Source organism: Bifidobacterium mizhiense (assembly GCF_020884755.1).
GTDB lineage: Bacteria > Actinomycetota > Actinomycetes > Actinomycetales > Bifidobacteriaceae > Bombiscardovia > Bombiscardovia mizhiensis.
This window is the reverse complement of the sequence record NZ_BPWE01000003.1, coordinates 230,686-338,648: the sequence shown is the minus strand read 5'-3', so window position 1 is coordinate 338,648 and position 107,963 is coordinate 230,686. Positions and strand designations below refer to the sequence as shown.

The window sequence follows — 107,963 nt, the reverse complement described above, 5'->3', positions numbered from 1 at the left end:
GGACCAGGCCAGCACCGCGGGCGGGCAGGCCATCCAGAACCTGGTCATCACCGGCAGCCTGATCACCATCATCCCCCTGGTCATCGCCTTCCTCCTCCTGCAGAAATACTGGCAATCCGGCCTCGCCGCAGGAGCCGTCAAAGAATAAAAAGAAACTAAAACCGTGCTACAGGCCTTGAGCCGTAGGACAGCGAAAAGATATCAGTAGTCATGTGTTGTTGCCAAGGACAACAGAAAAGGAGATAGGGACAATGAGGTTCGAAAAGATGACGAAGGTCATAGCCCTGACAGGTGCTGTAGCCATGGCGTTTGGACTCGCCGGCTGCGGTGGATCCGGCAGCGGTTCCTCTGCGTCGGGCAAGGGCGGGAAGACCGAAATCTTGGTCTGGTCCTGGGATTCGACCCTTCCTCGAACAGTCAAGGGATTCGAAGCCAAGAACCCCGACATCAAGGTGAAGGTCACCAATGTCGGCACCAACAAAAAAGAGTACACGGCCTTGAACAACGCTCTGTCCGCCAACAAGGGCGCCCCTGACCTTGCACAGATCGAGTATTATGCTCTGCCCGAGTATGCCACTCAGGACAAGCTGCAGAATCTGTCTGACATGGGCGCCTCCGGTTACAAGAGCTTCTATACGCCGGGCACATGGAATTCAGTGAATCTGAATGGAGGCGTTTACGCGCTGCCTATGGATTCCGGCCCCATGGCCCTGTTCTACAACAAGGAAGTGTTCGACAAGGCCGGAGTGACTGAAGTCCCCACGACCTGGGATGAGTATTACGAGGCGGCCAAGAAGATCAAGGCTGTCGGTTCCTACATCACTTCGGACTCAGGCGATGCAGGGTTCTTCGATTCCATGACCTGGCAGGCCGGCGCCAAGCCCTTTGCCACCAGCAAGGACGGCAAGACCGTCACTATCAATCTGACCGGTGACTCCAAGGTCAAGAAGTGGGACGACTACTGGCAGAAGATGATCAATGAGGACTTGATCAACACGAAGATTCCCGGTTGGTCGGATGATTGGAACAAGGGCCTCAACGACGGATCAATCGCCTCTTTGCTCACCGGCGCTTGGATGCCCTACAACCTGCTGTCCGGTGCTCCTGATGCCTCCGGCAAGTGGCGTGTGGCGCAGATGCCTACCTGGGAAAAGGGCGGAAAAGAGAATTCCGAGAACGGCGGGTCTTCCCTGGCTATGATCAAGACCAAGGACGATTCCAAGAGCAAGGCCGCATACAAGTTCTTGGAGTACGCTTGCCACAACGCAGAGGGCATCAAGACCCGTGTTGATGGTGGCGCCTTCCCGGCTGACAACAACACGCTGAAGTCCAACGAGTTCCTTTCGATGACCAGCTTGAAGGATGCCGACGGCAAGGACAACGCCTACTTCGGCGGCCAGAAATTCAACGAGGTCCTGTCGCAGGCCGCCAAGAACGTTCTGCCTGGCTACGAGTTCCTGCCCTTTGAGGTCTACGCACGTGGAATCTACGGTGACAAGATGACCGCTTTCACCTCCAAGTCGGCCACATTGGATCAGGGGATCGCTGCTTGGCAGAAGGATCTGCAGAATTATGCCAAGCAGCAGGGCTACACGGTGAAGGAATAAGGGTAACTCTCATCGAGTCAGCGCTGTAGAGCAGGTTCCTTAATAAGGTATACCGGCCAGAGGGGTCCCGGGGTATTTCCTTGGTCTTTCCCTGGCCGGTTTTTTATGCACATCGTGGTGCTCTCCCTGCGGTCTTCTACAAGACGTAAAGCGGGTAAGACTTTTTAAGAATGATCAATACCAGAATGTTCCACATTAGCAGTGGTCATCTGTTCGATTGTTGTCGTGCAACGAAGAGGCAACGTCGGCAATTCCTTGTCTTCAATGTCTGAAGAAGGATAAGAGGCATACTTATGAAATTCATGCGAACTATGGCGGTTATCATAGCGGCAGCGGCAACTTCGACGGCTATAGGCGGTCTCATGCCTGCCTATGCTGAGCCTTCCGCCCCAACAACAGCGACGGTGCGTCCTAACCCGTGGTATGCCAATGGTCCCTTCCAAGGTTGGGGCACTTCATTGGCCTGGTTTGCCAATGCCACAGGCCAATACGGTGAACCAGGGTCCATTACCCGCAGCAGCGGAAACTCCGTGACGGATGCCAAGGCACTGGAGTATGGCAAGCAGCTGCGGGAGAAGTTCTACACCAGTATTTTCGGTAAAGAAGGATTGGGGCTGAATAAGGCCCGTTTCAACATTGGCGGAGGCAACGCCTCAGACGTGGCTTATGGATACCCCTTTATGCGCCAGGGGGCGGCAGTTCCTGGATATTGGGCGGAAGATCCTGATGGAAGCAAGGGGCTGTATGGTGGCGTAACGACCAAACAGTCCGATGGGAATGCCTTGGATCAGGCCTTTGATCCGGCATCGGAGGATTCCTATGTGTGGGGCCCCAAGTCTTCTAAGAGCGATGCCGCCAAGTCCGTGCAGGCGCAGGAATGGTGGCTGAAACGCGGGGTCAAGAACGGCGACATTACTCATCTGGAGGCTTTTGCCAACTCAGCCCCCTGGTTCATGACCGAAGATGGGTACGCCACTGGCGGTTTTCGATCCGGAGACAACAACCTCAAGGATCCTGAGAAGTTCGCCGGATACATGGCCAGCGTGGTAAGTCATCTGGATCAGTTGAAGGCTGACAACGGCAAGAAGGTAAAGATCAATACGGTCGAACCTTTGAACGAGTCGGAGACGGCCTACTGGGGGACGCCGGGCGGAAGGGCCTCGGACGCTTGGTCCAGTGATCAACAGGCCCTGATCACACGCTATTGGGATCGATACTATGCGGATAAGGACAAGTCTGTCACGCCCTATTCAAATGCGGTGAAGAAGCCTCAGGAGGGGATGCATGTCGACAACGCCCAGGCTCAGCAAACTATCCTGGCCTTGGCCAAGGCGCTCAAGTCAGAAGGCTTAAAGGATGTCAAGGTCTCTGCGACGGATGCAACCGACTCCGGACAGTTTGTTGATTCCTATAATCAATATCCGCAGAATGTGCGCGATGCCATAGGGCAGTACAACACGCATTCATACGGCACCAATCGTCAACGTGTGGCCAGAGACATCGCCCAAGGGGACGGCAAGGTCATGTCCATGAGCGAGGTAGACGGTTCCTGGCAGGGTGGGGGATTCAACCCCTATGGCTTCGACAACGGCCTGGGCATGGCAGGCAAGATCAACAGTGATGTCTATGCACTGCAATCGCAGGATTTCACTTTCTGGCAGGTGGTCGAGGATCTGTACAATATGTCGACCGGGGACCAGGATGTCAATGGGCATCAAGCCAATCCCAGAGGGGAGAACACCAATTGGGGGACCGTCCTGATCGACTTTGACTGCACTGTTGCGGGCAGTGACGGAAAACTGTATTCCGAGCGTGCCGTAGACAACAATGGGGGTACGACCAGAGGCATCAAGCCTTGTTCCGTCGTAGTCAACTCCAAGTACAACGCGGTCCGGGCCTACACCCACTTTATCCATGAAGGGGATTCGATCCTGGCCAACGACGCCACCAAGGATAATATGACTGCTCGTTCGGCTGACGGTAGGACGCAAACCATCATCCATCGCAATGACAGCGACAATAAACAGCGCTTAATCATTGACCTATCCAACTATGGAAACATTGACAAGAATGCCAGCGGCAAGCTCTTCCTGACCACTGCGCCTGAATCCAAAAGCGATCCTTACGAGGCCACCATGGATTACATGAACGGGTACTCCAACCAGGAGCGTCCGGGAGCAGTCCATATCGATACAGTCGCCAAGACGGCCACTGTTGAATTGCCGGCCCGTTCGATCGCCTCCATTCAGCTGTCTGGTGTGAGCGGCCAGTCTAATCAGGCAGGCGTGCAGGATGGTGAGAGCTACCAGCTTGTGGGGCAACAATCCGGACGTGCTCTTCAAACCGGGAGTGATGGCAGCCTGACCATTGAGAATTCGGCGGCGGATTCACGGAGTGGCTCAGCGCAGACCTTCGTCTACCATCAGGTCAAAGCCTCGCGAGAACGTCCTGAACTCAAGCTGTTCATGATCACCGATCCCACCGGGAAAAAGATATTGAATGATCAAGGCAGAATGGTCGCCGGCTCCGTCGACGCGTCAAATCCAGATCCGCGGCAGTCTTGGATATTCAATACCGAGGATGGAACCACATGGAGTATGGTCAATGCAGCCAGTAAGAACGCACTTGAAGTAAGTGGACAGGCCACTGCCGCTGGTTCGCCGGTCGGTCTTTACTCTTCCAATGGTGGTGAAAACCAGGCTTGGACTCTGAGGTCTACCAAGCCTTCGGGCGTGCAGCAGGTCTATGTTCAGGCCCGAAAAGGCGGACATTTGACTATGCCGACGACGGTCACTCCCTACTATCCTTGGGGACTCGGGTCTCCGGTTCCTGTTCAATGGGATACCAGTATGATCGACGTCAGCAAAGAAGGTCGGTATCAGGTGACTGGGCATGCCGTCGATGTGTTTGGCAATTCCATCGCATGCAAGGCTGAGGTTTACATCGGCGACTTTACAGTAACTGATCCGGTATCCGTCACCCTCATGGTTGGTGCAAGCCGTCAGCAGGTGGAGGATGCAATCAAAGCAGCCCCGGTTCATGCGCACGTTGGTGCCTCGGAGGCTATGGATGCAGACCGCACAGCTGTGAAGTGGGACTTCTCCCAACTGGATGGACAGCTTGCCGATGCGCATGCAGGCGACAGACTGACACTCAAAGGACGCTTGGGGTCGGTCGGAGACGGCGGGCTGCCAGTGACAGCCTCGGTCTATCTGATGCAGGCCAAAGAGCAGAACATTGCTGACACCAGCAGCAACCTGACAGTCACTGATCAGCAAACCGAATACGGCAAGGCTGAACAGTGGAAAAAGCTGACAGACGGGGATACCTCCGCCGAGGCCTGGGTAACATGGAACTCCGCAGGCGATTACTCACACAAGCCCACCGCCACTCTAGATTTCGGCCAGGAGCGGGACTTAGGCTCACTGGTCATCACCTATGGCGACCACGCTCCAATCAGTGCGTTGGCTGAATACAGCTTGGACGGTCGCACCTGGCTTCCCTTGGGAACAGCTGCGAGTCCAAAGCCGGGACAGACTGTGACATTCAAGGGCAATGCCCAGGTCAAGGCCAGGCAGGCTCGAATTGTCAATACGGTGCAGGGGGACTTCATGAACGCCTCCGAAATACAGGCTTGGGCCATTCCCAAGGCTGATCCGGTGCACAATATCGCTCCGTCCTCCAGCTCTCACTTCAAGGTGAATGTGCAGGAAGGTTCGACGGCTGCAAAGGCCATAGACGGCGACAGCGGTCACAAGGGCTGGTCCACTTGGAACCAGGCGGGGATTCCGGTTGCTACCTTCACCTTCGACAACCTCCAATCCATCAGCGAGGTCAAGACTACCTTCTTCAGAGACGGCCGTGCTTCCTGGCCTAAGTCCCAGACTTTGGAGTATCAGGACGACAAGGGTGTCTGGCAGAGGGTCGGCGTGAAGAGCGGCTGGTATGTCCAGCCAGGTTCCGGCGCGGATACATCTACGGATGAGGACACTCCTGTGGCTGACTTCCGCATGTCTACGCCCATAGTTGCCAAGGCACTGCGTCTGACGAACACCCTGCAGGATACAGGCGTCTATATCAACGTCGCGGAAATCGAGGTTCTGGGAACTCAGGCGCAAGTCAAGGCTGAACCTATGCCCTCCGCTGATAAGGCCTTGGGCGATTTGCGGTTGGATGGCAAGACCATAGACGGATTCCTTCCTGACAAGACTGACTACACGGTACAGCTCCCGGTCGGCGCGGAAAGCAATCCGAAGCTACAAGCCTTTGCCCGCGATACTGCCGCTACGGTGAAGGTCAGGCATGTCAATGCCGAGGAGTCCGTCAAACGTGACGGGAACGTTCTAGGCGGCAAGGATGTGATCACGGTCAAAGCGGCTGATGGCAGCGGGAGCTCCGAGTACACCGTCAACTACGTTTCTTCCGTTCTTCAGAAATTGTTGGTCACTCCACCCAGCAAAACCCGATATCTGCTCAATGAGCGACTCGACTTATCCGGCATGGTTGTCAAAGCTGTGTATTCAGTGCCGAATGAGGAACCTATCAAGGTGGATATCAGCATCAACGACCCTGAATTGCTGGTGAGCGGTTTTGATTCAGCACAGCCAGGCAGGAAAAATGTGACCGTGACCTACCGCGGTGTCAGTGCGACCTTCCAGGTGGATGTGGTTGATGGCAATGTCGGCAACGCTGACTCACAGCCCGACTCGGGTCGTGGTCCAGGAGCCCTCGCTCATGCCAAGCAAGAGGGCGGCTCAGATGGCAGCAGTGCCTTGAGTCAGACCGGCGTAAATGTGATGCCAACGATTCTAGCGATCGTAGTCTGCCTGCTATGCGCAGGATCAGCATTAGCGGCGGTTCGCCGTCATCTGGGATGATGCGGAGAAGAGGAAAGCGATGAAGCTCAATCGAAGAAATATATTGGGATTCGCCGCGGCAGTAGTCGCCTTGGCGCTCCTGTCGCCCGGATCTGCGGCTATGGCCGTACAGGAGAAAACAGAGCAATTCGGTTCTGCCGGATTCAGCCGGCTGAAAACCGCTCAGGATGATGATCTCCGGACGATATTGGATACCACGAGGGTTGAGGATCTGCAGCCACTGGCTTCAGGTCATCGTTCCGATGATCAGAGCACAGCGCCCTATGATCATGCAGAGCCTAACAAGGGCGACGTGGATAGGTTGAAGCATGCTCGGTCTGTGGCCGAGGGAGTCCTAGCATCAGGCTCTGCCGATGAAGGCGAGAAGGATCGGGCCGGCAAGGACTTGAAGCAGGCCTTTGCCGCCGTGCGCTTCATCTACCATTACACTGCAGTGACAGGCACTAATGGCGACAGAATTTTTGACAACAAGGGTGATCTGCTGCAAGCGCATGGTGCCGGAATTCAACGGGTCAGTGCTGCTCTTCTTCCTGCTGCCGATCGGGGCTTGGATGCGGATGGAGACGGATATGTCTACGTCATGTGCGGTGAGGACAAAACTGATGGTCTGGTAGCGCATGGCGTGCAGATATACTACTCCGACGATCTGTGCAACTGGGTAGATAAGGGGCTGGGCTTTCAGACCTACCAGGGCGACAAGGATCTGGCTGGTAAATTGGCGGGCTCTGACCGCGTCTACCAGCGTTATTACAACGTGGCCAACCTTGAATCCGATCCGGATTACACGAACATCTACGGCCAGGATTTCAAGGCATTCTCCACGGATGCATCCAATGCCAACATCTCCGGCCCTCAGCAAGCCTTGGACTATCTGCTTTGGGATTTGAAGGCTCTGAAGGGCGACGGATCGGATCCGAAGAAGTCCAGCTGTGTCTTCGAGCGTCCCAAGATGGTCTATAACCCGACCACCAAACGCTGGGTGATCTGGTTCCATGCGGATGGGCCACGATATGGCAATGAGGCCACTGCAACGTATTCCAAGGCAAAGGCCGGAGTCGCCATTTCTGAGAGTTCCGATCCTGCTGGGCCATACAAGTACCTGGGATCCTTCCGTATGAGTCCCGGTGCCAATACCGGTAACCCTGGCATGGCGCGTGACATGAACCTGTACGTGGACTCCGGCAAGGATCAGAATCATGACGGTGTTGATGATGCCTATCTGGTGTATTCCAGCAACGAAAACCGCGATCTGACCATCTCGCTTCTGGACAAGACCTACACCAAGCTGGTTGAGCCGAACGCTCGACAGCAAAAGGGCGTCGATGTCTCCGCAGGCGATACCTACAACATCGTGGCCAGCAATAGCAAGGAGTCGCCGGCTCCGTTCAAGTGGAACGGCAGATATTACATCATCTATTCAGGCACTACCGGCTGGGCACCCAATGAAAACAAGTACGCAATCAGCCAGGGTGACGATTTTCTAGGACCTTATTCGGAGGTGGGGACGCCCTTCGTCAAAGGGGAGGGGTGGAACCAGAACCCGGCCAATTCCTTCTCAACCCAATCCAGCTCGGTTATCCCCTATGACCCCGCGCACGGCGTTTTCCTTTATTGGGGCGACCGCTGGTTCAATCCCGACACCGGGAATGACATCAGCCAGTCCAGGTATGTGATGACACCGATGCAATTGGTGAACGGGCATGTCCAGGTGTTGCCGGCTGCGGACTGGAAGCTGTCTGGTATGGACAAGTATCAGGCCATCGATGTGGTCAATGCCAATCTGCCGACTGAAAGCAGTTCGGTCAGTCGAATTGTTGCTGCGCTGCCCAAGAGCCTAGGCATCAGAGTTGGCGGTCAGACAGCCATCCGACAGGCTACGGTCAACTGGGAGCCCTACTTTGGCGCGGACCGTCCATACGGGCAGGTGACATTCAAGGGGAAGCTGCCTGAATACCAGAATGCGCCTATCAGCTTCACGGCTTCCATCTATCCGGAAAACTCCCGTCTGTTCATTGACGCGGGTTCGGCCCCTTCGAATGAGTCGAGCTACTATCGGAAGCTGAAAACCAAGGCTCCACGACTGATGAATGCAGACCGCAGCGACCAGGAATACACTGCTCAAGGCAAGTGGGGTCTGAGCAGCCGCATAGGTTCCGATGTCGAAGCATACGAGACCAGCCAGAACGGTATCTACGAAACAGGCTACTGGGCAAAATCCGGCAAGGACATACGATATCAGGCGGATTTGCCAGCCGGTACTTATACAGTTCAGGCGGGCTATCAGGAGTGGTGGAACAACAAGCGCCAAACTGAGTTCTCGGTTGTCTGCCATGACAAGACCATAGGCAAGACGAATATTGTGCCTGTTCAGGCCGGGAATGCCACCGATCCGATCACTTTCACCTTGGAGCATGCCGACAGCGTGACCTTCCTGACAAGATCCACAGGCGGCGGCGATCCTCTGCTGAGTTGGATCGGGGTCTCTGCGCAGGATGACGACCAGGTGGTTTCAGTCCAACAGGTTCAAGGCATCAGAACATTCAAGCAGGGCAGTCAGCCCGGGCTTCCAGACAAGGTGAGTGTCAGCAAGGCGAATGGAAAAAGCGAGGAGCGGACCGTGCATTGGCTAATTGATGCATCGAGTTTGACCCTCTACGCGCCAACCGAGGTGCTGGGCACCGTTGAAGGCACGACACTGCCTGCCAGAGCCAGCATTCAGGAGGTGGAAGATGGGCTGTCCTATTTCATTGATGTCAATGGAGGGGAGTCTTCGCCCACCTACAAGGCGCTGGCTGCCTTGTATGATGGCAAATTGGCCAATGGGTCTGCTGACCAGGGCTTTGACGATTTGTGGGGCAATACCTCCGGTAACTTTGGAAAGCAGGCTGACGGCAATGCTGATCCCTATAAGTCAGGGATATATGCCGGCGCTAACGGCAAGAAAGATAAACTGTCTTACAGGGTCCTACTGGCACCTGGCGAACATCAGGTTTCCTTCGGTTTCCATGATTGGTGGAGCCAGAACAGAACGACTGTGATCAGCTATTCCTATGACGGTCTTCCGACATCCCGTGCAGAGAATCGACTGACGACCGCGACCGTTGATGGCGGACGAACGATTGCCTCCGGAAAGATCAAGATTCCGCAGGGCTGGAACAAGGTAGTCACTTTCACCTTGGATTCCTCTACGGGCACTGGGCCGATACTCAATTGGATTTCCATAAAGGGTTCGCTGCCCCTAGGACCAGTGCCTGTGCAGCAGCGGCCCGTGATCTCGGGAGCGTCCAATGTGAAAATCGATCAGGGTTCCAACTTTGATCCCAAGGCCGGGGTCACTGCAGTGGATTCCTTGGAAGGTGATCTTACCGGGGCGATTCAAGTACAGGGATCCGTGAATAGTGCCAAGACAGGGCAATATACGGTCGACTACACGGTTGCTAATTCAAGGGGCAAACAGGCATCTGAAAAGCGGATAGTCACGGTCAGCCCCGTTGGCGGCAGCTCTTCCAACAAGCTTCGTGATCCAGCTGACAGCTCCGGCATCAAACCCGGTAAGGTTACCGGTTTAAAGCACAAGACCGGAACTCACAAGCATTCTGAGGGTTCGAGGCTTTCGGAGACGGGGTCGAACACGGAATTCTTCCTAGTGATAGCAGCCCTAAGTATGCTGTCGGCCCTGGTTTGTTTCGGGCTGATTCCGCATATCTGTCGGCACAGGATGGAGGGTAAGGGATAGCGCCTCATTCTAGTGTGATGTGAAATGCTGCTGCCCCTATCCCCAGGAATAGGGGCAGCAGCCAATCCGATGGACGAGCTGCCAGGCTAAGCCTGACCGTGTTCGTACTTGCTCGGTCAGGCTTCTTTTCTGGCTGCCACCGAGAAGGTCAGGGGGATCTGAGGTTAATTGTGCGGCATGATCCATCCCTTGAGATTAGGACTGTATTTATGTGTCATGGCTATGTGATCCAACATTTTATCGGCTAACACGCCATGCAAAATCCCCCCCCCCCCCCGGATCCTTTCGAAAGCTCTGTGCAAGACACAGAGTGTCACGAGTCTAGTCACGGGTAGGAGGATCTCGATGTTCTCGACAATGAAGTTTCCACTTCCCATGTTTTGTATGCGTGACACCTAAAAATAGGATGTCCGATAAGCAGCACATCACACCAGGAAAGGGGAACGCATGAATGCCATGAGCAAGAACCCGGCAAACATGTTTGGGTGACTGGATCGCCGACATGGTAAGTACCGCCAGCCACATTGAGGGTTTGCCCACAAAAGTTAAGCTCTTTGCGGCTGGTCGGTCGGAAGCCGGGCGAGAACAGTTGATGCAGAACACGGTCGGCATGAGAAAATCTAAGCAGAACAAAAACAGAAGGAAACGCACGTGAGCGAGTACGGATTGCTGAGCACCAAACAAGTTGCCCGACTTCTGTACTCCATGGGCCGAACCTTTGATGGATTGCAGTCGACATTCATGGCCACTGAGGAGTTCCTGCGCACGGGCAATCCCCAGGTCGTCAATTCCAAAGCCGACTACAACCTCCTTCTTGATTTGCGGCAGGCCGCAGAGCACACCCTGCACTACGACTATGCACACAAGCCGATCGATCTGGAGTACGTGAAGTCCATCAACGCGCAGTTGACAAGGACTGCTGCCATGGAACCAGGCAAGCTGCGCGACGAACGCACCCCCGTCATGGTCAACACATCTTTGGGAAGGTACGAGCCGCCCGTGCCTGATTCCGCCACTCTCGCATCCCTGATAAGAAGCACTGTTGAAAGAGCAACTGGGGAAGACATCCTGGAGGATGCGGTGCGTCTTTTCGCCGGCCTGGCCAAGATGCAGCCATTTGGCGACGGCAATAAGAGGACTGCGTTGCTCGCCGGCAATGGGCTGTTGTTCGCGCATGGCGACCGGCATCCGCTCACCGTGCCCACCAGTGATAAGGACAGGACCTGGTTCGACCGGGAGCTGGCTGCTTATTATCTCAACAATGATCAGACGATTATTCGTCATTTGGCAAGGTGGAACCGGCAGCAGGCACTGCTGGCCGAGCAGAGAGATAACGAGGATGAAATGCCGTTCTCCGCCCCTGAGCAGACTCAGGGAATGCAGATGGACAGCCCCACTCTATAGCCTCTTCTTCTTTCGGCTTGGGACGGTCAAACAAGCACAGCAATCAGTACATAGTGTAAGTCAGCCCGGGCCTGATTGGCTGCTCTGACTTCGATGGGCTGCCTGGCACCTGTGTCAGCCGAACTGCGTATAAGCACAACTAACAGTACCGACACCTCGTCCAGGACGGGCAACCCATGCCAATGTACATGTGTGGATGTAGTGGATGCAGGTTAGCGGGGAATGCTTGAGGCGACGCGTCAGAATACAAGAAGTCATTGGGCTGGAAAATGATTGCTGGGAGCAAAGCCAGGTATTTCTTTATGCCAGACCTTTATGGTGCCCCGGATGCGATTCGAACGCACGACACCTTCTTTAGGAGAGAAGTGCTCTATCCCCTGAGCTACCGGGGCAACGGAAACTACTGTACCACGAAGTGCGACTTGGGCAGGTCGCTGGTGTGCAGGCTAGGGCCGTGCGCTTCCTGGAGAAAGTCAGCCTCCTATCCCTGCCCGCCATACGGTCATGGTTTACAATTGCTCAACGGTCAAGCTGACCGTGTATCCCTTGGGAGGAGACCATGGCGAAATTCAGACAGTCCTTCCTGGTGAAGCATGTCTTTGGGTGGACGGCCAGACTGCTGACGTTGGTCAGCTTGCTGGCCCTAGTGGCGCGTGCCTGCCCGGCATGGCTGTCAGCGATACCATACCTGCCTGATCTGGCTGCTCTGACGCCCTGGTTCATCCTTTTGTGCCTGCTGGCCCTGGTCCTGGCTCTGATGGCTTCGCGATGGTTTACGGCTTTGGTGCTTATCGCTGCCTTGGCTCTGAATGTCTACTGGCAGTATCCCTTCTACCAGCAAGGATCCGAGCTCAATGGGCAAGCGGATCAGCTCCTGGCCCTTGAGCATCCCGACCGGTATGACAATGTGGCCCGGGTCATGACCCTGAATGTCTACAAGGGTCAGGCTGATGCTGACCAGGTAGTCAAGACTGTCAGCGACAACCGGGTTGAGGTGCTGGCTCTGCAGGAGGTCAGCAAGGATTTTGTGGGCCGTTTGCACAAGGCCGGTATCGACCGCTATCTGCCCCACGAGCAGCTTTCCACATCTTCGAAGGAATACGCCAACGGGCTTTGGACGGCCGCGCCAATGCAGTCTCCCTCAAAGGACGACGTGGGTTCTCGTTCCTCCATGATGCCGGCGGCCAGCATCGACTTCGACAGGGGCAAGACCAGTGTCAGATTCGTCTCAGTCCATACCACCTCGCCTCAACCGGGCAGTTGGAATGCCTGGCGACGCAGCGTGTCCGACCTGGGAAAGCTACGGAAGCACGAGCACACGCGATACGTACTCTTGGGGGACTTCAACGCCACCTACGATCATGCAGTTTTCCGAGACATGCTGGGGGAGCGGTTCAGTGATGGGGCACGTCAGGCTGGGCATGGCATGAGCATGACCTGGCCGGCCAATAGGGCCCCCTTGCCCAGGTTGGTGGCCATCGATCATGTTGTGGTGGACCGTGACATCAGAGCCAATCGGCTGCAGACCATACCCATCGATGGCTCGGATCATGCAGCTCTGCTTGCCACGGTGATGGTGGAATAGGGGGCTCTTCAGGCATCCAAGTTGGACTGGGTGCCAGCCTGGGCTCCGGCGCTGGCCTGCTCCTGCTGGGCGGCATCGAGCTTGGCGCGAACCTGGCCCAGCAGTTCCTGGGCACGCTTGGCCAAAGCCTCGCCGATCTCCCACTGACGCATGGAGGCATCCAGGTCCAGACCGCCGGCCTCCAGAGCCTGAACTGCCTGGATCAGCTGATCCCGAGCCTGCTCATAGGGCAGTTTGGCGATGGTCTCGCGTTCCTTCTGGCTCAGGGCCGAGGCCAGTACCGGCTCTTCCTTGCCCTGCTCCTTCTCCTTCTGCTGGGTCTGCTCCTCGTCGGTGTCGTTCATGCCTGCTCCTCTTCTTATCTGGTGCGTTATCAAATTTTTAATTAATAAGGATGATTATCGCTGATGATTATATGTGGCTGACCGCGTAGGATCGGTCACTGCCCGCTGACGACCCTGGTCTCAATCCGGCCCTCTTTGACAGTCAGGGTCAGATCCTGATCGGCCTGAACCTGCTGCGGGCTGACGACCACCTTCCCGTCCAAGGTCTGCACGACTGCGTATCCGCGGTCCAGCGTTGACTGTGGGGAGAGTGCGGTCAGCGAGGACTGGAGCTTCTCCACGGTCAGGGAGGCATCGTCCACGATCCGCCGCAGGGCGATGTCCAAGCGAACCAGGGACTCGTCGACAAGTCGCTGTGGCTTGTCCAGCATGGTCTGCGGCTTGGTCAGGCTGGGGCGGTTGGCATATCCCTCAATCAGTCGTGTCTCGCCTTCGACCATATTTTCGATGCGCGCATTTATGCGCATCCGGGCCTCCTGGATGATTCCCTCCTGCTCGACCAGGTCGGGCACCACCCGCTTGGCTGCGTCAGTGGGGGTGGAGGCGCGCAGATCCGCCGCCAGGTCGATCAGAGTCCAGTCGTCCTCGTGGCCGATGGCCGAGACGATGGGGGTGACGCAGGCTGCCGTGGCCCGGACCACGGACTCGTCCGAGAAGCCCAGCAGGTCCTCGAAGCTGCCGCCGCCCCTGGCAACGATGATCACATCCACAGCCGGATCGGCATCCAGCTTCTGGATGGCCTCGACCACCTCGGGTGGGCACTGAGGGCCCTGGACGTGGGCGTGCACCACGGAGAATTCGATGGTGGGCCAGCGCAGGCGAGCATTGGTGATCACGTCCCCCTCGGCTCTGGCCTTGGGTGCGCAGATCAGGCCAATGCGCCGGGGAAATTCGGGCAGGGGAACCTTGTTCTCTGCATCGAAGAGGCCCTCGCCCTTGAGCTTGCGCCTGAGCTGGTCGATCTGCTCCTTCAAGTCGCCGGTACCGACACGCTTGATCCGGTCGGCCATAAAGCTCAGACGGGTCTGTTTGATCCAGAGGTCGGGCCGCCCATGCACCACCACGCGGTCGCCCTGGCGGAATTCCCTAGCCTGAGTGGCGAAGGCCCGGAAGCCCATGACGTTGATGGAGATGTCCTCGAAATTGTCACGCAGGGTCAGATATGCCGAACCGGTCCGGCGGGTGTTGATCTCCACGATCTGACCCTCCACCCAGGCTCCGGGCCAGCGGGCCACGGCGTCGTGGTACTTCTGACTGAGCACGCGGACCGGCCAAGGGTCTTCCTCAGTGGTGTCACGTGCCAGGCGGGGCAGCTGATCCAATGGTTTGGGAGCCAGTCCTGAAGGCGCTGGGCCGACCGGCGCACCCATCGACCCGCGCATGTTCGAACCCATGTATGCTCGCACCTGATGCCTCCTGACCATCGGTTCCGCCAGTCTGACCAACTCACCTGGCATAGCCTGTACAGGATGGTATTCGGGTTGGTCAGCGAAGGAAACGTTCTTTCAGGGTCTCTCAATATGGGGACAATTCCATATACTCTGCAGGCTCTCTGAAGGCCCTCTGTCGATTGCTCCTGAGCCAATTTCGCCAAGGGCACAGCGGCTTTTCTTCCATGTGCGATTCGGCTGGGATTGAGGGGAAAGTGTGGAGGACAAGGGTTGGAACCAACGCCCTAATGTACCTGCCCTAGTCCGCGGCTTACCTGCAACAGAGGCGGTTTTGCTGGAAGATGTGTCGAAGGCGACAGCCTTGATTCCTTGATATCGCAAAAGTTATTCACGCTCTGGCGGTAGCATAAATAGAGTAAGCCGGATATGATGTGGTGTCTGCTTTTGGACCCATCATGCGGCGGTCTCACGGATTGAGGTTGTTTCATGTCTGATGGCGTCGACATAACGGGTCGATATAAGGGCACAGGACCGCGGGATCTCCTGCGTGTGGGTTTGGATATCGGGTCGACCACAGTTAAGGCCGTGGTTCTTGGCACGGGTGACAGGCTGGATCAGGCGCTTTTCAGCGACTATCGCCGCCACCACGCCAATGTGCGCCAGTGCGTGGCGGAACTGGTCACTGACATCAAGCTTTCCCTGTCACGGGTTGGTCTGGCCAGCAATCCCATCAGCCTGGTGATCACCGGCTCAGGCGGGCTGGAACTGGCTAGTCAGCTTCAGGCGGAGTTCGCCCAGGAGGTCATCGCCGAGACCGAGGCCATCAACGCCACCTATCCCGAGGGGGATGTGATCATTGAGCTGGGCGGCGAGGATGCCAAGATCACCTATCTGAAGCCCACGCCGGAGCAGCGGATGAATGGGTCCTGCGCAGGTGGGACCGGAGCCTTCATCGATCAGATGGCCACCCTGCTCAATACCGATGCTTCCGGCCTGAACGATATGGCCGCCAAGTATAAGACCATTTATCCCATCGCCTCGCGCTGCGGGGTCTTCGCCAAGTCCGACCTCCAGCCACTGATCAACGACGGAGCCGCCAAGGAGGATCTGGCTGCCTCCATCTTCAACGCCGTTGCCACACAGACCATTTCCGGTCTGGCCTGCGGACGTCCCATTCGTGGCAATGTGATCTTTTTGGGCGGGCCTCTCTTCTTCATGAGCGAGCTCAGGGAAGCCTTCAAGCGGATTCTCCAGGACAGGGTCAGTCGATACATCATTCCCGAGAACGCGCACCTCTATGTGGCTTACGGCGCTGCCATCATGGCTGGCCGTCACGAGCAGGATGACCAGGACAGCGCGGCGCAGGTCAATACTGACTATTCGCCAGAAACCGATGTGAACGACCCCTTCGGTCCGGCTTGGGGGCTGGATCAGGCGGAGGTCGACAAGGCACGCTCCGAGAAGGCTTCGAACCTGGACAAGATGGCTCTGCAGGATGCCATGCAGGATGGCCGTACCACCACACTGGTCAGTGGCGACGATAAGGTCCAGGCGGCCGAGACCGGCAAGGATGCTCGCCAGGATCAAGATATGCATTTTGATCTGACTTCGCTGGATGGCGTCCTTTCTGCATTGAAGGGCTTGGAGAACATGCCCTCCACGGCCAGAACGATCCGGCCGCTCTTCCTGAATGAAGACGAGCGCAGGGAGTTCAACGACCGGCATGGGGCCCAGGTCATCCCCACCGGTGACCTGTCAGGAGCCAAGGGGCCGCATTTCCTGGGCATCGATGCGGGCAGCACCACCATCAAGGCTGTGCTGATCAACGACGACAAGACCATCGTCTGGTCTACTTACGGTGTGCATAAGGATAGCCCGCTGATCGCCGCTGCCAACATCGTCAAGGAAGTCAGGAAGTCCCTGCCGGAGGGCGCCTACATCGCCCGCGCCTGCGCTACTGGTTATGGTGAGGGCCTGGTCAAGGCCGGCCTGCATGTTGACGAGGGCGTGGTCGAGACCATGGCCCACTACAGGGCAGCCGAGGAGATCAGCCCCGGAGTCACCTCGGTCATTGACATCGGCGGGCAGGATATGAAGTACATCGCCGTCAACGATGGGGTCATCGATTCGATCTGCGTCAACGAGGCCTGCTCGGCCGGCTGCGGATCCTTCCTGCAGACCTTTGCCCAGTCCATGGGCATCAGCATCCAGGAGTTCACCAAGCAGGCGCTGGCCTCCGAGGCTCCGACCGATCTGGGCTCCCGCTGCACGGTCTTCATGAACTCCTCGGTCAAGCAGGCTCAGAAGGAGGGCGCCTCCCCGGAGGACATCGCCGCCGGACTCTGCTACTCGGTGGTCAGGAACGCCCTCTACAAGGTCATCAAGCTGCGTGACGCCAACGCCCTGGGGCCAGTGGTCGTGGTTCAGGGAGGCACCTTCCTCAACGATGCCGTCCTGCGGGCCTTTGAGCTCCTTACCGGTCGCAAGGTGACCAGGCCCAACATTGCCGGGCTCATGGGAGCCTACGGTGCCGCACTGACGGCCCGCATGCACTGCCCGCAGAATGACGAGGTCGAGGATTTCGTTGCGGCCAGTTCGCACATGGCCGACGGTGTGAAGTCTGTGGGCAGCACGCCCACAACCCCCAATATGACTCCGGCTCCCACCAAGTCAAAGTTGTCGCCGGCTGCTGCCAACAAGATTGCCTCCAAGAACGACCAGGGGTTCAAGACGACCCTGCCTGACCTGAAGGTGCAGGACGGCCATGTGGTCAGCTCCATCCTGGCAGGGGACGATCTGGACAACCTCTCCATGACCACCACCCACGATGTCTGCAAGCTCTGCCAGAACCACTGCAAGCTGACCATCACCGAATTCGAGGACGGCGGCCGCTATGTGACCGGGAACCGCTGCGAGCGTGGCGGCGACAAGAACAGGAAGCGCTCCGACAGGCCCAATCTCTACGACTTCAAGTACAAGCGGGCCTTCGCCTACCGCCGTCTGACCCCGGACAAGGCCACCAGGGGTGATATCGGCGTTCCCCGTGTGCTCAACATGTATGAGGACTACCCCTTCTGGTTCACCCTGCTGACCTCTCTGGGCTTCCGGGTCATGATCTCCGGGCGTTCCAACCACGAGCTCTTTGAGAGCGGTATGGAGTCCATCGCCTCCGAGAACATCTGCTACCCGGCCAAGCTGGTCCACGGGCACATTCACTCACTGGTCGACAAGGGCATCAAGACCATCTTCTATCCCTGCGTCACCTATGAACAGGAACTGGTTCCCGATACGGACAACCACTACAACTGCCCCATCGTGGCCAACTATCCGGTGGTGATTGAGGCCAACATGGCCGAGCTCAAGGAGAACGGTGTCCGCTTCATGCGACCCTACTTCAACCTGTCCAACAAGGAGAAGATGGTCGAGCGGATCGTCAAGGTCTTCGACTGGGCCAAGGTGAGCGAGGATGAGGCCCGTACGGCCGTCCAGGAGGCCTACCGTGAGGATGCCCGGTTCAAGGAGGATGTGCGCCAGGAGGGACTTCGTGCCCTGGCCTACATGCAGGAGTACGGGGTCAAGGGCGTTGTCCTGTCAGGACGCCCCTACCATGTGGATCCCGAGGTCAACCATGGCATTCCCGAGACCATCTGCTCCCTGGGCATGGCTGTGCTCTCCGAGGACTCCATCTGCGAGCTGAACGTGCATGACCTGCCCAAGCTGAGCGACTACATCATTCCGGCGGCGGGGGAGCGGGCCCTGGCCTCCAACAACCCCACGGCTGCCAAGTTCCGCAAGACCGTGCCTGGCTTCGGTGATGACCATCAGAAGATGCCTCTGAGGGTGACCGACCAGTGGGCCTATCATTCCAGGCTTTATTCCGCGGCCAGGTTCGTCTCCGAGTATCCCGACCTGCAGCTGGTCCAGCTGGTCAGCTTTGGGTGCGGCGTGGACGCCATCACCACCGACCAAGTCCAGGAGATTCTGGCCGACAAGGGCGATGTCTACACGCAGCTGAAGATCGACGAGGTCTCCAACTTGGGTGCTGCCAAGATCCGTCTGCGCTCGCTGAAGGCCGCCATGGACGAACGCCATCAGCGGGATTTGGCCCAAGAGAATGGCGAAGACCAGAAGGAAGCCCCCGTCAAAGAGCAGGCGCCCGCCAAGGTTGCGGTCAAGGATGCTGACCCGTTGCCTGACCTGGTTCAGGCGGAGGAATCATCTGATTCTCAGGGTTCTCAAGAGTCTGCAGACCGCATTGATGTAGTGGATGCGAATGCGTCTGACAAGCCGACATCCGATGGGTTCCGGTCCACCAACGCGCAGAAGATCAGCCTGTCCCAGCGCAAGTCCGACATTGTGGCTCTGGCCAGGTTCGTTGCCCTGCACGACAAGAGCGATCAGGGTCTGATAGGTCTTCACCCTATGGGCATCCGGCCCATCCGGGAAACCATGGCCTCGCGGCAGAAGGATCAGGAAGCCGAAAGCAAGTCGGCAGAGCGTCCGGCCGAACAGAGCCAAGCTGCTCAGCCCAGCGGGGCCGCCGCCAAACCGACCCTGTCCAAGTACGCCACTGAGCATCGCTTCACTAAGGAGATGGGGCACAAATTTACAGTGGTCGCGCCGCAGATGTCACCTGTGCACTTCTCCCTCCTGGAGGCGGTTTTCTCCAGCGCCGACTACCACTTCGAGCTCCTGAAGCATGCCACAGCCGAAGACATCAACACCGGTGTCAAGTACGTCAACAACGATGCCTGCTTCCCCGCCATCATCGTGGTGGGGCAGCTGGTCAACGCCTTCCTCTCCGGAAAGTTCGACCCACACAAGTGCGCGGTCATCGTCACCCAGACCGGCGGCATGTGCAGGGCCACCAACTACTATGGCCTCCTGCGTAAGGCTCTTGCTGATGCGGGCTATGGTTACGTCCCGATCATCACGTTGAGCGTGCAGGGGTTCAAGGCCAATCCCGGTCTCCAGGTAACCCCGGCTCTGCTGCACCGGGCCGTCAAGGCCTTCTACCTGGGCGATGCCATGATTGAGTGCCTGCTCAGGGTTCGCCCCTACGAGCAGGAGCCCGGCTCAGCCAACAGGCTCTACAAGCTCTGGGACACGATCTGCAAGGAGACCATTGAGCACCACGGGTACTCCAAGACCGCCAAGAAGGTCTATGGTCACGGTTATCTGCCCTATGGCACGTTGATGAAGCGGATGATTCGGGCCTTTGATCAACTGCCGCTGCGTGATATCCCTCGTAAGCCTCGGGTGGGCGTAGTAGGCGAGATCCTGGTCAAGTACCATCCCGATGCCAACAACCACGTGGTTGACCTGATCGAAAGCCAAGGTTGTGAGGCGGTGCTTCCCGGTGTCTGTGACTTCATGGTCAACGGCATCTCCAACGCTGAATGGAACGAAGAGATGCTGGGCACAGGCGGTCCTGTAGGCGTCAAGAAAATCGTCCTCAAGGCGGCTGATGCTTATCGAGCTCCCATGATCGCCGGCTTCAAGGCCTCCCATGGAAAGTTCGACATTCCCGCTCACATCACCGACCTGAGGGAGAAGGCTGCCTCGGTCACCTCCCTGGGCGTTCAGGCCGGAGAGGGTTGGCTCCTGACCGGCGAGATCATCGAGCTGATCCAGTCCGGCGCCCCCAACATCGTCTGTGCGCAGCCCTTTGCCTGCCTGCCCAACCATGTGACAGGACGTGGCATGTTCGGCAAGATCCGTAGGACTTATCCTGAGGCTAACATCGTCTCCATTGACTACGATCCCGGTGCCTCGGAGGCCAACCAACTCAACAGGATCAAGCTGATGATCGCCGCCGCCAAGAAGCCGGGCGACCCGCAAAATGCCACCCAGGGCCACGAGGCTGCTCTTAAATCCCAGGCAGCGGGATCGACCGGTTTGGATGCGGGGCAGGCAGCACCCGTCCAGAACGAGGAGAAGGTTCTGGAGAGCCTGTAGTCGGACCGAGGTCGGTGTTTGGGACTAAACCCGCCGGCCTCGAAGCTGCTGAACCACGAAGATCAAGGAAAGAGGGGTTTCCCATGACCAGCCGCGAGGAGATCAAGGCTCTGCTGGATACCGACCAGATCTACATTGCCGATACGCCTGAAATGAAGCAGGTCCAGGATGCCCAGCAGGATCTGGTCTTCGAGTTCAACGCCTGCCGCCCCAGCCAGGTGGAGCAAAAGCAGGATCTCTGCAAACAGATGTTCGGCTCATTCGGCGAAGGCAGTTGGGTTGAGGGACCGGTGCGCGCCAATTGGGCCTGTAACACCTACTGGGGGAGCAAATGCTATGCCAACTTCAACCTGGTTCTGGTAGACGATGGACGCATTGATATAGGCGACCATACCATGTTCGGACCAAACGTCACTATCGTCACCACTGGGCACACCATTCGCCCCGACATACGCGTATATGGAACGCCCCAGTTCTCGGTCCCGGTCAGCATAGGTAGGAATGTGTGGATCGGGGCAGGCGCCATCGTCATGCCGGGAGTAACCATCGGAGACAACACGGTCATCGGGGCAGGGTCCCTGGTCACCAAGGACATCCCCGCCAACGTGGTCGCCTACGGTCATCCTTGCAAGGTCGTCCGTCCCATCAATGACCACGATTATGAATACTACTGGAAGGATCGCCGGTTTCAAGCGCCTTATGACGTCCGGCCCTTCAGCATGGATCAGGAAGGCTGATCGGTTGCTGGCTCCCTGGATGTCCCTGCCGGCTGGCGTCTGGCAGCCGCGGTTTTGGCTACTGCAATGCCTGGGCTTGATCAGCAATATCCATCCCAGAGCGGCAGGGGAAAAATCAGCGCTTTGAACCGGTCCCATTCCTGGATGTAGTCGATTTTCGGCTCACGCAGCAGCCTTATCTGTATGCCGTCCATGGCCTCCAGGCTCATCCTTACCTTGCTCTGCATGTCTTTTGTCCATTCCACTCCATCGGGAAGCAACCATGGGAATTCGGAATAGTGTTTCCAGACCTCTGCCGGCCTGCGGATGAAATAATCATGCAGGGGATGGCTGGTCGAGATGGCCTCAGTTTCCAGGACCGTATAGAGCTGTGTGAGTTCGGGCTGGTTGGCGTTGTGGGCGACCAAATAGTCAAAATAGGCCGGCAAATGTGGATGATCAGGGTCGGACCCGGGTAGGCCCGTCTGAATGAATTCCTCAGGGGTGCCATAAGCATCGTAGATGTCTGTGACCAGGAGGGAGAGCAGGCCTTCCTTGCTGCCCACATAATGGAGGATGCCCGGCTGGGACATCCCCACCATGTCAGCAACGTCTTTGAGCGATATGCCGTTGTACCCATGCTGGCTGATGAGGTGGGCGGCGGCCTGTGTGATTTCCGCTCTTCTCACCTCCGGTGATTTTCTGGTACGGCTCGTCATTGTCTGGTCTTGCGACTCCTTTTCACTGCTCCTGGACATGTTGATACTTATGGTACATGGGGCGTATTGGTAACAGCACAAGGGTTCCGGCTCTTCTGGGGAGAGAAAACAAGTCGTGGCACCCGCGGCCCTGCACAGAGTCGATGACTTGACAGAATCATTGAATACCTGTTAGGTATATCATTATCTAATGATTAGTAGATATGGCTTTTCCGCCATTGGAGTGTCAGAGAAGACTAGTTGAAAGATATCGGCACCATGAGCGACTCAACAACCCTGGCATTGGGTGATTCCGAACTTCTGCAGGTGCATAAGGACTCCTCGGAGCCGTCAACCGATCTGGAATGGACTAGGGAAGAAAGCCAAGGCTTCCAGACAAACCAGAGCCGCAATCTTTCAGCATCATCGTCCTTTGAATTGAGTCCTGTCAATCAAGATTGGAGTTCATTATGTCAGACAATGCGAGCAGCACGCGCCTTCCGGACAGGCTCATCTTCGGGTGTGCCTACTACGACGAATACATGCCCTATAAGCGGGTGGACAAGGATATGTCCATGATGAAGTCCGCTGGCATTACCACCATTCGTATCGCCGAATCCACCTGGAGCACTCTGGAGCCCCAGCCCGGCGTATTCGACTTCAGCCATGTGGACCGGGTACTGGATGCCGCAGGACGATTCGGCATCCAGGTCATCGTGGGCACGCCCACCTATGCCGTCCCCGCCTGGCTGGTTGCCATGCATCCGGATGTTCTGGCGGACACCCCTAATGGTCCCAATCGGTATGGCGCTCGCCAGATCATGGACATTGTCAACCCTTCCTACCGGTACTATGGCGAGCGCGTCATACGCAGGCTGATAAGCCATGTGTCCGATAACCCCCAGGTGATCGGCTACCAGGTCGACAATGAAACCAAGTACTACGACTGTGTATCGCCCGACATGCAGCGGCTCTTCGTCAAGGATCTGCGACGGCGATTTGACGACGATCTGGATCGTCTCAATGCTGCCTTTGGCCTGGACTACTGGTCCAACAGAATTGACTCCTGGGAGGACTTTCCCGATCTGACCGGGACCATCAATGCGTCATTGGGCTCGGCATTCGACCGCTTCCGCCGAAGCCAGGTCAGTCGTTACCTGGCCTGGCAGGCTGGCATTGTGCGCGAATATGCCCGCGAGGACCAATTCGTCACTCACAACTTCGATTTCGACTGGAGCCCGGGCTGGTCATACGGCATCCAGCCAGCCGTCGATCATTTCGAGGCGGCCGAATGTCTGGATGTGGCCGGTGTGGATATCTACCATCCCACGGAGGATGAGCTGACCGGCAAGGAGATCGCCTTCGGCGGGGACATGACCCGCAGTCTGAAGGGCGGCGCCAACTACCTGGTCCTGGAAACCGAAGCCCAGGGGCAGAACGGCTGGCTGCCCTACCCGGGCCAGCTGCGGCTTCAGGCATACAGCCATCTGGCATCGGGGGCTGACGGGGTCATGTACTGGCACTGGCATTCCATCCACAATTCCTTTGAGACCTACTGGAAGGGGCTGCTTTCACAGGACATGGAACCCAACCCCACCTATGAGGAGGCCGGGCGGTTCGGCAGGCAGGTAGCGCAAAAGGGTGTGGGGGAGCGCCTGATCAACCTCCAAAAGCGCAACAAGGTCGCCATTATGGTGGGCAACGACTCCCTGACCGCCCTGGACTGGTTCTCCCTGGAGACCGGTTTCCCCCGTCAGCAGGGGCAGATCTCCTACAACGATGTGGTCAGACGGGTCTACGATGCCCTCTTCGAGCTCAACATAGAGTGCGATTTCATCAGCGACAAGGCTGACCGGTCCCAGCTGGGTCGCTATGCCATGGTCGTGGTTCCAGCCTTGTACAGCACCAATGAGGATACGCTGAGGGTCTTGGCCGATTACGTTCATCAGGGAGGTCACTTGGTGGCCACGCTGCGCTCCTTTGTGGCGGACGAGAATCTCAAGGTTTGGCATGACAAGGCACCGCACCTGCTGACCGACGTGTTCGGCATCGACTACAACCAGTTCACCCGTCCCGGCAAGGGTCTTACCTTGGATTTGCATGGGACCGACCAAGCCGGGCCGGCCTGCCAGGGGTTGATTGAGCTGCTGAATCCGCGTCCCGATACTCAGGTCCTGGCATCCTATGACCACCCGGTCTGGGGGCGGTATGCGGCTGTGACCCGTCATGATTACGGTCGCGGCAGCGCGGAGTGGATTGGCACTCTACCGTCGGCCCAGGGTATGCGGCTGCTGCTGTCGGATGCGGCGGATGTGGCTGGACTGAGTGGTCCTGCCCGGGACTTGTCCGGCTTGGTCACTGTGCGTGAGGGTACCAACGCCTTGGGGGAGCAGGTCGCCTATTTGCTCAATTATTCGTCCGAGAAGGTCAGGCTCGATGCACCCTATGGTGGGCATCTGCTGGTGGCAGACGGGCAGGCTGATCCTCAGGCGCGTGTGGATCAGGGCCAGTCCATGACTATCGGCCCCTGGGACCTGGCGATCATTGTTCGGTAAACCGTCTTCAGCCTGACCGACTGCAAAGCTATCAGTTTATGAGTTATCGAGGAGAAAGGAAGGTGCCCAGATGGCATCAAGGAAGTTGACGGAGGATCTGCCCTACCGCAATCCCGACCTGAGCGTGGATGAGCGGGTGGCCGACCTGCTGGGACGGATGACCCGGGAAGAGAAGGTAGGCCAGATGATGCAGCTGGACGCCAGCCAGGGGGTGGACAAGGAGGTGGTGGATCAGCACGCCGGATCCCTGCTGCATGTCTCTCCGAAGAACATGATCAAGGCTGACAAGGCCGTTCATCGCACCCGACTGGGCATCCCCCTGCTGATCGGCGACGACTGCATCCACGGCCATTCCTTCTTCCGTGGGGCCACCATCTTTCCCGAGCAGCTGGGCATGGCAGCCTCCTTCGACCCTGAACTGGTTCAGCGGATGGGGCGGGCTGCAGCCGAGGAGATCGCCGCGACAGGTATTCATTGGACCTTCTCCCCGGTGCTTTGCATCGCCAGGGACACCCGCTGGGGTCGGGTGGACGAGACCTTCGGCGAGGATCCCTTCCTGATCGGCGAAATGGCCTCGGCCATGGTGCGCGGCTACCAGGGCGGATCAGCCATGACCGGAACCCTGCCCAAGGATGCTGTGCTGGCCACGGCCAAGCACTTTGCCGGCTACTCCGAGACCCAGGGCGGGCGCGACGCCTCCGAGGCCGACTTCTCGCACCGCAAGCTGCTCTCCTGGTTCCTGCCGCCCTTCGAGCGCCTGGCCAAGGAGGGCGTGGCCACCTTCATGTTGGGCTACGAGTCCATAGACGGGGTACCGGTCACCATCAACAACTGGCTGCTCAACGACGTTCTTCGAGGGGAGTGGGGTTACCAGGGCACCCTGATCACCGACTGGGACAACGTGGGCCGCATGGTCTGGGAGCAGAAGGTGCAGCCCGACTACGCCAGGGCCGCCGCGGCCGCAGTCAAGGCAGGCAACGACCTGATCATGACCACGCCAGGCTTCTACCAGGGAGCCTTGGATGCGCTGGATGTCGGGCTGTTGCGCGAGGAGGACCTTGACCGGGCGGTCAAGCACATCCTGGCCCTGAAATTCCGCATGGGGCTCTTCGAGGATCCGCGCCTGCCCGATCCCGAGGCCCAGAAGGTAGTCATCAACTCACCGGAGCACCAGGAGCTCAACCTCCAGGTGGCCCAGGAGTCTGCAGTCCTTTTGAAGAACGACGGCATCCTGCCCCTGTTCGGAGGTGTGGATGCTGATGGCCGCCCTGGTAATGGCTCAGCACACAGCATTGCCTTGGTGGGTCCGCTGATCGACGATGCCCAGAACCAGCTAGGGGACTGGGCGGGCGGTTCAGGTCAGTGCGACTGGATCAAGGACCAGCCTCGGGAGATGATCACGACCGTGGCCGACGGTCTGCGTCAGGAGTTGCCCGAAAACTGGCAGCTTAACTGCGAGCAGGGTGTTGAGGTGCTCCGTCTGGTCGACGACCCGGCGGGCAAACTCTTCCCCGATGGCCAGCCCAGGCCCAAGGTGGCGGCCCCGGCTAGGATTGATCAGCGCCGCTTCGACAGGGCCGTAGACCTGGCCAGGCAAAGCGACCTGGTGGTTGCCGTGGTCGGCGACGTGGTCCAGCTGGTGGGCGAGGGCCGTTCAACCGCCACCTTGGAGCTCTATGGTCCTCAGCGTGATTTGCTGGATGCCCTGGAGTGGACGGGCAAGCCCATGGTCATTGTGCTCATGTCTTCCAAGCCGCTGATCCTGCCTCCGTCTGCGCAGTCGGCTAGGGCTCTGATCTGGCAGCCCGACCCGGGCATGCAGGGCGGTCGTGCCCTGGCCAGGATTCTCGTCGGCAAGGTCGAGCCCACAGGCAGACTGCCCATCACCTTCCCTAGGCATGCCGGGCAGCTGCCGGTCTACTACAACCAGATCCGGGGCCAGCATGGAAACCGCTATGCCGATCTGACCCAGGATCCTGCCTTCGCCTTCGGCCAGGGGATGGGCTACACCACCTTTGCATACGGAAAGCCTCGGGTCGATGGACCAGACACCGTTGGCCCAGAGGACACGGTCAGGGTGACCGTGGACCTGACCAACACCGGCCAGCGGCCGGGCACCGAGGTCGTTCAGGCTTATATTAGCGACCTGGTGACCTCCGTCAGCTGGGCTGACCGCGAACTCAAGGCCTTCCAAAGGATTCAGCTGGATCCAGGGCAGACTCGGAAGGTGGTCTTTGACCTCCCTGTGGCCGAGTGGACCCTGGTTGATGCCGACTGCAACCGCAGGGTCGAACCCGGCCAATTCCAGGTACTGGTGGGGTCCTCCTCACGAAGGGAAGACCTGCAGGCCGTGACGGTGACCGTGGGCTGACTGACCGCCATCCGGTAGCGGAACTCCTCGCGTGTTGATTGCCCAGGGCCCTCGTCCGCTCCTACGATTGCAGCATGAGGAAAAGCGTAGGCGCTGGGTACGCGCACCTGTTGACGGTCCCTAATCCGCGGCATGTAGCCAGCCTGGTCGACTACTTTTCGCGCGGGTCTAAGCCGCGGTCCCAGTGGCGGTTCGGCATCGAGATTGAGCATCTGCCGGTCCGCAACGACGGATCCGATGCCCCGGTTCCCTATGAGGGGGAGCGGGGCATCGAGGCCCTGCTGTCTGCCTTGGAGCCCTGCTACGACGGCGATAAGGAGTACCGGGAGGACGGACACCTGGTGGGGCTGAGCAGGCCGGGCTGTGTGGTCTCCTTGGAGCCCGGCAGCCAGGTGGAGTGCTCCCTGGGTGTGGTGCGGGACAGCCGAGAATTCGAGGACCTCTACCGTCGCTTCCGTGCCGAGGTCGACCCCATTGCCGAGCGCTTGGGGTTCCGGCTGGTCGAGTACGGGTACCGTCCGGCTGGTTCCTACGCGGATGTGGGCGTCAATCCCAAGGAACGCTATGCGGTCATGAACACCTACCTGGGTCGCATTGGTCAGTGTGGACCCATGATGATGCGTAGCACCGCCTCCACTCAGATCAGCATCGATTATCAGGACGAGAAGGATGCCATCGCCAAGATCCGTCTGGGCACGGCCATCGGTCCCATCTTGGCCTACTTCTTCCGCAACACTCCGATCTTTGAGGGGAAGCCCAACCGCATGCCCCTACGGCGCCAGCGGATCTGGGACTGGCTCGACACCCAGCGCACAGGCCTGATTCCCGGGCTGTTCGAGGATGGCTTCGGCTGGGAGGACTATGCCGTGGACATACTCTCCACTCCGCTCATGGTCGCCGATGTCTCCCACACCCCTGAGGTGGATGGACCGCAGGGGAAGCAGGTCTTCATCGCCTGGCACGAAAACGCCGGGGAAATCTATCCTGACCGCCGGCTCAACGACGCCGAGATAGCGCACATCCTGACTACGCACTTCAATGACGTCCGCCTGAAGAACTACATCGAGCTCAGGCACTGGGATTCCCTGCCCATGGAACGGGCCAGCAGACTTCTTGAGGTCGTCGGCGGTATCTTCTACGACTCGGAACGATTCGGCAGACTTGTCGGACTCATGGACGGGGTGAGCGAGGAGGATGTGCTCCAGGCCAAGGCCGACCTGCAGGTCCGCGGCGGCCAGGCCAGCCCCTATGGCCATTCCCTGGACTTCTGGAGGCAGGCACTAGGTGTCGAAAACACTCTGGATAACCTGCCGGGTGATCCACGCCATCCCGATCGCTTCCAGTCCTGACGACTGTTTCGTTATGCGAACGTGCGGGTCCGGTTTCCTGAAGATGGTATAATCTGTTCACCAATGGGCCTTGATCCGTCATCAGCGGGGAGCCCTCGGAAGAACGGGACTGCTTGCGGCGATCCTCAGTAGAACCGACGGGTGGGCCCGCATAGCCCAGATCAAGCGGTCCGGCGCGGGTCATTGGCCGGGCAAGCGAGGTGGTACCGCGGTGGGCCCCCTGGGTCCCTCGTCCTCGGCATGGCGATATGAACGACCAGCGAGGAGCGTGAACGGTGAATCAGACCACTGATACCTCAGATGCGACAAATCGGGATGGGGAAGTTTATCCCAAGGCGGTGGTGGACCCGGCTCTGGCTAAGGTGAAGCCCAATCCTTCCTTCCCTGATATGGAGGAGTCCGTTCTGGACTACTGGGATCAGGACGACACCTTCAACAAATCTGTGGATCGTCGCCCTTCCGGCGATCATGCCGACAACGAGTTCGTCTTCTTCGATGGCCCGCCCTTCGCCAACGGCCTGCCCCACTATGGGCACCTGCTGACAGGCTACGTCAAGGATGTCATTCCCCGCTACCAGACCATGAAGGGTCACAAGGTCAACCGGGTCTTTGGCTGGGACACCCACGGTCTGCCCGCCGAGCTGGAGGCCCAACGCGAGCTCGGCATCGACAGCGTGGATCAGATTGAGCAGATGGGCATCGAGAAGTTCAATGACGCCTGCCGCGCTTCAGTGCTCAAGTACACCAACGAGTGGAAGGACTACGTCCATCGTCAGGCCCGATGGGTGGACTTCGACCACGGATACAAGACTCTGAACGTCTCCTATATGGAGTCGGTCATGTGGGCCTTCAAGACCCTCTACGAGAAGGGCCTGGCCTACAAGGGCTACCGGGTGCTGCCCTACTGCTGGAAGGATCAGACCCCGCTGTCCAACCACGAGCTGCGTATGGATGCCGATGTCTATCAGGACCGGCAGGACACCACCGTCTCCGTGGCCGTCAAGCTCAGGGACGAAGATGCCTATGCGGTCTTCTGGACCACCACCCCCTGGACTGTTCCCACCAACCTGGCCATCGTGGTCGGCGCCGATATCGAATACTCGGAGGTCAGCCCGGTGTCGGGGTCCTTCGCCGGCAAGCGCTTCTACATCGCCACGGCCCGTCTGGGCGACTACGCCAAGCAGCTGGGGGAGGACTACCAGGTGGTTCGCACCCTCAAGGGCTCCCAGATGGAAGGCTGGCGGTACTGGCCGGTCTTCCCCTACTTCGCCGGAGAGCAGGCCGAATCCGAGGGCGGCACCCCCGGCCCCAATGCCTATACCATTTACACGGCTGACTACGTCGACACTGTGGAGGGCACCGGCCTGGTCCACCAGGCTCCCTATGGCGAGGACGATATGAACACCCTGAACGCCAAGGGCATCCGCAGCGTGGATGTCCTCGATGCCGGGGCCGTCTTCACCGAGCAGTGCCCTGACTATCAGGGCCTGCAGGCCTTCGATGCCAATATGCCCATCGTGCGCAACCTGCGCGCAGGCGACGGCCCCCTGGCACAGATCCCTGTCGAGCATCGTGCCCTCCTCTTCCAGGAGAAGAGCTACGTCCACTCCTACCCCCACTGCTGGCGTTGTGGCACCCCCCTGATCTACAAGCCGGTCTCCAGCTGGTTCGTCTCCGTGACCAAGATCAAGGACCGCCTGCTGGAACTCAACCAGCAGATCAACTGGATCCCCGAGAATGTCAAGGACGGCCAGTTCGGCAAGTGGCTGGCCAACGCCCGCGACTGGTCCATCTCCCGCAACAGGTTCTGGGGCTCGCCCATCCCGGTCTGGGTCTCGGATGATCCCAAGTACCCCCGGGTGGATGTCTACGGGTCCCTGGATGAGCTCAAGAAGGACTTCGGACGTTACCCGACTGACGACAAGGGGCAGATCAACATGCATCGGCCCTGGATCGACCAGCTGACCAGGCCCAACCCTGACGACCCGACCGGCAAGTCCACTATGCACAGGATCACCGATGTGCTGGACTGCTGGTTCGAGTCGGGCTCCATGCCCTTCGCCCAGTTCCACTACCCCTTCGAGAACAAGCAGTACTTCGAGGACAGGGATCCCTGCGATTTCGTGGTGGAGTACATCGGCCAGACCCGTGGCTGGTTCTACACCATGCACATCATGTCCACGGCCCTCTTCGACCGGCCGGCCTTCAAGAACGTGATCTGCCATGGCATTGTTCTGGGCTCCGACGGCCAGAAGATGAGCAAGCACCTGCGCAACTATCCGGATGTGAACGAGGTCTTCGACAAGTATGGTTCCGATGCCATGCGGTGGTTCCTGATGAGCTCTTCCATCCTGCGCGGCGGCAACCTGGTCGTCACTGCCGATGGCATTCGCGACACGGTCCGCCAGGTCATGCTGCCGGTCTGGAGCTCCTACTACTTCTACACGCTCTACGCCAACGCGGCCAACAAGGGCGCCGGCTACCAGGCCCAGGCGCTAACGCCGGATCGGGTGGCGAGCCTGCCGGAGATGGACCGCTTCCTGCTGGCACGGACCCGGCGGCTGATCCAGTCGGTGCAGAAGGCCCTGGATGACTTTGCCATCTCTGATGCCTGCGATGCAGTGACCGACTTCATCGATGTGCTGACCAACTGGTACATCCGCAACAACCGCGACCGCTTCTGGGGCGAGGACCACCAGGCCTTCGACACCCTCTACACGGTCCTGGAGGCTTTCGCCCGAGTTTTGGCCCCGCTGGCGCCCATGGAGGCCGAGCAGATCTGGCGTGGTCTGACCGGCGGCGAGTCGGTCCATCTGGCTGACTGGCCCTTCCTGGCCGATGAGGCCACCGGGCAGGAGACCGAACTGGGACAGGTCCTGCGTGACGATCCTGCCCTGGTAGCCGCCATGGAGAAAGTTCGCGAGGTGGTTTCGGCCACCCTGGCCTTGCGCAAGGCCGAGCAGATCCGCGTCCGCCAGCCCCTGTCCCGGTTGACGGTGGTGGTTCGTGACCCCGATGCGGCCCGCCCCTACGTGGACGTGCTCAAGTCCGAGCTCAACATCAAGGATGTGGAATTCTGCACCCTGGATCAGGCCGGACAGCACGGCTTGCGAATCATCCACGATCTCAAGGTCAACGCCCGTGTGGCCGGGCCTCGCCTGGGCAAGCAGGTCCAGTTCGTCATCCGGGCCTCCAAGCAGGGCGACTGGTCGGAGCAGGACGGCCATGTGGTCGTCACTACCCCCGACGGACCTGTGGCCTTGGAGCCAGGCGAATACGAACTGGACAACAGGATCGAGCAGGAGGATGGCTCCCAGGCTGACCGTTCGGCCTCCGCAGCCCTGCCCACCGGCGGCTTCGTCATCCTCGACACCCAGCTGGACGACGACCTCCTGGCCGAAGGCTATGCCAGAGATCTGATCCGCCAGGTTCAGGATGCCCGGAAGACCGCTGGCCTGGACATCGCTGACCGGATCCGGCTGACCCTGACCCTGCCTAGGGAGGATGCCCCCAAGGCCCAGCAGTTCAGCGACCTGATCGCACACGAGACCCTGGCCACCAGCCTGACCGTCAATGCCGGCGATGTGGACCAGCCCCGGGTTGACTTGGTTAAGGCCTGATCATCGTTGCACAAAAGGGCTTCCATCCCGTATCGGATGGAAGCCCTTTTTATTAAGCCCTGCTGCAGGCAACTGCGATGGGGTACCGGCTGCAGATCAGCCCTTGACCTTGTCGCTGACCTGATCCAGGGTCTGCATATCCTGGTCACTCAGTTCCAGATGAGCAGCGGCCAGCAGGGCTGGCAGTTGCTCAGGGGTGCGTGCAGAGGCGATGGGTGCCGCGATCCCAGGCCTGTGGTTGAGCCAGGCCAGGGCGACGGTGGCCAGTTCGACCCCGTGAGCCTTGGCGATGTCGTCCATGGCGGCGACCACGTCCAGCCCCTCCTGGGTGAAGAAGTCCTTGACCATGCCCTCGCGCTTTTTGCCCTTGAGGTCATCCATGGTCCGGTACTTGCCCGTCAGGAAGCCTGAAGCCAGCGAGAAGTAGGGGAAGACAGCCAGGTCCTCGTCCTTGGCGACCTGCATAAGGCCACCCTCATAGGTCTTGCGGTAGACCAAATTGTATTGGGGCTCCAGGGCCACCGGCAGGGTCAGGCCCTCCTTGCGTGCAATGCTGAACCATTCACGGATCCGGTCCGGTGTGTAGTTGGACACTCCGATGGCCCGGACCTTGCCCTCCTTGACCAGCTTGTCGAAGGCTGCCGCAGTCTCCTCCAAGGGGGTGGAGCTGTCGTCGAAGTGGGCGTAGTAGAGGTCGATCACATCCAGGCCCAGTCTGAGCAGAGAGGCATCGGCAGCGGCCTCGATGTTCTTGGCTGACAGGCCTGAGTACTGGGGGTGTTGGCTGACCTTCGTGGCCACCAGGACCTTGTTGCGGTTGCCGTTCTTGGCCAGCCAGCGGCCCAGGACGATCTCGGACTCGCCGCCGGAGTGGCCTGGGGCCCAGGCCGAATAGACGTCAGCTGTGTCGATCAGGTTGCCTCCGGCTGCCGTGTAGGCGTCCAGGACCCGGTCAGATTCGGACTCGTCGCTGGTCCATCCGAAGGTGTTGCCGCCTAGAACCAAGGGGAAGATATCGGCGTCGATGCCGCGTAGTTTTGCCATATTCATCCTTTCGGGTTGAAGCCTTGTTAAGCCGAGTCTATTACCCCTTGTGTGCCCGAACCGAGTATTCAGACGAGTCCATCATGTATGGTGATGGGAGGAAAGGCCGGAATGGTGCGGTTTTCAAGTCCGGCCCCAAGGGTTTTAAGCTCGAAGGAGAACACTCATGCATCTGGGCATCGCCATTGTGATCGTCGTGCTGGTTCTGGCGCTGATCATCTTCCTTCTGGGGATTTTCGTGGTACCCCAGCAGCAGGCGGACGTCATTGAGCGCTTCGGCAAGTACCACCGCGTGGCGCTGGCAGGTATTCACGCCAAAATTCCCCTGGTGGACCGGATAGTCGCCAAGACCAACCTGCGGGTCAACCAGTTGAATGTCAAGCTGGAGACCAAGACCAAGGACAACGTCTTCGTCACCGTCGAGGTCTCCGCACAGTTCCGGGTGGAGGCGGCCAACGTATCCACGGCCTACTACGAGCTGGTCGACCCGGCGGGCCAGCTGCGTTCCTACATGGAGGACGCTCTCAGGTCGGCCATTCCGGCCCTGAGCCTGGATGACGCCTTCGCCCGCAAGGATGACATCGCCTCCGATGTGCAGCAGACTGTGGGCCAGGAGATGCAGCGCTTCGGGTTCTCGGTCATCAAGACCCTGGTCACGGCCATCGACCCCTCCACCCAGGTCAAGCAGGCCATGGACTCCATCAATGCGGCCCAGCGTGAGAAGGAGGCCACCAGGGAGCGTGCCGAAGCCCGACGGATCGAGATCGAGACCCAGGCCAGGGCCGATGCCGAGAAGACCAGGATGCAAGGCGAGGGCCAGGCCAACTACCGGCGGGAGATCGCCAACGGCATAGTGGATCAGATCAACAGTCTGCGGGCCGTGGGCATGGATATCGATGCCGTCAACAATGTGGTGCTCTTCAACCAATATCTGGATGTGATGCGCTCGCTGGCCGAGTCCGACAATGCCAAGACCTTGGTTCTGCCAGCGGCGACCCCCGGTGGCTACAACGAACTCTTCAACCAGATGACCGCAGCGCTGATGACCGCCCAGAGCACCCAGGGGAGTGCGGATCCCCGCCATGGCCGCAGGAGCGCGGGCACAGAGGGCGGGGCCGAGATGCCGGTTCTGTAAGGCCTTGCTCAGCTTTCCAGGAAGTCGGCTATGGCCTCGGCTGCCCGGTAGCCCTTGTCATACATGGCGTTGAGTCCCTTGAGCGACTTGCTCAGCGTGGTCAGCCCGCACAGGCTGTCCGGGGCCAGGATGAGCACCTGGCCCTTCTTTTCGGCCTGCTTGGCCAGGGCCACCTCGTCGTTGTAGGTGCGGTAGCGCTCCATCAGGCGCTCGCCGGCCGCCGGATAAGTTCTGGCTAGGATTCGGGCCGGCAGGACATCCTTCTTCTGCTCGCGCAGAATATCCCTCTGACGGGTCAGAACCAGGACGATACGCTCGTAGCCCTCGTCCATGGCCTTGCGAACCGGAACCGGGTCGGCGATACCGCCGTCCAGATAGGGCACGCCATCGATCATGTAGGGCTTGTTGGCCACGGGCACGGTGGATGAGGCCTTGAGGATATCGTAGTTGTCCTGGGCCAGGTCGGACTTGTCGAAGTAGACAGTGGATCCGTCAGTGGCCTTGCAGGCCACTACGGTGAACAGGGCCGGATTGGCCTTCAAAGCCTGGTAATCCAGCGGGCATTCCCCATCGTGGGCCGACAGTTTGCCATAGACGTAGTCCAGATCAACGAAGGTGTGCTTGGTCAGGAAGTTGCTCACGCTCGCGTACTCCTTGCGGGAGGAGTACACCGTGTAAAAGCGGTAGCAGCGTCTGAGCTGGCCCGACAGGAACGAGGCCAGATTGGCGCTGCCGGCCGAGACCCCGTAGCAGTGATCGAAGGTGATGCCCTGCTCCATGCAGCGGTCGAAGACGCCGGCGCCGAAGATGGACCGGTAGCCGCCGCCTACGTCGATGACGGCTGTTCTTTTGCGTGCCATGGGCACCTCGTTTCCTGACAAGTATCCGCGCTTGATGTCAGCTTATGCGTGAACGTAGGACAAGCCGTTCAGGGACGGCAGGAGGCCAGCAGCCGCTTGGACAGATCCAGCATGGCCGGTGAGGGATCGGAGTTGGCGATCTGTACGCTGCCGGGGCCCGGGCCCGGGTTGAGGGCATCGGCCTGGGCCAGCAGATCCTTGAGGTGGCGGGCCGTCCCAGGGTTGCCGTCGATCAGCGCCAGGCCCGGCGGGCAGATGCGGGCGATGGATTGTCGGAAGAAGACGAAGTGGGTGCAGCCCAGGACCAGGGCATCCAGGGTCTGCAGATCATAGGGGTCCAAATAACGGTGCAGGGTGGCATCGACCAGGGCCTGGTCGTTCAGCCTGTCAGACTCCACAATGGTCACCAGGTCCGGGCAGGGCTGGGTGAGGATGGTGTGCCTGCCGGAGAACCGTGCCATCAGGCGTGAGAACTTGGCTTCCTTCAAGGTCAGCGGGGTGGCCGTGACCAGTACGCGTTGGGGTCGGCCTCCGCCGCGCATGCAAGCGAGTTTCAGTGCCGGCTCCATGCCGATGACCGGGATCGGGTAGCGCCGGCGCATGTCATCCACGCAGACGCTGGTGGCGGTGTTGCAGGCGATGACCATGGCCTTGATGCCCTGGTCCATGAATCGGTCGCCGATAACCTGGCAGCGCTGGGCGATCTGTGCTGGCTCCTTGGTGCCGTAGGGGGCGTAGGCGGAGTCGCCGAAGTAGAGCAGGTTTTCTTGAGGAAGGAGGTTACGGATGGCTGCGGTGACGCTCAGACCGCCGAGTCCGGAGTCGAAGATCCCGATCGGTGCATCTGATGTCATCTGATCCGCTCCTTTCACAGCCGAAGAACCAGCCTAGCCTGTCGCCGAAGGGCCGTACGCTACAAGCATGAGTATTCCCCGGACTGTTTACAAAATGCAAGCCACCGGCAACGATTTTGTGGTCTACGCCGATCCCCGGGGGGATTTGGAGCCTACGGCCGACCAGGTGCGCTGGCTGTGCGACCGTCATTTCGGGGTCGGGGCCGACGGGGTCATCCGGCTGACCCATCCGGCTGATGTCAGCGACTTGAATCAGGACCAGGTGGATGCCTGCGATCGTTTCGGCTGTCAGTGGTTCATGGACTACCGCAATGCGGACGGATCACTGGCTCAGATGTGCGGCAACGGGACCCGGGCCATCACCCTCTTCGCCCAGAAGCAGGGGCTGACACCGACTATGGAAGGTTCCTCCTTCCTGCTGGGGACCCGGGCCGGGGTCAAGCGGATCGTCTCGCGCAGTCCGATGAAGTGCGACGGCGAGCATGTGTTCAAGGTCAAGGTCGGGGCCTGGCGGATGGGTCCGGTGGGGCAGCAGCTGGTCGACGGCGGCGCCCTGGGAGGCTCGGCTCCTGGCACCATGGTGGATATGGGCAATCCTCATGCAGTCGTTCTCACTGCAGTCGCTGCCGAATTGGAGGCCGGTGGACTGCCCGGGACCGTGACCGATCTGCTGGCCAGGACCGATCTGCCCGATCCGGGCGATCTGGACCTGTCGGCCCCGCCGCGGGTCAGGCCCGGGCTGGCTGAGGGGCAGAATGTGGAATTCCTGCGTCTGGATGCCCTGGATGCCGACAATGGCAGCGGTCGGGCCACCATGAGGGTCTATGAGCGTGGGGTGGGCGAGACCCTGTCCTGCGGGACCGGTCTGTGCGCCAGCGGCGTGCTGTTGCGAGCCCTGACCGGGGTTGACCACTGGACCATCCAGGTGGGCGGGGGCCGTCTGCAGGTGGATGTGGATCCGCAGGATGTGTGGCTGACTGGACCGGCCAGGATGGTCGCCCGTCTGACCCTGGAGCATGTGCCAGACTGCTGATCAGCCGAAGAGGGCGGATCCTTCCACAGCCAGGACGATAGTGGCCAGGGCGACCAGCCAGACCAGGTCGACCATCAGATCGAAATGCCGCTGATAGTATGTCAGCAGCCATCCCGACCTCTTGCGCGGCAGACCCTGCTGGATGACTGTGGCGTGGCTGAAGGCCATGAATTGCAGACTGGTGGCGAAGGTCATGACCAGGCACCAGGGGCAGAGGGCGTGGATGACGAAGAGCGACTGGGTGAACAGCCAGAGCGCGTAGGCCAGAGCGGCAAGCGAGGCCAGCCAGGTCCCTGCCGCCAGCAGCGTAGGCATCTTGATCCGGCACAGGCCCACTACGGCCAGCGTCAGGAAGACGGCCTCGGCGACCAGCCCCAGGAAGGCATTGGGGATCGGCAGGGTCCCCAGGCGGATCAGTTCGGCCTGGGGGGACTGGGCCACGGCTGAGCAGGAGACCACCGAGTTGATGTCACAGCTGAGCTGGCCCTGGGGGTGACGCGCCAGTTGCAGGGTTTCCGCTGACAGAACCAGGCTGGCGTAGAGCGCCGCAAACGAGGTCAGGGCGGCAATCAGATAGCTGGAAGGGGCTGACGAGGTCGGTTCGCTCATGGGGTCCATCACCTCAATGGTCGGGAGGGTTCTCTGAGACGGGAACGCGTTCACGAGTTTAGGATGGAGGCATGACGCATGAGGATACTGTCACGGTCTCCGGCTGGGACCTGCATTGCCACACCGTGTTCTCCGACGGCACCGTGACGCCCCGGGGGATGGTCGAGCAGGCGCGGCAGCTGGGACTGGAAGGTCTGGCCATCACCGACCATGACACCAATGCGGGCTGGGATGAGGCCCGTCAGGCGGCCCAGTCCCTGGGAATGCCCCTGCTGCCGGGCACCGAAATCACTGCGCAGGATGGCCGTGTCTCGGTTCACATGCTGGCCTACCTCTACGATCCCAAGGATCCAGTCATCGCCGGGCTCTTCGCCAAGACCAGGGAGGCCAGGCTGACCAGAACCAGGACCATGGTTGAGCGGATCTCCCGGGATTATCCGATCACCTGGCAGGATGTGCTGGACCAGGTCAAGGAGGGGTCGAAGACCACGGTGGGCCGCCCGCATATCGCCGATGCCCTGGTCAAGGCCGGTGTCTATGCCGACCGGAGCCAGGCCTTCGCCGGGGTCTGCTCCTCCAGGAGCGCCTACTACCTGCCTACTCCCTCGCCGACCACCCACCAGGTGCTGGCGGCCGTCAACCACGCAGGCGGTGTCCTGGTCGTCGCCCACCCTGGTGCGGTCAACCGTAATCCCGTCCTGCTCTCCGACCAACAGATTGCCACGCTGGCCAGAGAGGGACTGGGCGGACTGGAGGTCTGGCATCGGGACAATCCGCCTGAGCAGCGTCGACGGCTCATGGCCCTGGCCCAGCGTTGGGGGCTGCTGGTAACCGGAGGATCGGACTGGCACGGCCAAGGCAAGCCCAATCGCATGGGGGAGAACAGCACCAGTGGCGAGGTGGTGGCCCAAATCGTGGACAGGGCCCGGGGGAGCCGTCCGGTGGCCTGGAAGGGTTAGCGGATACGGATCGGGGGCGGTCGGACTACAAGGATCCAGCCGCCCCCGTCAGGCGATCACAGTCTCAGTCGGCGGAGCCTCCCAGGACACCGAAGCCGACCGGATGGGTGGTGTCTGAACCGACCACTGCGTAGCCCAGGGACTCCTTGGGAACGATGATGTGACGGCCCTTGTCGTCCACCAGATCGATGGGTCCGCCCTCGTTCAGGGCCTGGGCGATGTGGGCAGCCACCTCATCCGCCTTGGCATTGGTGCTGAAGTTGACCGTGCGGGCCACATTTTTGATGCCGAATTCGATATCCATTGCTACCTCCAAGGTTGTTCTCCGTCGCCCAGACCTGCCGGCCCACGGTTCTTCCGGTCTCATTATTCGCTGGCCCGGGTGATTACGCTCTAAGCGTCTCCCTGATGCTCCTCCGGGGAAGAGCCGCTTTCTGGCGGTGATGCCGATGCCTGTCCGTCTGCAGTGAGCGTGGGGGTCTGCTCGGGCAGGGGCTTTCTGGGAATGACGACGGTCTCAGCCTGATCGTTGGCGAGGGCTTGAGCTGACGAGGCATCATGCGGCTGGGAAGCGGTCTCTCCTGCCTCAGTCGAGGACTGGCTGTCTACGGACGCGTCGCTCGTTGCAGCCTTTGGATTCGCCTCGCCACCCGTATCCTTGTCGCCGGTGGCTGGACTGCCGATGCCGCGGAAGTGATCGCTCAGGCCTGATTCCTCTTCTTGGGCAACAGGAGCAACAGCTGGTGGCTTGGGTTGATTGTCGCTGCCAAGGTTTGTGCTCTGGGCCTGTCTGATGGGCTTATTCCTGGCTTCGGAATGGTCCATGGCGGTCTGGGTCTGAGCCAGGTCAGCCATTTCTGCCCTGCTGATGGCGATGGTGGCCGAGCTCTCATCCGAGGGTTCGAAGGAGGGTTCCTTAGGTGAGGTTGCCGCATCTGCCGCGGCGAGGCCCTGTTTTGATGCCGGATTCTCGGCATTGTCGTCGCCGAGCAGGGTGCCCACGGTGATGGTGGAGGGTGCCCCAGTGGGTGACGAACCGGAAGTCTGCTGCTGACGACGGGCGCGCTGGTTCTGCTCGTGGTCGCCCAACTGCTGGGCCAGACGCTCCACCTGGGCCTTGAATTGGATGATCCGTTCGTTGTCGGCATGATCCAGGGCGGTGATGAAGTCGCCCACCTGCTCCATCTGCAGCCAGAGGTTGGCCCTGAGCATGATCAGGTCGTCCAGCCGGGCCCCCATCATCCTGCCGTAGGCCGCGATGACGGCGTTGCGGCGGGACCCGTCCAGCTTGGCGAAGATCCAGGCCAGGTCACGGGCAGGATCGTTGACCTGCATGTCCTGCCAGCCGTAGACCCCGCTGAGTCCGGAGCCCGCGTAGAGCAAATCGCCGTCGGAGAAGCCTCCGTGTACGGTGCAGGTTTCAAAGGACCAGAGCCCCTCGGTTGCCACGATGGAGGCCCAGGAATCGGTGATTTCCTTGGGCACATGGCCATCCATGCGCAGCCGTTTGATCCATCCCCGCAGCTGGGCCGCGATCTGGGCAGTGGAGAAGGCCGGATAGCCGTGGGTTTTCAGAAAATCAGGGCGCACCCGGTGGATGGCGCCGATGGCGGTGCCCGCGGCGGTGCATTCGTTCAGGGTCAGCAGGTGGAGGGGACGGATTCGCCCTGGGCAGTGGGTCATGACGGCAACAGCGGTGGTGCCGGTCGGACTGTCCGCCTTCTCGCCGGGCTGGTAGGCCAGGATGCGCTCGACCCGGAAGCCCATGGCCGCCATCTCCTTGGCATCGGCCAGGGCCTGAGCCGCTTTGACCCGAGCGCCCAACCGACGCTTGCCGGCCTCCGAGCTGGTGGCCCAGACGTCATAGACATTGCCGGTCGCGTCCTGGACCACGGCGCAGTCCACGCCCTGCGCACGGTCCAGGCTGCTGAGCTGGTCGCAGTCCCGCGCGCCGGTCATGGGCACCTCGGGCATGGCGGCCGACGCCAGGGCGGCCAGGGTCAGCTTCGTTCGTTCACTCACATTCTCAAGGATAATACAAGGACCGTTGTGGATATGGTTGTCCACTTGACCACATGGGCACGCCGCCGCCGGTTCCGGTACCGGCCTTTGACACAATGGGGGTGTGCAAGAGGATGAGGAACGATTGCTGGAGGGTCTGGACCCCGCCCAGCGGCAGGCGGCCACCGTGCTCGACGGGCCTGTGCGAATCGTCGCGGGCGCCGGGGCTGGCAAGACCAGAACCATCACCCGGCGGATGGCCTATGCCTGCGCCAGTGGAAGCTGGGAGCCCTCCAGAACCTTGGCAGTGACATTTTCGGTCCGTGCCGCAGCCGAGATGCGTGATCGTCTCACCAAGCTTGGCGTGTCGGCCTCTCTGCAGGCGGCGACCTTTCACTCGGCGGCCCTGCACCAGCTCAGGCGGGTCTGGCCCCAGGTCAGCGAGACCTACCCTCCCGACCTGATTGAGGATGTGGGTCCCCTGGTGTCCTCCGCCTACCAGCGGGTCTGCGGGCAGGAGGCCGACCCGGGCCAGGTCAGGGACCTGACTGCGGAGATCAACTGGGCCAAGGTGGGGCTGATCGCCCCCCAGGATTACGTTCGGGTCTGTGCGGCCAGCCACCGTCTGCCGCCGGCCGGTCTGGAGGCTGATCGGATGGCCGACCTGTACACGGTCTTCGAGAGCTCCAAGGCCGCCCACAATCAGATGGACTTCAACGATATTCTTCTGCTGGTCTGCCACATTTTGGAAGAGGGCGGCCGGGCTGCTGCTGACATTAGAGACCGCATCGGCTGGCTGACTGTGGACGAGTACCAGGATGTCTCGCCCCTCCAGCACCGCCTGCTCAAGCTTTGGCTCAACGGCAGGCAGAACCTGTGCGTGGTGGGGGACCCGGCCCAGACCATCTACTCCTTCGCTGGAGCCACCTCCTACTATTTGCTGAATTTCCCCCAGGAATTTCCGGGCATCAAGGCCGATCTGGACCTGTCCACCGACTACCGGTCCACGGGAAGGGTGGTTCACTACGCCAATGGCATTCTGGCTCGCTCGCCGGTGCGTGACGACTACCTGAAGCTGAAATCAGCCCGTCAGGAGGGCAGCAGGGTCGCGATGACCCGTTACGAGGACGATGGTGATGAGGCTGGGGCCGTGGCCTCCCGTATATCCTCCATGATCCGGAAGGGGGCCCGGCCAGGCCAGTTTGCAATCCTGACGCGGATCAACGCCCAGCAGACCCTGATCTGCCGTGCCCTGCACGAACGCGGAATCGGCTACCGGGTGCGCACGGAGTCGGGCTGGCAGAACCAGTCGGTCGATCTGAGCAAACATGAGGTGCTGGAGCAGCTGGAGAGCGGCATGGGCCAGGGGAGGGTCACGGTCTCCACCATTCATGCTGCCAAGGGGCTGGAGTTCGCCCATGTCTTCATCGTGGGCTGTGCCGAGGGGCTGATTCCCTTTGGCTCACCGCCCGAGGGGGATGCTCTGGAGGAGGAGCGCCGCCTTATGTATGTAGGGGTGACCCGAGCAGAGGACACCCTGCATCTTTCCTATGCAGAGCACAAGGATGGCAGCGCCTTTGCCCGGCGCGCTCCCAGCCGGTTCATTCACCGCTGAGCGCTATCGATTCGGCCCCTCGGAACGCGGGGAGAGGGAGTGCGATTCAAGCTTGGTTGCCGTCCGAATCGCCCTTGTCTGAGTTGTTCTGGTCCGGGTGACCGCTGTCGGGGTCCTTGGGATCGGTGCCGGCGCTTTTCTGATTGCCGGGGGCTTCGTGGTCTGAATGCTCCTGGTCATTTGAAGCGTCGGAATCGGAAGCGTCGGAGTCTGCAGGGGTGGCCAGATCGGCAGAGGAATCCTTGTCTTCGGCATTCAGCAGTTTGTCCAGCTCGGCATCCCAGTCCACCGAGGTGGCGGAAGTGGAGGCCTTCTGCTCGGATTGCCCATCTGTAGAGGTGGATGTTCCGCCCTGTCCGCCTTCGTCCTTGACAGGCATGGAAGGCAGCAGGTCAGGATGGGACCAGTGGCCGTCACGGCCCTGGACTCCCTCCTCGGCGGTGATGCGCTCCCAGAGGTCGGCGGCCTCGCGCAGCCGCTTGGGGTGAAGATGCAGGCCCAGCAGGGACTCGAAGGTCTGCTCGGCCGGCCCTCCCACGGCGCGCTCGCGTCGGGTCATCTCCCGCAGCTGCTCCAGGTGGGGCAGGTGGGCCATGCCGGCATTCCAGACCACGCAATCCACCCAGCCATCCACCAGGGCCAGCAGGTCGCCCAGGCTGTGCAGGGCCTCCTTCTGCTCAGGGGTGTCCTCGATGCCGACATTGCTGAGGTTGATGGCGCCGGCGATGGATTCGGGATTGATCTGGTCGGCGTCGCGCAGCTGATCCTCCACCGCGTCCAGGTCGATGGAGACCCCCCGGGCGTACTTGCCGATCAGGGCCTCGAAGCGCGGCATCAGCCAGGGGACGGCGGCGTAGAGCCGGGCGTGGGCGGCCTCCTTGAGGGCCATGTAACGGGTGACCTCGTCCAGATCCAGTTCCAATGATTTGGCGTAGGCCTTGATGTTCTGGGGTATGAGGGCTCCGGCGGGGTTCTTCAGCAACGGGATGCCCTGGTCGAATCCTCCGCGGACCTCCTTGGCCAGCTCGCCGGCGGCCTGCCCCAGCTGCATGGCGAACGAGGTGTTCCCCAGCAGTCTCATCAGCGTGGTCGGATCCTTGAGATTGTCGGGCAGGGGGATGGGCACAGGTCCGGCGAACATCCCCGAAATCTCGCCCTGATCGAAACCTTGGAAGCGCTGGTTTATGACGGAGGTCAGGGCCTCGCTGACCGCCTGGGCCACAGGCGAGGCGAACTGGACCCAGGCGTCTATGCTGCCCTCGATCCATCCGGCACGGGTCAAGGCTTCTGTCTGGCCTGGGGCGGGGTCGAAGGAGCAGACGGCGTCCAGCCAGAGGTTGGCCTCGCTCATGACCCGGGCCACCCGCTCGCTGTCCTCGGCTGTGACGGTGGTATCGGACTGGTCGGCCCTGGTGCGTCCCAGGGCGATGTTCTTGGCCAGGGCAACGTTGATGGGCCCCTGGTCGGCCTGGGCCTGCATGTCAGCCGGCGTGTTCAGCCCTCCGGCCGTGAAAGCCTGAATCAGGGCCTGGACCTCGGCGGGTTTGGGCAGCTGATCGGCTCCCTGGGCCGCCATCTGCGAGCGGATGGACTCAGGCAGCTGTGAGAACTGACTCCAGGCCAGCTCGCCCTGCACCGGGCCGAAGCACTCGATGAGCCATTGGTGGATTGCATTCTCGTCCATTGCTTTGATTCCAGTCCTCGCCAAGGCAGGCCGTCCGCCATCGAGGTCGACGTCTGCCGGGATTATCGTCTTCATCAACCATAATATTGGAGCTATGACACTTCCGCACGGGAAATCGGATCACTGCGCCACAGGCGCACCCGAAAGGCAAATCGGGACGCTTGGCGGACCCACCCGCAAAATGCTGGTCGGCGGTCTTCTGATCATTCTGGCCCTCCTGGTGCTTTTCCTCCCCTCGCCCTATACCATCGAGACGCCCGGACCCACTCAGGATGTGCTGGGAAGTTCAAAAGGCTCACCGGTCATCAAGGTCAAGGGCGGCCAGGTCCACCATGACAAGGGCCGTCTGCTGATGACCACGGTCAATGCCCGCGGAATCCCCGGTTATCCGGCCTCCAATCTGGATGCTCTGGTGGGCTGGGCCGACCCCCACGCCACGGTGCTTCCCCAGGAGGCCGTGGTGCCTCCCGGGCAGAGTGTGGAGGAGTACAAGCGCCAGGAGCAGGGTGATATGCACGGCTCCCAGAAGGCTGCCTCGGCCCAGGCTCTGGCCTTCCTCAAGGCCCGGGGATATGACGTCTCAGGCCTGCAGTTCAGCATGAGGGTGGCCGACATCGGCGGTCCCTCGGCCGGGCTCATGTACACCCTGGGAGCCATCGACAAGATCACTCCGGAGCAGGAGACAGGCGGTCTGACCATCGCAGGTACCGGCACTATGGACCAGAAGGGACGGGTCGGTGCCATCGGCGGCATCCAGCTGAAGATGCTGGGCGCCAGGCGGGACGGCGCCACCTGGTTCCTGGCCCCGGCGGCTAATTGCCCACAGGTGGCAGGCCATGTGCCACAGGGCCTGCGCGACGTGCGGGTATCCACCTTGGACGAGGCCTACAAGGCCCTGGTGGCCATCGGCCATGGCCAGGGGGAGGGGCTGCCCCGCTGCACAGCCGCCAAGGGCAGATAAGACAAGGCCGGTCCAATTGGTGAATTCCGGCAGTCTTGTTATGCTGAAGCCGTGGCTGAGACTACAACCTATACAGCGGAAGAGTTCGGTTTCCATCCCGGCGATATCGTTCAGGAATGGATGTGGGACGATGATGTCGACGACGGGATCCGGACCAGGATCGAGGATCTGACCGGCGAAGAGCTGGTGGACGAGGACTATGACGCAGCCGTGGATGGGGTCATCATCTGGTGGCGGGACGGCGATGCCGAGGACGATCTGGCAGATACCATCATGGATGCCTCGGCCATGGTCAACAAGGGTGCGCCCTTCTGGGTGCTGACTCCCAAACCCGGCAGACCGGGGGCATCGGCGCCAGGGGTCGTTTCCAATGCGGCCAAGACCGCGGGCATGAACGCCCTGATGCCCACCACCGCCAGCAAGGATTGGAACGCCACCCAGCTGCGGGCTTTCGGCAAGGGCAAGTAAGTTTCTCTGGCTGCAGAAGCGCCAATGAACGAGGTGGTGGACATCAGGATCAACCGTGCCCACCACCTCGCTCTCTTTCATCAGGGATTCCCTCAGGAATCCAATCTGGCCAGCAGCCCTTACTGCTCGCCCTTCTCAGCAATGGCCGGAGAAGCCGTCGTGGCCTTGTTCTGATATTCGGCCAGCAGGGTGCGCGAACGGATATCGCAGAGGTTGGCCACCAGGGCCAGGATCAGAATGACCAGGCCCACCAGGAAGATCCAATGCAGGCCGTCGAAGACGATGGTGCGGGCCGGGCCCAGCAGACGCGATGGAATGCTCCCTGCCGTGGCCGGGTTGATCATGCTGTTCATCATGTCCTCGGTCAGTCCCTTATGCTCAGGCACCTCGCGGGCGATGACCGTATTCATGACGATGCCGAAGATGGAGACCATCAGGGTCTGCCCCAGGGAACGGGCCAGGGTGTTGAAGCTGGTCGAGGCGCCCACGTCGCCTGAGGGCACCACACTCTGGGCGGTGATGGTCGAGGTGGTGATGGTCAGGCCGAAGCCGAAGCCGACCACGGCCGAGATGACCAGGAAGACCCAGTAGGCGGTGGCTTGGGGGACGGCTATGTAGCAGATGCAGGCCGTCAGAATGAAGGCCAGACCGATGTTGGTGGCCCGGTGCGGCGGGTGGTGCATGGTCAGCGGTCCGGCCAGGTAGGCGCCCAGGAGCCAGAGAATGGAGGAGGGGGTGACCACGAAGCCGCCCAGCGAAGGGTTCATTCCCAGAACAGACTGCATCCAGATGGGCATGTAGGTGTCAAAGCCCATGAGGAATCCGGCCACCAGGAGCATGCAGATGTTCTGGATGACGAAGGTTCTGATGCGGAAGAGCCGCAGGGGCAGGATGGGATCCTCCTGGCGGCCCTCCACATGAAGCAGCAGGGCAAAGGTGACCAGGGTGGCCGCAGCCAGGACCAGGGTAATTCGCGTATCGCCCGCCGATCCCAGGCTCTGCAGGCAGAGCATCAGGCAGATCAGGCAGACGCTGAGCAGCCCGATGCCGATGTAGTCGACGCGGGTTTCACGCGCCTTAATATGCTCGCTCAGGAAAATCTGGATCATGATGATGACCAGCAGGCCGATGGGCACGTTGATGGCGAAGACCCAGTGCCAGCTTATCTGCTGGACGATGAAGCCTCCCAGCAGGGGGGCGATGATGGAGGCGATGCCCCAGGCCGAGCCGTTCAGGCCGATCATGCCCGCCCGCTTGTCCAGGGGATAGATGTCGGCCAGGACCGTGTAGGTCAGCGGCTGGATGGCGCCGGCCCCCAGGCCCTGCAGAAAACGGGCGCCGATCAGCTGGGGCATGGACTGGGAGAGGGCGCACAGGGTGGATCCGATCACGAAGACCAGCAGTCCGATGGTCAGCAGCGGCTTGCGGCCAAAGCGGTCCGAAAGCTTGCCGTAGATGGGCGTGGTGACCGCTGTCATGAGCAGATAGATGGAGTAGACCCAGTTCATGATGGACAGCCCATGCAGGTCCCCGATGATGGTGGGCATGGCGGTGGAGACGATGGTCCCCTCGATGGCCGTCATGAAGGTGGCGATGAAGACCGCCACCGTCACCAGGGTGCGGTTGGTCTTCCTGCCGCTGCCTGTATCGACTGTCTGTGACAATCCGAACCCCCCTTTTATACGGTGTATATGGTGTGTTTCTCTTCTTTTTGCGGACAAGGCCCGCGAATTCCTAGTGGATTATAGCCGCACCGTGCGGCCTTGTCACCGTGTATTCTGCTAAGGTAGTGTGCTGGTCCCGTGGCTCAGTTGGTTAGAGCGCCACCTTTACACGGTGGATGTCCCCGGTTCGAGTCCGGGCGGGACCACAGGGGTTTTTAGGGGGCGTGCCCGAAGTCGCGTCTTAGCGCTCACGTAGAATCGATGCACGACGATCGTTGGCAAGAAAGGTCAGGAGGTCGATGCCTGATGTCAGCTAAGCCTGATGCCCGTGGAACCGAGGCGACCATCGCGCGCTCGGGCAAGCGCAAGTGGGGATATGACACCAAGCAGGTGGATGCCTTCCTGGAGCGGGCGCACTCGCTCTATGAGAGCCAGGACCCTGATCTGACCCAGGAGGAGATAGCCAACGCCTCCTTCGACCTGTGCAAGAACGGCTACATCATCACCCAGGTGGACGCAGCCCTCTCCCGACTGGAGAGGGTGATTTCCGACAGGCAGACCAGCCTGGAGATAGCCCGGGTGGGCGTGGATGGTTGGACGACCAGAATGGTCAGTCTGCAATCGGAGCTGACCACTCATGCCGGCAGGCCCTCAGGCAGCGTCTTCAAGCGCGGGGATCCCGGCATGCCCTCATACGACTGCAAGCAGGTGGAGCGGCTGATCGAGCAGGTCCTCAATAAGACTTCTGACCAGCTCAACCTGCAGGAGGGGCGGAAGACGGACTCGGGCAAGTCGAAGAACACCGACATCACGGCTGACCGCGTCTCCAACGTCATCTTCACCCAGCGGCGGGGGCCCAAGGGTTATGACGAGCGCCAGGTGGACTTCTTCCTGGCCAAGGCCGTCGAGCTTCTGGAGCAGCTGGAGTCCTTCGCCAGGGTCAGCGAGAGGGCCAAGAGAGCAAGCGCGAGTTCAACGGCGCCTGCCGCTGTTCCTGCGCAATCGCAGCTTCCTGTGCAGGACTCTTCAGCCTCGGGCGTTCAGCCGCTGATCGGACAGAGTCAGGAACCCGCTTGGAGCATCCCCAATGCTTCCCCTGTTGCGGAGGACCAAAGCAGTCAGGACGATTTCGCTCAACTGCATCAGGCGGAACGGGCCATCTTCGATGCTCCCGCTGCCAGCACGCAGACGGTGCCGACGGCCCAGCCCAACAGCTCCCTGAGTGCCCTGGCTTCAGCGGTCAACCAGCGACTGGCTCAGGACGGCGCTGGAGCGGCTGTGGATACTGGTGTTGATACACCTTCAACAGCTTCAGCCCGGTCTGCATCCTCAGTCGATGTCGGCGGCGGAGCGGCCGTTGCTCCTGCAAATCCGGCTGTCTCCGGTCGGCCTGAATCAGTCATGCCCACCTCTGCGCTAGCCAGCTATACACCTGCAGTCCCCGCTGCAGGATCAGCTGCACCTGCGTCGGCTGCGCAATCCATGCCTGTCAACTCGACGGCCTCTTCTTCGCCTTCCCAAGCACCGCAGACTCCTGAGCCGACGGTATTCCAGCCGACCCCTTCGACACTTGCCGCATCCGCCCCGTCCACCTCGACGGGGGCTGCGTTCGTTCCTACCACAGGTCCGGCATCGCCGGCGTTCCCCTCGAGCGATGCTGACGCTCACAACTCGTCTGCGCCAGGATCCACCTCAGTTATCTCTTCGCCGTTCGTTGACGGCCCTCTGGGCGCAGGCGGGCCCTTGGGCAGCTACGAGGAGCCGGCACCAGCAGCACCTGAGACCCAGGAGCGTCCTTGGGCCGAAACAGCCGAAAGCAGCACGGATACGCCCGACTGGGCCAAGCCTCGGTACTCACAAAACACGCAGGGGAACAAGCAGGACCAGGATCCGGATTCCTACCTGAACTCCCTGCTCAACCAGGATCTGCCCAAGATGGATCTGGACATCCCTGATATTTCATTCCCGGCCTTCGGCGACGAGGGGGAGCAGGATAAAGGCGGTCGATGAGTCAGTTGGCAGTGATGAGCGAAGGCGTGCAGGCCGGTTTGCCGGTCGAGCGTGAACGTACCCTGGCGGATTGGTCGCCCAGGGCCGATGCCGACCAGTCTCGCAGTCTGGTCATCCTGGGATCCACAGGATCCATCGGTACACAGGCCTTGGATCTGATCAGTCGACATAGGGATCGGTTCCAGGTGACTGGATTGGCCGCCGGTGGCGCCCATGTCGAACTGTTGGCCCGTCAGGCCCGTGATTTTGGCGTGACCCGTCTGGCTCTGGCCGACAAGGCCCAGCTTCCGGCCCTGCAGCAGGCGCTCAAGGCCTTGGGATTGACTGGTATCCAAGTAGAAGCAGGCATGGATGCGGTCCAGGCTCTGGCCGGCTCCGGCAGCGATCTGGTCCTCAACGGCATCACCGGATCAGTCGGTCTGCGCCCGTCCATTGCGGCCCTGCAGGCCGGATCCCAGCTGGCTCTGGCCAACAAGGAGTCCGTGGTGGCCGGCGGCCATCTGCTCTTTGATGCCGAGATACGGCCGGGTCAGATCAACCCGGTCGACTCCGAGCATTCAGCCATCTGGCAGTCTCTGCGTTCGGGGCAGCATGGAGAGGTGGCCCGTCTGGTGGTCACGGCATCGGGAGGTCCTTTCCGGGGCTGGAGCCGCCAAGCCATGCGCGAGGTCACCCCTGAGCAGGCCCTGAATCATCCGACCTGGTCCATGGGTCCGGTGGTCACCATCAACTCATCCACTATGGTCAACAAGGGGCTGGAGGTCATCGAGGCCAGCAGGCTCTTCCGGATCGAGCCCGAGCGGATCACCGTGGTGGTCCACCCCCAGTCCGTGGTCCACTCCATGGTCCAGTTCCAGGACGGGGCCACCATAAGCCAGGCTTCCCCTCCGGATATGCGCCTGCCCATCGCCCTGGGCCTTTCGGCGCCCGCCCGTCTTGACCATGTGGCTATGGCCTGCGACTGGTCCAAGGCCAGCACCTGGACTTTCGAGCCCTTGGACGACCAGGCGTTCCCGGCGGTCAACCTGGCCAGGCGGGCCCTGGGAAGCTGCGAGCCCATGACCGCGGTCTTCAATGCCGCCAACGAGCAGGCGGTCCGGGCCTTCCTGGATCACCGGCTGCCCTACCTGGGCATCGTCGAAACCATCCGTTCGGTCATGGATGCCATGGAAACGCATCTTCCGGGAACATTCACATCCGTGGAGGTAATGGAGCAAGTCGAGCATGAGGCACGCCAAAGGGCCGATGCTTTGATAGACATGACAGCGTGAGTAGCATTCCCAAGACCGAACAGTCAACATCCTCTCAGGGGTTCCGCAAGACAGGCGAGCAGGCCATCAGCCAGACTCCGCTGCATCCTCGTCGCCGCTCCCGTCGGATCATGGTGGGGCCTGTGCCGGTCGGCGGGGGAGCCCCCATATCAGTGCAGTCCATGACCAACACGGTCACCGCTGACATCAATGCCACCCTGCAGCAGATCGCCGAGCTGGCCGCCGCCGGCTGCGACATCGTACGGGTGGCTGTGCCCAGCCAGGACGATGCCGACGCGCTTCCCATCATTGCCAAGAAGTCGCCCATCCCGGTCATCGCCGACATTCACTTCCAGAGCAAGTACGTCTTCCAGGCCATCGATGCGGGCTGCGCAGCCGTCAGGGTCAACCCGGGCAACATCCGCAAGTTCGACCAGGTCGGCCCCGAGATCTGCAAGGCCGCCACCGATGCAGGCATCTCCCTGCGCATCGGTGTCAATGCCGGCAGCCTTGACAAGGACATTTACGCCCGCTACGGCGGACCCACCCCTGAGGCCCTGGTCGCCTCGGCTTTGAAAGAGGCCCACATGTTCGAGGACGTGGGCTTCCATGACTTCAAGATCTCCGTCAAGCACCACGATCCCGTCACCACGGTCCAGACCTACAGGCTTCTGGCCTCCAAGGGCGACTGGCCCCTGCACCTGGGCGTGACCGAGGCCGGGCCCTCCTGGCAGGGGACCATCAAGTCCTGCCTGGCCTTCGGCGCACTTCTGGCCGAGGGCATCGGCGACACTATTCGTGTTTCCCTGTCCGCACCGCCTGTGGAAGAGGTCAAGGTGGGCTGCAAGATTCTGGAGTACCTAGGGTTGCGCCAGCGCCACTTCGACATCATCTCCTGCCCCTCCTGCGGCAGAGCCCAGGTGGATGTGATCGAACTGGCCAAGGAGGTCACCGAGGGGCTCAAGGACATCACCGCCCCCATCCGGGTGGCCGTCATGGGCTGCATCGTCAATGGACCTGGCGAGGCCAGGGAGGCCGACCTGGGGGTGGCTTCGGGCAACGGCAAGGGCCAGATCATCATCAAGGGCAAGGTGGTGCAGACCGTGCCCGAGGACCAGATTGTCCCCACGCTGCTGGAACGGGCCAAGGAAATCGCCGCCCAGATGGATGCCAAGGCGGCGGCCCAGGGTGAAACTTTGCCGGAGGCAGGGCCCATGGTGGTCCCGGTCACCGGCCGCGCCAGCTGAGGGCGTAAGCGCCATCCCCGCCACCGGTTACAATGGCCGACGTGTCCCAAGAGGTTGAGCGTTCCCTCCCTGCAAGCGGGTGGAGCAGGGTCAGGCGGCTCATGACCAGCCTGCCCGTCTTCATCATTCTCATGGGTCTGCTGGCCTCGGTCTCCCACTTGACCGCCGTCCCGTGGAAATACGAACCAGTGGATCAGAATTTTCCCACGCTGACTCCGGACACCGCGGTCACCTTCGACTGGCCTGCCGGGGTTGACAGGGAGGCCATGGGGCAGTACCAGGTCGAATCCCGTCACCAGGAACTGAGCGTGGAACGGCCAGCCACTGGCGAGCACCAACGCATCCGAATACTGATCCGCGCCCCCAAGGAGGCCTCAGGGCATCGGCCAGCCGTAGTCTTCATGCACGGCGCCGGTTACGGCACCTGCGACAACTCCTTCGGGGACGTGGCCCGAACCCTGGCTTCCGCCGGTTTCGTCACCGCCGTGCTGGACAAGCCGGTCTGGTCCACCAATGATGCCGACCGGGACTATCCCGCCTCGGCCAAGGCCTACGAGCGGGTTGCCAATCTACTGCGCGACCGGGCTGATGTGGATGCATCCAAGGTAGGCATCTATGCCACCAGCGAGAGCACTTGGATCGCCGCCATGCTGCTGACCATGGACCACCGGATCGCCTTCCAGATCCTGCTGAGCCCCATGGTCTATTCGCCGCGGCACGCGATGGGCTTCTTCGTAGCCCAGGATTTCGCCATTGCCGGGGCCAACCAGGGCTACCAGTCGGTGGTTCGTCGGCTCTTCAGCACCGATGCCTCCCTCTTGGGCCTGAATAATCTGGACATCGACCCCACCGACCGCAGCACCTATGCCATTCCCACCCTGCTGGCCTACGGGGCCAAGGATGTCATGACCGCCCAGGTGGAGGGGGTGCAACGCGTGCTCGCCCAGGCCCACGCCTCGGGCAACGAGAACGTCACTGTGCGTTCCTACCCGGTCTCCAACCATGTGCTGCGTTTGGGAGATGAGGCCCGGACCGGCACGCCCCTGGCCGACCACTACCAGCAGGACATGGTCGACTGGGCGGTGGGTCAGGTCCATGGCCTGCATCAGACCAGCCCCAGCGTGGGTGGGGCCACCATCCACCAGTCCATCGCCGTGCCTACTGACCTGCGGGGGCGACGCTCGCTGACCATCTATATGCTGGTCCTGCACCTGCTGACCCTGGTGCTTTTGCTGGCGGCCTTGATTATGGCTTTGGCGGCCGGTCTGATGAAATTATTCCGTCTGCGCCGGCGCAAGGACCCGGTCCTGGGCTTCAGCCATGGCTTCGGCGGCACCTTGGTCACCATTACCGGCACCACCCTGGCTACCCTGGTCCTTTTCGGAGCTGGTCTGGGCCAGGTCATCATGGCCGTGGTGCGCCTGGGCTGGGGCGGCGTGCCCGACCAGGCTGGGGTCAGCTACTGGAGCTGGCCGGTCATCCAGGTGGTCTGCGCCCTGGTCATCTGGGCCTGGTCGCGCACCTTCGCCCGTATGGTCGAGGTAGCCTCACTCAGGGGATTGGACCGGTTGCCCGACCAGGTCCGCACAAGCAAGGCCGGTGGCCCCACTTTGCGTCAGCAGATGCGCAACTTGGATCCCAGGCCTGTGCTGGCCTCCACCCGCTTTGGCGTCGCGCTCTTCACCGTCACCACCCTGGCCATGTTCGGAGTCCTGCTGATCTTCGCTTTCTGGGGCCTGTTCATCTACCAATGAAAGGACGGGGCCGTCGTGGCTATCTATCGTGACGAGGGCCTGGTCCTCAGAACGGTCAAACTGGGCGAGGCAGATCGGATCGTCACCATTCTGACCAGGGGACACGGCAAGGTCAGGGCCGTGGCCAAGGGGGTGCGACGGACCAAGTCCCGCTTCGGCGCGCGTCTGGAGCCATTCATGCGTGACGACCTGCTCATCTCCCGTGGCCGCAACCTGGACATCGTCTCCCAGGCCGTCAGCATAGCCGCCTATGCAGATGCCATATGCGCCGACTATGACCTCTATGCCAACGGGGGCGTCATGCTTGAGACCGCCGACAAGCTGGTGGTGGGCGAGCACGAGCCGGCCCCTGAGCAATACCGTCTGCTGGCCTCCGCCCTGGCCAGTCTGGCTGGTCACCGACATGGACCCCGTGACATCGGCGCCTCCTACCTGCTGCGGTCCCTGGCGCTGGCTGGCTGGAGGCCCCGGCTGGATTCCTGCATCGTCTGCGGCCGGACCGACCAGCTGACCCACTTTTCGGTGCCTGGCGGTGGGGTGGTCTGCAGTAGGGACAGGCCTACCGACGCCGTGGCGGTGGATCCCGCCACCCTGGCACGCTTCCGGGCGCTGAGCACCGGGGACTGGTCCAAGCTGGACGGCAAGGGTTCCACCCCCCTCTGCGACGGTCTTGTTGAGAAATGGGGCGAATATTACCTGGAGCGGCCCATCAGATCCCTGAGGCTATTAGATTCTTGAAGCATGAGCTTTGACCCCGTCGACTACACCTCCCTGGATGTGCCCGCAGCCCCCTTCTCCGACCCCGCGCGTATCCCGCAGTTCCCCAAGGGCTCAGTCCCGCGGCACCTGGGTGTGATCATGGATGGGAATGGCCGCTGGGCCAAGCAGAGGGGCATGGAGCGCACCCAGGGTCACCGGGCCGCCGAGCCGGTGGTCTTCGACACCATAGCCGGGGCCATTGAGGCCGGGGTCCGCTACCTGAGCCTGTACACCTTTTCCACGGAGAACTGGAAGCGCTCGCCGGCCGAGGTCCGCTTTCTGATGGGCTTCTCCCGGGACATCATCCACCGTAGGGTGGCCCAGATGGACGACTGGGGGGTGCGCGTGCGCTGGGCTGGCCGTCGGCCCCGGCTCTGGAAGTCGGTCATCGACGAGCTGGAGGCGGCCATGGAGCGCACCCGGCACAACACCAGGATCGATGTGATCTTCTGCATCAACTACGGGGGCAGGGCTGAGCTGGCCGATGCAGCCACAGACATCGCCCGAGAAGTTGCGGCCGGGCAGATCAAGGGTTCCAAGGTGACCGAAAAGATGATCGCCCAGCACCTCTACAACCCCGACATTCCGGATTGCGACCTGGTCATGCGCACCTCTGGGGAGCAGCGCACCTCCAATTTTCTGCCCTGGCAGGCGGCCTATGCGGAGCTGGATTTCGTCCCTGAGCTCTTCCCGGACTGCGGACGAGAGGTGCTCTGGCGGGCCATCGACGATTACATCCACCGGGACAGGCGCTTTGGCGGCGTGGAGAATGCCTGAGAAGACAGAACCTCCAATTTTGTGAGGTTACCCATAGTCGTCCAAATTTACACGTCTGAACACCCTCGTAACGCCCATGAAAGGTAGTCTGTGACTTATCACAGCGGAGCAGGCCATGTGTCCGCCGTGGAAATCAGCGCAGCAAACGAAACGAAGGAGTCGACAGGCGTGGACGACAAGCAACGCATCATGCAGATCATCGAGGACAAGTCACAGGAGTTCATCGAGGCAGCCGATCATATTTGGGGCACCCCTGAGACCAGGTTTGCAGTCAAGGAGTCGGTCCAGCAGCACTACAAGGTGCTTGAGCAGGAGGGCTTCGAGATCGAGAAGGGCGTGGGCCATATGGACTATGCCTATGTGGCGACCTGGGGTTCGGGCCGTCCGGTGATCGGCATCACCGGCGAATACGATGCCCTGGGAGGGCTCAGCCAGGTGGCCGACCTGGGCGAGCACAAGCCCTTGGTTGAAGGCGGCAACGGGCAAGGCTGCGGCCACAACATCCTGGGCATGGCCGCCGTCGCGGCAGGCGTGGGCATCAAGACCTTCATGCAGGAGAAGGGCCTCAAGGGGACCATCAAGGTCTTCGGCTGCCCGGCTGAGGAGTCGGGTTACGGCAAGGCCTTCATGGCCAGGGACGGGGTCTTCGACGGGCTGGATCTGGCCCTGTCCTGGCATCCCTCGGATGTGACCCAGGCCTGGGGCTCCTCCAGCCTGGCGGTCCTGCAGGCCTACTTCGACTTCACCGGTGTGCCGGCGCATGCGGCTGCGGCTCCCGAGCTGGGCCGAAGCGCCCTGGACGCCGCTGAGCTGATGAACGTGGGCGTGCAGTTCCTGCGCGAGCACATGATCGATGCGGCCCGCGTGCACTACGCCTTCATCGACGCAGGCGGCGAGTCAGCCAACGTGGTGCAGTCCCATGCCCGGCTCTACTACTTCGTGCGCGCCCCCAGGATGGACCAGGCTCAAGATCTGTTCAAGCGTGTGGAGAAGATCGCCCAGGGTGCGGCCCTGATGACCGAGACCCAGGTCAAGGAGGAGTTCGACGCGGCCTGCTACAACTTCATTCCCAACCATCCGCTGACCGAGGCCATAGACAAGAACCTGGACCTCGTCGGCCCCCTGCCCCTGGATCAGCAGGAGCTGGACTACGAGCGCCGCTACACGGACACGGTCCCCGAGGCCGGCAAGCAGCGGGTGCTCAGCCGCACCAAGGAGGCCTTCCCTGATCTGACGGATGAGGAAGTCAGGAAGATGGCCGAGTCCACCATGGCCTTGAAGAAGTACCCACTGGTCTTCACCGATACGGCATCGGGATCCACCGATGTCGGCGATGTCAGCTGGCAGACGCCCACCGCCCAGTTCAGCGGCGGGTTCGAGCCCCAGGGAACCTCGGCCCACTCCTGGCAGTGGGCGGCCAACGGCAAGTCCTCGGTGGCCCACAAGGGCCTGCTGGCTGCGGGCAAGACCCTGGCCCTGACCGCCTACGATGCCTTTACCAACTCGGATCTGGTCAAGGCCGCCAAGGAGGACTTCGACAAGACCTTCGCCGGTCAGGAGTACAAGGTCGTCATTCCTGACGATGTGATGCCCCACTGACCTCTACTGTTCGGCTGCCGCCAGGCCCTGTGATCTTTGCGGGATCACCTTGCCCGGCGGCGGCCGGTTTCTACTGAAGGATGACAGACCAATGGCAATCAAGCAATCCTCAAAAACGGCGAGCGGAACGCTGATCTTTTCCCTGATGGCCGGTTACTCGATCGTGTACATGGACAAGAACATGATCTCGACCGCCATCATCCCCATCTCCGAGCAGTTCCACCTTGACTCGGGGCAGACAGGCATCATCATGTCGGCCTTCTTCCTGGGCTACTCGCTCATGCAGATTCCCAGCGGCTGGCTGGCCGACCGGCTTGGGGCCAAGCGTGTGCTGATGGCCTCCATGATCATCATCGGTCTGTTCAGCTACCTGTTCGGCCTGGCCAATGGTCTGGCCTTCTTCATCATCGTCCGGTTCTTCGCTGGCATGGGCCACGGCGGCTACCCGCCCTCCTGCTCCAAGTCGATCGCGGAGAACTTCCCCCAGGAACGGCGCACCTTCGTCCAGTCGCTGATCCTGTCGACCTCGGGCATCGGCGGCATTCTGGCCTTCGTCCTGGGCGCCAACCTGGTCGCCATCAACTGGCACCTGGCCTACGCTGTGCTGGGCACCCTCTACCTGCTGGCCTTTGTCTGCATCCTGATCTTCGTGCCCTCCAAGCCCCGCCAGCCCGAGGCTGACCAGAAGCCCGGAGCCAAGGGGGCAGGCTTCCTCGAGGTTCTGAAGAACAGGAACGTGCTGGTCCTCTTCGTGGCCATGCTGCTGCTGAACATCCTCCTGTACGGCAATATCTCCTGGATGCCCACCTTCATCAAAAACACCTTTGGCCTTACGATTGGCCAGGCCGGCATCCTGCTGGCGGTCAACGCGGTCTTCACGACCGTCGCCACCATCTACGCCGGTCAGCTGCTTTCGAAGCTCTTCCTGGGCAGGGAGAAGCTGGCCATTCTGGGCGCCGGGGTGATCAGCGCCGTCCTGGTCGTATGCTTCGTCTTCTCGCGCAACATCTGGCTCTCCCTCCTGCTGCTGATCCTGGTATCCTGCGTCTCCGTGGTGGCCTTCACCGGCATCTTCACCTGGCCCCACAAGATCATGGACCCGCACATCATCGGCTCCGCCATCGGCATCATCAATACCGGCGGCACCCTGGGCGGATTCCTGGCCCCCATGATCATCGGCTACCTGGTCAAGGCGGCCGGCGGTTCCTTCGTCGGAGCCTTCCTCTTCATGGGCGCGGCGGCCATCGCCTCCGGGCTGATGGCTCTGCTGGTCAAGGTCGGCAAGTAAAGCCGAAGTCGGATCGGCCGCACCAATGGCTTCCGGTCCCGCAGATCAAAGGACTGAGACCGAGTCATGACTGGCGGTCTCCGGCAAGGAGTCAGTGCCAAAGGACCGGTGCTTTCTCGAGGATTTCCGATTCATCGGTTCTGACCATGGATGCTTGAAGGCGATGCTTGAAAGCGATGCTTGCAAAACAAAAAGACCTGCCCCCTGAGTGATTCAGAGGGCAGGCCTTTCCTGTGCCGACCAGGACAGCGGGATCAGCGATCCGGCTCTTCCCAGATGGTGCCCAGCCTGGCGATGGAGAGGGAGTCGATCAGGGCCTTGCCCTCGCCGGATTCGGCGATCAGGCGGATGCCGCGGGGCCCTTGGGCGGGGAAGGAGTAGGAGGACATGATCTCCAGCCCGTCGTTGACGACAACCTCGATCGAGCCCCGGTCCACGATGATGCGCAGCTTGAGCTTTCCCGAGGACTTGTCGACTGGAGCAGTGCGGTAGCCACGGTCCCCGTAGGTGTTGCAGTGGCGGTCGAGCACCACGCGGCCCAGCTGGTCGTCATAGCAGACCAGCGTGTGGTCGCCGGATTGCGTCCGGTGAATCTCCAGACCGATGCGCTCTGCCTGGGACTTGGCCAGGTCGATTTCCATGGTGATGTCGGCGGTCTGCGCGTCGTCCACCAGATCCTGGCTGCCGTTGACCTCCAGCTCGATGGGGCCGAAGTCCTGCTGGTCCTGATCCAGGTTGGAGAACTCGCGTATGGGCAGGCAGCGCAGATGATCACCGGCCAGGGTGACCTCGCGGGGCAAGGTGAACTGGCCACACCAGCCGTCATCCTGCATGGGGATGGGTTCGGTAAAGGGGCTCATCCAGCCGAAGACCAGCCTGCGGCCGTCAGGGGCTTGGAAGGTCTGCGGGGCATAGAAGTTGTGGCCGTCGTCCCAGAGGTGGAAGTCCGTCTCCTGATGGAAGTCGCCCCCGGGCTGCCAGCTGCCGATCACATAGCCGGCGTTGTTGTGGTTGCGGGCTTCGAATCCATGGGGTTTCAAGCCCATGGCCGAGTAGCAGATCACCCACTTGTCCTCCAGGGGGAACATATCGGGGCATTCCAGCATGAAGACCTCGGGGTCGGGGTGCCGATAGATCACACGGTCGAAGGTCCAGTGCTCCATGTCATTGGAGGTATACATCCAGATCTCGCCCCGGTGGGCGGGGGTGCTGACTCCGAAGACCATGTACCAGAGCCCGCCCATCTTCCACACCTTGGGGTCACGGAAGTGCAGGATCTTGTCGTCGGGGCAGGGGACCACGACACCCTTCTTTTCGAAGTGGATACCGTCGGAGGAGACGGCCATGCACTGCTCCTGGAGGTTGCCGTCATCATCGTTGACCCCATTGCGCCAGCGGTGACCGGTGTAGTAGATGGTCAGACGGCCGTCGTCGCCCACCACGGCCGATCCGGAGAAGACTCCGTCCTTCTCGACCTCAAGGGTGGGCGCCATGGCCAGGGGCTCGCGCCGCCAGGTGACCAGGTCGGCGCTGGAGACGTGACCCCAGTGCATGTTTCCCCACTCGCTCCCGTAGGGGTTGAGCTGGAAGTAGGCATGATAGCGCCCCTTGTAGTAGCTCAGGCCGTTGGGGTCGTTGATCCATCCGGCCTTGGAGGCGATGTGGCACTGGGGATACCAGCGGTCATTGCGGGTGGCGAAGAGCCGATCGATGCTCTTCTGGGCCTTGTCCAGCTGAGCGCTCATATCGGCGTTTTCCTTGGTTACTGACTGGTTCATCCTTGAATCCTTTCGGGTTGGATGGGTGCTGATGATGGTTGATGTGGGGATCAGCCCTGGGTCACGGCGGACTTCTGCGAATCCCTGATGAAGGGATCACCGTCAACCTGCTGGTCGTCGCGCTTGAGCACGAAGATACCGTAGATCAGGGCAGCAAGCACCACCAATGAGATGGTGTAGAACGTGATCCGGTCGCCAGCCCGGTCGTGGAGCATGCCCAGCGGAGTGGACAGGGCCACCTGGCCGACCTGGGAGGCGATCTGGAAGCCCACCATGTAGAGGGTGGCGGACAGCTTGGGGTTGAAGTGCAGGGTGAAGTAGCGGAAGGCCGGCAGGCTGAAGAGCGGGACCTCGATGGAGTGGAAGAGCTTGACGATGGAGACCATGACAGGGTCGTGGAAGAAACCGCACAGGCCGATCCTGGCGAACATGACCGTGGCTCCCAACAAAAGTGAGTTGCGCACGCCGATCTTGCGCATGATGACGGGAACCACGCCCATCATGGCCGACTCCAGGAAGACCTGGAAGGAGTTGAGGATCCCGTAGACCTGGTTGCCCAGCTGAGGCGTGGCGAAGAGGTTGGCGTAGTAGGTGGGGAACATCTGCTGGTCGAAGACCGTGTAGAAGGTGTTGGTGAAGATCATGAAGACGATCAGCAGCCAGAGGGCTGGCATGCCCAGCACGTGGAGCATATCTCTCAGGGATGGCTGGGACTTCTCTCCTTCAGGAGTCGATTCACGGCTGATCTCCTCGCGCTGCTCGTCGGGGATCCAGAAGGCGTAGACCAGGAGCATGCACAGACCGAAGGCTGAGCCCAGCCAGAAGTTGATCATGGGGTTGATGTTGAAAACGAAGCCGGCGATCAAAGCTACGATGGCGTAGCCGAAGGAGCCCCAGGCCCTGGACTGTCCGTACTCGAAGCCGAACTTGCGTGAGTAGCGTTCGGTGATGGCCTCTATCAGGGAGCAGCCAGACATGAAGCCTGCAGAGAGGACCACTGCGCCCAACATGGCGCCCAGCATCATGTTGGTGTGCATGAGCGGAGCATAGATGAATTGGACGAAAGGTCCCACCAGGGCGGCGATGGCGGCGATGAAGATGGCCAGACGGCGCTTGACGCCCAACTCGTCCTGGATGACCCCGTAGACGAACATGATGATCAAGGTTGCCACGGAATTGATGGAGTAGATCTTGCCTACCTGCGTGTTGTTCATTCCCAGGCCCGTCACCAGCCACCGCTGGTAGAAGGACCACCAGATGCCCCAGGCACAGAAGAAGAAGAATATTCCGGTAGAGGATTCCAAATATGATGGATTCCTCCATGCTGATGATTTGGCGGCCATGCTGCCCCTCCCTCACTTGTTGTGCACCGCTTCTCCGCAGTGCCTCCTGGTTCGATGCACTTCCTGTGTGCAGAGCGAATCCTGGTAAGTATAGTAGGTCGTCAATCGATTTACGTCAAACGATTGACGGATACTGTGGGTGCCTGTGAGCACGATTAGCAACTAGCAGGGGATGCCGGCCTATTGGCAGTTTGCACGAAGCCCTCCAGACTTCGGCCTTGTTTCACCATCTTGCGATGAGGAGGGGTGTGTACGGCTTTAGTGGCTTGTTGGAACCGTGTCCAAAGCGGCATCAAGGCGAGTGGAGCCCTTGCGAATAAGCGCGCAATGGATACGTACCCCGCCAGCTTGATCGAGCGGGGGCAGGGTGGCACGAGTTTCGGGCAGGGGCAGGGAAACGCGACGGGGATTGATTTGCGCCAGTAGTCGCCGTACCGCCCAGAAGCCCATCTCGTAATGGGGCAGTTCGACGGTGGTCAAGGGTGGTGCCGTGGTTTCGGCTATAACCTGGTGGTTGTCCACGCCCACCAAATTAAGGTCCTTGCCGATGATCAGATGGCGCGCAGCGGCGGCCTGGTAGAGGTAGAAGGAACGCGAGTCATTGAAGCAGAAAACCCCATCGGGGTGTTGGTCATCCATCAGGTCGTTTGCCTGATCCATGGCGTCCTGGTTGAACCCGACCAGTCGGGTCAAGGCCTGACTTGTGGGTAAGCCAGCTTCCTTGAGAGCTGTGTGATATCCGCGCATTCTGTCTTCTTGCGCCGGCAGATCCTGTGTGGTGCCCAGGTAGGCTACCCGATGACAACCTGATTCGATCAGGTGGCGGGTAGCATCGTAGCCGATCAGAAATTCGTCAGGGGCGATGCTGGGACAGCGGTTGACCCGCTCCGAAGCGTTGACGACCACAGCAGGGCAGGAACGCAGAGCCTGGGGCAGGTCCACCTCCTGGTCGTACATCTTGGCGAAGAGGAATCCGTCCACTCCATAGCGCTTCAGGGCCTGGATCTGCTCGGCTTCCCGAGCGCCCCCATCGGTGGAGACAGTGAGAAGCATGTAACCACGTTCGGCTGCCGCATCTTGGGCACCCTGAATGATGGCGCCAGCGTAGGGCGTGGTGGCCACCTCTTCGCTGATAAAGCCCAACATGCCGGTCTTGCTGGTACGCAGCGACCGGGCCATGGGATTGGGCCGATAGCCCAGGGTCTTGGCTGTGCTGCGCACCTTTCGGGCAGTTTCCGATTTGACTCTGCCCTTATCGCGGCCGTTGAGCACCAGAGAGACAGTGGAGACGGATACACCTGTGCGTTCGGCGATCTGCTTCATCGTGATCATGGGCATACCTTAACTTGCTCAGGCGATTTCAGCCCGGCTGATCTTCAGTGACAGGGTGCTTTCAGCGGTTTTCCCCGCCCAGGATCCGGTCGACCCGCTCCACCTTCTCGTGGATTTGATCCCGCTTACCGGGACGGATGTCCAGTCTCAGACTGACGCCGGTCCTGTATCCCTGTTCGGCCAAGACCCGCGTGGCTTCTTCCACGACCTCCATGACCCGATGCAGATCCCCCTCGACGACGGTGCTCATGGCGTTGGTCTGATTGGGCAGTCCCGAATCCCTGATGACTTTGATGACCTGGGCCACATAGGTGGACAGCTCCTCACCCTGACCGGAGGGCGCAATGGTGACCTCGGCTACGGTGTTCAGGTAGGATGGGTCATTTATGTCGGGCATATCGGGAACCTTTCCTCGTCGACTGGGGTTGGCAGGCAGGATGCCCGGTGTCCCCCTGCGGTCACCTGCGCGGCCTCCTGCACCTGCCTTGATGGTAGGCCTCTACGCTGACAGCAGGTCACCCGCCGAAGGTATGCTGGAGGCCGGTCATCAGGTCGTATGTCCCCAGGAGGGGCTCCCGAGCAGAAGGTGTGATCAGTGGCAGTATCGAAACTGGATGAGGTCATTTCCTTGGCCAAGCGCCGAGGATTCGTCTTTCCCGCAGGGGAGATCTATGGCGGGACGCGCTCGGCCTGGGACTATGGCCCCCTGGGCGTGGCCCTCAAGGACAACATCAAGCGAGAGTGGTGGCGGACCATGGTGGTCACCCGCGACGACGTGGTCGGCGTGGATACCTCGGTCATCCTGCCCACGGCGGTCTGGGAGGCCTCGGGCCATGTGTCCGTATTTAATGACCCCCTGATCGAGTGCCTGAACTGCCACAAGCGGCACCGGGCCGATACCTTGGAGGAGGCCTACGTCGAAAAGCACGGCCATGATCCGGAAAACGGCCTCAAGGACATTCCCTGCCCGGACTGTGGCACCAAGGGACAGTGGACCGAGCCGCGCGACTTCAATATGATGCTGCAGACCCACCTGGGGCCCGTCCAGGACGAGAAGAGCCTGCACTATCTGCGTCCCGAGACCGCCCAGGGCATCTTTGTGGACTTCAAGTCCGTCATGGCCTCCTCCCGCTCCAAGCCCCCCTTCGGCATCGCCAACATGGGCAAGAGCTTCCGCAACGAGATCACGCCCGGCAATTTCATCTTCCGCACCCGTGAATTCGAGCAGATGGAGATGGAGTTCTTCGTCCACCCCGGTACCGACGAGCAGTGGCACCAGTACTGGATCGACGCCAGGACCCGTTGGTACGTGGACCTGGGCGTCAAGCCCGAGAACCTGCGCCATTACGAGCACCCCAAGGAGAAGCTGGCACACTATTCCAAGCGGACTGTGGACATCGAGTACCGGTTCGGCTTCCAGGGCTCCGAGTGGGGCGAGCTGGAGGGTGTGGCCAACCGCACCGACTACGACCTCAAGGCCCATGCTGAGCACTCGGGCGAGGATCTGAGCTACTTCGACCAGGCCAGCGGGGAACGGTATATCCCTTACGTGATCGAGCCTGCGGCCGGTCTGACGCGCTCGCTGATGGCCTTCCTGGTGGATGCCTATGACGTGGACGAGGCACCCAACACCAAGGGCGGGGTTGACCGCCGCACCGTGTTGCGTCTGGACCCAAGGCTGGCCCCGGTCAAGGCCGCCGTCCTGCCCCTGTCCAAGAAGCCCGATCTGCAGCGGATCGCCCATGACCTGGCCGCCGACCTGCGCCAGAACGAGTGGATGGTTGACTACGACGAGTCCGGCGCCATCGGCCGCCGCTACCGTCGCCAGGACGAGATCGGCACGCCCCTGTGCATCACCGTGGACTTCGACACTCTAGATGACAAGGCGGTCACCATCCGCAACCGCGACTCCATGCAGCAGGACCGGGTGGCCCTGGACCAGGTGGAGGACTATGTGCGCCGGGTCGTCGGTGAGCAGCGGGTGCGTTACCCCATGGGCCCATCCGACCTGACCGGCTCACGTGCCGCTGACGGCTACACGGACCTGGCCAGCGAGCCGGGCACGGACGAGAGCGAACCCATCAAGGTGGCCGAGGCCGGTGGCCGGTACTGAGACTGATCGCCCGACCCCGAAGGTTGCCCCTGTGCAGCTGGGCCCGATAACCGTGCCTGTGCCGGTCATGCTTTCGCCCATGGCGGGCGTGACCAACTGGCCCTTCCGCCTGCTCTGCCGCGAGTACGGACCCGACGGACTGTATGTGGGGGAGATGGTGACGGCCCGGGCCCTGGTGGCGCGCAACCCCAAGGCCTTCCGGCTCTGCCGCTTCGCCCCCCAGGAAAAGGTGCGCTCCCTGCAGCTGTATGGGGTGGACCCTCAGATCATGGAGCAGGCCACCCGGATGGTGGTTGATGCCGGCTGGGTCGATCATATCGACATGAACTTCGGCTGCCCGGTACCCAAGGTCACCAGGCATGGCGGCGGATCCGCCCTGCCTTGGAAGACCGACCTTTTCGCCGAACTGGTTCATCGGGTGGTTGCTGTCTGCTCGCCTGCCGGAATCCCTGTCACCGCAAAGATCCGGGTGGGCATCGATCATCAGCACGAGACCTTCCTGGAGGCGGCCCACATCGCCCAGGAGGAGGGGTGCGCCGCCGTGACCCTGCACGCCAGAACCACGGCTGAGTACTACGGCGGCCATGCCGACTGGGACCGGATCGCTCAGCTGGTCCAGGCCGTTGACATCCCCGTCTTCGGCAACGGCGACATCTGGACCGCCGAGGATGCTTTGGATATGTTTGCCCAGACCGGCTGCGCAGGCGTGGCCATCGGCCGCGGTTGCCAGGGCCGTCCCTGGCTCTTCGCCGACATCGCGGCGGCCTTGGCTGGCTCCCCGGAACGGCAGGAACCCAACCTGGGCCAGGTAGGGGCCATCATGGCCCGCCATGCCCGGCTTCTGGTCGAGTTCTACGACGGCGACGAGCGCATGGCCGTCCACGATATGCGCAAGCATGTGGCCTGGTATCTCAAGGGCTTCGCCGTGGGTGGCCAGGTGCGCCGCGACTTCATGGCCTGCGAGAGCCTGGAGGATCTGGACCGTTGCATCGCCGATCTGGATCAGGACATGCCCTATCCGCGGGCCGTGGCCGGCAAGCCCCGGGGTCGGGTCCGCTATGCCAAGAAGGTCCGTTTGCCCTATGGCTGGCTCGATTCGCGGACCACCACCCATCAGGAGCGCGAGACGCTCTTCGGCAATGACCCCATGGATGCCTCCTACTGAAGCCGAAAATATTCTCGTCGCCAACCATGCGCATCCGGGTCTAGAATCAGGGTTTAGAATACGGACAGAACGGCGTGGAGGTTCTTTCGGAAGGCCAGGGCGGTTGGCTCTGACCTCCCGGACCCTAGGCCCACGGCCGTCAGGGAGGGTCGGAACGCCTGTGGGCAAATGCGTGTTGGCGTATACGACCTGCGCTAGAGTTGAGCGTAACGTGAGTGACGGGAGCATACTGTGAGCGAGATTGCCCAGAATGACAATTTCAATGACAAGACCAACATCAAGGTCGTTGGTGTTGGTGGAGCCGGTGGCAATGCTGTCAATCGCATGATCGCCGAGGGTCTGCAGAATGTCGAGTTTGTTGCCATCAATACCGATGCCAAGGATCTCCTGCGCTCAGAAGCCGATGTAAAGATCTCCCTTTCTGATGCCAACAGTCGCGGCCTGGGGGCCGGAGCCGATCCGGAGAAGGGCGCCAAGGCTGCCCAGGACCATCAGTCTGACATTGAAGAGGTTCTCAAGGGCGCCGATATGGTCTTCGTCACTGCAGGGGAGGGCGGCGGCACAGGCACTGGCGCCAGCCCACTGGTGGCGCGTGCAGCCCGTCAGCAAGGTGCGCTCACCATCGCCGTAGTCACCCGGCCATTCACCTTTGAGGGACCCAGGCGCTCCGCTTCCGCCGAATCGGGCATCGAGAACCTGCGCAAGGAGGTCGATGCCCTTATCGTTATTCCCAATGACCGGCTTCTGGACCTCTCGGATCGTACGGTCTCGGTCATGGATGCCTTCAAGACCGCCGACACGGCTCTGCTGGCCGGCGTTCAGGGCATCACCGACCTGATCACCATGAACTCCTATATTCACGTGGACTTCTCCGATGTCACCGCCATCTTGAAGGATGCCGGCACCGCCCTCTTCGGCATCGGCGCAGCCAGGGGTGAGGATCGAGCCACCCAGGCCGCCGAGATCGCCATCTCCTCCCCGCTCCTGGAGGAGAGCATCGAGGGTGCCCATGGGGCCCTGATCAATGTGGCCGGCCCCACCGACCTGAGCATGCAGGAGGCATCCGCTGCCGCCCAGCTGGTTCAGGATGCCATCCATCCCGAGGCACAGATCATCTGGGGCCTGGCCTTGGACGACGCCTACGGGGACGAGGTGCGGGTCACGGTCATCGCCGCCGGATTCGATCCCACACCAAAGAAGGACGAGACCCAGACCCCTGCAGTGGACACGACCACCGCACCGGCAGCGGCCACCCCGGTCCAGGAGCCCCAGCAGCCGCTGACAACCCCTTCCGTCCAAGCGGAATCCGATGAGACTTCCGAACACGATGTGGTGCCCCCAGCCTCCGGCGACGACGGCACCTCCGACCCGGGATATCTGGATATCCCTGACTTTCTGCGGTAATCAGGCGAAGGAGCAGGTATGGCAGGATTGATGAAGAACGCAATGTCCTTTTTCGGCATGTCGGACGTTGTGGACGACGATGACGACGACCTGGCCGACGATGAAGAGGCCAGCGATGGCTTCGACACCGATCACTCTGTGACCCCCATGGCTCCGCAATCCACGTCCAGCAGCCAGGAGACCGAGTCCACACCCTTCCAGAGCCGGATCAATCGCATCACCACCATCCATCCCAAGTCCTATGAGGATGCCCAGATGGTCGGCAGGGCCCTGCGTGACGGGGTGCCGGTGGTCCTCAACCTGACCGGCGTGTCCGAGTCGGTGGCCTACAGGATCGTCGACTTCTCCGCCGGCGTGGTCTTCGGGGTACGCGGGTCCATTGAGCGGGTCACCCCCCGGGTCTTTCTGCTCAGTCCTGCACAGGTCAACATCAAGGTAGAGGAGCCCGAGTCAGGCTCTTCAGCCAAGGGGCTTTTCGCTCAGTGAGCGATGCCCCGATAGACGTGTCCGCAGGAGCTTAAAGACGCATGCTTGTTGCTTTTCTTCGATATCTGGTAGACATCTTCATCGATACCTACCTGTTGATTCTCTTTGTACGGATGATTCTTGACTGGGTCATGGTTTTGTCGCCCCGCTGGTACCCACGTGGCTTCGTGGCCTCGCTCATTCGGGTCATCTATGCCTTGACTGAGCCGCCCCTGCGCTGGCTGCGTCGGTATATTCCGCCTCTGCCCATGGGCAGGATCCAGCTTGACGTCTCCTTCATGGTGCTCTACGCCGCCCTGATCATCATCCAGGTGCTACTGGGGTAAGAGCAAGACCGCGGATACGGCAGACTCCGTGCTAGCATGCAGTAAGAGAACACAATCGGGCTGGTTGGCCTGAAGCGAGGTGGAGAAACATATGGCTCTATTGACGCCTAATGACATAAGGGAGCATACCTTCCAGACAGTGCGGTTTAAGGAAGGCTACGACGTCGACGAGGTCGACGACTTCCTGGATCAGGTCACCGATACAGTTGAAGCTTTGGGTAAGCAGGCCATGCAGGGCAACGCCGCTTCCACCCAGTCCTTGGGTACCGATGTGGCCTCGCTGAACTCCAAGATTTCCGACCTGACGGCACAGGTGGAATCCCTGCAGACGGAAAACAGGGATCTGAAGCAGGCCCAGGGTTCAGCCGCTCAGCAACAGCCTGCCGTGGACGCCCAGACCAAGCGACTGCTGGCCGAGTCCCAGAGCCAGGTCAAGACCCTGGCCTCGCAGAACGATCAGCTCAAGCGTCAGGTCGAGCAGCTCAACTCCCAGATCGACCAGCTTACCGCCCAGGCCGCTGCGGGCAACAACACCCAGGCGCTGACCAACCAGCTGACGGCCATGCAAAAGGAGCGCGACCAGGCCCGCCAGCAGGTCCAGGCGCTGACCAACCAGCTCAATGCCTCCCAGCAGAGCATGGCCACGGCCCGCCAGCAGGTCACCCAGGCCCAGAAGGCTTCTCAGGAGCAGCAACAGCGCACCGAGCAGCTGAACAAGGAGCTGGAGGAGTCCCGCAAGCGCGAGGAGCAGCTGCGCCAGCAGGTCTCCAAGGCCGAGCCCTCCACCGAAACCGGCAGCCTGCAGCGGATTGCGGGTGCTGGCGCCGAGGCCAGCAGCGAACCCGAGAGGGCCACCGCCATGCTCACCCTGGCCATGCAGCTGCACGACCAGTACGTAGACAAGGGCAAGGCCAACGCCTCCCAGCTGGTGGCCGAGGGCCACGCCCAGCACGACGACATCGTCAAGAAGGCAGAGGATTACTCCAAGAGGACCCGCGCCGAGGTGGACGAGTACTCCAAGCGAGTCCACTCCGAGGCCGATGGCTACTCACAGCGTGTACGCTCCCAGGCCGACGAGTACTCGGTCAAGACCCGTTCCGATGCGGACGCCTATTCCAAGCGTCAGCACACCCAGGCCGACGAGTACGAAACCCAGGTGCAGACCCGGGCTCAGGAGTACGACAAGAACACCCGCGACAGCGCCGACCGCTATGCCGCCGATGTCAAGAACAAGCTCATGGATCAGTCCAAGGTTCTGGAGGAGAACATCCAGGGACTCAAGCAGTTCGAGGCGGGCTACCGCAGCAAGCTGACCGAGTTCCTCAACCAGCTCATCAACCAGATCTCGGACACCAGCAATTACCAGTCCATGGAAAAGAAGTCCGAACAGGCCCACTGATTCCATCCGGTAATGACCAAGAACATATACAAGAGACGGCTGCGCGGGCGCGTGGCCGTCTTCGTCGCTCTGGCGGCAGTGGCCATAGCTCTGGATCAGGTGACCAAGGCCCTGGCACTGGCCCGGCTGGGCAACGGGGTCAGAGTGGCTCTGCCTGGGCCGTTGCGTGGACTGCGTCTGGTACGGAATCCCGGGGCCTCCCTTGGATTGGGGTCCGGGAGTACTTGGGTCATATCCCTGATTGCCCTGGCCGCCTGTCTGCTCATTATTGCTCTGGCTCTGCGCACCACCTCCATGGTCTGGATCCTGGCCCTCTCCCTGGCCTTCTCCGGGGCGGCGGGCAATCTGATCGACCGGGTGGCCTATGCATCAGGCTTTCTTGACGGTGCCGTGGTCGACTTTCTGGACTACGGCTGGTCGGTGGGCAATGTGGCCGACATCTATCTGACTCTGGCCGGTGTTGTCGTAGTGGTGCTCATTGCCTGCAATGTGCGCTTCAGGGACAGGGACAAGCCCGAAGAACATGGGGGAGCGGCCAAGTGACCCGGCTTCTTCCCGCGCCGGATGCCCTGGTGGGTCGGCGCCTGGATATGGCCCTGTCCAAGATGCTGGGCCTGTCCAGGGCCAAGGCCAGCGATCTGGTGGCCCAGGGCCATGTGCGGATCATGGGCCGTCGGGTGAACAAGGCCACCACTCTGATGAGTGGCGATCTGATTGAGCTGGACGAGCCCGAGCCAGCCAAACAGGTGGAGCCGGTGGCCGAGGACATGCCCGTAGTCTATGAGGACGAGGACGTGGTCGTCGTCGACAAGCCAGTGGGGGTGGCAGCGCATCCCTCCATCGGCTGGACCGGCCCAACCGTTCTGGGCAGCCTCCTGCAGCGGGGCACCCACATCACCTCCATGGGTGCCCAGGGTCGTCAGGGCATCGTCTCCCGCCTGGACGCGGGCACCAGCGGCCTCATGCTGGTCTGCAAGTCCGACCTGGCCTATAAGGAGATGCGCCGGCAATTCGCCCGGCATGAGGTGGTCAAGATCTACCACGCCCTGGTCCAGGGCAATCTTTCCGAGGACAAGGCCACCATTGAGGCGCCCATCGGACGGGCCCGGGTCTCGGACTTCCGCTTCACGGTCACCCCTGCCGGCAAGGAGGCCATCACCCACTGGGATGTGCTGGAGCGCTTCGGCTCGGCCACCCTGGTCAGCGTCAATCTGGAGACCGGGCGCACCCATCAGATACGCGTGCACTTCTCCTCCATAGGCCATCCCCTGGTGGGCGACCACATGTATGGGGCCAACCCCGACCTGGCGGACAGGCTGGGTCTGAAGCGGCAGTGGTTGCACGCCATGCGTCTGGAATTCCGCCATCCCCGCACCAAGATCTGGACCACAGTGGTCTCCTCCTACCCGGCCGACCTGCGCCGCTCCCTGCAGATCGAGCGTCAGAGCGCCACTGGTATACGCAGCTAGCGGACTCCGGCGATTCGGCCAGGGTCCTGGGTAAGTTGGAGATATGTCCTCAACCCGGTCAGATTTTGTTCACCTTCACACCCATACCCACTATTCCACCCTGGACGGGGCCAGCAGGATCCCCGACCTGGTTGCCGAGGTGGGACGGCTGGGACAACCGGCCGTGGCCATCACCGACCACGGCAACATGCACGGGGCCTACGAGCTTTGGCGGACGGCCGTGGATGCCGACATCAAGCCCATCATCGGCATCGAGGCCTACGTGACCCCTGAGACGGCTCGCCAGGACAAGAGCCGGGTTCACTGGGGAACCGACGAGCAGCGTTCTGACGATGTCTCCGGCGGCGGCTTCATCACCCACATGACCCTTTGGGCCAGCGACGACACGGGCCTGGTCAACCTGATCAAGGCCTCCTCGGTGGCCAACCTGGAGGGCCTGGTCGGCAAATGGCCCCGCATGGACAAGGACCTGCTGTCCACCTACCACCAGGGGGTCATCGCCACCACCGGCTGCCCCTCGGGCATCGTCCAGACCAGGTTGCGGCTGGGCCAGTTCGACGAGGCCCTGCGGGCAGCAGGGGAGTTCCAGGACATCTTCGGCAAGGAGAACTACTACGTGGAGCTGATGGACCACGGGTTGGAGATCGAGCATCGGGTGACCAAGGACCTGCTGGAGATTGCCCGTCGTCTGGATGCGCCCTTGGTGGCCACCAACGACTCGCACTATGTGCGCAAGGAGGACGCCTCGGCCCAGGATGCCCTGCTCTGCATCAACTCGGGATCCCGGCTGACCGATCCTGGGCGCTTCAAGTTCGACGGCAGTGGCTACTACATCCGCTCGGCCCAGGAGATGCGCGAGATCTTCAAGGAGTTCCCTGAAGCCTGTGACAACACCCTGGAGATCGCGGAACGCTGCAACGTCATGTTCGACGATCACGAGGACGGGGCCTTCATGCCGCGCTTCGACTGCCCGGAGGGCTGGGACGAGACCTCCCTCTTCCTGAAGAAGGTGGACGAGGGGTTAAAGAACCGCTACCCGGACGGGGTGCCCGAGGAGGTCTCCCACCAGGCCGACTACGAGTGCGGAGTCATCTGCCAGATGCAGTTCACCGGATACTTCCTGGTGGTGGCCGATTACATCAATTGGGCCAAGAATCACGGGATCATGGTGGGTCCGGGCCGTGGATCGGCGGCAGGATCCATGGTGGCCTACGCCATGGGCATCACCGAGCTGGACCCGCTCAAGCACGGGCTGATCTTCGAGCGCTTCCTCAACCCCGAGCGCGTCTCCCTGCCCGATATCGACGTGGACTTCGACCCCGAGGGACGCATGAAGGTCCTGGACTACGTGGGCCGCAAGTACGGCTCCGACAAGGTGGCCCAGTGCGTGACCTACGGCACCATCAAGACCAAGCAGGCCCTGAAGGACTCGGCCAGGATCATGGACTATGAGTACTCCGTGGGCGACCAGGTCACCAAGGCCCTGCCACCGACGGTCAACGGGAAGGACATGAGCCTCAAGGAGATCTTCGACCCCCAGTCCAAGCGCTACCCGGAGGCCAAGGAGTTCCGCGATCTGTACGAGTCCAACCCGGACGTCAAGCGGATCACCGAGGAGGCCAAGGGCATCGAGGGCATCATCCGCCAGACCGGCGTACACGCCTGCGCCACCATCATGGCTTCCAACCCTATCACCAATACATCGCCGCTGATGGAGCGCACCGACGGCACGGTGACCACCACCTTCGAGTACCACACCTGCGAAACCCTGGGGCTGGTCAAGATGGACTTCCTGGGGCTGTCCAACCTGACGGTCATCAGGGACACGGTCGCCAACATCAAGCGCAACGGCAAGGAGCCCATCAGCATCGAGAAGGTTCCCCTGGACGACAAGGAGACCTACCAGCTGCTGTCCCGGGGCGACACCCTGGGCGTCTTCCAGCTCGATGGCGACGGCATGCGCTCCCTGCTGCGTATGCTCAAACCCGATAACTTCAACGACATATCCGCCCTGATCGCCCTCTACCGGCCAGGGCCCATGGATATGAACTCGCACATCAACTACGCCAAGCGCAAGAACGGGCTACAGAAGATCGAGCCCATCCACCCCGAGGTGGCCAAGCCCCTGGCTGGCGTGCTGGACGAGACCTATGGTCTGATCGTCTACCAGGAGCAGGTCCAGTCCGCAGCCCGAATTCTGGCCGGCTACTCTTTAGGTCGAGCCGATGTGCTCCGGAGGGCCATGGGTAAGAAGAAACCTGACGTCCTGGCCAAGGAGCAGGTCCCCTTCTTCGAGGGTATGAAGGAGCACGGCTACTCCCAGGAGGCTGCCCAGGCGGTCTGGGACGTCCTGGTGCCCTTCTCTGGCTACGCCTTCAACAAGGCGCACTCTGCGGCCTACGCCCTGATCGCATACTGGACCGCCTACCTGAAGACCCACTATCCGGTGGAGTTCATGGCTGCCCTGCTGCAGAACGAGAAGACCAACAAGGACAAGACCGCCCTCTACCTGGGCGAGGCCAGAAGGATGGGCATCCGCATCCTGGCGCCTGACATCAACGAGTCCGTGTCCGAGTACTCCGCTGTCGGCGACGTGGTCCGCTTCGGCCTGGGAGCCATCCGCAATGTGGGCGACAAGGTGGTGGCGGACATCATCAAGGAACGCCAGGGGCCCCGCGGCAAGTATGTCAACTTTATGGACTTCGTCAAGCGAGTGCCCATGGAGGTGCTCAACAAGCGAACCGTGGAATCCCTGATCAAGGGCGGTGCCTTCGACGGTATCGACCCCAACAGGAGGGCCCTCTTCCAAATTCATGACGAGGCCGTCGACCAGGTCATGCCCATCAAGCGCAAGCAGGCCGAGGGCCAGTTCGATCTCTTCGCCGACCCCGATGACGACGTGCCCCAGCAGGATGCCTTGGGCGACGCCCAGGTGACCGTGCCCGACATCGACGAGTGGGACAAGTCCACCAAGCTCAACTTCGAGCGGCAGATGCTGGGCCTGTACGTGTCTGACCACCCGCTGAGTGGCATGACCTCGGTTCTGGCTGGCATGCGGGACATGTCCATTGCCCAGCTACTCAACCGGTCCAAGGGCATGGATGGCAAGGCGGTGACCCTGGCTGGGCTGGTCACGGCTGTGGACCGACGGGTCTCCAAGAAGGGCAATCCTTGGGCCATCGTCACCATCGAAGACCTGGAGAGCTCCATCCAGTGCATGTTCTTTGGCAAGGTCTACGATGCCCACTCCGACGACCTGGTCCTGGACTCGGTCATCCGGGTGAAGGGTGTGGTCGAGCTGCGTGACGAGGCCACCAACATCCGCGTCAACGATATGGAGGTGCCCGTCCTGGAGTCGGCGGACGAGCGACCGCTGACCATCACCCTGCCCAGGCAGGCCCTGGATCGGGGGCATATGGAGCGGCTGGCCCGGATACTCAAGTCCCATCCCGGCTACTGCCAGGTCCGTCTGGCGGTCACCGACGACCGGGGCAACGTCCGCTTGCTGACTTTTGGCGACGGTTTCCGCACCAGGCACGACACCTCTATGATGGCCGAGATCAAGTCCGTCTTCGGGCCCTCCTGTCTGCCGTCAGCCTAGGATGCGTCCGGAACCGTCTCACCATTTGGGACGGCGGTGAGTCGCTGGCTTTGGCGACACAAAAGTTCACTACCATCAAAGTATGTCAAAGCTCATGATGAGAACCATGGATCTGCGCGGGAAAACCATGTCCCGCGCCCAACTCCTCGCCGCCATGCCCCGAGCCGATATGGGTACTCGGGAGGCCAGCGCCCAGGTGCAGCCCATACTGGACCAGGTGCGTGAGCATGGGGCCGCGGCCTTGCGAGACCTGGAGGAGAGGTTCGACCATGTGCGCCCTCATGATCTGAGGGTCCCGGCATCGGCCATGCAGGAGGCCTTGGATAAGCTGGATCCCAAGGTCAGGGCGGCAATCGAGGAGTCCGTTGCCCGCATCCGCAAGGTCTGCACCACCCAGGTGCCCAAGCCCATGGCTACTGATCTGGCCCCCGGTGCCCGGGTCAGCGAGCGGTGGATCCCGGTTCAACGGGTGGGTTTGTATGTGCCGGGAGGCAAGGCCCTGTATCCCTCTTCGGTCATCATGAATGCGGTGCCTGCCCAGATTGCCGGCGTCGAATCCTTGGCCGTGGCCACTCCGCCCGCCTCCGACGACCCCCGCGGTCTGCCGGCGGCCATCATTCTGGCCACCTGCGCCATCCTGGGAGTGGATGAGGTCTATGCTGTGGGCGGTGCCCAGGCTGTGGCCATGTTCGCATACGGAGCCAAGGGCTCCGAGCCTCAGGATGGGGAGATTCTCTGCGACCCGGTCGACAAGATCACCGGCCCGGGCAATATCTTTGTGGCGACAGCCAAGCAGATGGTCTCCGGCATGGTAGGCATCGACGCTGTGGCCGGACCCACGGAAATAGCCATTCTGGCTGACGGGCAGGCCAATCCCGACTGGGTTGCGGCAGACCTGATCGGCCAGGCCGAGCATGACGAGCTTGCCGGCTCGGTGCTGATCACCGACAGCCAGGACCTGGCCCAGGGCGTACAGGAGGCTCTGGAGCGGAGGGTGCCTCGAACCGAGCATGCCGACCGGGTGCGCACCTCCCTGGGCGGCAACCAGTCGGGAATCATCCTGACGGATGGAATCGACCAGTCCATCGACGTGGCCAACGCTTATGCCGCCGAGCACCTGGAGGTTCAGACGGCCGATCCTGACGCCGTCATCGACCGGATTCGAAACGCGGGCGCCATCTTCCGCGGTCCTTACTCTCCTGTGCCTCTGGGCGACTACATGTCCGGATCCAACCACGTCCTGCCCACCGGCGGAACCGCCAGGTTCGACGTGGCCCTAGGCGTTCACACCTTCATGAAGCCTGTCGAAGTCATCGAATATGACGAGGAGGGGCTCAAGCCCATCGCGGCCAAAATCAACGATTTTGCCGTAGCCGAGGACCTGCCCGCCCACGGCGAGTGCATCTTGAGCCGGTTCCTGGACGACCCCTACGACAAGGCCGACCTGGAAGCCAACGAAGAGAGGGCCGGTCTGCGGTGAGTGCCATACCAGCCGATCTGCCCCTGCGCACGGACCTGGTGGGGGAGGAGCCTTACGGCGCCCCCCAGCTGGATGTTCCGGTCTGCCTGAACGTCAACGAGAACCCCTACCCCCTGGATCAGGAGGTGGTCGAGGCCATCTGCCAGCGTGTGCGCCAGGTGGCCCCCGGCCTCAACCGCTATCCGGACAGGGAGCATGAGGAACTCCGGCGGGCCCTGGCGGCCTATCTGAAGAGGGAATCAGGAACCTCGCTCCAGCCCGAGCAGATCTGGGCGGCCAACGGGTCCAACGAGATCATGCTCCAGCTCTTCCAGGCCTTCGGCGGACCGGGGAGGACCGCCTTGGGCTGTGACCCGACATATTCCATGTATCCCGAGTACGCCAGGGACACCTTCACCGACTGGGAACTGGCCCACCGGCGGCCCGATTTCAGCCTGGACATGGATACGACCATCGAGCGCATCAAGGCTTTGAGGCCAGCCATGGTTCTGGTGACCAGCCCCAACAATCCCACGGGGACGCCCCTGCCCATGGATCAGCTGACCAGGCTTCTTGAGGTCTGCTCTCAGGTCCCTGTGGCGGGCGCGGATCCGTCCGCTCGCCCCATCGTGGTCGTGGATGAGGCCTACATCGAGTTCCGCGATCCGGGCACGCCCTCGGCGGTCAGCCTGATCGGGCAGTACGACCACCTGGCAGTCAGCCGGACCATGTCCAAGGCCTTCGCCTTCGCCGGCGCCAGGGTGGGCTACCTGGCCGCATCCAGGGGCATAGTTGACGCGGTTCGCATCGTCCGGATGCCCTACCATCTGAGCGCTTTGACCCAGGCCGCTGCCCTGGCTGCCCTGGAGCACACGGACCTCCAGCTGGCCCGGGTGGATCAGCTTCGTCAGACCCGTCGGCAGACTGCCGAGTGGCTGGCCGGGCAGAAGTTCCATGGCCGGCCCTTGACCGTGGTTCCCTCGGCCTCCAACTTCATCCTCTTCGGCACCTTCCCCGACCGCGATGCCGTCTTCGAGGCCATGAAGGATGAAGGCGTGCTGATCCGGGCGGTTGGTCCTCAGGGCTACCTGAGGGTCTGCATGGGTACGGACGCGGAGATGGAGCGATTCCGCCAAACCCTGGTCCATGTCCTCAAGCGGTTCTAGGAGGATGCAGACCAGCGGCACGGCTATGCTGGTGGTCTAGACGCCGTGCAGGAGCAACAGTGCGAGCTGGAATGTGCGGCAGAAAGCGGAGGAGCAGCAATGGCAGGCAGAACAGCCACCATCACCCGCCAGACCAGTGAATCCAAGGTGAGCCTGAGTCTGGATCTGGATGGCACCGGAGTGACCGATATCGACACCTCGGTTCCCTTTTATGACCATATGATGACGGCCCTGGGCAGGCATTCCCTGATCGACCTGACCATCAAGGCCAGCGGGGACACCCAGATCGATGTCCATCACACCGTCGAGGACGTGGCCATCGTCTTTGGCGAGGCCCTGGCCCAGGCCCTGGGCGACAAGCGGGGCATCAAACGCTTCGCCGACGCCACCGTACCCTTGGATGAGGCCCTGGCCCGAGCCGTGGTCGATATTTCCGGCAGGCCCTATGCGGTCTGCACCGGCGAGCCTGAGGGGTTCGAGTACGCCATGATCGGCGGGCACTTCACCGGCTCCCTGGTCAGGCACGTCATGGAGTCCATCGCCCTGCATGCCGGCATCTGCCTGCACCTGACCCTCTTGTCGGGCAGGGATCCCCACCACATCGCCGAGGCTGAGTTCAAGGCCCTGGCCAGGGCTCTGCGCTTCGCCGTGGAGCCTGATCCCAGGGTGAAGGGCATCCCCAGCACCAAGGGGTCGCTATGAGCGCTGATGAACACGATAACAATGACGGCAAGGATCAGGACCTGCCGGATTCCGGCCATCATCTGAGCGAGGAGGAGGTCGAGCGGGCCCTGGCCAGCTTTGAGGCCGAGTTCAATGAAGGCCAGGATCAAGCGGATCAACCTGTTGAACAGTCCGCATCAGGCGTGGATGACGAGGCTGGTTCGGATTCTGCGCCCACTGGCGAATCGTCGGTGGAACCAGATGGGGCTGATGGTGTTGCTGCCGATTTCGACCAAGAGTTGGAAGGTCTGATCGGCAACCGGGCCAAGGCCGCCGTCATGGTGACCCGTCTGGCTTCGGCAGAGCTTCTGGCGGCCTTCTGCCAGATCTCCGATATCTCGGCCTGGTGCATTCAGGCCCGTGAGGGTGCCGTGGCTGTCCTGAGAAACCTGGATGGTGACGGACCCGAGGCAGCCATCCGCGATCTGACCACCGTCGTATCCGGACTCAGTGCCATTCTGGCGGTCAACAGGGCCGACAAGCTCGAAGTGACCCTCTGGATCAGCGGACAGTCGGGGCAGACACTTGCGCCGCCCATCCTCTTTGCCGCCACCGCCGACTTCGTGGAGGACCTGATGATTGGGACCACTACGGTGGACAGGCTGCGCCAGGATGGGGCCGCCATCTTCGACTCGGGGGAGTACAACCGCGAGAAGGCCATGGGCATCATCGCCTCGCACACCAGGTTCGGGGCCGGAGGATCGACCCGCCAGGGTCGCGTCGAGTGATCGTTGAGACCAAAGACCTGCTAGGAGGAACATGACCAGGATACAGGTGCTTGACTATGGGTTCGGCAATGTCAGATCCATGGTGCATGCCCTCTCTCAGCTCGGGGTCGATGCCCAAATCAGCGCCGACCCGGATCTGGCCATGAAGGCCGACGGCCTGGTCATTCCCGGCGTGGGGGCCTACGGAGCCTGCATGGCGGGGTTGCGTGCCGTCGGCGGCGACCGGATCATCCTGGACCGTCTGGCACAGGGCCTACCTGTTCTAGGGGTCTGCATAGGCCTTCAGATCATGTTCCAGTTCGGGGACGAGGATGGCCGCAGCGAGCCCGGACTGGGCCTGATCCCCGGTCGGGTGACCAAGCTGGACGCTGATGTCGTGCCCCATATGGGCTGGGATCATGTCCAGGCACCTCAGGGAACACAACTGCTGGCGGGGGTTCAGGACCAGCGTTTCTACTTCGTCCACTCCTATGCAGCCATGGCGGTGCAGGGGGATGACCGGGCCGGCGTGACACAGCACGACCTGGCCCTACGAGTTTCGGCGTTGAAAGAACAAAGCGGCAGCCATCCGGAGTCAGGTAAGACCTCACAGGGCGTCACTTTCGGTGAACCGCTGGTTACCTGGTCCACCTATGGGCGTAGCAGGTTCGTGGCTGCCTATGAGTGCGGTCCCTTGAGCGCCACCCAGTTCCATCCGGAAAAGTCCGGTCAGGCCGGAGCACGGTTGCTGACCAATTGGGTGCGGACCCTTCCCGGGGCTTCCGGACTCCCCTTCGAGAAAGGTGAATGAGATGCTGACGCTCCTACCCGCTGTCGATGTCCGCGACGGAAAGGCGGTTCGCCTTAGGCAAGGGGTCTCCGGTTCCGAGAAGGTCTACGGCGAGCCTGCCGATGCAGCCAAGGCCTGGGTCGACCAGGGTGCCGAGTGGCTCCACCTGGTTGATCTGGATGCGGCCTTCGGAACTGGAGACAACCGCGACAAGCTGTCCGCCCTGGTCAACCAGCTGGGCGATCGCGTCAAGGTGGAGCTCAGCGGCGGCATTCGCGACGACGCCAGCTTGGAGGCCGCCCTGGATGCAGGTGCCACCCGGGTCAACATCGGCACGGCGGCTCTGGAGGATCCAGAGTGGACCAGCCAGGTCCTGGCTCGCTACGGACAGAGGGTCTGCGTGGGTCTGGACGTGCGTGGACACACCCTGGCCGCCCGGGGCTGGACCAGACAGGGCGGAGATCTCTTCGAGGCCATGGAACGATTGGACCGGGACGGGTGCAGCCGGTACGTGGTCACCGACGTGACCCGCGACGGGATGATGACCGGCCCCAACCTGGATCTGCTGGGGCAGGTGGCTGACCGGACTCCGGCCAGGGTGACCGCTTCCGGGGGCATTTCCAGCCTGGATGACCTGAGTCACATCCTGGACCTGCTCGATCGGGGCGTGGACAGCGCTATTCTGGGCAAGTCCCTCTATGAGGGGGCCTTCACCCTGGAGCAGGCACTGGACCTGGTCTCGGGACATTGTTAACGCTATAAGCAAGTCTGCGAAATATAGGAATGGGAGCATAAGCTCTATGGATAAACAAGAGGAGTTCGCGCTGCGCACTGTCGAGGAGCGCGATGTCCGGTTCATTCGCCTCTGGTTCACCGACGTCTTGGGAACCCTGAAGTCGGTGGCCATAGCGCCCACCGAGCTGGAGGTGGCCTTCGAGGAGGGGCTGGGCTTTGACGGCTCGGCCATCGAGGGCATGACCAGGGTCTCCGAGGACGACATGATCGTCAAGCCCGACCCGTCCACCTTCCAGATCCTTCCCTGGAGGGGAGGGCCGCAGGGCACGGCGCGCATCTTCTGCGACGTGCTCACCCCGGATGGCGAGCCCAGCAGCGGGGATCCCCGGCACGTGCTCAAGCGAGCCCTGGCCAAGGCCAAGGAGAAGGGCTTCATCTTCTATACCCACCCGGAGATCGAATTCTACCTGTTCGAGAACCAGGAGGACTGGTCCCAGGTCCCGACCCCCATCGACGAGGGTGGTTACTTCGACCACGTGCCCCGCAGCCCGGGGATGGACTTCCGACGGGCCTGCGTCAACATGCTGGAGCAGATGGGCATCTCGGTGGAGTACTCCCACCACGAGGCCGGACCGGGGCAGAACGAGATCGACCTGCGCTATGCCGATGCCCTGACCACCTCCGACAACATCATGACCTTCCGGACCGTGGTCAAGGAGATCTCCCTGGAGCGGGGGATCTACGCCAGCTTCATGCCCAAGCCCTTCACCGACCAGCCGGGATCGGGCATGCACACCCATCTGAGCCTGTTCGAGGGGGACACCAACGCCTTCTACGAGGTGGGCCAGGAGTTCAACATGTCCCAGACGGCCCGACAGTTCGCCGCCGGCATCCTGGCCCATGCGGCCGAGATCTGCGCGGTGACCGACCAGTACGTTAACTCCTACAAGCGTCTCTGGGGAGGGGCCGAGGCGCCCAGCTACGTCTGCTGGGGGCACAACAATAGGTCCGCCCTCCTGCGTATTCCCCAGTACAAGCCCGGCAAGGGCAACTCGGCCAGGATGGAATTCCGCGGGCTGGATCCTGGGGCCAACCCCTATCTGGCCTACTCGGTGCTGTTGGCTGCCGGACTGGATGGGATCGAGCAGAAGATGACCCTGGGCGAGCCCACCAGCGACGACGTCTGGGAGCTGACCGACGCTGAGCGGCAGGCCATGGGCATCGAGCCCCTGCCTGACAGCCTGGACGCGGCGCTCAAGGTCATGGAGAAGTCGGACTTCGTGGCTCAGGTGCTTGGCGAGCAGACCTTCGAGTACTTCCTGCGCAACAAGCACCGGGAGTGGGCCGGATACAGCCGGCAGGTCACCCCCTACGAGCTGGCCTACTACCTGCCCAGGCTCTGAAACCGGGGCTCACTGGTCCGATCGGCCGAACCAGTTGTTGTAGATGATGACGAAGTTGCGGTTGCCGTAGCTGGAGCAGCGGTCGCCTTCGCCGTCGCCTGCCTGCAGCGCTGCCTCGTTGGGTTGGTAGGGCGTATAGATGTAGAGCAGGGCAGTGGCATCATTTTCGATGTAGACTTTGCCGCTGCCACAGGAGACATCGGGGCTGAAGCGTACATCGTTCAGAGCCTTGGTCTGGTAGGCATACTGGTCCCGATGGGCCTGGTAGTAGCGGAATCGGTGGGCAGCCCCGTAGACCTGATTGAAGAATCCGGCATAGCGGGTGTCACAGTCTGCATCATCTGGGCAGGAAAGGCCCATGGCCGACCGAAGCTGGACCTGGGTGGGGGGATGATTGGTGGCCACTAGATGCTGCTCCTTTTGCAGCATGGTCAGGAGGACCTTCTGGCTGATTCCACAGGAGCGGGCGGCCCCGTCGATGATTTGAGCCGCGCTCTGTTTCTTGCCGCCCTTGTAGGCATCACATAGACCGTCACCGGGACGGTCGGGGACATCCATCTGCAGGCTGCGCAGGCAGGTGGATCCGTTGCATGAGGCCTCGTGGTTGTTTAAAAAGGCCTCGACGTCGTCGGCGTTCATGTCCACGGTGTCATGAAAACGGTGATCGGTGATGATTTTGCCTGGATTGAAAACGTACTCCTGGGACAGCTCCTCCTGGTGGCGGATGACGCGGCCTACCATCAGCCTGTAGGAGACGAAACGGACAGCCAGGATGCATAGGGCGACCACCAGGACTGCGGCCATCAGGGCGGCCCCCAGGGTCTGCGCGCGGCGGAGGCTGGTCCCTCCGCGTTTGGTGCCGCCCCTACGTGATCGTCCCGATGGTCTTTTGCTCATGGCTTTCCTTCCAGCACCTTCCTGATTCGTTGCAGACTGACAGGGATGGCTGTCCCCAACTCCTGGGCCCAGATGGAGACGAAGTACTCCTCCATCATCCAACGTCCCCTTCGCGCACGGTCCATGGCCTGGTCTCTTCCGGGACCGGCGGGCAGAGCCTGGGCCGTCTTGGCCGCCTGATCCACTAGATCCTGGGCGGTCTGCGCCTGCCATGCCCATCGTACGTCACGGTCCTTGTCCCTGCGGGCCTTGTCCAGGCGCATCAGGTCCGCCTTCAGATATGTGCGCAGGCGGGGAAGGGCATAGGGCGGGTCGGCGCCGATGAAGCCCTTGGCCACCAGGCTGGCCGAATGCTGGCGTATCCACTGTAGGACGGAGAGCAGGGGCAAATCGGCCGGGCCAGACACGGCCTTGTCCACCTGGGCCGAAGTCTCCAGAATGGCGACTACATCCTTGGCCACCTGATACACGGTGTCCTCGTAGACCTGGCTGACGCCGGCCACAGCCTCCTGCAGGGTCTGATCGTCGGTGATGGTCTCGGTGTGGGGGATCAGGCGCTTGACAGCGGCCATCTGCAGGTCCTCGGCCAGGGCAGAGGTGTCCGGGTAGGGGGCCGAAGCCAGCATCAGGGCCTCCCGGCTCAGCCAGCGTGAGGAGATCCGCTGGGCAGGCAGGTGGAGCTTGTCCAGGGCGGCCTGCCAGATCAGTTCCTCGCGCGGTTTGGTGGTGGCGCCGGACTGATGGAGGAGGTCGGCGCTCTTGACCACCTGGCCCTGTTGGGCGGCCTTGCTGGCCTGGGAGTCCACCCGTGACCGGGCCGACTGTCGGGCCTGTCCAGCCAGGTTTCGCTGCAGATCGGTCAAGGACTTGGACCGGCCCAGGACCTTGGGGTGGCCGTGGCGCCGTTTCTCCTCCACCTGGAAGGTGGGTCGCAGGTAGCCGGGCAGTCGTTCCAGCCTGGCCTGGGTGAAGACCTCCGGGTGTAGCTGGGCTCCGAGAGTATCAATAGCCGCGGCGGTGAAGGCCTGCTCGAAGTCCGGCCAGCCCCCGCTGGGGATGGCTCTTGCACCGTTTTCGTCTCCGTCCGCATGCTGGTCTGCCGACCCGTAGGTGGCCTGCTCTGCCGACGGAGGATCGGCACCAGGCAGCAGGGGATAGTGGCCGTCTATCCAGGAGCGGATGGTCCGGGCGGCGTCAGGGGCGGGAACGAACTGGACCCGGAGGGCCTTGGGCAGGGACTTGATGGTGGCTGTGATCAGGTCATCCAGAAGGCCGGGCACAGTCCAGCTGAACTGCCCTGGCGTCAGCTGGTTCAGGCAGTGCAGGGGGATGTGGACTGTGATGCCGTCGTCAGGCTCTCCCGGCTGGTAGCGATAGGTCAGGGGCAGATCCATGGGCCGGCCGTCGGTGCCCAGGGTGTGCCAGTGGTCGGGGTAGTCTCCGGGTCGGTAGGAGGCGGACTGGTCGTTCAGGCGCTCCACCTTGTCAGGGTCGAAGTCCAGCAGGTGCGGGTCCGCATCGTGGTGCTTCCGCCACCAAGAGCCCAGTGCGGCCAGGGAGGTGGCTTCCTGGGGAATGCGTTCCTGGTAGAAATCGTATAGGTCCTCCTCGGTGACAGTGCCGGTCACCTGGCGGGTTCGGCTGGTCCGCTCGCCAGCCTCGTTGAGCACCTGCCGGTTGGCCTGGATGAAGCCGTCATGGGGGAAGCGCTCGCGCACGTCACCCTGGACCAGGCCCTGGCGTATCAGCATGTCCCTGGCCTGGCTGGGGTTGATCCGGGCCCACTGGACCATCCTGTCGCGCACGATGGGCAGACCGTAAAGCAGGACCTTGGAGGTCGCCACTGCGGCACCACGGGAGGCTGACCAATGGGGTTCGGCGTAGGTGGTTCTGCTCAGGGACTTGGCCAGGGGCTCGGCCCAGGTCGGATCAATGGCCGCACAGCAGCGGGCCCAGAGCCGGGAGGTCTCCACCAGCTCAGCAGCCATGATCCAGGGCGGATTGGCCTTGGAGAGTGCAGAACCTGGAAAGATGGCGAAATGTGTGCCGCGCGCACCCTGATAGTCGTTCTTGGCCTGCCGGCGCGCCCGCTTCATGGCCTTGGCCCGGGCCGCACCATGCAGGCCGGCGAAATCGGAGGCCTTGGGTTCGTGAACCACCTGCATGCCCATGCTGGAGAGCAGGCCAGCCAGCATGGAACGGTGGATGCCCTGGTCGTCCCAGGAGCAGACCAGGGCGTGTGCTGCCTGCTGCCCAATAGGCAGGTCCAGCAGGGCCTGGTCCGGTCCCTTGACGGGGACAGGGGAGCCTACCTTCATGTGCAAGCCTCGGCACATCTGGGCCAGCTGCCGGTAGAGGTCATGCCACTGCCGCATGCGCAGGAAGGCCATGTACTCCTGCTTGCAGGCCTTGCGCAGGGTCCCGTTGGAGGGCTCCTTGTCCTGCGGGAAAAATCGGTTCCAGATATTCAGGGCCGTCAGGAAGTCGCTGGAGGGGTCCTCGTAGCGGGCGTGGATCCGGTCGGCCTCCTCGCGCTTCTCCTCCGGGCGCTCGCGAGGGTCCTGCAGGGAGAGGAAGGCCACGACCACCAGAACAGCGGCCAGGGTGTCCGGGGTGGCGTCCTGACCGGCCTGCAGGATCATTCTGCCCAGGCGGATGTCGATGGGGATTCTGGCCAGCCGCCGTCCCAGATTGGTCAGCCGGATGAGGCCCTGCTGGCGTGATATGGCCTGCAGCTCGGTCAGTTCGCGTAGACCGTCGCTGACCGCACGGGTGTCGGGCGGATCGATGAAGCCGAAGTCGGTGACATCCTCGGCCGTATGGGCCACACCCACCGAGAGCATGTGCAGGATGACCGACCCCAGGGAGGTACGCAGGATCTCCGGATCGGTGAACTTGGGACGGGTGTCGTAGTCGTCCTTGGCATAGAGGCGGATGGCGATGCCGTCGGCCACACGTCCGCAGCGGCCTGCACGCTGATCTGCCGAGGCCTGGGAGATGGGCTCGATGGGCAGCCGCTGGACCTTGGCCGACTTGGAATAGCGGCTGATCCTGGCCAGCCCGGGATCCACTACGTATCGGATGCCCGGCACCGTCAGGGAGGTTTCGGCCACGTTGGTGGCGATGACGATGCGCTGATGGCCGTGGCTTTCGAAGACCCGGTGCTGCTCCTTGGCGGACAGGCGGGCGAAGAGGGGGATGATCTCCAGGGCATCCGGGCGACGCATGTCGGAAGTCCGCGGGCCGAAGTGGCGTCGCAGGGCGGTCTCGTACTCGCGGATGTCGCGCTCGCCGGCGGCGAAGACCAGGATGTCCCTGGGGCCGTCGACATGGGTGGAGTGGATGACCAGTTCGGTGCAGGCCCGGGCCACCGCCTTGGGGATGTCCGGCTCCTCCCTGTCCTGGCCCTCCTCCTCGGAGTCGAACCCGGGGACATGCCGCATCAGGGCAGGGGCCGATCCGGCAGGCTCGTAGAGGGTCTGGACCGGATAGGTGCGGCCGGAGACCTCCAGCACGGGCACCTGGGTGTGCAGAGCCTTGGCGAAGTGATCCCGGAACTTGACCGAATCGATGGTGGCCGAGGTGATGATCAGTTTCAGATCGGGCCGTTTGGGCAGCAGGGCGGTCAGATACCCCAGCAGAAAGTCGATGTTCAGGCTGCGCTCGTGGGCCTCGTCGATGATGATGGTGTCGTAGGCCCGCAGTTGCGGATCGCCCTGGATCTGCGCCAGGAGGATGCCGTCGGTGACCACTCGCAGGCGGGTGCTGCGGCTGGACTTGTCGGTGAAACGCACCTGGTAGCCGATCTGGTCGCCCAGCCTGGTGCCCGTCTCCGAGGCGATACGCTCGGCCACGGTTCTGGCGGCGATCCTCCTGGGCTGGGTGTGCACAATCTGGTGGCCGTGGTCGCCACGGCCCATTTCCAGGAGGATCTTGGGGATCTGGGTGGTCTTGCCCGAGCCGGTCTGGCCCGAGACGATGACCACCTGGGAGGACTGCACGGCATGGACGATGTCCTCCTTGGCCGCGCTGATGGGCAGCTCGGCTGGATACTCGAACCTCATGCCTGGCCCACCTCGATGACCCGGTAGCCCTTGGCTGAGGCGTACTTTTCCGCCGTCCAGCCGGAGCCCAGGGCCTCAGCCAGCCAGGGAATCAGGGAGTCGGCACCCAGGTTGCGCTGGACCACCAGATAGGCAAGGCCCTGGGGCTTTAGCCTGGGCAGGTAGGTCATCAGCAGGTCGTGCAGGGCCGCCTTGCCCACCCGGATGGGCGGATTGGACCAGATCAGGTCGAAGTGCAGATCGTCCGGCACCTGTTCCGGGGTTAGGGTGCGCACCCTGTCAAGACCCTGGGTTTGTGCGTTGCGGGCGGTAAGGTCCAGGGCTCGCAGGTTGGTGTCCACAGCGTAGACGTCAGCCTTGGGCGACTGCATGGCCATGCTCAGGGCGATGGGCCCCCAGCCGCAGCCCAGGTCCAGAAAGTCGCCCTCGGCCGGAGGCAGGGGGACGCGTTTGAGCAGGACCGAAGTGCCCAGGTCAAGCCTTCCTGACGAAAAGACCCCGTGGGAAACCTCCACCTGGCAGGTACGGCCGGCCAGCTCCACCTGGATGGTCCGCCGCTGGTCGGGGGAGGCCGGACGGGCTACGAAGTACTGTTCGCCTCCGTCCGTCCCGGTCCTGGAGGATTGCCCCCGGCTGCTGCCATGGTCCCTGTGCGTCATGTCCATCCTGTCCGTCTTCGAATCCTGCCCGTCCCTCGGGCACTCACTGATGTCTGCTAAGAAGATGATAATAAAGACTGTGTCATGATTCCGCCTATACCGGATTCGTTCCCTAGTCCATAAACCAGTGCAGAGGTGCCTTTGACCCAAGAACAACCGACCCAAGAGCTTGGCCCAACAGTTGTCGATGCCCACCAGGACCCGCTCGCCCACAAGTCCGAGGTGCTGACCGGCAGCGAGGGGCAGGTCGGGCAGGACCAGGATCAGGAATGGCAGGAGCGCAGCCGGCGCAACGCCTTCCGCCATGTCGAGGGGCTGGGCGAGCTCCAGGACGTGACCGAGGTGGAGTACCGGAAGGTCCGTCTGGAGCGGGTGGTCCTGGTCGGCGTCTGGTCGGGTTCGCGGACCACGGTCGGTCAGGCCGAGGAGTCCCTGCGCGAGCTGGCCGCCCTGGCACGGACTGCCGGGGCTCAGGTGCTGGATGGCTTGCTGCAGCAGCGGGTCAAGCCGGATCCTGCCACCTACCTGGGTTCAGGCAAGGCGCGGGAGCTGGCGGATATCGTGGCCCGGCTGGGCGCCGACACCATCATTACCGATGACGACCTTCATCCCTCCCAGCGACGGGCCCTGGAGGATGTCACCAAGGTCAAGGTGGTCGACAGGACAGCCCTGATCCTGGACATCTTCGCCCAGCACGCCACCAGTCGTGAGGGCAAGGCCCAGGTGGAGCTGGCCCAGCTGGAGTACATGCTGCCCAGGCTGCGCGGCTGGGGCGGATCCCTCTCCCGGCAGGCCGGGGGACAGGCTGCCGGGCAGGCCGGCGGCATAGGCTCCCGAGGCCCGGGAGAGACCAAGATCGAGACCGACCGGCGGGTCATCAGACGACGGATTTCCCGGTTGAAGCGTCAGATCGCCCAGATGGCCCCCTCGCGTCAGGTCAAGCGTGGATCCCGGCGGCGCTACCAGCTGCCGGCAGTGGCCGTGGTGGGGTACACCAATGCCGGCAAGTCCTCGCTGACCAACCGGCTGACCGGGTCCGAGGAACTGGTGGAGAATGCCCTCTTCGCCACCCTGGATACGGCCGTCAGGCGCACCAAGGCGGCAGACGGTCGGCTCTACGTCTATGTGGACACGGTCGGGTTCGTCCGCCGCCTGCCCACTCAGCTGGTCGAAGCCTTCAAATCCACCCTGGAGGAGGTAGGGCAGTCCGACCTGATTCTGCACGTCGTGGACGGCTCCCACCCCGATCCCTTTGGGCAGATCAGGGCTGTAGATGCCGTGCTGGCAGACATCCCCGGCGCTGAGTCCATTCCTCGTCTGCTGGTTTTCAACAAGGTTGATCTGATCGATCAGGATGCCCGGCAGCGGCTCGCCAACCTTGAGCCTGATGCCTTTTTGGTCTCGGCCAGGCAGGGTCAGGGCCTTGAGTCCCTGCGCAGACGGGTGGAGGAGCTGCTGCCCGCCCCGGCTGTGCATGTCCAGGCCATCCTGCCCTACACCAGCGGCTCCCTGCTGGAACAGGTGCGGCAGTTGGGACGGGTGAATTCGTTGGAATACCGGGCCGATGGGGTTGCGCTGAGCGCTGATGTGGACGACCGGCTGGCGGCTGCCGTGCTTGACCAGGCCATCGACGAGAAGCCCTTGCAGGCTCCAACGGGTGACACGCCAGCAGCCGGGTTGGGCTCCTAAGGGGCAGGTGCACGCCAGGTCACCTATGCTGGGTAAACTACGTATGTTGTCAGCGGCAAACCCGTTTCCCGGGTTCCGATAAGAGAGGTCCATAAAACTATGGCGGAATCATCAATCAAGCCAACCAAGCTAGCGATCGTAGGAGCCGGAGCCGTGGGGTCGACCCTGGCCTTCTCGGCGGCCCAGCGTGGTGTGGCTCGGGAGATCGTCCTTGAGGATATCAACGCCCAGCGTGTTGAGGCCGAGGTCCGCGACATGCAGCACGGATCCAGTTTCTACCCAACAGTCACCATCGACGGCTCGGACGATCCGCAGATCTGCGCCGATGCCGACATGGTGGTCATCACTGCCGGAGCCAGGCAGAAGCCGGGGCAGACTCGGCTTGACCTGGCCGGCGCCACCATCAACATGATGAAGTCCATCATCCCTCAGATGGTCGAGGTGGCCCCCAATGCCATCTTCCTGCTGATTACCAACCCCGTCGACATCGTGACCCGGGTTTCCCTGGAGCTGTCCGGGCTACCGGTCAACCAGATGTTCGGTTCGGGCACCAACCTGGACTCCGCCCGCCTGCGCTACCTGATCGGCCAGCAGACCGGCGTCAACGTCAAGAACGTCCATGCCTATATTGCCGGTGAGCACGGCGACTCCGAGGTCCCTCTCTGGAGCTCGGCCACCATCGGCGGCGTGCCCATGTGCGACTGGATGGAGCTGCCCGGCCATGAGCCCCTGGACGCGGCCAAGCGCGAGGAGATCCACCAGGAGGTGAAGAACGCCGCCTACCAGATCATCGAGGGCAAGGGGGCGACCAACTTCGCCATCGCCATGTCCGGCGTGGACATCATCGAGTCCATCCTGAACGGCACTGACCGAATCCTGCCGGTCAGCTCTCTGCTGGAGGACTTCCACGGGATCTCCGACGTGTGCATGTCGGTGCCCAGCGTGCTCAACCGTGACGGGGTCAACACCCACATCAACACCCCTCTGAGCGACGGCGAGCTGGCCGCTCTGAAGCGTTCCGCCGAGACCCTCAAGGAGACGGCAAGCAAGTTCGGTTTCTGAGTATTTCTCAGAAGACTCTTGCCTTATGACCCCTGGTGACATACTTTGGTGACTGATGAATCGGGGTATGCATGAGTGCTCATGAAGGTGGTGTCCAGGGTGGCGGATCCGCCCATCGTCGACAGTTGCTGATGACCCTGGCGCTGACGGGATCGGTCTTCGTGGCTGAAGTTGTCGGCGCCGTGGTCACCCGTAGCCTGGCTCTGTTGGTCGATGCCGGGCACATGATGACGGACATGGCTGTGCTGATCGCCTCCACGGTCACTGCCGTGTTGATGGAGCGTCGCCCCACGAACCGACGTACCTGGGGCTGGTCCCGTCTGGAGGTCATCACGGCGGCTGGCGGTGCCCTGGTTCTGCTGGCTGTGGGCATCTACGCCATTGTGGAGGCCGTCTTGCGACTCTGGTCACCTGGGCGGGATCAGGTCCATCAGCAGGGGTTGCTGCTCTTCTTCGGCATTTTGGGCCTGGCTGCCAATGTAGGGTCCATCCTGGTCCTGGCCTCCGGGCATAAGGACAACCTGAACATGCGTGCCGCCTTTCTCGAAGTGGTCAACGATGCCTTGGGTTCGGTGGCGGTTCTGATATCAGCTGCGGTCATGATGATCACCGGTTGGGCCGGGTTCGATGCCGTGGCGGGAGCTCTGATCGCTCTGCTGATGATTCCCCGCGCAATCAAGCTCCTGGCCAGCAGCGTCTCTGTGCTTCTTGAGGAAACCCCGCCGGAGCTCGACATGGCCAAGGTCAGGAGGCACCTGGAGGGAGTGCCTGGCGTACTTGAGGTTCATGATCTGCATGCCAACAGCGTTTCCACTGGTCTGCCGCAGCTGACGGCACATGTGGTAGTGCGTCAGGGCACGACGGCTGTCGAAAACGAACGTATTCTGACCAGCATGCAACGCTGTCTGCGCGATCATTTCCCGGTCTCGGTCGAACACACGACCTTTCAGATAGAACCGCAGGGTCACCGGAACAGCAGCGGCGAACACTTGGATATGTAACCCTCAGACCTTGCGCAGAACGGTGACCACCTTGCCCATGATGACGGCGTGGGTGCCGTCAATGGGGGAGTAGGCCGGGTTGTGGGGAATCAACCAAACGTGACCCTCCTCGCGTCGGAAGGTCTTTACCGTAGCACCATCGTCCAACAGGGCTGCAACAATATCTCCGTTCTCAGCCTCCTGCTGGCGGCGGACGACGACAAAGTCTCCGTCGCAGATGGCGGCATCGACCATGGAATCCCCATGGACCTCAAGCATGAAGAGCTCGCCGGATCCGGTCAAACGTTCCGGCAGACGCATGACATCGTCCACATGCTGTTCGGCCAGAATGGGCTGGCCGGCGGCAATTCTGCCGACCAGAGGTACATCTCGCGACTGCATGATGGCCTCGTCGGCCTTTGTGTCAGGGAAAGGAACGATTCTGGCGGTTCCTGCGGTCGGCTCAGGATGGTTCTGGACCAGTTCTATGGCACGGCCCTTGTTAGCAGTCAGACGAATGTAACCCAGATCCTGCAAGACCTGAAGCTGGTGCTTGACAGAAGAAGTACTGCGCAGTCCCGCGTCTCTGCCGATCTCCCTGTAGGAGGGCACGAATCCGCGCTCTGACAGGTGACGCTTGATGGCTTCCAACACCCTGGCCTGGCGATCGGTGAGCTCAGGCCTGGATCCTTGATTTTGGCTCTCGAAGCTGACGGCGTTTTCTTTCGCTTCGTTTTTGGCTGAGGTCTCGGCCTTTTCCTGAGAGGTTGCGTTGTCAGTGGTAGTGGACTGGCTGGCGGAGCTCATGGTCGCAGACCCGGCAAAGGGGATGGTGCTCACTGATGGCTCCTTTCCTTGGAAACTGAACCCAGCTTAACCTGCCTGAAGTGAAAAATCAAACAAATGTTCGAATCGGTCTTGCCAAATGACGACTACGGTGCCACAATGAGAACATCTGTTCGATAGAACAAATGTTCGAAAGAGGTGTGCCATGGTTGTTCGTTCCTGCGCCAGTCCCCGCATGTCAGCGCCTTCGAACCTGCTTTCGGACTGCCGGGTCCGTATCAGTACTGTGTTCTCGTCCATCAAGGCTCGTCTGTGTAGAGCTATAACAGCATGTTTGTCCGAGCAGGGTTTTGCGAGCGTCATCATGCGCAGATTCGCGGTTTTCCTTGCAGTGAGCGCCCTGGCCCTGACTGGGGTCGGATTGCTGGCTCGTCCGGCCAGCTCCGCTCCAGGACCACAGGAGGTCGTCACCCGTACAGTTCGTCCGGGCGATAATGTCTGGTCCTATGCGGCCTCAATCACGCCGCAAGGCGAGGACGTCACTAAAAACGTAGACCGCATCATGGAGATCAACAATATGTTCTCACCCAATCTGCGCGTTGGGGACCGAATTCTGATTCCCAGCGACGAGTGAGGCAGCGATCTTCGGTTCAGGGAATCACCAATGGGGCTTCAATAGCTTGTTGACTGGAAAAGGGTAACTAGCTGAATTTGAGGAGTTTGTCCAGTGTTATACGCTGATAGGCCCGGTATACGTGGGTCTTGAGGTTCTTTGGCGCTATGATATTGCACATGCACTGTCCTTTCTGCCAAAATCCCGATACCAAGGTTGTGGATACGCGAATCAGCGACGACGGCCATGCCATCAGACGCCGCCGCGAGTGTCCGCAATGTTCGCGTCGGTTCACCACGGTGGAGACCTCAATCCTCCTGGTTATGAAGCGCTCAGGCAATGCCGAGCCCTTCAATCGGGACAAGGTCATTGCTGGCGTGAGGAAGGCCTGCCAAGGTAGGCCCATTGATGAAAACGACCTGAAACTCTTGGGCCAGCAGGTCGAAGAGGATCTGCGTTCGCGTGGCCTGGCTCAGGTCGATTCGGAAGAGGTCGGCAGGGCTATCCTGAAGCCTCTCCGGGAGTTGGACGAGGTGGCCTATCTGCGTTTCGCCTCGGTCTACCGCAACTTCAGCAACCTGGAGGACTTCCAGCAGGCCATCGACACCTTGCGCGCCGAAGACCAGTCAGCTGAAGAGCAGTCTGCTACTGCACAGTCCTGAATTCGGCTATTTGGGCACCGGCAATTCTGACTGCAGCAGGCCCACACCGCAACAGGCCAGCAGCTTCCGTCATTGTGTGACGGGGCTGGCCTGTGACTGGAAGTGAACGCGGTGCCAGGCCTGATACTGGCCCGGCACTAGATACTTCATCCCAGATTCAATAGTTTCTGATCCCCGGAAGTTTGGGCAATGACCAGCTCTTGGGTGGGTCGCGTCATGGCCACATAGAGGTCAGACGCTGCGCTCAGCCTGGAAGGAGCCTCATCCTGAATGGCACCAGGCTCCACGAGAACCACGGCATCGAACTCCAGGCCCTTGGTGTGGCCGGTGGTCGTTACCGTGATCTGATGCTCCTGAGCCTTATCAATATGTAGCCTTGAGCTGACCTTGGCTTCCAGGGCGCTGGGAACGATGATGGTCAGGCGTCCGGTGCCGTCCTTGCCCAGATGACGTTCCGCCAGTCCGCTCACCAGATCAGGCAGCTGATCCAACAGACTGACCCGATCCTCTGCCCGTAGGCGGCTTACCGATCCTTCCACCTCGCGCACAGCCTTGAGGGTCGAGACCTCAAGGCCCTCGGAGGCTGCGAAGGAGGAGGCCAGGTTGGATACCTGACGAGGGTTGCGATAGTCGATGGTCAGCTGCCGCAGATCCCATCCATCCGGTCCGAAAAGCGCGTCCATAGTGGAGGCCCAGGATCGGGTGCCACCCAGTGCGGCCGTCTGTGCCACGTCCCCGACGATGGTGAAGGATCGGGAGGGGCAGCGCCGAACCAGCATCCTCCAGTCCATGGCTGTCAGCTCCTGGGCCTCGTCGACCACGATGTGCCCGTAGACCCATTCGCGGTCGGCGGCCGCCTGAGTGGCTGCTTGGTTCTCGTCCTGGCCGTTGATGGAATCAAGCAGCATCTGCGAGGTCACGATGCCCGTTCCGATGCCATTCTGGGCCAAGGTGTCGCTGGCAAACCGTCGTTCCTCATCGCGGCGGGCCTTTTCAGCCTGGTCGCGGTCCGCCTGACGGGGGTCAGGGCCCAACAGCTCCATGGCCTCATCCAGGATGGGGATGTCAGATACGGTCAGTTTGGCGCCGTCCTGGCGGGTCAGCAGATCAATCTGTTCAGGAGTCAGCCAAGGGGCGAACCGGCGCAGACGGTCCGGCCTGGACCAGAGGTCATTGACCAGCCAGCGGGGGTTCATGGGCAGCCAGGCTAGATTGAGGGTCCGCCGTACCTGGTCGTTCAGTCTCAGCAGGGAGGTGACCCGGGCGAGTTCCTCGGCTCCAGGCTGATAGTCCACGCCTTCGGCATAGCGGGCGGTCATGGCGTTCAGGGCCGAGCGCACGAAGGTATTCCTGGCTTTGTTGTGGGGCTGGTGGCTGCGTCGGGCATCGACCAGGGCCTGTTCCAGGTCGACCGCCAGCATAGGGACGGCCACCCCATCCACCTTGACGGTGGGCAGGGAGGCAGGCACCCGCTCCCGGGAGGCGACGGCATTGGCTACGGCCTCGGCCATGCGGATGTCCCCCTTGAGCCGGGCCACGTGCGGGTCCTCCTGGCGTTCAGTGCTGATGCCGGGGATGAGGTCGCCCATGGTGCGGCTGAGCACTCCAGTCTCGCCCAGGGAGGGCAGGACCTGGTCGATATAGTGCAGGAAGGCGTTGCTGGGCCCGACGATCAGCACGCCTGAACTCTCCAGTCTGCGCCTATGGGTGTAGAGCAGATAAGCGGCCCGGTGCAGGGCTACGGCCGTCTTGCCGGTGCCCGGTCCGCCCTGGACCACCAGCGGACGGGTCATGGGGGAGCGGATGATCCGGTCCTGTTCAGCCTGGATGGTGGCCACGATGTCGGTCATCTGCCCGGTGCGGCGGCTGGACAGGGATGCCATGAGCGCGCCCTCGCCGGCCAGGGTGCCACCCTGGGCCGCCTTGTCCACTTCTGGGGCCGACAGGTCAAGAACCTCATCCTCGATGCCGGTGACCTGGCGGAAGTTGAGGGTGATGTGCCTGCGCATGACGATGTCTCCGTGGTCTGCCGGAGTGGCCTCGTAGAAGGGGCGTGCGGCCTCGGCCCGCCAGTCGGTCAGGATGGGCTCATGGTTGCTGTCAAGCAGGCCCAGTCGTCCGATATATCGCCGACCACCCTGGGCAGTATCCAGTCGGCCGAAGACCAGACGGTCCTCCACGGCCCGCAGCTGGGTGAGCCGGTCCTCGTACATGTTGGCGAAGGAATCCCGCTCGGTGCGCTGGGTGGGGGAACCGTGGGAGCCGGCGGCCCGAACCGCGTCCAGTCTGGTCCTGGCCTGCGCCCGCAGCTCGTCCAGACGGCCGTAGGCCCTGTCCACCGCCGTCTGCTCTTCATGCAGCTGTGAGGAATAGCTCGACATGTGCGTCCGTTCTGTGGAATGTTCAAAATCGGATGATCCAATATACCGCCCGTCCTCTACTTTTCTGTTCAACTGACCCTTGGCCGTGCCCTCTTTGCCGGGTGGCGAAACGCCGAGGTGAACCCTTCGGCGGGGCGAATGGTTGGGTTTGGGCCTGAAGTGGTGTCAAGGTGGTGAGCGATGGGGATAAGTGGGGTAAAGTGGGGAGCACTGCGTAGGGGACGCTACCCGATGGGGCCGTCCCATGGTTACCAAACTGGCATTGGAGGTGGGGCATGGCCGATACATACGACGCAGATGCCGCCTCGCCTTCCCTGCCGCCCATGCTTCTGGGCACCTACACCCCCAAGATGGATGCCAAGGGCCGCCTGGCTTTGCCCGCCAAGTTCCGCGCCCAGCTGGGTCAGGGTCTGGTCATGGCCCGTGGCCAGGAACGCTGCGTCAGCCTGCTGCCCACCGAGGAATTTCGGCGGATGGCCGTGCGCATCCAACACACTTCAATGGGTGACAAATCGGCCAGGGACTACCTGCGCGTATTTCTGTCAGGCGCCGTCGACCAGGTCCCGGACAAGCAGGGTCGCATCCTGGTCCCGCCCATGCTGCGCTCCTATGCACGGCTGACCGGCCCCGTCGTGGTCATCGGCGTGGGCACCCGTGCTGAAATCTGGGATCAGGATTCCTGGACTGCCTACCTGGAAAGCAAGGAGCAGGGCTATGCCGACATTGCCGATGACGTTCTTCCGGCGGTGGATTGCTGATGGAGGCCCTGATGTCAGAACGCAATCCTCTCGACCAGGAGGCCGTGGACAGCGGCAAGGTCCACCGTCCCGTCCTACTGGAACGCTGCCTTGCACTGGCTCGACCCGCCTTGGAGCACCCAGGGGCCGTGGCTGTGGATTGCACGCTGGGCCTGGCTGGTCACGCCACCGCCTTCCTCAAGTCCTGCCCTGAGGCCCGTCTTATTGGCATAGACAGGGATAGCCAGGCCTTGGATCTGGCCACTGGCCGGATGCGCGACGAGGGTCTGGCCGACCGTTTCACGCCGGTTCACGCCCCCTTTGATCAGCTGGATCAGCAGCTGGATGCCCTGGATGTAGGCCAGGTGGACCTGGTCTTCATGGATTTGGGATTGTCTTCTCTGCAGATCGACCAGCGCGACAGGGGATTCACCTACCGTCAGGACGCCCCGCTGGACATGCGCATGGACACCAGCCAGGAGCTGACGGCTGCGCAGGTCCTGGCCGAGTACGACCAGGCCCAGCTGGCTGACATCTTCTCCCGGTATGGGGAGGAGCGTTATGCAGGACGCATCGCACGAGCCATCGTTGAAGCCAGGAAGGAGCAACCGCTGACCACCTCGGCCCAGCTGGACCGTCTGGTCGATAGGGCAGTGCCGCGTGGCCACCGTCCTCCAGGCAATCCGGCCAAGAGGGTCTTTCAGGCCCTGCGCATCGAGGTCAATGGAGAGTTGGATCGTTTGAGGCGCACCCTGCCCCAGGCCATCCTGCGGCTGGCCAAGGGAGGTCGTCTGGTCGTGGAGTCCTACCACTCCCTGGAGGACCGCATGGTCAAGCGCTTCATGGCGCCAGGGCTGCATGTGGACCTGCCGGCGGGCATGCCGGTGGTGCCCGATCAGGCCAGGCCCTACCTGTCGGACCTGACTCATGGTGCCGTCAAGGCCGATGCGGCCGAGCGGGAACGCAACCCCAGGTCTGCTTCAGTGCGCCTGCGGGCCGTGGAGATGATCGGAGCCATCCCCGAGGAGCGTCGTCGTCGGCTTCAGGCCGAGGCCCGTGGGCAGGGCTCAGCCGGTCGCCATCGTCATGCCGGCCACGGTTCGGAATCGAGGCGCCGGTCATGACCATGCCAGCACGTTCAGTCCGTTCCAAGACATCTGCGGACAAGGGCCATCCTCGCATCCAGGAGATGCCCACCAGGCCTGAGCTCAGCCTGATCAAGGGCACAGGCAAGGCAGGCAAGGACCGCCGTCCCGAACGAGGTCCATTTGCTGAGGGGGCTCGGCGTCTGATCGGCTGGACGCGGACCCGCGGCAATCCCCTCTTGCGCATCATGACCTCCGTGATCTTTTTGGCCGCCTGCATGTTCGGATCCCTGATGCTGCGTACCCAGATGGTACAGGACTCATTCGAGGCCACCAGGGTCCAGCATGAAATCAGCAATCTGACCCAGGACGTCCAGGATGACCAGAACAAGCTCGACCAACTCCAAGCCTCCCTGCCGGACAAGGCCCAGCAGTTGGGCATGCAACCCCAGCAGGGCCTGAACTCCATCGATCTGCAGGGCTACAAGCCCCCTCAGGATGCCCAGGGCAAGGCGGGGCATCCATGAGCGGCAAGGGAACCAAACGCTCCTGGCACCTGTCTTTCTGCAAACGTTCCTTGTCTGTGGGTCTGATTCTGGTCCTGGTGGCCGCCTTGGCCCTGGGTAAGCTGGCCTATATCCAGCTCTTCGACGGAAGGTCCATGGCGCAAGCCGCTGCGGCGGGCCGCACTGTGCCGCACACCATCAAGGCCCAGCGTGGCCGCATCCTGGATGTCAATGGCCGGGTGCTTGCCCAGAGCCTGGAGCGGTACAACATCATCGGCGACCCCGAGGCGGCCGCATCCTTCATACCAGTCAACTGCACCAAGCGCACAGGCAGTGACTGTCACAGCATCAAAGGCCATCCGGTGGGCGCTGACGGTGCTGCCGGCGTGGCCCGCCTCCTGGCGCCGGCCCTGGGGATGAACGCCATGGAGCTGGGCGGCAAGCTCAGCGTCCCTGGACGCTACGTGGTTCTGGCCAAGCGGGTGACTCCCGAGGTCAAGCGCTCCATCGACAAGCTGGGGCTGCAGGGGATCATCACGGCAGAACTGAGCAGTGAGCGCACCTATCCGCATGCGGATCTGATGGGAGCCCTGATCGGGGGCATCGACGACAGCGGCAAGGGCGTGGCAGGGATCGAGCAGATGGAGAATCGGCAGCTGACCGGCACTGACGGTTACACGGTCTACCAGCAGGGAATGCTTGGCCAGGAGATCCCCGGAACCGTGACCCGTCAGCGCAATCCGGTCAACGGCAAGGATGTCACCCTGACCGTCGATCAAGACGTTCAGTGGTACGTCCGTCAAGCCCTCAAGTCAGGCTGTCAGCGCTTTCATGCCGACTGGGCCCTGGCTGTCGTCCAGGACACCCGCACCAACGAGATCCTGGCCCTGGCCGACACCGATGACTACCAGGCGGGCAGCGACCAGGCCAAGGTCAACTCCTCGCGGGCGGTGGCGGAGACCTTCGAGCCCGGCTCCATCGGCAAGACCATCTCGATCTCCGGCATGCTTCAGGAGCAGGTGCACTCCATGAGCGACCGCTTCACCGTGCCCGACCACATCACCGTGGACAACCAGCAGTACAAGGACGCCTTCGACCATCCAGCCGAGCACTGGACCCTTGCCGGCATTCTGCAGAACTCCTCCAACGTGGGCATGGTCATGGCCGGCGAACACTACCCGGACCAGAAGCGCTACGACTATCTGACCCGCTTTGGCATCGGCCAGGCTTCGGCACTAGGTCTGCCGGGGGAGTCCAAGGGCCTGCTGACTTCGCCTCAGACCTGGGATCGGCGCACCCGCAATACGGTATTGTTCGGCCAGGGCTATGCCACCAACGCCATCCAGCTGACCAACGTCATCGCCACCCTGGCCAACAAGGGGGTCCGGACTGATCAGACCATCATCCACGGCCAGGGTGCCGTCAATGCCAACCGGGTGAGGGTAGTGGACGAAAAGGTGGCGGCTACCGTTATGAACGGCATGGAGTCGGTGGCTGAAAAGTACCAGAATACGGCCAAGGTGGAGGGCTATCGGGTGGCCTCCAAGACGGGCACTGCCGAGGTGGCCGACAGCTCGGGCGGCCTGGGTGGCATCATCAGCGACTGGGTGGGCATCCTGCCTGCTGACGACCCTCATTTTGTGGTCACCGTGGTGCTGAAGAATCCCCACAGCAGCGATGGCGTTTTCGGCAGCATCACCGCCGGTCCCATCTTCGCCCAGATCGGTGAATTCCTTATGCAGAAATACCAGGTCCCCACGTCCCCGCCCAGAACCGATGCTATCCCGGTAACATGGTGATACCGGCAGGCATCATGGCGTTCCCGGACGAAGGAGAGATTGCAGCATGAGTGCGCTGAGTGAATCAATCTCCCGACGACTGACCCTGGGTCAGCTCAAGGGGCGCTACGGACTGACTTTGGTCCCTGATTTCGCTGAACCAGTTACGGTGACTTCACTGGTGGACGACCTGCCCTCGGTGCGGCCCGGCAGCCTTTACGTGCCTGCAGGCCGGCAGGTGGACCAGGGCATGATTGAGGAGGCTGAGCTTCGCGGCGCCTATGCGGCCCTGTTGCCGGCCTCGGCCCGTCAAGAGGTGGGCCGAGCCCGCATACCCCTACTCTTCGGCACCATGCATGCCTGGCAGATGGGCCAGTTGCTGGCCAATGCCGCCGGTGATCCTTCCGGGGCCTTGGCTGTCTTCGCTTTGGTTGGTTCCCAGGTGCAGGATCAGGTGGATCTTTTGGCTGACTTCCTGCATGTGCTGGGCAATCCTGTCGGCATTCTCAGCGCCAAGGGCTCATACTCGCTGGACCGGCGACTGGACCTGGAATATCCCTTGAGCATGTTCGATGTGCAGCGCAGTCTGTCCATCGCCCTGGAGGATGGGGCGGCCGCCGTGGTCATCTCCGTGGACGACCAGACCCTGGCCAGGGACGCTTTGCAGGCAGTGGACCTGGATGTGGTGGCCCTCGGCGCCCAGGAGGGCTCCACCCGTGATATGCGGCACGTACGGCTGATTTCCAGGGCCCGTCGATACGGGTTCAACCTGGGCGGGCATACCATCGTGGCCAAGCGTAACGAGGAATCCGATGGGCTGGCCCGCCAATCCCTGCCCGCCGATGCCAATAGTGACGATCTGTCCCTGTGCATCGCCATGACCATGGCCGCCGGCGTCAAACGCAACAACATCAGGAGCGCCCTGCGCGTCTCCCGCGAGATGTCCTGAGAGGTGAGGATGAGTCAGTCTGTAAGGGCCGGGTCCATGCCCATGACCCTGGATGAGGTCGTCGAATATGTGCACGGTCGGCTGGTTGAAGTCGGTTCTGGTCGTGAACCTGACCGGCGGTCCGTGCGCATGCGGGTGGTGACCGACTCCCGGCAGGCGGGGGCCGATGGCCTCTTCGTAGCCATCAAGGGCGAGCATGTGGATGGCCATGACTATGTTCCCGGCCTGGGGGCCAAGGGCTGCCGTGCTGCCCTGGTCGATCATCTCGTTCCGGGCGCTGACCTGCCCCAGATTCTTGTGGACGATACGGTTGCTTCCCTGGGGCTGCTGGCCCGGGCCAATATGGATCGTCGGCGTGCAGCGGCAGAACCCTTTACTGTGATCGGCATCACCGGATCCGTCGGCAAGACCACCACCAAGGATCTGCTGTCCTCTCTGCTGGCACTTCTTGGACCGGTGGTGGCCCCTGTCGGGTCTTTCAACAACGAGATCGGCCTTCCTCTGACCGCCTTGGAAGTGGGGCCTGACACCCGGTATCTGGTGGCCGAGATGGGCGCTAACCACGTGGGTGAGATCGCCCGGCTGACCAAAATGGTTCCCCCGGACATGGCTCTGGTCCTCAAGGTAGGAGTGGCCCACCTGGGCGAATTCGGCTCCGTGGAGCGCATCGCCCAGGCCAAGAGCGAGATCGTGCAAGGCCTGGTGCCGGGCGGGACCGCCGTACTCAATGCCGACGATTCCCGGGTGGCTGCCATGGCTGATCTGGCCTCTGGATCTGTTTTGCGATTTGGCATGGCCGCTGATGATGGCGGGCAGGACCGCGACCTGGATGGCTCGGCTCGCTACCTGGACAGCGACAGTCTGGACAGGCCGGCCTTCGAGCTGCGTCTGCGTGGCCAGCAACCAGTGCGGCTGCGTCTGGGCATTCCGGGACGGCACAATGTCATGAACGCTTTGGCCGCCGCCACGGTAGCCCACGCCCTGGGTTTGGACGCAGAACGCATCGCCGATGAGCTGGGTCGGCAGCGGCAAATAAGTCCGCATCGGATGGCTTTGTCTTCGGTCCGGTTGCCGGATGCCTCCTTCACCCTGATTGATGATTCCTTCAACGCCAATCCCGATTCCGTGCGGGCTGGTCTGGATGCCCTGGCCACCTGGAGGGGATCCGATGGCCCGGTCTATCGGATAGCCGTCCTGGGGGTCATGCTTGAGCTGGGCGATCGAGGGGAGCAGCTGCACCAGGAGATCGGCGCCTACTGCCGTCGGTTGGGCGTCGATGCATTGGTCGCGGTGGGCTGCAGGGATCAGCAGATGGACAGGTTGGTTCATGCCCTTGTCCGTGGTGCTGGTGGCTTATCTGATCCCAGCGAGGAACAGTCTGGGGCCATGTGCGTCCTCTTCGCCCAGGATGCTGACCAGGCCGATCAGATGGTCCGCCGCCTGTGCGCCAGGCATCCGGACCGGCAAAATCTTGTCCTGCTCAAGGGTTCGCACATGTCCGGCCTGTCCGGTCTGGCCGACCACTGGCAGGGCTGAGCCATGAGTGCACTGGTATACCCGCAGCGGGTTCGAACGTTCAAGGACAGAATTCAAGAGTTGGAGTACACACTGTGATTGCCCTCATCATCGGAATCCTGGTCGCCCTGGTGGTGACGCTGGCAGGGACCCCCCTGCTGATACGGCTGGTCCACCGATTGCATTACGGCCAGTACATCCGTCAGGACGGGCCCAAGTCCCATCTGGTCAAGCGTGGCACCCCGACCATGGGCGGATTGGTCATCAACCTGGCCATCCTGCTGGGCTGGGCAGCCTCGGCGCTCTATCGCTACCTGTCCCGGGGGGAGTCCGTGTCCCTGTCGGCCATGCTGGTTCTGTTCGCCATGCTCTCCATGGGCTTCCTGGGCTTTATCGACGACTTTGCCAAGGTGCGTAAGAAGCAGAATCTGGGCCTGTCGGTCAGGGCCAAGTTCATCGGCCAGTTCATTCTGGCCACCATATACGCGGTGCTGGCCCTGAAGCTGCCCACCAAGAACGGCTATCCCAGCGCTCAGGCAGGCATATCTTTCGTGGAGCACCCTATTATCGACTTCCGAATGGCTGGCAGCGTCCTGTCCGTGGTGCTGTTCATCATCTGGGTCAATCTGCTGATGACGGCCTGGAGCAATGCGGTCAACCTGACCGATGGCCTGGACGGGCTGGCTTCGGGTTCCTCCATGATCGCCTTCGTAGGCTATACGGTCATTGCAATCTGGGAGAGCTACCACTTGAAGGGTGGCGGCCATCCCGGCCATGCCTACGCGGTCTCCGACCCCCTGGACCTGGCTATCATCGCCTGCTGCGCCGCCGTGGCCTGCTTCGGCTTCCTCTGGTACAACACCAATCCGGCCTCCATCTTCATGGGGGACACCGGCTCCTTGGCTCTGGGAGGACTCTTTGCAGCCCTGTCCATCGCCACCCACACCGAGCTTCTGGCGGTCATCCTGGGCGGGCTCTTCGTGGGCGAGGCCGCCTCCGACGTCATCCAGGTGGGTTACTTCAAGCTCACCCACAAGCGGGTCTTCAAGATGGCACCCATCCACCACCACTTCGAGCTGATGGGTTGGCAGGAGTCCAAGGTGGTTGTCCGGTTCTGGATGGTAGACCTGATCTTCGTCCTGCTGGCCCTGGTCTGCTTCTATGCAGACTGGGTGGTCCGCTCTGGGTTGCCTATCTGAGTGCGTTCATTCACGGTACCGGACTTCGGCAGCCGGTATCATGCCAAGCAGATGCCGGAGCTAGCGGAATGAGGTGTTCATGGATATGGACTTGAGCCAGAAACGCGTACTGGTCGCCGGGCTGGGCATTTCCGGACGGAGCGTGGCCACAGCCCTGCGAGGCCGGGCGTCCGAAGTGACTACTGTGGACCAGCGCGCCCCCCAGGCCGATCTTCATGACTTCGACCAGGTGGACTGGAGCCAGGTGGACCTGGTCATGGCTTCGCCTGTCTTCAATCCGCGTACTCCATTTATCCTTGAGGCGCAGCGTCGGGGCATCCCTGTGGTCAGCGAGGTGGAGATGGCTTGGATGCTGCGGGTGCCCGCAGCCCGGACCGGCCGGCCAGCCCCCTGGATCGGAATCACCGGCACCAATGGCAAGACCTCCACCACCAGGATGGTCGCCGCCATGATGCAGGCCAGTGGGTTCACGGCCCCTGCGGTGGGCAACATCGGCAAGGCCGTCTCCACAGCCGTTCTGGACCCCGACAATGACATGCTCTGTGTGGAGCTGAGCTCCTTCCAGCTGCACTTCACTTTCTCGCCGGCCCTGGAGTGCGCGGCCATCACCAATCTGGCCGACGACCACCTGGACTGGCACGGGGGCTTCGAGGCCTATGCGGCCGACAAGGCGCGCATCTACCGGGGCGTGCGCAAGGCCTTGGTCTATAACGCTGACGATTCCCGAGTCTCCGATCTGGCCAGACAGGCACAGCCGGCTCCCGGCTGCCGACGGGTGGGCTTCACTCTGGGTCGGCCCGAGCCTGGGCAACTGGGCGTGGAGGACGGCTGGGTCATAGACCGCAGTGGATTGACCGGTCAGAACCCTGAGGAGGGCGTCCGGCTAGTCCGGGTTGCCGACCTGACGGATCTATGCGAGCCTGACGGCACGGTCTACCCCCATCTGTTGGCTGATGCCCTCTGTGCTCTGGCCTTGGCACTAGGAGCTGGGGCCAAGGTCGACGCGGCCATAGAGGCCATGCGTACTTTCACACCCGGCGACCATAGGATCAGCACCGTGGCGACCCTGGGCCAGGGTTCGCAGGCCATCCGTTTTGTAGACGACTCCAAGGCCACCAACGCCCATGCCGCCGAGGCTTCTCTGGCCAGCTACCATGACGGCCAGGTGGTCTGGTTGGCCGGCGGGCTGGCCAAGGGTGCCCGCTTTGACGATCTGGTCCGGTCCCGCAGGTCCAAGCTGGCTGCAGCCGTGGTCATCGGTCAGGATCAGCAGCCTATGGTTCAAGCCATCAAGGACCAGGCGCCCGATCTGCCGGTTACTCTGATCGACCCTGCTGCCGGCGATCAGGTTATGGCCCGGGCCGTCCGTGCCGCTGGCTCCTATGCACAGCCTGGCCAAGTGGTTCTGCTGGCCCCCGCCTGCGCCTCCATGGATCAGTTCGCCTCCTATGCCGACCGGGGTGACCAGTTTGCCCAGCAGGCCGAACAGTGGGTCCACGAGCATGAAGCGCGACACTGATCCGCACAAGGATCCCTCCCGGGGGTCTGGCGGCAAGGGGGACTACCGGGGCTGGCGGGCCATTCTCAACCCGCTTTGGTGCTACTACGGCTTTTTGGCCACGGTCGTCGCCACCACGGTTTTCGGCCTGATGATGGTCTTTTCCTCCTCGGCTGTGGATCTGGTGGCCCAGGGCAGCTCTCCCTGGAGCCAGGTTATTCGTCAGAGCATATACGCCGTGGTGGGGCTGTTGCTGGCCCTTCTGGCTGTGCGGATCAGCATCGACCGCTACCGGAGCTGGAGTACGGGGTTTCTGATTGTCAGCCAGGGCATCCAGTTGCTGACGCGTACTCCGCTGGGGCGGTCCGCCAACGGCAATGAGGGATGGATCTCGGTGGGGGGCATCTCCATGCAGCCGGCCGAGTTGCTCAAGCTGGCCCTGTGTCTGTGGCTGCCCCAGGCCCTGATCGAAGCCCAGCGGCAGGCTGGCAAGGATTCCGACCTGAAGAGCCTGGCCAAGGCCTATGCCAAGCCTGCCGCCGGTTTTATCGTCAGTTTCCTGCTGATCATGCTGGGCAAGGATCTGGGAACGGCCATGATCATCGTCATTATCGGCTTCGTGGCCTTTCTGGTTTCGGGCTTCCCCCTGCGCTGGCTGCTCAGCCTGGCAATCCTGGGGATGGCCGCGGTCATCGGCTTTTCGGTCTACGGCAACAGCAACCGGACCCAGCGGATCATGGCCGCCTACGGCAAGTGTTCGGCGGATGATATTCAGGGCGTCTGCTACCAGTCCATACACGGACTGTATGCCATGGCCTCGGGGGGTCTGACCGGGGTCGGGCTGGGCAACTCCAGGGAGAAGTGGAACTACCTGCCCGAGGCGCACAATGACTTCATCTTCGCTGTCATCGGCGAGGAGCTGGGGTTTGTAGGGGCCGCCATGCTTATTCTGGTCTTCGTGGTCATGGGCTGGTGCATGCTGAGGATCGCCCTGACCACCAGGAACCGTTATGCGGGCATGGTGCTGATCTGCCTGGATGTGTGGCTGGTGGGCCAAGCCCTGGTCAACATCTGCGTGGTTCTGGGCCTGTTGCCGGTCATCGGTCTGCCCCTGCCCTTTGTTTCGGCTGGAGGGACCGCTCTGATCTCCTGCCTGGCTTCGGCCGGGGTGGCCCTGCAGATGATTCGGACTCAACCGGACGTGAAGGCGGCCACGGACGGATCCTGAGATAGGGAATGGATATGGCGGAAAGGAAGCGGATTCGCGGATGACGACAGCGACGAGGACTGAGAACGGGATGCCTGGGGACGACCAGGAGCATGCCGGAAAAGGTGCTGGTCCCCATCTGGTGCTGGCCGGAGGGGGGACGGCAGGGCATGTCAACCCCCTGCTCAGTGTGGCTGCGGCCATTCGGGAGCGCTGTCCCCAGGCTGCCGTCAGCGTGATCGGCACTGCTGTCGGGCTGGAGCATGACCTGGTGCCGGCCGCCGGACTGCCCCTGGACCTGATTGAGAAGGTGCCTTTCCCTCGTCGTCCCAGTAAGGCCGCTCTGGGTTTCCCTCAGCGTTGGCGGCATGAGGTGCAGCGGGTTCGAGGCTATCTGCAGGATCGGTCGGCCGACCTGGTGGTCGGCTTTGGCGGCTATGCCTCGGCGCCGGCCTACAGGGCTGCACGGAACCTGGGTCTGCCCATCGTCGTCCACGAGCAGAACGCCCGGGCAGGCATGGCCAACAAACTGGGCGCTCGCTGGGCTGATTTCGTAGGTACAGCCTATGAGGATACCGGCATCCGAGCCCGGGCCGGAGTGCCCGTGCGTCGCGTGGGTCTTCCCCTGCGACCGGCCATCGCCCTACTGGCCAAGCAGATGGAGACCGATCCCATGGGCGCTCGCAGGAAGTCTGCACAGTCCCTGGGTCTGGATCCCGATAGGCCTATCCTCCTGGTCACCGGGGGATCCCTGGGTGCGCTCAGTCTCAATAAGGCGGTGGCTGGCGCGGCCCGGCAGCTATTGGACCAAACCCAGGTCATCCATCTGACGGGCCGTGGCAAGGCCGACCAGGTCAGAGAGCAGGTGGCGGCTGATCTGGGCGATGCAGCTATCAACGATTTGGACCCGGCTCACCAGGGCCAGGGAGACTACCATATGGCCGAATATCTGGAGCGGATCGATCTGGCCTTCGCCTGCGCCGACCTGGTGGTCTGCAGGGCTGGTGCCGGCTCTGTCAGCGAGCTGGCCGCCCTGGGTGTACCCGCCGTCTATGTGCCCCTGCCCATTGGCAACGGTGAACAGCGATTCAACGCCCAGCCAGTCGTTCAGGCCGGGGGAGGCCTCATGGTCAACGATGCGGCACTGGATGCCAAATGGGTGGTCGAGCACGTCCCTGCTCTTATGGCTGATAAGGATAGGCTGGCTGACATGCGCCGTCGGGCCTGGGGGTACGGGATTCGTGACGCTGCTCAGATTATGGCCGAGCATATTCTGACCATGGCCGATCAACACATTGCCCGCAAGGACTCAGGGAGGGCCTAATCGGGCATAATGGAGGCAGACGACGGGCAACCCCGTCCTGGATGGTCCTGAACTGTTGGAGGAGATGCAACTACTGTGCCCAAGCATGAATTGAATACTGTGCCCGGTCGGCAGGATGGCGGCGACCGGACCCTGCCGGTTCTGGACCCCTGCCTGCCTGCCCTGGCCCAGGCCGGAGTGCGCGACCCCAAGGATCTGGGGCCCACCCACTTCATCGGCATCGGCGGGGCTGGGATGAGTGTGCTGGCCGAGATGCTTCGCCAGGAGGGGGTGCGGGTCTCGGGCTCCGACCGCGCCGAGGGGGACAAGACCCGCCGTCTGCGTCAGCTGGGAATCCCGGTCGCCATCGGTCAGGACGCCAGCAACGTGGCCGGGGCTCGCACAGTGGTCTGGTCCAGTGCCATCAAGCCCGACAATCCCGAGATTCTGGCTGCTCGTGACGCAGGCGCCCGGCTGGTCCATCGCAGCGACATTCTGGCCCTGCTCATGGCCTCCAGAATTTCGGTCACCGTAGCCGGTGCCCATGGCAAGACCACCACCAGCGCGCTCTTGGCCCACCTGCTGACCAAGGGTGGCCAAGGTGATCTGGCCGATCCCAGCTACGCCATCGGGGGCAGCCTTCAGAGTGACCAGGGGCCCATGGACGGAGGGCATGTGGGTGCCGGACGGGTACTGGTGGCCGAGGCGGACGAGTCCGACGGCAGCTTTGGCAAGTACACTCCTGACATCGCCATCATCACCAACGTGGAGCCCGACCATCTGGACCACTACGGCACGGCTGATGCCTTCCACCAGGCCTTTGTGGAACATGCCCGGCATGCCCGCCGCTTTCTGGTGGTCTGCGGAGACGACCAGGGCGCCCTGGAGGTGTTGCGGCGGTTGCAGGGGAACTGCCAGGCCAAGATCATCGTCTATGCTTCGGATCCCCAGCTGAATACCGACTCCCTGCCTGGGGTTCTGGGTCTGGTCCGCATCGAGTCCGAGTCCGAAAGCAGCGGTAGCGGTCGTGAGCATTGCCGTCTGGCCCTCCCCGCGCAGGTGCTCCAGGCGGCAGGGTTGGAGGCCGGCAAGATGCTCGAACTGCAGGTGGATTTGGCGATTCCCGGCATCCACAACGCCCGCAATGCCGCCGCGGCAATCATCGCCGCCATCCTGCTGGGGATGAATCCCGATACGGCCGCCGCTTCTGCC

General features: G+C 61.9%; 77 protein-coding genes, 2 tRNA genes and 1 pseudogene (1 of these 80 running past the window's edge). 59 read left to right on the top strand and 21 right to left on the bottom strand.

The window, feature by feature from the left end; translation table 11 throughout:
- From LPC22_RS06195 to LPC22_RS06175, 5 genes and pseudogenes are all read left to right on the top strand, one after another.
- Positions 1-148, top strand: a pseudogene (locus tag LPC22_RS06195) (carbohydrate ABC transporter permease); the annotation flags it as partial.
- A gap of 103 nt (positions 149-251) precedes the next feature.
- A complete protein-coding gene (locus LPC22_RS06190) occupies positions 252-1,607 on the top strand; it encodes an ABC transporter substrate-binding protein (protein ID WP_229133144.1) in 1,356 nt (451 codons plus the stop codon).
- A 530-nt stretch (positions 1,608-2,137) separates the two neighbouring features.
- On the top strand, positions 2,138-6,484 hold the full coding sequence (locus LPC22_RS06185; protein WP_229133143.1) for a discoidin domain-containing protein: 4,347 nt from the start codon (positions 2,138-2,140) through the stop codon (positions 6,482-6,484).
- A gap of 319 nt (positions 6,485-6,803) precedes the next feature.
- Positions 6,804-10,220, top strand: a complete 3,417-nt coding sequence (locus LPC22_RS06180; RefSeq protein ID WP_229133142.1) for an immunoglobulin-like domain-containing protein — start codon at positions 6,804-6,806, stop codon at positions 10,218-10,220.
- Positions 10,221-10,871: 651 nt separating this feature from the next.
- A complete protein-coding gene (locus LPC22_RS06175) occupies positions 10,872-11,624 on the top strand; it encodes a Fic family protein (RefSeq protein ID WP_229133141.1) in 753 nt (250 codons plus the stop codon).
- 316 nt (positions 11,625-11,940) lie between these two features.
- On the opposite strand, the gene LPC22_RS06170 is transcribed toward LPC22_RS06175, so the two are convergent.
- Positions 11,941-12,016: transfer RNA gene (locus LPC22_RS06170), tRNA-Arg, on the bottom strand.
- 167 nt (positions 12,017-12,183) lie between these two features.
- On the opposite strand from LPC22_RS06170, the gene LPC22_RS06165 reads away from it, so the two are divergent.
- The gene (locus LPC22_RS06165) at positions 12,184-13,209 is read left to right on the top strand and encodes an endonuclease/exonuclease/phosphatase family protein (RefSeq protein WP_229133140.1); all 1,026 of its coding nucleotides are present in this window, start codon (positions 12,184-12,186) and stop codon (positions 13,207-13,209) included.
- Positions 13,210-13,217: 8 nt separating this feature from the next.
- Here LPC22_RS06165 and LPC22_RS06160 read toward each other — a convergent pair whose 3' ends face one another.
- Together LPC22_RS06160 and xseA are read right to left on the bottom strand one after the other, a co-directional pair.
- On the bottom strand, positions 13,218-13,553 hold the full coding sequence (locus LPC22_RS06160) for an exodeoxyribonuclease VII small subunit (protein WP_229133139.1): 336 nt from the start codon (positions 13,551-13,553) through the stop codon (positions 13,218-13,220).
- 95 nt (positions 13,554-13,648) lie between these two features.
- Positions 13,649-14,923: an exodeoxyribonuclease VII large subunit gene (gene xseA / locus LPC22_RS06155; RefSeq protein ID WP_229133161.1), complete on the bottom strand. Its 1,275-nt coding sequence runs from the start codon at positions 14,921-14,923 to the stop codon at positions 13,649-13,651.
- 507 nt (positions 14,924-15,430) lie between these two features.
- On the opposite strand from xseA, the gene LPC22_RS06150 reads away from it, so the two are divergent.
- Positions 15,431-20,902, top strand: coding sequence for an acyl-CoA dehydratase activase-related protein (locus LPC22_RS06150; RefSeq protein WP_229133138.1), 5,472 nt, complete (start codon positions 15,431-15,433; stop codon positions 20,900-20,902).
- An 83-nt stretch (positions 20,903-20,985) separates the two neighbouring features.
- Complete coding sequence (locus LPC22_RS06145) at positions 20,986-21,639, top strand: sugar O-acetyltransferase (protein WP_229133137.1); 654 nt, start codon at positions 20,986-20,988, stop codon at positions 21,637-21,639.
- Positions 21,640-21,719: 80 nt separating this feature from the next.
- Here the strand turns inward: LPC22_RS06145 and LPC22_RS06140 are convergent, their stop codons facing one another.
- Positions 21,720-22,307 carry a TetR/AcrR family transcriptional regulator gene (locus LPC22_RS06140; RefSeq protein WP_229133136.1) on the bottom strand — a complete coding sequence of 196 codons (588 nt, stop codon included), beginning with the start codon at positions 22,305-22,307 and terminating at the stop codon, positions 21,720-21,722.
- A 479-nt stretch (positions 22,308-22,786) separates the two neighbouring features.
- On the opposite strand from LPC22_RS06140, the gene LPC22_RS06135 reads away from it, so the two are divergent.
- The 4 genes from LPC22_RS06135 to ileS all read left to right on the top strand — a co-directional run bounded on the left by LPC22_RS06135 (position 22,787) and on the right by ileS (position 32,211).
- Positions 22,787-24,871 carry a beta-galactosidase gene (locus tag LPC22_RS06135; RefSeq protein ID WP_229133135.1) on the top strand — a complete coding sequence of 695 codons (2,085 nt, stop codon included), beginning with the start codon at positions 22,787-22,789 and terminating at the stop codon, positions 24,869-24,871.
- A gap of 70 nt (positions 24,872-24,941) precedes the next feature.
- On the top strand, positions 24,942-27,242 hold the full coding sequence (locus LPC22_RS06130; protein WP_229133134.1) for a glycoside hydrolase family 3 N-terminal domain-containing protein: 2,301 nt from the start codon (positions 24,942-24,944) through the stop codon (positions 27,240-27,242).
- A gap of 74 nt (positions 27,243-27,316) precedes the next feature.
- Complete coding sequence (locus LPC22_RS06125; protein ID WP_229133133.1) at positions 27,317-28,591, top strand: glutamate-cysteine ligase family protein; 1,275 nt, start codon at positions 27,317-27,319, stop codon at positions 28,589-28,591.
- Positions 28,592-28,866: 275 nt separating this feature from the next.
- A complete protein-coding gene (gene ileS, locus LPC22_RS06120; RefSeq protein ID WP_229133132.1) occupies positions 28,867-32,211 on the top strand; it encodes a mupirocin-resistant isoleucine--tRNA ligase in 3,345 nt (1,114 codons plus the stop codon).
- A gap of 96 nt (positions 32,212-32,307) precedes the next feature.
- Here ileS and LPC22_RS06115 read toward each other — a convergent pair whose 3' ends face one another.
- Entirely contained in the window at positions 32,308-33,255 is a 948-nt protein-coding gene (locus LPC22_RS06115; RefSeq protein WP_121913982.1) for an aldo/keto reductase, read from the bottom strand.
- Between the two features lie 166 nt (positions 33,256-33,421).
- On the opposite strand from LPC22_RS06115, the gene LPC22_RS06110 reads away from it, so the two are divergent.
- Complete coding sequence (locus LPC22_RS06110; protein ID WP_029676141.1) at positions 33,422-34,390, top strand: SPFH domain-containing protein; 969 nt, start codon at positions 33,422-33,424, stop codon at positions 34,388-34,390.
- An 8-nt stretch (positions 34,391-34,398) separates the two neighbouring features.
- On the opposite strand, the gene LPC22_RS06105 is transcribed toward LPC22_RS06110, so the two are convergent.
- Both LPC22_RS06105 and murI read right to left on the bottom strand, forming a co-directional pair.
- On the bottom strand, positions 34,399-35,250 hold the full coding sequence (locus tag LPC22_RS06105; RefSeq protein ID WP_121913983.1) for a patatin-like phospholipase family protein: 852 nt from the start codon (positions 35,248-35,250) through the stop codon (positions 34,399-34,401).
- 68 nt (positions 35,251-35,318) lie between these two features.
- On the bottom strand, positions 35,319-36,104 hold the full coding sequence (gene murI, locus LPC22_RS06100; protein WP_101432087.1) for a glutamate racemase: 786 nt from the start codon (positions 36,102-36,104) through the stop codon (positions 35,319-35,321).
- Between the two features lie 67 nt (positions 36,105-36,171).
- On the opposite strand from murI, the gene dapF reads away from it, so the two are divergent.
- Positions 36,172-37,137 (top strand): diaminopimelate epimerase, encoded by a 966-nt coding sequence (gene dapF, locus LPC22_RS06095; protein WP_229133131.1) that lies wholly within the window; start codon positions 36,172-36,174, stop codon positions 37,135-37,137.
- On the opposite strand, the gene LPC22_RS06090 is transcribed toward dapF, so the two are convergent.
- Positions 37,138-37,746: a vitamin K epoxide reductase family protein gene (locus tag LPC22_RS06090; RefSeq protein ID WP_101432255.1), complete on the bottom strand. Its 609-nt coding sequence runs from the start codon at positions 37,744-37,746 to the stop codon at positions 37,138-37,140.
- 71 nt (positions 37,747-37,817) lie between these two features.
- On the opposite strand from LPC22_RS06090, the gene LPC22_RS06085 reads away from it, so the two are divergent.
- The gene (locus LPC22_RS06085; RefSeq protein ID WP_101432089.1) at positions 37,818-38,705 is read left to right on the top strand and encodes a PHP domain-containing protein; all 888 of its coding nucleotides are present in this window, start codon (positions 37,818-37,820) and stop codon (positions 38,703-38,705) included.
- 64 nt (positions 38,706-38,769) lie between these two features.
- On the opposite strand, the gene LPC22_RS06080 is transcribed toward LPC22_RS06085, so the two are convergent.
- On the bottom strand, positions 38,770-39,009 hold the full coding sequence (locus LPC22_RS06080; RefSeq protein ID WP_144085453.1) for a DUF3107 domain-containing protein: 240 nt from the start codon (positions 39,007-39,009) through the stop codon (positions 38,770-38,772).
- A gap of 89 nt (positions 39,010-39,098) precedes the next feature.
- Positions 39,099-40,727 (bottom strand): phosphotransferase family protein, encoded by a 1,629-nt coding sequence (locus LPC22_RS06075; protein WP_229133130.1) that lies wholly within the window; start codon positions 40,725-40,727, stop codon positions 39,099-39,101.
- A gap of 103 nt (positions 40,728-40,830) precedes the next feature.
- Here LPC22_RS06075 and LPC22_RS06070 point away from each other — a divergent pair, with 103 nt between their 5' ends.
- Positions 40,831-42,321 carry an ATP-dependent helicase gene (locus LPC22_RS06070; RefSeq protein WP_229133129.1) on the top strand — a complete coding sequence of 497 codons (1,491 nt, stop codon included), beginning with the start codon at positions 40,831-40,833 and terminating at the stop codon, positions 42,319-42,321.
- Between the two features lie 46 nt (positions 42,322-42,367).
- Here the strand turns inward: LPC22_RS06070 and LPC22_RS06065 are convergent, their stop codons facing one another.
- Complete coding sequence (locus tag LPC22_RS06065) at positions 42,368-44,005, bottom strand: zinc-dependent metalloprotease (RefSeq protein ID WP_229133128.1); 1,638 nt, start codon at positions 44,003-44,005, stop codon at positions 42,368-42,370.
- Positions 44,006-44,099: 94 nt separating this feature from the next.
- Here LPC22_RS06065 and LPC22_RS06060 point away from each other — a divergent pair, with 94 nt between their 5' ends.
- Together LPC22_RS06060 and LPC22_RS06055 are read left to right on the top strand one after the other, a co-directional pair.
- On the top strand, positions 44,100-44,966 hold the full coding sequence (locus LPC22_RS06060; RefSeq protein WP_229133127.1) for a S16 family serine protease: 867 nt from the start codon (positions 44,100-44,102) through the stop codon (positions 44,964-44,966).
- A 51-nt stretch (positions 44,967-45,017) separates the two neighbouring features.
- The gene (locus LPC22_RS06055; protein ID WP_045924062.1) at positions 45,018-45,434 is read left to right on the top strand and encodes a DUF3052 domain-containing protein; all 417 of its coding nucleotides are present in this window, start codon (positions 45,018-45,020) and stop codon (positions 45,432-45,434) included.
- A gap of 119 nt (positions 45,435-45,553) precedes the next feature.
- On the opposite strand, the gene LPC22_RS06050 is transcribed toward LPC22_RS06055, so the two are convergent.
- Complete coding sequence (locus LPC22_RS06050; RefSeq protein WP_229133126.1) at positions 45,554-47,098, bottom strand: MDR family MFS transporter; 1,545 nt, start codon at positions 47,096-47,098, stop codon at positions 45,554-45,556.
- Positions 47,099-47,230: 132 nt separating this feature from the next.
- Between LPC22_RS06050 and LPC22_RS06045 the strand changes: the two genes are divergently transcribed.
- The 9 genes from LPC22_RS06045 (at position 47,231) to LPC22_RS06005 (ending at position 57,782) form a co-directional block, all read left to right on the top strand.
- A tRNA-Val gene (locus LPC22_RS06045) sits at positions 47,231-47,304 on the top strand.
- A gap of 100 nt (positions 47,305-47,404) precedes the next feature.
- Entirely contained in the window at positions 47,405-49,108 is a 1,704-nt protein-coding gene (locus LPC22_RS06040; RefSeq protein WP_229133125.1) for a DivIVA domain-containing protein, read from the top strand.
- The gene (dxr, locus tag LPC22_RS06035) at positions 49,105-50,379 is read left to right on the top strand and encodes a 1-deoxy-D-xylulose-5-phosphate reductoisomerase (RefSeq protein WP_229133124.1); all 1,275 of its coding nucleotides are present in this window, start codon (positions 49,105-49,107) and stop codon (positions 50,377-50,379) included. The genes LPC22_RS06040 and dxr overlap by 4 nt, the downstream gene beginning before the upstream one ends.
- On the top strand, positions 50,376-51,605 hold the full coding sequence (ispG, locus tag LPC22_RS06030) for a flavodoxin-dependent (E)-4-hydroxy-3-methylbut-2-enyl-diphosphate synthase (RefSeq protein WP_180335377.1): 1,230 nt from the start codon (positions 50,376-50,378) through the stop codon (positions 51,603-51,605). The genes dxr and ispG overlap by 4 nt, the downstream gene beginning before the upstream one ends.
- Positions 51,606-51,706: 101 nt before the next feature.
- On the top strand, positions 51,707-53,359 hold the full coding sequence (locus LPC22_RS06025; protein WP_229133160.1) for an alpha/beta hydrolase family protein: 1,653 nt from the start codon (positions 51,707-51,709) through the stop codon (positions 53,357-53,359).
- 15 nt (positions 53,360-53,374) lie between these two features.
- Positions 53,375-54,097, top strand: coding sequence for a DNA repair protein RecO (gene recO, locus LPC22_RS06020; protein WP_229133123.1), 723 nt, complete (start codon positions 53,375-53,377; stop codon positions 54,095-54,097).
- Positions 54,098-54,100: 3 nt separating this feature from the next.
- The gene (locus LPC22_RS06015) at positions 54,101-54,895 is read left to right on the top strand and encodes an isoprenyl transferase (RefSeq protein WP_101432098.1); all 795 of its coding nucleotides are present in this window, start codon (positions 54,101-54,103) and stop codon (positions 54,893-54,895) included.
- A gap of 168 nt (positions 54,896-55,063) precedes the next feature.
- Entirely contained in the window at positions 55,064-56,494 is a 1,431-nt protein-coding gene (locus LPC22_RS06010) for an amidohydrolase (protein WP_229133122.1), read from the top strand.
- A gap of 91 nt (positions 56,495-56,585) precedes the next feature.
- A complete protein-coding gene (locus LPC22_RS06005; RefSeq protein WP_229133121.1) occupies positions 56,586-57,782 on the top strand; it encodes an MFS transporter in 1,197 nt (398 codons plus the stop codon).
- Between the two features lie 254 nt (positions 57,783-58,036).
- Here LPC22_RS06005 and LPC22_RS06000 read toward each other — a convergent pair whose 3' ends face one another.
- From LPC22_RS06000 to LPC22_RS05985, 4 genes are all read right to left on the bottom strand, one after another.
- Entirely contained in the window at positions 58,037-59,560 is a 1,524-nt protein-coding gene (locus tag LPC22_RS06000) for a glycoside hydrolase family 32 protein (protein ID WP_229133120.1), read from the bottom strand.
- Between the two features lie 50 nt (positions 59,561-59,610).
- Entirely contained in the window at positions 59,611-60,903 is a 1,293-nt protein-coding gene (locus tag LPC22_RS05995; RefSeq protein WP_229133119.1) for an MFS transporter, read from the bottom strand.
- Between the two features lie 258 nt (positions 60,904-61,161).
- Complete coding sequence (locus tag LPC22_RS05990; RefSeq protein ID WP_121914050.1) at positions 61,162-62,235, bottom strand: LacI family DNA-binding transcriptional regulator; 1,074 nt, start codon at positions 62,233-62,235, stop codon at positions 61,162-61,164.
- Positions 62,236-62,296: 61 nt separating this feature from the next.
- Positions 62,297-62,632 (bottom strand): MTH1187 family thiamine-binding protein, encoded by a 336-nt coding sequence (locus LPC22_RS05985; protein WP_229133118.1) that lies wholly within the window; start codon positions 62,630-62,632, stop codon positions 62,297-62,299.
- A 198-nt stretch (positions 62,633-62,830) separates the two neighbouring features.
- Between LPC22_RS05985 and LPC22_RS05980 the strand changes: the two genes are divergently transcribed.
- The 16 genes from LPC22_RS05980 (at position 62,831) to glnA (ending at position 81,181) form a co-directional block, all read left to right on the top strand.
- Complete coding sequence (locus LPC22_RS05980) at positions 62,831-64,348, top strand: glycine--tRNA ligase (protein ID WP_229133117.1); 1,518 nt, start codon at positions 62,831-62,833, stop codon at positions 64,346-64,348.
- On the top strand, positions 64,335-65,513 hold the full coding sequence (gene dusB, locus LPC22_RS05975; RefSeq protein WP_229133116.1) for a tRNA dihydrouridine synthase DusB: 1,179 nt from the start codon (positions 64,335-64,337) through the stop codon (positions 65,511-65,513). The genes LPC22_RS05980 and dusB overlap by 14 nt, the downstream gene beginning before the upstream one ends.
- Positions 65,514-65,744: 231 nt before the next feature.
- On the top strand, positions 65,745-66,917 hold the full coding sequence (gene ftsZ / locus LPC22_RS05970; RefSeq protein ID WP_229133115.1) for a cell division protein FtsZ: 1,173 nt from the start codon (positions 65,745-65,747) through the stop codon (positions 66,915-66,917).
- An 18-nt stretch (positions 66,918-66,935) separates the two neighbouring features.
- On the top strand, positions 66,936-67,403 hold the full coding sequence (locus LPC22_RS05965; protein ID WP_121913999.1) for a cell division protein SepF: 468 nt from the start codon (positions 66,936-66,938) through the stop codon (positions 67,401-67,403).
- A gap of 41 nt (positions 67,404-67,444) precedes the next feature.
- The gene (locus tag LPC22_RS05960) at positions 67,445-67,729 is read left to right on the top strand and encodes a YggT family protein (RefSeq protein WP_229133114.1); all 285 of its coding nucleotides are present in this window, start codon (positions 67,445-67,447) and stop codon (positions 67,727-67,729) included.
- A gap of 91 nt (positions 67,730-67,820) precedes the next feature.
- The gene (locus LPC22_RS05955) at positions 67,821-69,128 is read left to right on the top strand and encodes a DivIVA domain-containing protein (RefSeq protein ID WP_121914000.1); all 1,308 of its coding nucleotides are present in this window, start codon (positions 67,821-67,823) and stop codon (positions 69,126-69,128) included.
- Between the two features lie 12 nt (positions 69,129-69,140).
- Entirely contained in the window at positions 69,141-69,671 is a 531-nt protein-coding gene (locus LPC22_RS05950; protein WP_229133113.1) for a signal peptidase II, read from the top strand.
- Positions 69,668-70,597 (top strand): RluA family pseudouridine synthase, encoded by a 930-nt coding sequence (locus tag LPC22_RS05945; protein ID WP_229133112.1) that lies wholly within the window; start codon positions 69,668-69,670, stop codon positions 70,595-70,597. Before LPC22_RS05950 ends, LPC22_RS05945 begins: the two co-directional genes overlap by 4 nt.
- 43 nt (positions 70,598-70,640) lie before the next feature.
- Entirely contained in the window at positions 70,641-74,198 is a 3,558-nt protein-coding gene (dnaE, locus tag LPC22_RS05940; RefSeq protein ID WP_024627241.1) for a DNA polymerase III subunit alpha, read from the top strand.
- 82 nt (positions 74,199-74,280) lie between these two features.
- The gene (gene hisD / locus LPC22_RS05935) at positions 74,281-75,678 is read left to right on the top strand and encodes a histidinol dehydrogenase (RefSeq protein ID WP_229133111.1); all 1,398 of its coding nucleotides are present in this window, start codon (positions 74,281-74,283) and stop codon (positions 75,676-75,678) included.
- Positions 75,675-76,823 (top strand): histidinol-phosphate transaminase, encoded by a 1,149-nt coding sequence (locus tag LPC22_RS05930; RefSeq protein ID WP_229133110.1) that lies wholly within the window; start codon positions 75,675-75,677, stop codon positions 76,821-76,823. The genes hisD and LPC22_RS05930 overlap by 4 nt, the downstream gene beginning before the upstream one ends.
- Positions 76,824-76,922: 99 nt before the next feature.
- Positions 76,923-77,525 (top strand): imidazoleglycerol-phosphate dehydratase HisB, encoded by a 603-nt coding sequence (gene hisB / locus LPC22_RS05925; protein WP_024627238.1) that lies wholly within the window; start codon positions 76,923-76,925, stop codon positions 77,523-77,525.
- Positions 77,522-78,274: a hypothetical protein gene (locus LPC22_RS05920; RefSeq protein ID WP_229133109.1), complete on the top strand. Its 753-nt coding sequence runs from the start codon at positions 77,522-77,524 to the stop codon at positions 78,272-78,274. Before hisB ends, LPC22_RS05920 begins: the two co-directional genes overlap by 4 nt.
- A gap of 31 nt (positions 78,275-78,305) precedes the next feature.
- Positions 78,306-79,064: an imidazole glycerol phosphate synthase subunit HisH gene (hisH, locus tag LPC22_RS05915; RefSeq protein WP_229133108.1), complete on the top strand. Its 759-nt coding sequence runs from the start codon at positions 78,306-78,308 to the stop codon at positions 79,062-79,064.
- A 1-nt stretch (position 79,065) separates the two neighbouring features.
- The gene (gene priA, locus LPC22_RS05910) at positions 79,066-79,797 is read left to right on the top strand and encodes a bifunctional 1-(5-phosphoribosyl)-5-((5-phosphoribosylamino)methylideneamino)imidazole-4-carboxamide isomerase/phosphoribosylanthranilate isomerase PriA (RefSeq protein WP_229133107.1); all 732 of its coding nucleotides are present in this window, start codon (positions 79,066-79,068) and stop codon (positions 79,795-79,797) included.
- A gap of 46 nt (positions 79,798-79,843) precedes the next feature.
- On the top strand, positions 79,844-81,181 hold the full coding sequence (glnA, locus tag LPC22_RS05905) for a type I glutamate--ammonia ligase (protein ID WP_024627234.1): 1,338 nt from the start codon (positions 79,844-79,846) through the stop codon (positions 81,179-81,181).
- A 9-nt stretch (positions 81,182-81,190) separates the two neighbouring features.
- On the opposite strand, the gene LPC22_RS05900 is transcribed toward glnA, so the two are convergent.
- The 3 genes from LPC22_RS05900 to LPC22_RS05890 are packed head-to-tail and all read right to left on the bottom strand — an operon-like array spanning position 81,191 to position 86,801.
- Positions 81,191-82,078, bottom strand: a complete 888-nt coding sequence (locus LPC22_RS05900; RefSeq protein ID WP_229133106.1) for a LasA N-terminal domain-containing protein — start codon at positions 82,076-82,078, stop codon at positions 81,191-81,193.
- On the bottom strand, positions 82,075-86,142 hold the full coding sequence (gene hrpA, locus LPC22_RS05895) for an ATP-dependent RNA helicase HrpA (RefSeq protein WP_229133105.1): 4,068 nt from the start codon (positions 86,140-86,142) through the stop codon (positions 82,075-82,077). The genes LPC22_RS05900 and hrpA overlap by 4 nt, the downstream gene beginning before the upstream one ends.
- A complete protein-coding gene (locus LPC22_RS05890) occupies positions 86,139-86,801 on the bottom strand; it encodes a class I SAM-dependent methyltransferase (RefSeq protein ID WP_229133104.1) in 663 nt (220 codons plus the stop codon). The genes hrpA and LPC22_RS05890 overlap by 4 nt, the downstream gene beginning before the upstream one ends.
- Positions 86,802-87,023: 222 nt before the next feature.
- Here LPC22_RS05890 and hflX point away from each other — a divergent pair, with 222 nt between their 5' ends.
- The 3 genes from hflX to LPC22_RS05875 all read left to right on the top strand — a co-directional run bounded on the left by hflX (position 87,024) and on the right by LPC22_RS05875 (position 90,553).
- Positions 87,024-88,490, top strand: a complete 1,467-nt coding sequence (gene hflX, locus LPC22_RS05885; protein ID WP_229133159.1) for a GTPase HflX — start codon at positions 87,024-87,026, stop codon at positions 88,488-88,490.
- 99 nt (positions 88,491-88,589) lie between these two features.
- Positions 88,590-89,552: an L-lactate dehydrogenase gene (locus tag LPC22_RS05880; protein WP_024627229.1), complete on the top strand. Its 963-nt coding sequence runs from the start codon at positions 88,590-88,592 to the stop codon at positions 89,550-89,552.
- Positions 89,553-89,623: 71 nt separating this feature from the next.
- On the top strand, positions 89,624-90,553 hold the full coding sequence (locus tag LPC22_RS05875) for a cation diffusion facilitator family transporter (RefSeq protein ID WP_229133103.1): 930 nt from the start codon (positions 89,624-89,626) through the stop codon (positions 90,551-90,553).
- A 3-nt stretch (positions 90,554-90,556) separates the two neighbouring features.
- Here the strand turns inward: LPC22_RS05875 and lexA are convergent, their stop codons facing one another.
- Positions 90,557-91,372 (bottom strand): transcriptional repressor LexA, encoded by an 816-nt coding sequence (gene lexA / locus LPC22_RS05870; protein ID WP_229133102.1) that lies wholly within the window; start codon positions 91,370-91,372, stop codon positions 90,557-90,559.
- A 280-nt stretch (positions 91,373-91,652) separates the two neighbouring features.
- Between lexA and LPC22_RS05865 the strand changes: the two genes are divergently transcribed.
- Positions 91,653-91,952, top strand: coding sequence for a LysM peptidoglycan-binding domain-containing protein (locus LPC22_RS05865; protein WP_229133101.1), 300 nt, complete (start codon positions 91,653-91,655; stop codon positions 91,950-91,952).
- A gap of 158 nt (positions 91,953-92,110) precedes the next feature.
- On the top strand, positions 92,111-92,593 hold the full coding sequence (gene nrdR / locus LPC22_RS05860) for a transcriptional regulator NrdR (protein ID WP_024627226.1): 483 nt from the start codon (positions 92,111-92,113) through the stop codon (positions 92,591-92,593).
- A gap of 146 nt (positions 92,594-92,739) precedes the next feature.
- On the opposite strand, the gene LPC22_RS05855 is transcribed toward nrdR, so the two are convergent.
- Positions 92,740-94,974, bottom strand: a complete 2,235-nt coding sequence (locus LPC22_RS05855) for a HelD family protein (protein ID WP_229133100.1) — start codon at positions 94,972-94,974, stop codon at positions 92,740-92,742.
- 275 nt (positions 94,975-95,249) lie between these two features.
- Here LPC22_RS05855 and mraZ point away from each other — a divergent pair, with 275 nt between their 5' ends.
- The 11 genes from mraZ to murC all read left to right on the top strand — a co-directional run.
- A complete protein-coding gene (gene mraZ, locus LPC22_RS05850) occupies positions 95,250-95,732 on the top strand; it encodes a division/cell wall cluster transcriptional repressor MraZ (protein WP_024627224.1) in 483 nt (160 codons plus the stop codon).
- Between the two features lie 11 nt (positions 95,733-95,743).
- Positions 95,744-96,835: a 16S rRNA (cytosine(1402)-N(4))-methyltransferase RsmH gene (gene rsmH, locus LPC22_RS05845; RefSeq protein WP_229133099.1), complete on the top strand. Its 1,092-nt coding sequence runs from the start codon at positions 95,744-95,746 to the stop codon at positions 96,833-96,835.
- The gene (gene ftsL, locus LPC22_RS05840) at positions 96,832-97,323 is read left to right on the top strand and encodes a cell division protein FtsL (protein ID WP_229133098.1); all 492 of its coding nucleotides are present in this window, start codon (positions 96,832-96,834) and stop codon (positions 97,321-97,323) included. The genes rsmH and ftsL overlap by 4 nt, the downstream gene beginning before the upstream one ends.
- On the top strand, positions 97,320-99,101 hold the full coding sequence (locus LPC22_RS05835; RefSeq protein ID WP_229133097.1) for a peptidoglycan D,D-transpeptidase FtsI family protein: 1,782 nt from the start codon (positions 97,320-97,322) through the stop codon (positions 99,099-99,101). Before ftsL ends, LPC22_RS05835 begins: the two co-directional genes overlap by 4 nt.
- Before the next feature lie 46 nt (positions 99,102-99,147).
- Positions 99,148-100,029 (top strand): UDP-N-acetylmuramyl peptide synthase, encoded by an 882-nt coding sequence (locus tag LPC22_RS05830; protein WP_229133096.1) that lies wholly within the window; start codon positions 99,148-99,150, stop codon positions 100,027-100,029.
- Positions 100,030-100,038: 9 nt separating this feature from the next.
- Complete coding sequence (locus tag LPC22_RS05825; protein ID WP_229133095.1) at positions 100,039-101,565, top strand: UDP-N-acetylmuramoyl-tripeptide--D-alanyl-D-alanine ligase; 1,527 nt, start codon at positions 100,039-100,041, stop codon at positions 101,563-101,565.
- 74 nt (positions 101,566-101,639) lie between these two features.
- On the top strand, positions 101,640-102,743 hold the full coding sequence (gene mraY, locus LPC22_RS05820) for a phospho-N-acetylmuramoyl-pentapeptide-transferase (RefSeq protein ID WP_121914018.1): 1,104 nt from the start codon (positions 101,640-101,642) through the stop codon (positions 102,741-102,743).
- 79 nt (positions 102,744-102,822) lie between these two features.
- Positions 102,823-104,262, top strand: a complete 1,440-nt coding sequence (gene murD / locus LPC22_RS05815) for a UDP-N-acetylmuramoyl-L-alanine--D-glutamate ligase (RefSeq protein ID WP_229133094.1) — start codon at positions 102,823-102,825, stop codon at positions 104,260-104,262.
- Positions 104,246-105,469 (top strand): peptidoglycan glycosyltransferase FtsW, encoded by a 1,224-nt coding sequence (locus LPC22_RS05810; protein WP_229133093.1) that lies wholly within the window; start codon positions 104,246-104,248, stop codon positions 105,467-105,469. The genes murD and LPC22_RS05810 overlap by 17 nt, the downstream gene beginning before the upstream one ends.
- A gap of 70 nt (positions 105,470-105,539) precedes the next feature.
- Positions 105,540-106,772, top strand: a complete 1,233-nt coding sequence (locus LPC22_RS05805) for a UDP-N-acetylglucosamine--N-acetylmuramyl-(pentapeptide) pyrophosphoryl-undecaprenol N-acetylglucosamine transferase (protein ID WP_229133158.1) — start codon at positions 105,540-105,542, stop codon at positions 106,770-106,772.
- 132 nt (positions 106,773-106,904) lie between these two features.
- Positions 106,905-107,963, top strand: the 5' portion of a protein-coding gene (gene murC / locus LPC22_RS05800) for a UDP-N-acetylmuramate--L-alanine ligase (protein ID WP_373312911.1). The gene runs 519 nt beyond the window's last position; only the first 1,059 of its 1,578 coding nucleotides appear in the window; it begins with the start codon at positions 106,905-106,907; its stop codon lies beyond the right edge, outside the window.

Bases quoted from the DNA above. Each gene is read 5' to 3' on its own strand.
- LPC22_RS05810 (WP_229133093.1), top strand. From the start codon at position 104,246: ATGAAGCGCGACACTGATCCGCACAAGGATCCCTCCCGGGGGTCTGGC.
- LPC22_RS05955 (WP_121914000.1), top strand. From the start codon at position 67,821: ATGGCTCTATTGACGCCTAATGACATAAGGGAGCATACCTTCCAGACA.
- LPC22_RS05875 (WP_229133103.1), top strand. From the start codon at position 89,624: ATGAGTGCTCATGAAGGTGGTGTCCAGGGTGGCGGATCCGCCCATCGT.
- LPC22_RS06130 (WP_229133134.1), top strand. From the start codon at position 24,942: ATGGCATCAAGGAAGTTGACGGAGGATCTGCCCTACCGCAATCCCGAC.
- LPC22_RS06080 (WP_144085453.1), bottom strand. From the start codon at position 39,009: ATGGATATCGAATTCGGCATCAAAAATGTGGCCCGCACGGTCAACTTC.
- LPC22_RS06110 (WP_029676141.1), top strand. From the start codon at position 33,422: ATGCATCTGGGCATCGCCATTGTGATCGTCGTGCTGGTTCTGGCGCTG.
- murD (WP_229133094.1), top strand. From the start codon at position 102,823: ATGGATATGGACTTGAGCCAGAAACGCGTACTGGTCGCCGGGCTGGGC.
- LPC22_RS06105 (WP_121913983.1), bottom strand. From the start codon at position 35,250: ATGGCACGCAAAAGAACAGCCGTCATCGACGTAGGCGGCGGCTACCGG.
- priA (WP_229133107.1), top strand. From the start codon at position 79,066: ATGCTGACGCTCCTACCCGCTGTCGATGTCCGCGACGGAAAGGCGGTT.
- dxr (WP_229133124.1), top strand. From the start codon at position 49,105: ATGAGTCAGTTGGCAGTGATGAGCGAAGGCGTGCAGGCCGGTTTGCCG.
- dapF (WP_229133131.1), top strand. From the start codon at position 36,172: ATGAGTATTCCCCGGACTGTTTACAAAATGCAAGCCACCGGCAACGAT.
- LPC22_RS06065 (WP_229133128.1), bottom strand. From the start codon at position 44,005: ATGGACGAGAATGCAATCCACCAATGGCTCATCGAGTGCTTCGGCCCG.
- hisH (WP_229133108.1), top strand. From the start codon at position 78,306: ATGACCAGGATACAGGTGCTTGACTATGGGTTCGGCAATGTCAGATCC.
- hrpA (WP_229133105.1), bottom strand. From the start codon at position 86,142: ATGAGGTTCGAGTATCCAGCCGAGCTGCCCATCAGCGCGGCCAAGGAG.
- LPC22_RS05920 (WP_229133109.1), top strand. From the start codon at position 77,522: ATGAGCGCTGATGAACACGATAACAATGACGGCAAGGATCAGGACCTG.
- LPC22_RS06060 (WP_229133127.1), top strand. From the start codon at position 44,100: ATGACACTTCCGCACGGGAAATCGGATCACTGCGCCACAGGCGCACCC.
- LPC22_RS06000 (WP_229133120.1), bottom strand. From the start codon at position 59,560: ATGAACCAGTCAGTAACCAAGGAAAACGCCGATATGAGCGCTCAGCTG.
- LPC22_RS06160 (WP_229133139.1), bottom strand. From the start codon at position 13,553: ATGAACGACACCGACGAGGAGCAGACCCAGCAGAAGGAGAAGGAGCAG.
- LPC22_RS05835 (WP_229133097.1), top strand. From the start codon at position 97,320: ATGAGCGGCAAGGGAACCAAACGCTCCTGGCACCTGTCTTTCTGCAAA.
- LPC22_RS05990 (WP_121914050.1), bottom strand. From the start codon at position 62,235: ATGATCACGATGAAGCAGATCGCCGAACGCACAGGTGTATCCGTCTCC.
- dnaE (WP_024627241.1), top strand. From the start codon at position 70,641: ATGTCCTCAACCCGGTCAGATTTTGTTCACCTTCACACCCATACCCAC.
- LPC22_RS05880 (WP_024627229.1), top strand. From the start codon at position 88,590: ATGGCGGAATCATCAATCAAGCCAACCAAGCTAGCGATCGTAGGAGCC.
- glnA (WP_024627234.1), top strand. From the start codon at position 79,844: ATGGATAAACAAGAGGAGTTCGCGCTGCGCACTGTCGAGGAGCGCGAT.
- hisD (WP_229133111.1), top strand. From the start codon at position 74,281: ATGTCAAAGCTCATGATGAGAACCATGGATCTGCGCGGGAAAACCATG.
- rsmH (WP_229133099.1), top strand. From the start codon at position 95,744: ATGTCAGAACGCAATCCTCTCGACCAGGAGGCCGTGGACAGCGGCAAG.
- LPC22_RS06145 (WP_229133137.1), top strand. From the start codon at position 20,986: ATGACCAGCCGCGAGGAGATCAAGGCTCTGCTGGATACCGACCAGATC.
- LPC22_RS06150 (WP_229133138.1), top strand. From the start codon at position 15,431: ATGTCTGATGGCGTCGACATAACGGGTCGATATAAGGGCACAGGACCG.
- LPC22_RS05855 (WP_229133100.1), bottom strand. From the start codon at position 94,974: ATGTCGAGCTATTCCTCACAGCTGCATGAAGAGCAGACGGCGGTGGAC.
- LPC22_RS05900 (WP_229133106.1), bottom strand. From the start codon at position 82,078: ATGAGCAAAAGACCATCGGGACGATCACGTAGGGGCGGCACCAAACGC.
- LPC22_RS05890 (WP_229133104.1), bottom strand. From the start codon at position 86,801: ATGACGCACAGGGACCATGGCAGCAGCCGGGGGCAATCCTCCAGGACC.
- xseA (WP_229133161.1), bottom strand. From the start codon at position 14,923: ATGGGTGCGCCGGTCGGCCCAGCGCCTTCAGGACTGGCTCCCAAACCA.
- LPC22_RS06090 (WP_101432255.1), bottom strand. From the start codon at position 37,746: ATGAGCGAACCGACCTCGTCAGCCCCTTCCAGCTATCTGATTGCCGCC.
- hisB (WP_024627238.1), top strand. From the start codon at position 76,923: ATGGCAGGCAGAACAGCCACCATCACCCGCCAGACCAGTGAATCCAAG.
- LPC22_RS06190 (WP_229133144.1), top strand. From the start codon at position 252: ATGAGGTTCGAAAAGATGACGAAGGTCATAGCCCTGACAGGTGCTGTA.
- LPC22_RS05830 (WP_229133096.1), top strand. From the start codon at position 99,148: ATGAGTGCGCTGAGTGAATCAATCTCCCGACGACTGACCCTGGGTCAG.
- LPC22_RS06135 (WP_229133135.1), top strand. From the start codon at position 22,787: ATGTCAGACAATGCGAGCAGCACGCGCCTTCCGGACAGGCTCATCTTC.
- LPC22_RS06115 (WP_121913982.1), bottom strand. From the start codon at position 33,255: ATGGCAAAACTACGCGGCATCGACGCCGATATCTTCCCCTTGGTTCTA.
- LPC22_RS05825 (WP_229133095.1), top strand. From the start codon at position 100,039: ATGAGTCAGTCTGTAAGGGCCGGGTCCATGCCCATGACCCTGGATGAG.
- LPC22_RS06040 (WP_229133125.1), top strand. From the start codon at position 47,405: ATGTCAGCTAAGCCTGATGCCCGTGGAACCGAGGCGACCATCGCGCGC.
- nrdR (WP_024627226.1), top strand. From the start codon at position 92,111: ATGCACTGTCCTTTCTGCCAAAATCCCGATACCAAGGTTGTGGATACG.
- LPC22_RS06005 (WP_229133121.1), top strand. From the start codon at position 56,586: ATGGCAATCAAGCAATCCTCAAAAACGGCGAGCGGAACGCTGATCTTT.
- LPC22_RS05950 (WP_229133113.1), top strand. From the start codon at position 69,141: ATGACCAAGAACATATACAAGAGACGGCTGCGCGGGCGCGTGGCCGTC.
- LPC22_RS05960 (WP_229133114.1), top strand. From the start codon at position 67,445: ATGCTTGTTGCTTTTCTTCGATATCTGGTAGACATCTTCATCGATACC.
- LPC22_RS05995 (WP_229133119.1), bottom strand. From the start codon at position 60,903: ATGGCCGCCAAATCATCAGCATGGAGGAATCCATCATATTTGGAATCC.
- LPC22_RS06125 (WP_229133133.1), top strand. From the start codon at position 27,317: ATGAGGAAAAGCGTAGGCGCTGGGTACGCGCACCTGTTGACGGTCCCT.
- ftsL (WP_229133098.1), top strand. From the start codon at position 96,832: ATGACCATGCCAGCACGTTCAGTCCGTTCCAAGACATCTGCGGACAAG.
- mraZ (WP_024627224.1), top strand. From the start codon at position 95,250: ATGGCCGATACATACGACGCAGATGCCGCCTCGCCTTCCCTGCCGCCC.
- LPC22_RS05805 (WP_229133158.1), top strand. From the start codon at position 105,540: ATGCCTGGGGACGACCAGGAGCATGCCGGAAAAGGTGCTGGTCCCCAT.
- LPC22_RS06165 (WP_229133140.1), top strand. From the start codon at position 12,184: ATGGCGAAATTCAGACAGTCCTTCCTGGTGAAGCATGTCTTTGGGTGG.
- LPC22_RS06025 (WP_229133160.1), top strand. From the start codon at position 51,707: ATGACCAGCCTGCCCGTCTTCATCATTCTCATGGGTCTGCTGGCCTCG.
- LPC22_RS05965 (WP_121913999.1), top strand. From the start codon at position 66,936: ATGGCAGGATTGATGAAGAACGCAATGTCCTTTTTCGGCATGTCGGAC.
- LPC22_RS06085 (WP_101432089.1), top strand. From the start codon at position 37,818: ATGACGCATGAGGATACTGTCACGGTCTCCGGCTGGGACCTGCATTGC.
- LPC22_RS05985 (WP_229133118.1), bottom strand. From the start codon at position 62,632: ATGCCCGACATAAATGACCCATCCTACCTGAACACCGTAGCCGAGGTC.
- LPC22_RS06015 (WP_101432098.1), top strand. From the start codon at position 54,101: ATGAGCTTTGACCCCGTCGACTACACCTCCCTGGATGTGCCCGCAGCC.
- murI (WP_101432087.1), bottom strand. From the start codon at position 36,104: ATGACATCAGATGCACCGATCGGGATCTTCGACTCCGGACTCGGCGGT.